Source organism: Pseudomonas sp. S3E12 (assembly GCF_001702295.1).
Classification (GTDB): domain Bacteria; phylum Pseudomonadota; class Gammaproteobacteria; order Pseudomonadales; family Pseudomonadaceae; genus Aquipseudomonas; species Aquipseudomonas marginalis.
In genome coordinates this window covers 57,672-173,014 of the sequence record NZ_MBDT01000022.1, presented here as the reverse complement: position 1 = coordinate 173,014, position 115,343 = coordinate 57,672, and the positions used below count along the sequence as shown (strand labels likewise).

The 115,343-nt window shown below is 62.2% G+C and carries 89 protein-coding genes, 1 tRNA gene and 2 pseudogenes (2 of these 92 cut by a window edge); 49 read left to right on the top strand and 43 right to left on the bottom strand.

Annotation, left to right across the window (positions count from 1 at the left end):
• A protein-coding gene (locus BB029_RS20155) for an acyclic terpene utilization AtuA family protein (protein WP_065940536.1) crosses the window boundary here: on the bottom strand, window positions 1-122 show its 5' end (the start). It extends 1,657 nt beyond the left edge of the window; only the first 122 of its 1,779 coding nucleotides appear in the window; the start codon lies at window positions 120-122; its stop codon lies off the left edge, out of view.
• 153 nt (window positions 123-275) lie between these two features.
• Here BB029_RS20155 and BB029_RS20150 point away from each other — a divergent pair, with 153 nt between their 5' ends.
• Window positions 276-899, top strand: coding sequence for a TetR/AcrR family transcriptional regulator (locus BB029_RS20150; RefSeq protein WP_065940535.1), 624 nt, complete (start codon window positions 276-278; stop codon window positions 897-899).
• A gap of 93 nt (window positions 900-992) precedes the next feature.
• The gene (locus BB029_RS20145; RefSeq protein ID WP_065940534.1) at window positions 993-1,781 is read left to right on the top strand and encodes an ABC transporter substrate-binding protein; all 789 of its coding nucleotides are present in this window, start codon (window positions 993-995) and stop codon (window positions 1,779-1,781) included.
• 2 nt (window positions 1,782-1,783) lie between these two features.
• On the opposite strand, the gene BB029_RS20140 is transcribed toward BB029_RS20145, so the two are convergent.
• Window positions 1,784-2,335: an RNA polymerase factor sigma-70 gene (locus tag BB029_RS20140; RefSeq protein WP_027603895.1), complete on the bottom strand. Its 552-nt coding sequence runs from the start codon at window positions 2,333-2,335 to the stop codon at window positions 1,784-1,786.
• Between the two features lie 302 nt (window positions 2,336-2,637).
• On the opposite strand from BB029_RS20140, the gene BB029_RS20135 reads away from it, so the two are divergent.
• Window positions 2,638-3,390, top strand: a complete 753-nt coding sequence (locus BB029_RS20135; protein WP_065940533.1) for a thioesterase II family protein — start codon at window positions 2,638-2,640, stop codon at window positions 3,388-3,390.
• Window positions 3,391-3,441: 51 nt separating this feature from the next.
• Window positions 3,442-16,338 carry a non-ribosomal peptide synthetase gene (locus BB029_RS20130; protein WP_065940532.1) on the top strand — a complete coding sequence of 4,299 codons (12,897 nt, stop codon included), beginning with the start codon at window positions 3,442-3,444 and terminating at the stop codon, window positions 16,336-16,338.
• A 769-nt stretch (window positions 16,339-17,107) separates the two neighbouring features.
• On the opposite strand, the pseudogene BB029_RS34310 reads toward BB029_RS20130, so the two are convergent.
• From BB029_RS34310 to dsbD, 4 genes and pseudogenes are all read right to left on the bottom strand, one after another.
• Window positions 17,108-17,211: pseudogene (locus tag BB029_RS34310) on the bottom strand (nucleoid-structuring protein H-NS); the annotation flags it as partial.
• 270 nt (window positions 17,212-17,481) lie between these two features.
• A complete protein-coding gene (gene dsbG / locus BB029_RS20120; RefSeq protein ID WP_065940531.1) occupies window positions 17,482-18,243 on the bottom strand; it encodes a thiol:disulfide interchange protein DsbG in 762 nt (253 codons plus the stop codon).
• Complete coding sequence (locus tag BB029_RS20115) at window positions 18,219-19,070, bottom strand: TlpA disulfide reductase family protein (RefSeq protein ID WP_065940530.1); 852 nt, start codon at window positions 19,068-19,070, stop codon at window positions 18,219-18,221. The genes dsbG and BB029_RS20115 overlap by 25 nt, the downstream gene beginning before the upstream one ends.
• A complete protein-coding gene (gene dsbD, locus BB029_RS20110) occupies window positions 19,070-20,797 on the bottom strand; it encodes a protein-disulfide reductase DsbD (RefSeq protein ID WP_065940529.1) in 1,728 nt (575 codons plus the stop codon). The genes BB029_RS20115 and dsbD overlap by 1 nt, the downstream gene beginning before the upstream one ends.
• A gap of 176 nt (window positions 20,798-20,973) precedes the next feature.
• On the opposite strand from dsbD, the gene BB029_RS20105 reads away from it, so the two are divergent.
• The 5 genes from BB029_RS20105 (at window position 20,974) to BB029_RS20085 (ending at window position 25,711) form a co-directional block, all read left to right on the top strand.
• Complete coding sequence (locus BB029_RS20105; RefSeq protein ID WP_027603901.1) at window positions 20,974-21,654, top strand: response regulator; 681 nt, start codon at window positions 20,974-20,976, stop codon at window positions 21,652-21,654.
• The gene (locus tag BB029_RS20100) at window positions 21,651-22,973 is read left to right on the top strand and encodes an ATP-binding protein (RefSeq protein WP_065940528.1); all 1,323 of its coding nucleotides are present in this window, start codon (window positions 21,651-21,653) and stop codon (window positions 22,971-22,973) included. Before BB029_RS20105 ends, BB029_RS20100 begins: the two co-directional genes overlap by 4 nt.
• 122 nt (window positions 22,974-23,095) lie before the next feature.
• Window positions 23,096-23,863: an N-acetylmuramoyl-L-alanine amidase gene (locus BB029_RS20095; RefSeq protein ID WP_065940527.1), complete on the top strand. Its 768-nt coding sequence runs from the start codon at window positions 23,096-23,098 to the stop codon at window positions 23,861-23,863.
• A 149-nt stretch (window positions 23,864-24,012) separates the two neighbouring features.
• The gene (locus tag BB029_RS20090) at window positions 24,013-25,407 is read left to right on the top strand and encodes an aspartate aminotransferase family protein (RefSeq protein WP_065940526.1); all 1,395 of its coding nucleotides are present in this window, start codon (window positions 24,013-24,015) and stop codon (window positions 25,405-25,407) included.
• 82 nt (window positions 25,408-25,489) lie between these two features.
• Window positions 25,490-25,711: an MbtH family protein gene (locus BB029_RS20085; protein WP_017527671.1), complete on the top strand. Its 222-nt coding sequence runs from the start codon at window positions 25,490-25,492 to the stop codon at window positions 25,709-25,711.
• A gap of 174 nt (window positions 25,712-25,885) precedes the next feature.
• On the opposite strand, the gene BB029_RS20080 is transcribed toward BB029_RS20085, so the two are convergent.
• The 7 genes from BB029_RS20080 to minC form a co-directional block, all read right to left on the bottom strand.
• Window positions 25,886-28,051, bottom strand: coding sequence for a mechanosensitive ion channel family protein (locus BB029_RS20080; RefSeq protein WP_027603906.1), 2,166 nt, complete (start codon window positions 28,049-28,051; stop codon window positions 25,886-25,888).
• 52 nt (window positions 28,052-28,103) lie between these two features.
• The gene (locus BB029_RS33350; RefSeq protein ID WP_010208820.1) at window positions 28,104-28,280 is read right to left on the bottom strand and encodes a hypothetical protein; all 177 of its coding nucleotides are present in this window, start codon (window positions 28,278-28,280) and stop codon (window positions 28,104-28,106) included.
• Between the two features lie 198 nt (window positions 28,281-28,478).
• Complete coding sequence (locus BB029_RS20075) at window positions 28,479-29,768, bottom strand: M18 family aminopeptidase (protein WP_027603907.1); 1,290 nt, start codon at window positions 29,766-29,768, stop codon at window positions 28,479-28,481.
• A 116-nt stretch (window positions 29,769-29,884) separates the two neighbouring features.
• Entirely contained in the window at window positions 29,885-30,520 is a 636-nt protein-coding gene (locus tag BB029_RS20070) for an RluA family pseudouridine synthase (RefSeq protein WP_065940525.1), read from the bottom strand.
• 96 nt (window positions 30,521-30,616) lie between these two features.
• Window positions 30,617-30,871 (bottom strand): cell division topological specificity factor MinE, encoded by a 255-nt coding sequence (gene minE / locus BB029_RS20065; protein ID WP_003175252.1) that lies wholly within the window; start codon window positions 30,869-30,871, stop codon window positions 30,617-30,619.
• Window positions 30,872-30,874: 3 nt separating this feature from the next.
• Window positions 30,875-31,687: a septum site-determining protein MinD gene (minD, locus tag BB029_RS20060; protein WP_003175251.1), complete on the bottom strand. Its 813-nt coding sequence runs from the start codon at window positions 31,685-31,687 to the stop codon at window positions 30,875-30,877.
• A 201-nt stretch (window positions 31,688-31,888) separates the two neighbouring features.
• On the bottom strand, window positions 31,889-32,626 hold the full coding sequence (gene minC, locus BB029_RS20055) for a septum site-determining protein MinC (RefSeq protein ID WP_027603909.1): 738 nt from the start codon (window positions 32,624-32,626) through the stop codon (window positions 31,889-31,891).
• 119 nt (window positions 32,627-32,745) lie between these two features.
• Here minC and BB029_RS20050 point away from each other — a divergent pair, with 119 nt between their 5' ends.
• Both BB029_RS20050 and BB029_RS20045 read left to right on the top strand, forming a co-directional pair.
• The gene (locus tag BB029_RS20050) at window positions 32,746-33,681 is read left to right on the top strand and encodes a lipid A biosynthesis lauroyl acyltransferase (RefSeq protein WP_065940524.1); all 936 of its coding nucleotides are present in this window, start codon (window positions 32,746-32,748) and stop codon (window positions 33,679-33,681) included.
• A gap of 31 nt (window positions 33,682-33,712) precedes the next feature.
• Entirely contained in the window at window positions 33,713-34,855 is a 1,143-nt protein-coding gene (locus BB029_RS20045) for a patatin-like phospholipase family protein (protein ID WP_065940523.1), read from the top strand.
• A 109-nt stretch (window positions 34,856-34,964) separates the two neighbouring features.
• Here the strand turns inward: BB029_RS20045 and BB029_RS20040 are convergent, their stop codons facing one another.
• From BB029_RS20040 to puuE, 7 genes are all read right to left on the bottom strand, one after another.
• Window positions 34,965-35,750, bottom strand: a complete 786-nt coding sequence (locus tag BB029_RS20040) for an outer membrane protein OmpK (RefSeq protein ID WP_065940522.1) — start codon at window positions 35,748-35,750, stop codon at window positions 34,965-34,967.
• Window positions 35,751-35,980: 230 nt separating this feature from the next.
• Window positions 35,981-37,330, bottom strand: coding sequence for a nucleobase:cation symporter-2 family protein (locus tag BB029_RS20035; RefSeq protein ID WP_065940521.1), 1,350 nt, complete (start codon window positions 37,328-37,330; stop codon window positions 35,981-35,983).
• A 115-nt stretch (window positions 37,331-37,445) separates the two neighbouring features.
• Window positions 37,446-38,729, bottom strand: a complete 1,284-nt coding sequence (locus BB029_RS20030; RefSeq protein WP_065940520.1) for a urate hydroxylase PuuD — start codon at window positions 38,727-38,729, stop codon at window positions 37,446-37,448.
• Window positions 38,730-38,780: 51 nt separating this feature from the next.
• The gene (locus BB029_RS20025; protein WP_027603915.1) at window positions 38,781-39,284 is read right to left on the bottom strand and encodes an ureidoglycolate lyase; all 504 of its coding nucleotides are present in this window, start codon (window positions 39,282-39,284) and stop codon (window positions 38,781-38,783) included.
• A 237-nt stretch (window positions 39,285-39,521) separates the two neighbouring features.
• Window positions 39,522-40,517, bottom strand: a complete 996-nt coding sequence (gene alc / locus BB029_RS20020; protein ID WP_027603916.1) for an allantoicase — start codon at window positions 40,515-40,517, stop codon at window positions 39,522-39,524.
• Window positions 40,518-40,558: 41 nt separating this feature from the next.
• A complete protein-coding gene (gene uraD / locus BB029_RS20015; protein ID WP_065940519.1) occupies window positions 40,559-41,074 on the bottom strand; it encodes a 2-oxo-4-hydroxy-4-carboxy-5-ureidoimidazoline decarboxylase in 516 nt (171 codons plus the stop codon).
• Window positions 41,071-41,997, bottom strand: a complete 927-nt coding sequence (puuE, locus tag BB029_RS20010) for an allantoinase PuuE (RefSeq protein ID WP_065940518.1) — start codon at window positions 41,995-41,997, stop codon at window positions 41,071-41,073. The genes uraD and puuE overlap by 4 nt, the downstream gene beginning before the upstream one ends.
• 379 nt (window positions 41,998-42,376) lie before the next feature.
• Between puuE and uraH the strand changes: the two genes are divergently transcribed.
• Complete coding sequence (gene uraH, locus BB029_RS20005; RefSeq protein ID WP_027603919.1) at window positions 42,377-42,730, top strand: hydroxyisourate hydrolase; 354 nt, start codon at window positions 42,377-42,379, stop codon at window positions 42,728-42,730.
• 151 nt (window positions 42,731-42,881) lie between these two features.
• Window positions 42,882-48,101 carry a dermonecrotic toxin domain-containing protein gene (locus tag BB029_RS20000; RefSeq protein ID WP_065940517.1) on the top strand — a complete coding sequence of 1,740 codons (5,220 nt, stop codon included), beginning with the start codon at window positions 42,882-42,884 and terminating at the stop codon, window positions 48,099-48,101.
• Here BB029_RS20000 and BB029_RS19995 read toward each other — a convergent pair.
• From BB029_RS19995 to BB029_RS19985, 3 genes are all read right to left on the bottom strand, one after another.
• Window positions 48,076-48,717 (bottom strand): LysE family translocator, encoded by a 642-nt coding sequence (locus BB029_RS19995; protein ID WP_065940516.1) that lies wholly within the window; start codon window positions 48,715-48,717, stop codon window positions 48,076-48,078. The genes BB029_RS20000 and BB029_RS19995 overlap by 26 nt on opposite strands.
• A 12-nt stretch (window positions 48,718-48,729) precedes the next feature.
• The gene (locus tag BB029_RS19990; RefSeq protein ID WP_065940515.1) at window positions 48,730-50,076 is read right to left on the bottom strand and encodes an NCS2 family permease; all 1,347 of its coding nucleotides are present in this window, start codon (window positions 50,074-50,076) and stop codon (window positions 48,730-48,732) included.
• Window positions 50,077-50,267: 191 nt separating this feature from the next.
• Window positions 50,268-50,702: a MarR family winged helix-turn-helix transcriptional regulator gene (locus tag BB029_RS19985; protein WP_065940514.1), complete on the bottom strand. Its 435-nt coding sequence runs from the start codon at window positions 50,700-50,702 to the stop codon at window positions 50,268-50,270.
• 81 nt (window positions 50,703-50,783) lie between these two features.
• On the opposite strand from BB029_RS19985, the gene BB029_RS19980 reads away from it, so the two are divergent.
• Together BB029_RS19980 and BB029_RS19975 are read left to right on the top strand one after the other, a co-directional pair.
• A complete protein-coding gene (locus BB029_RS19980) occupies window positions 50,784-51,950 on the top strand; it encodes a PLP-dependent aminotransferase family protein (RefSeq protein ID WP_065940513.1) in 1,167 nt (388 codons plus the stop codon).
• Window positions 51,951-51,960: 10 nt separating this feature from the next.
• On the top strand, window positions 51,961-52,563 hold the full coding sequence (locus BB029_RS19975) for a glutathione S-transferase family protein (RefSeq protein WP_065940512.1): 603 nt from the start codon (window positions 51,961-51,963) through the stop codon (window positions 52,561-52,563).
• A 60-nt stretch (window positions 52,564-52,623) separates the two neighbouring features.
• On the opposite strand, the gene BB029_RS19970 is transcribed toward BB029_RS19975, so the two are convergent.
• Window positions 52,624-53,520, bottom strand: coding sequence for a LysR family transcriptional regulator (locus BB029_RS19970; RefSeq protein ID WP_065940511.1), 897 nt, complete (start codon window positions 53,518-53,520; stop codon window positions 52,624-52,626).
• Between the two features lie 130 nt (window positions 53,521-53,650).
• Here BB029_RS19970 and BB029_RS19965 point away from each other — a divergent pair, with 130 nt between their 5' ends.
• Genes BB029_RS19965 through BB029_RS19955 form a run of 3 tightly spaced genes read left to right on the top strand, consistent with a single transcriptional unit; the run spans window position 53,651 to window position 56,587 of the window.
• Entirely contained in the window at window positions 53,651-54,943 is a 1,293-nt protein-coding gene (locus tag BB029_RS19965) for a CitMHS family transporter (RefSeq protein ID WP_065940510.1), read from the top strand.
• Window position 54,944: 1 nt separating this feature from the next.
• Window positions 54,945-56,270, top strand: a complete 1,326-nt coding sequence (locus BB029_RS19960; RefSeq protein ID WP_065940509.1) for an acyclic terpene utilization AtuA family protein — start codon at window positions 54,945-54,947, stop codon at window positions 56,268-56,270.
• Window positions 56,267-56,587, top strand: coding sequence for a hypothetical protein (locus BB029_RS19955; RefSeq protein ID WP_065940508.1), 321 nt, complete (start codon window positions 56,267-56,269; stop codon window positions 56,585-56,587). The genes BB029_RS19960 and BB029_RS19955 overlap by 4 nt, the downstream gene beginning before the upstream one ends.
• A gap of 46 nt (window positions 56,588-56,633) precedes the next feature.
• Here BB029_RS19955 and BB029_RS19950 read toward each other — a convergent pair whose 3' ends face one another.
• Both BB029_RS19950 and folE read right to left on the bottom strand, forming a co-directional pair.
• On the bottom strand, window positions 56,634-57,005 hold the full coding sequence (locus tag BB029_RS19950; protein ID WP_027603930.1) for a glutathione S-transferase N-terminal domain-containing protein: 372 nt from the start codon (window positions 57,003-57,005) through the stop codon (window positions 56,634-56,636).
• 101 nt (window positions 57,006-57,106) lie between these two features.
• A complete protein-coding gene (folE, locus tag BB029_RS19945) occupies window positions 57,107-57,652 on the bottom strand; it encodes a GTP cyclohydrolase I FolE (RefSeq protein ID WP_019826593.1) in 546 nt (181 codons plus the stop codon).
• Between the two features lie 176 nt (window positions 57,653-57,828).
• On the opposite strand from folE, the gene BB029_RS19940 reads away from it, so the two are divergent.
• On the top strand, window positions 57,829-58,560 hold the full coding sequence (locus BB029_RS19940) for a zeta toxin family protein (protein ID WP_065940723.1): 732 nt from the start codon (window positions 57,829-57,831) through the stop codon (window positions 58,558-58,560).
• Entirely contained in the window at window positions 58,557-58,745 is a 189-nt protein-coding gene (locus BB029_RS19935; protein ID WP_065926615.1) for a hypothetical protein, read from the top strand. The genes BB029_RS19940 and BB029_RS19935 overlap by 4 nt, the downstream gene beginning before the upstream one ends.
• Window positions 58,746-58,797: 52 nt before the next feature.
• On the opposite strand, the gene BB029_RS19930 is transcribed toward BB029_RS19935, so the two are convergent.
• The 3 genes from BB029_RS19930 to BB029_RS19920 all read right to left on the bottom strand — a co-directional run bounded on the left by BB029_RS19930 (window position 58,798) and on the right by BB029_RS19920 (window position 60,483).
• Window positions 58,798-59,355: a Smr/MutS family protein gene (locus BB029_RS19930; RefSeq protein WP_065940507.1), complete on the bottom strand. Its 558-nt coding sequence runs from the start codon at window positions 59,353-59,355 to the stop codon at window positions 58,798-58,800.
• A 75-nt stretch (window positions 59,356-59,430) separates the two neighbouring features.
• Window positions 59,431-59,751: a hypothetical protein gene (locus BB029_RS19925; protein WP_027603931.1), complete on the bottom strand. Its 321-nt coding sequence runs from the start codon at window positions 59,749-59,751 to the stop codon at window positions 59,431-59,433.
• 141 nt (window positions 59,752-59,892) lie between these two features.
• A complete protein-coding gene (locus BB029_RS19920) occupies window positions 59,893-60,483 on the bottom strand; it encodes a cysteine hydrolase family protein (RefSeq protein WP_065940506.1) in 591 nt (196 codons plus the stop codon).
• A 241-nt stretch (window positions 60,484-60,724) separates the two neighbouring features.
• Between BB029_RS19920 and prmB the strand changes: the two genes are divergently transcribed.
• Window positions 60,725-61,633, top strand: coding sequence for a 50S ribosomal protein L3 N(5)-glutamine methyltransferase (gene prmB / locus BB029_RS19915; protein ID WP_065926617.1), 909 nt, complete (start codon window positions 60,725-60,727; stop codon window positions 61,631-61,633).
• Window positions 61,634-61,700: 67 nt separating this feature from the next.
• Here the strand turns inward: prmB and BB029_RS19910 are convergent, their stop codons facing one another.
• Both BB029_RS19910 and BB029_RS19905 read right to left on the bottom strand, forming a co-directional pair.
• Window positions 61,701-62,510 carry a hypothetical protein gene (locus BB029_RS19910; protein ID WP_065940505.1) on the bottom strand — a complete coding sequence of 270 codons (810 nt, stop codon included), beginning with the start codon at window positions 62,508-62,510 and terminating at the stop codon, window positions 61,701-61,703.
• Between the two features lie 99 nt (window positions 62,511-62,609).
• On the bottom strand, window positions 62,610-63,572 hold the full coding sequence (locus BB029_RS19905) for an alpha/beta hydrolase (RefSeq protein WP_065940504.1): 963 nt from the start codon (window positions 63,570-63,572) through the stop codon (window positions 62,610-62,612).
• A gap of 143 nt (window positions 63,573-63,715) precedes the next feature.
• Between BB029_RS19905 and aroC the strand changes: the two genes are divergently transcribed.
• The 4 genes from aroC (at window position 63,716) to BB029_RS19885 (ending at window position 66,985) form a co-directional block, all read left to right on the top strand.
• Window positions 63,716-64,807 (top strand): chorismate synthase, encoded by a 1,092-nt coding sequence (gene aroC, locus BB029_RS19900; protein ID WP_027603936.1) that lies wholly within the window; start codon window positions 63,716-63,718, stop codon window positions 64,805-64,807.
• 10 nt (window positions 64,808-64,817) lie between these two features.
• Complete coding sequence (locus BB029_RS19895) at window positions 64,818-65,978, top strand: MFS transporter (RefSeq protein ID WP_065940503.1); 1,161 nt, start codon at window positions 64,818-64,820, stop codon at window positions 65,976-65,978.
• Window positions 65,975-66,505 (top strand): acireductone dioxygenase, encoded by a 531-nt coding sequence (locus tag BB029_RS19890; RefSeq protein WP_065940502.1) that lies wholly within the window; start codon window positions 65,975-65,977, stop codon window positions 66,503-66,505. Before BB029_RS19895 ends, BB029_RS19890 begins: the two co-directional genes overlap by 4 nt.
• Window positions 66,506-66,715: 210 nt before the next feature.
• Entirely contained in the window at window positions 66,716-66,985 is a 270-nt protein-coding gene (locus BB029_RS19885; protein WP_065940501.1) for a response regulator transcription factor, read from the top strand.
• Between the two features lie 305 nt (window positions 66,986-67,290).
• Here the strand turns inward: BB029_RS19885 and BB029_RS19880 are convergent, their stop codons facing one another.
• Complete coding sequence (locus BB029_RS19880; RefSeq protein ID WP_065940500.1) at window positions 67,291-67,962, bottom strand: glutathione S-transferase family protein; 672 nt, start codon at window positions 67,960-67,962, stop codon at window positions 67,291-67,293.
• Window positions 67,963-68,140: 178 nt separating this feature from the next.
• Complete coding sequence (locus BB029_RS19875; RefSeq protein WP_065940499.1) at window positions 68,141-68,893, bottom strand: SDR family oxidoreductase; 753 nt, start codon at window positions 68,891-68,893, stop codon at window positions 68,141-68,143.
• A 127-nt stretch (window positions 68,894-69,020) separates the two neighbouring features.
• Between BB029_RS19875 and BB029_RS19870 the strand changes: the two genes are divergently transcribed.
• Window positions 69,021-69,929: a LysR family transcriptional regulator gene (locus tag BB029_RS19870; RefSeq protein ID WP_065940498.1), complete on the top strand. Its 909-nt coding sequence runs from the start codon at window positions 69,021-69,023 to the stop codon at window positions 69,927-69,929.
• A 150-nt stretch (window positions 69,930-70,079) separates the two neighbouring features.
• Here BB029_RS19870 and BB029_RS19865 read toward each other — a convergent pair whose 3' ends face one another.
• On the bottom strand, window positions 70,080-70,358 hold the full coding sequence (locus tag BB029_RS19865; protein WP_027603943.1) for a DUF3509 domain-containing protein: 279 nt from the start codon (window positions 70,356-70,358) through the stop codon (window positions 70,080-70,082).
• 394 nt (window positions 70,359-70,752) lie between these two features.
• On the opposite strand from BB029_RS19865, the gene BB029_RS19860 reads away from it, so the two are divergent.
• From BB029_RS19860 to BB029_RS19840, 5 genes are all read left to right on the top strand, one after another.
• Window positions 70,753-72,579 carry a long-chain-acyl-CoA synthetase gene (locus tag BB029_RS19860; RefSeq protein ID WP_065940497.1) on the top strand — a complete coding sequence of 609 codons (1,827 nt, stop codon included), beginning with the start codon at window positions 70,753-70,755 and terminating at the stop codon, window positions 72,577-72,579.
• A 96-nt stretch (window positions 72,580-72,675) separates the two neighbouring features.
• Window positions 72,676-73,191, top strand: coding sequence for an ankyrin repeat domain-containing protein (locus tag BB029_RS19855; RefSeq protein ID WP_065940496.1), 516 nt, complete (start codon window positions 72,676-72,678; stop codon window positions 73,189-73,191).
• A gap of 41 nt (window positions 73,192-73,232) precedes the next feature.
• On the top strand, window positions 73,233-73,763 hold the full coding sequence (locus BB029_RS19850) for a hypothetical protein (RefSeq protein ID WP_065940495.1): 531 nt from the start codon (window positions 73,233-73,235) through the stop codon (window positions 73,761-73,763).
• 67 nt (window positions 73,764-73,830) lie between these two features.
• Window positions 73,831-74,022, top strand: a complete 192-nt coding sequence (locus BB029_RS19845; RefSeq protein WP_003172956.1) for a PLDc N-terminal domain-containing protein — start codon at window positions 73,831-73,833, stop codon at window positions 74,020-74,022.
• Window positions 74,023-74,323: 301 nt separating this feature from the next.
• Complete coding sequence (locus tag BB029_RS19840) at window positions 74,324-76,411, top strand: LTA synthase family protein (RefSeq protein WP_065940494.1); 2,088 nt, start codon at window positions 74,324-74,326, stop codon at window positions 76,409-76,411.
• Between the two features lie 68 nt (window positions 76,412-76,479).
• Here BB029_RS19840 and BB029_RS19835 read toward each other — a convergent pair whose 3' ends face one another.
• Window positions 76,480-76,632: a DUF3309 family protein gene (locus BB029_RS19835; protein ID WP_015885095.1), complete on the bottom strand. Its 153-nt coding sequence runs from the start codon at window positions 76,630-76,632 to the stop codon at window positions 76,480-76,482.
• Window positions 76,633-76,960: 328 nt separating this feature from the next.
• Between BB029_RS19835 and BB029_RS19830 the strand changes: the two genes are divergently transcribed.
• Together BB029_RS19830 and csrA are read left to right on the top strand one after the other, a co-directional pair.
• Window positions 76,961-77,776, top strand: coding sequence for an SDR family oxidoreductase (locus BB029_RS19830; RefSeq protein ID WP_065940493.1), 816 nt, complete (start codon window positions 76,961-76,963; stop codon window positions 77,774-77,776).
• Window positions 77,777-77,903: 127 nt separating this feature from the next.
• Complete coding sequence (gene csrA, locus BB029_RS19825) at window positions 77,904-78,101, top strand: carbon storage regulator CsrA (RefSeq protein ID WP_065940492.1); 198 nt, start codon at window positions 77,904-77,906, stop codon at window positions 78,099-78,101.
• 1 nt (window position 78,102) lies between these two features.
• On the opposite strand, the gene BB029_RS19820 is transcribed toward csrA, so the two are convergent.
• The 4 genes from BB029_RS19820 to BB029_RS19805 form a co-directional block, all read right to left on the bottom strand.
• Window positions 78,103-78,330, bottom strand: coding sequence for a YheU family protein (locus BB029_RS19820; RefSeq protein ID WP_003236706.1), 228 nt, complete (start codon window positions 78,328-78,330; stop codon window positions 78,103-78,105).
• Window positions 78,331-78,389: 59 nt separating this feature from the next.
• Window positions 78,390-79,574, bottom strand: coding sequence for an osmoprotectant NAGGN system M42 family peptidase (locus BB029_RS19815; protein WP_027603950.1), 1,185 nt, complete (start codon window positions 79,572-79,574; stop codon window positions 78,390-78,392).
• Window positions 79,575-79,664: 90 nt separating this feature from the next.
• Complete coding sequence (ngg, locus tag BB029_RS19810) at window positions 79,665-81,413, bottom strand: N-acetylglutaminylglutamine synthetase (RefSeq protein WP_065940491.1); 1,749 nt, start codon at window positions 81,411-81,413, stop codon at window positions 79,665-79,667.
• Window positions 81,414-81,416: 3 nt separating this feature from the next.
• Entirely contained in the window at window positions 81,417-83,189 is a 1,773-nt protein-coding gene (locus BB029_RS19805; protein ID WP_065940490.1) for an N-acetylglutaminylglutamine amidotransferase, read from the bottom strand.
• 310 nt (window positions 83,190-83,499) lie between these two features.
• Between BB029_RS19805 and BB029_RS19800 the strand changes: the two genes are divergently transcribed.
• Window positions 83,500-88,320 carry an NEL-type E3 ubiquitin ligase domain-containing protein gene (locus BB029_RS19800; RefSeq protein WP_065940489.1) on the top strand — a complete coding sequence of 1,607 codons (4,821 nt, stop codon included), beginning with the start codon at window positions 83,500-83,502 and terminating at the stop codon, window positions 88,318-88,320.
• Between the two features lie 8 nt (window positions 88,321-88,328).
• Here BB029_RS19800 and mnmC read toward each other — a convergent pair whose 3' ends face one another.
• Entirely contained in the window at window positions 88,329-90,323 is a 1,995-nt protein-coding gene (gene mnmC, locus BB029_RS19795) for a bifunctional tRNA (5-methylaminomethyl-2-thiouridine)(34)-methyltransferase MnmD/FAD-dependent 5-carboxymethylaminomethyl-2-thiouridine(34) oxidoreductase MnmC (RefSeq protein ID WP_065940488.1), read from the bottom strand.
• A gap of 141 nt (window positions 90,324-90,464) precedes the next feature.
• Here mnmC and pap point away from each other — a divergent pair, with 141 nt between their 5' ends.
• From pap to BB029_RS19780, 3 genes are all read left to right on the top strand, one after another.
• Complete coding sequence (gene pap / locus BB029_RS19790) at window positions 90,465-91,979, top strand: polyphosphate:AMP phosphotransferase (RefSeq protein ID WP_065940487.1); 1,515 nt, start codon at window positions 90,465-90,467, stop codon at window positions 91,977-91,979.
• A gap of 409 nt (window positions 91,980-92,388) precedes the next feature.
• On the top strand, window positions 92,389-93,573 hold the full coding sequence (locus tag BB029_RS19785) for a thiolase family protein (RefSeq protein ID WP_027603956.1): 1,185 nt from the start codon (window positions 92,389-92,391) through the stop codon (window positions 93,571-93,573).
• A 124-nt stretch (window positions 93,574-93,697) separates the two neighbouring features.
• Window positions 93,698-94,654, top strand: a complete 957-nt coding sequence (locus tag BB029_RS19780) for a DMT family transporter (protein ID WP_065940486.1) — start codon at window positions 93,698-93,700, stop codon at window positions 94,652-94,654.
• Here BB029_RS19780 and BB029_RS19775 read toward each other — a convergent pair.
• Window positions 94,651-96,033 carry a class II fumarate hydratase gene (locus tag BB029_RS19775; protein ID WP_065940485.1) on the bottom strand — a complete coding sequence of 461 codons (1,383 nt, stop codon included), beginning with the start codon at window positions 96,031-96,033 and terminating at the stop codon, window positions 94,651-94,653. The two genes, BB029_RS19780 and BB029_RS19775, sit on opposite strands and share 4 nt — an antisense overlap.
• A gap of 192 nt (window positions 96,034-96,225) precedes the next feature.
• On the opposite strand from BB029_RS19775, the gene BB029_RS19770 reads away from it, so the two are divergent.
• From BB029_RS19770 to BB029_RS19740, 7 genes are all read left to right on the top strand, one after another.
• Window positions 96,226-96,744, top strand: a complete 519-nt coding sequence (locus tag BB029_RS19770) for a DUF2059 domain-containing protein (RefSeq protein ID WP_003236690.1) — start codon at window positions 96,226-96,228, stop codon at window positions 96,742-96,744.
• Between the two features lie 6 nt (window positions 96,745-96,750).
• On the top strand, window positions 96,751-97,047 hold the full coding sequence (locus BB029_RS19765; RefSeq protein ID WP_065940484.1) for a BolA family transcriptional regulator: 297 nt from the start codon (window positions 96,751-96,753) through the stop codon (window positions 97,045-97,047).
• 118 nt (window positions 97,048-97,165) lie between these two features.
• On the top strand, window positions 97,166-98,107 hold the full coding sequence (locus BB029_RS19760) for a rhodanese-related sulfurtransferase (RefSeq protein WP_027603959.1): 942 nt from the start codon (window positions 97,166-97,168) through the stop codon (window positions 98,105-98,107).
• 36 nt (window positions 98,108-98,143) lie between these two features.
• Window positions 98,144-98,746, top strand: coding sequence for a DsbA family protein (locus BB029_RS19755; RefSeq protein WP_169898031.1), 603 nt, complete (start codon window positions 98,144-98,146; stop codon window positions 98,744-98,746).
• Window positions 98,739-100,541, top strand: coding sequence for an ABC transporter ATP-binding protein (locus BB029_RS19750; protein WP_065940483.1), 1,803 nt, complete (start codon window positions 98,739-98,741; stop codon window positions 100,539-100,541). The genes BB029_RS19755 and BB029_RS19750 overlap by 8 nt, the downstream gene beginning before the upstream one ends.
• A gap of 71 nt (window positions 100,542-100,612) precedes the next feature.
• Window positions 100,613-103,075: an EAL domain-containing protein gene (locus tag BB029_RS19745; protein ID WP_065940482.1), complete on the top strand. Its 2,463-nt coding sequence runs from the start codon at window positions 100,613-100,615 to the stop codon at window positions 103,073-103,075.
• A gap of 78 nt (window positions 103,076-103,153) precedes the next feature.
• Window positions 103,154-103,924 carry a TenA family transcriptional regulator gene (locus BB029_RS19740; protein ID WP_301294687.1) on the top strand — a complete coding sequence of 257 codons (771 nt, stop codon included), beginning with the start codon at window positions 103,154-103,156 and terminating at the stop codon, window positions 103,922-103,924.
• A 21-nt stretch (window positions 103,925-103,945) separates the two neighbouring features.
• Here the strand turns inward: BB029_RS19740 and BB029_RS19735 are convergent, their stop codons facing one another.
• The gene (locus tag BB029_RS19735; protein ID WP_065940480.1) at window positions 103,946-104,872 is read right to left on the bottom strand and encodes a GGDEF domain-containing protein; all 927 of its coding nucleotides are present in this window, start codon (window positions 104,870-104,872) and stop codon (window positions 103,946-103,948) included.
• Window positions 104,873-105,154: 282 nt separating this feature from the next.
• Complete coding sequence (gene lldD / locus BB029_RS19730) at window positions 105,155-106,297, bottom strand: FMN-dependent L-lactate dehydrogenase LldD (protein ID WP_065940479.1); 1,143 nt, start codon at window positions 106,295-106,297, stop codon at window positions 105,155-105,157.
• 100 nt (window positions 106,298-106,397) lie between these two features.
• Here lldD and BB029_RS19725 point away from each other — a divergent pair, with 100 nt between their 5' ends.
• The 5 genes and pseudogenes from BB029_RS19725 to BB029_RS33535 all read left to right on the top strand — a co-directional run.
• Window positions 106,398-107,294, top strand: coding sequence for a LysR family transcriptional regulator (locus tag BB029_RS19725; protein WP_065940478.1), 897 nt, complete (start codon window positions 106,398-106,400; stop codon window positions 107,292-107,294).
• A gap of 60 nt (window positions 107,295-107,354) precedes the next feature.
• Window positions 107,355-107,430: transfer RNA gene (locus BB029_RS19720), tRNA-Asn, on the top strand.
• Between the two features lie 122 nt (window positions 107,431-107,552).
• Window positions 107,553-107,645 (top strand): annotated as a pseudogene (locus tag BB029_RS33855) (ParA family protein); the annotation flags it as partial.
• Window positions 107,646-107,960: 315 nt separating this feature from the next.
• Entirely contained in the window at window positions 107,961-109,682 is a 1,722-nt protein-coding gene (locus BB029_RS19715; protein ID WP_083236460.1) for a ShlB/FhaC/HecB family hemolysin secretion/activation protein, read from the top strand.
• 33 nt (window positions 109,683-109,715) lie between these two features.
• On the top strand, window positions 109,716-115,343 hold the 5' portion of the coding sequence (locus BB029_RS33535) for a hemagglutinin repeat-containing protein (RefSeq protein ID WP_065940477.1). 9,630 nt of this gene lie beyond the right edge of the window; the window shows 5,628 of its 15,258 coding nt (coding positions 1-5,628); it begins with the start codon at window positions 109,716-109,718; its stop codon lies off the right edge, out of view.

The following is a 115,343-nucleotide window of genomic DNA, read 5'->3' as shown; positions in this document are numbered from 1 at the left end:
ACTTCCGCCAGGTAGTCGAACACCAGGTAGTCCAGCTTGCCGCCGTGCACCAACTGCGCGGCCGCGCTGCAGGTGTCACCCCAGAAGGCGCTGGCGCAGCCGATACGAACCGTCTTGCTCATGAGAAATCCTTCCTCGAATGGCTGGCAACGAGACTACCAAGCAAGCGCTTGGTTTGTAAACTCCGGTCACAAGTTTTGGCCAAGCGCTTGCTTGGGTGACTGGCACGGCCTAAATTGCCGGCCAAGACGTCAGTAGAAGTAGAGGAGAGCAGCATGGATGAGCACAAAGCCCTGCGGGTGATGCGCACCATGGTCGACGGCGGCCAATTGACCGACCCCGACAGTGCCCGGGGCAAGTTGCTGCAAACCGCGGCGCACCTGTTTCGCAACAAGGGCTTTGAACGCACCACCGTGCGCGACCTCGCCAGTGCCGTGGGCATCCAGTCCGGCAGCATCTTTCATCACTTCAAGAGCAAGGACGAGATCCTGCGCGCGGTGATGGAGGAAACCATCCACTACAACACGGCCTTGATGCGTGCCTCGCTCGAGGAAGCGAGCACCGTACGCGAACGTGTGCTGGCGCTGATTCGCTGCGAATTGCAGTCGATCATGGGCGGCAGCGGCGAGGCCATGGCGGTGCTGGTGTATGAATGGCGTTCGCTGTCGACCGACGCCCAGGCCCAGGTGCTGGCGTTGCGCGATGTGTACGAAGACATCTGGCTGCAGGTGCTGGGCGAGGCCAAGGCGGCGGGTTACATCAAGGGCGATGTGTTTATTGCGCGACGCTTCCTCACCGGAGCCTTGTCCTGGACCACCACCTGGTTTCGCGCCGAGGGCAACCTGACCCTGGAGCAATTGGCCGAAGAAGCCTTGTTGATGGTTTTGAAGGCCGAGTGAGGCGCAAGCTATTAATTTGCCGGTGGAAAGTTGTCTAGCTGGGCAAAAACGCCTAGCTTATCGACATCGATGTATTAAACGGTGTGTGCCTTGATGTTTTCGCCATGGCGGTTGGCTGCAGGACTTACTTTATGGGCACTCGGCACCGCAGCGTGGTTGCCGGCTTCGGCTGCGCAACTGGTGCGCATCGGCGCGGCGCATTTTCCGCCCTACACCGTGCGCCCGGAGCAGGGCGCCGACACCGGTCTGTTGCCTCAATTGGTGGAGGCCTTGAACGCCTCGCAAACCGACTACCAGTTTGTGCTGGTACCCACCTCCATCCCCCGGCGTTTTCGTGATTTCGAACAAGGCCGTATCGACATGGCCATCTTCGAAAATCCCGATTGGGGCTGGCAGAAGGTTGCCCACACCAGCATCGACATGGGTCTGGAAGATGCGGAAATCTTCGTCGCCCAGCGTGAGCCTGGTCGAGGCCAGGACTATTTCGCCGACCTTGCCGGGAAACGCCTGGCGGTGTTCAGCGGCTATCACTACGCCTTTGCCAACTTCAACCCCGACCCCAAGTACTTGGCCGAGCACTTCAACGCCACCTTGACCTATTCCCATGACAGCAACCTGCTGATGGTTGCGCGCGGGCGTGCGGACATCGCCTTGGTAACCCGTTCGTACCTGAGTGACTTCATGGTGCGCAATACGGATATGGCCGGGCAGTTCCTGGTCTCGGAGCGCATCGACCAGGTCTATCACCACTACGCGTTGCTGCGGCCCAAGGCGCCGATCACGGGCGAGGCGTTTTCGGCGTTGCTCAAGCGCTTGCGCGACAGCGGCGAGATGCTGAAGATTTTCGAGCCGTACCGCATCGATGTGATGGCGGTACCCTGAGGTCACACGCGCCGTGCAAACGTATCGCTATGGTTGCCGGACACCTTGCGGCAGTGCACCAGCGCATCGCGAATCATGAAGTTCACCAACGTCGGTGAAACCCCCAGTTCCTTGGCAATGTCCTTTTGCGGCACACCGTGCAGGCGGTACATCTCGAACGCATAGCGGGTGCGCTGGGGCAACTCCGTCAGGGCGTCGGCGATGTTTTCCAGGGTGTTGAAATTGATGTGGGAGGTTTCCGGTGAAGCGCCGTGAATGACCACATTCAAGCCTTCCTCTTCCGTCCCGGAATATTTGAGTTCCAGGGCCTGCTTGCGGTAGTGATCGATCGCCAGGTTGCGCACGATCTGGAACAGATAACTCAGTTGGGCCTTGAACGATGACGTGATCGTCGGCGCCGATTGCAGGCGGAAGTAGGCGTCCTGCACTACATCTTCGGCACGGGAGCGGCACCCGGTAATACGTGCCGCAATCTTCACCAGAATCAGTCGATTGTCGACAAATGCCTGGAGAAGCGGTGAGTCGCACCTGCCTGTGGATACTTGTTCCGTCATGGAAATCACCTTGTCGCAAAAGAGGTTAGGGGAGGGCGTCCTTGCTGAGGCCTCCTACACATCGGGCAACAAATTATGCTGAATGATAATGATTGTCAAATGAGAAGGCGAACTAATCTTATGCTTTCTTGTTAGGTGTGAACCACGTCTCGCAGGTACCCGGCGACTAATTATTTGCCGGTGCCGTCCGTTCTTCTGGGTGACAGGGCCGTTAGTCAAGCGGCCAAGGATCAGCACCCGCAGGAGGACGACATGGGTTTTTATCGTGCACACAGCGTGTTTCAGTTTGGAGTCGTCGCGGGATGACTACGCCGACTCGACTGCGCCTGTTCTGCCTGTCCTATTCGGGCGCCAGCGCCATGGTTTACGCGCGTTGGCGCCGCACGTTGCCGGAGTGGTTGCAGGTGTGCCCGCTGGAATTGCCTGGACGGGGCATGCGCATGGACGAGCCCCTGCAGCGCGATATCAAGGCCTTGGCGGCGCAGCTCGCGGAGGAAATCAGTCACGACTTGAGCGGCCCTTATGCGTTGTTCGGCCATAGCCTCGGCGGCCTGCTGGCCTTTGAATTGGCCCACGCGTTAAAGGCACGGAATGTCCCTGCGCCGCTGGCGCTGTTCGCCTCCGGCACGGCCGGCCCGGCCCGCCGCGATGTCAGCGAATACGCCATCGAAAAGACCGACGCGCAACTGATCGCCCGCCTGCGCGAACTGCAAGGCACTGCCGAAGAAGCCCTGGCCAATCCCGAGTTGATGCAGTTGATGCTGCCGATCCTGCGTGCCGACTTCCTGCTGTGCGGCAGCTTCACCTACGGCGAGCGCAAGCCGCTGGACCTGCCGATCCATGTGTTCGGCGGCAAGCAGGACAGCGTGCGCGCCGACCAGTTGCTCGACTGGCAGCTCGATGCCGCCAGCGGTTTTTCCCTGGACATGTTCGACGGCCACCACTTCTTCCTTATCCAGCACGAAAGCGCCGTATTGCGCTGCGTGCGGCGCTATGCCGACGAACACCTGGCCCGCTGGCGCAATGGCGCGGCGCGGCAAATGGCCGCCGGCTGATCGCTCTCCCATTCCCGAATTTCCCGTAAGCCGATTTCAGGCAGGAACCCCATGATGGACGCCTTCGAACTTCCCCGCACCCTGGTCGAGTCCCTTCAACGTCGCGCCGCCCAGGCCCCGGACCAGGTCGCCCTGCGCTTCCTCGCCGAGTCGGCCGAGCACAACGTGGTACTCAGTTACCGTGACCTGGACCAACGCGCCCGGACCATCGCCGCCGCCCTCCAGGCCAATGCGGCACAGGGCGACCGTGCGGTGCTGCTGTTCCCCAGTGGCCCGGACTACGTCGCGGCGTTCTTCGGCTGCCTGTACGCTGGGGTGATCGCGGTGCCGGCCTACCCGCCGGAGTCCACCCGCCGTCATCACCAGGAGCGCTTGCTGTCGATTATCGGTGACGCCGAACCACGTCTGCTGCTGACCATCGCCAGCCTGGCCGAGGGCCTCGGGCAGATCGAAAACGCGCCGCCGGTGCTGAGTGTCGACACCCTCGACGCACAGATCGCCAGCGCCTGGAGCGCCCCCGACCTGCAACCCGACGACATCGCCTTCCTGCAATACACCTCCGGCTCCACCGCGTTGCCCAAGGGCGTGCAAGTCAGCCACGGCAACCTGATGGCCAACGAAGTGCTGATCCGGCGCGGCTTTGGCATCGACCTGAACCCTGACGACGTGATCGTCAGCTGGCTGCCGCTGTACCACGACATGGGCCTGATCGGCGGCCTGCTGCAACCGATTTTCAGCGGCGTACCGTGCGTGTTGATGTCGCCGGCCTATTTCCTCGGCCGGCCATTGCGCTGGCTCGAAGCGATCAGCGAATACCGCGGCACCATCAGCGGCGGGCCGGATTTCGCCTACCGCCTGTGCAGCGAGCGGGTCAGTGAGTCGGCCCTGGAACGCCTGGATTTGAGCAACTGGCGCGTGGCCTATTCCGGCTCCGAGCCCATCCGCCTCGACACCCTCGAGCGCTTCGCCGAGAAGTTCGCCGCCTGCGGGTTTACCCCGGATAACTTCTTCGCCTCCTACGGCCTGGCCGAAGCCACCCTGTTCGTCGCCGGCGGCCGGCGTGGCCATGGTATCCCGGCGCTGCGCGTCGACGAGCAGGCCCTGGCCGCCAACCGTGCCGAGCCGGGGCGGGGCAGTGCGATCATGAGTTGCGGCACCTCCCAGCCGGAACACGCGGTGCTGATCGCCGACCCGCACACACTGAGCGAGCTGGCCGACAACTGCGTCGGCGAACTCTGGGCCAGCGGCCCGAGCATCGCCCACGGCTACTGGCGCAACCCGGAGGCCAGCGCCAAGACCTTCGTGCAGCATGCCGGCCGTACCTGGCTGCGCACCGGTGACCTGGGCTTTATCCGCGAGGGCGAGGTGTACATCACCGGTCGCCTGAAAGACCTGCTGATCGTACGCGGCCATAACCTCTACCCCCAGGACATCGAGCAGACCATCGAGCGCGAAGTGGAAGTGGTGCGCAAGGGCCGGGTCGCGGCGTTTGCGGTGAATGACAACGGCCTGGAAGGCATCGGCATCGCCGCAGAAATCAGCCGCAGCGTGCAGAAGATCCTGCCGCCTGAAGCGCTGATCAAAGCCATCCGCCAAGCCGTGGCCGAGGCCTATCAAGAGGCGCCGTGCGTGGTGGTGTTGCTCAACCCCGGCGGCTTGCCCAAGACCTCCAGTGGCAAGGTGCAGCGTGCAGCGTGCGCGCTTCGGCAGGCTGACGGCAGCCTCGACTGCTACGCACAGTTCCCCGATTTGCACGCCCAGGCGAGCGCTGTTGCACTGGAATCCGAACTGCAAAGCCGGATCGCCGCGATCTGGTGCGAGCAGTTGCAGGTCGCCACGGTGGCGGCCGACGACCACTTCTTCCTGCTCGGCGGCAACTCCATCACCGCCACCCAGGTGGTCGCGCGCCTGCGGGAAACCCTCGGCCTGGAGTTGAACCTGCGCCTGCTGTTCGAGGCGCCGACGCTGTCCGGGTTCGCCGCCGGCGTGGCGCAACTGCAACAGGACGGCGGCATTGCCCAAGGTGCGATCCGCCCGTTGTCGCGCCAGGACGAACTGCCCCAATCCCTGGCCCAGAACCGCCTGTGGATCACCTGGCAACTGGACCCGCAAAGCAGCGCCTACACCATCCCCGGCGCCCTGCGGCTGCGTGGCGAGCTGGATGAAGACGCGCTGCGCTCAAGCTTCCAGCACCTGATCCAGCGCCACGAAGCCTTGCGCACCCGCTTCTATGAGCGCGATGGGCAGGGCTTCCAGCGTGTGGAGGCCAACAGTGATTTCGACCTGCAGGTCATCGATCTCAGCGACTTGCCTGTCGCCGAGCGTGAAGCCCGCGCACAACAGATCCGTGAGGACGAAGCCCGCACCCTGTTCGACCTGGAAAAAGGCCCGCTGCTGTGGGTGACCCTGGTGCGCCTGGACGAGGACGATCACCAGTTGCTGGTGACCCTGCATCACATCATCGCCGATGGCTGGTCGTTGAATATCCTCATCGACGAGTTCTCGCGGCTGTACGCCGCCGCAAGCCAGGGCCAGGCCCTGGCGTTGCCGCCACTGGCCTTGCAGTACGCCGACTACGGCAGCTGGCAGCGCCAATGGCTGGCCGACGGTGAAGGCCAGCGCCAACTGGCGTACTGGAAAGCGCGGTTGGGCGACGAGCACCCGACCCTGAGCCTGGCCACCGACCACCCGCGTGCGGCCCGGCAACGCCACAGCGCATCGCGCCATAGTGTGCGCCTGAGTGTCAGCCTCAGCGAGGCGATTCGCCAGACCGCCCAGGCCCACGAATCCACGCCGTTCATGCTGTTGCTGGCGGCGTTCCAGACCTTGCTCTACCGCTACAGCGGCCAGCGCGATATCCGCATCGGCGTGCCCAACGCCAACCGCCCGCGCCAGGAAACCCAAGGCCTGATCGGCTTCTTTATCAACACCCTGGTGCTGCGTGCCGAGTTGGACGGGCGCCAGCCTTTCACTGAGCTGCTAGCCGCCACCCGCCAGACTGCATTGGGCGCCCAGGCCCATCAGGACCTGCCCTTCGAGCAACTGCTGGAAGCCTTCCCGCAAGCCCGCGAACAGGGCCTGTTCCAGGTCATGTTCAACCACCAGCAACGCGACCTCAGCGCCTTGCGCCGCCTGCCGGGCATGCTCGCCGACGAGCTGCCCTGGCACAGCCGCGAAGCCAAGTTCGACCTGCAACTGCACAGCGAAGAAGACCGCAACGGGCGCCTGAGCCTGTCCTTCGACTACGCCGACGAACTGTTCGACAGCGCGACCATCCAGCGCCTGGCCGCGCACTTCATCCACCTGCTGCAGGCCGTGTGCGAACAACCGCAACAGGCCATCGGTGATCTCCCGCTGATGCCGCAGGACGAACAGCAAGCGTGGAACCAGGCGCCATGCGCACCGGCTCAACAATGGTTGCCCGAACTGCTCAACCAACACACCTCGGACAACACCGCGCTGGTCTGGCAGGACGGCAGCCTGACCTTCGCCCAACTGCACACCCAGGCCAACCGCCTGGCCCATTACCTGCGCGACAAAGGCGTCGGCCCGGACGTGTGCGTAGCCATTGCCGCCGAACGTTCGCCGCAGTTGCTGGTGGGCCTGCTGGCGATCATCAAGGCCGGTGGCGCCTATGTGCCGCTGGACCCGGATTACCCTGCCGAGCGCCTGGCCTACATGCTCAAGGACAGCGGCGTGCACCTGCTGTTGACCCAGACCGCATTGCTGGACCGCGTGCCGAGTGCCGAAGGCGTGTGCGTGATTGCCATGGACAGCCTGCACCTCGACAGCTGGCCGACCCAGCCGCCCGGCCTGCACCTCGATGGCGACAACCTCGCCTATGTGATCTACACCTCCGGCTCCACCGGCCAGCCCAAGGGCGTGGGCAATACCCATGCGGCCCTGGCCGAGCGCTTGCAGTGGATGCAGGCCACCTATCAACTCAATGACAGCGACGTGCTGATGCAAAAGGCACCGATCAGTTTCGACGTGTCGGTGTGGGAGTGCTTCTGGCCGTTGATCACCGGCTGCCGCCTGGTGCTGGCCGGCCCTGGCGAACATCGTGACCCGCACCGCATTGCGCAGTTGGTGCAGGCGTACGGCGTGACCACGCTGCACTTCGTGCCGCCGCTGTTGCAGCTGTTTATCGACGAACCGCTGGTGCCCGAGTGCACCAGCCTGCGTCGCCTGTTCTCTGGTGGCGAAGCCTTGCCCGCCGAGTTGCGCAATCGCGTATTGGCGCAGTTGCCGGCGGTGCAATTGCACAACCGTTATGGCCCGACCGAGACGGCGATCAACGTCACCCACTGGCAGTGCCGCGCCGAGGATGGCGAGCGCTCGCCGATTGGCCGGCCGCTGGGCAATGTGATTTGCCGCGTGCTGGACGAGCAACTCAACCCCTTGCCGGCCGGTGTGCCGGGTGAGCTGTGCATCGGTGGCATCGGCCTGGCCCGTGGCTACCTTGGGCGTGCCGGCTTGACCGCTGAGCGCTTTGTCGCCGACCCGCTGGGCGAGGCGGGCGCACGCCTGTATCGCAGCGGTGACCGTGCACGCTGGAGTGCGGATGGCGTGCTCGAATACCTCGGCCGTCTCGACCAGCAGGTCAAGCTGCGCGGCTTCCGGGTGGAACCGGAAGAAATCGAAGCACGCCTGCTGGCCCTGGACGGTGTCGCCCAGGCCGTGGTGCAGGTGCGCGATGCGCAGTTGATCGGTTACTACACCGCCCATGCCGCCCTGGACGAACAGGACGTCAAAGCCGCCCTGGCCGCCGAGCTGCCGGAGTACATGGTGCCCGCGCAACTGATGCGCCTGGACGCGATGCCCCTGAGCCCCAGCGGCAAGCTCGACCGTCGCGCATTGCCGGCGCCGGTGTGGCAAACCCGCGAACACATCGAGCCCGAAACACCGTTGCAGCAGCAGATTGCAGCGATCTGGCGCGAAGTACTCGGCTTGGCAACAATCGGCCTGCGCGATGACTTTTTCGCCCTCGGCGGCCACTCGCTGCTGGCCACGCAAATCATCTCCCGCACCCGCCAGGCCTGCGACGTCGAGTTGCCGTTGCGCACCTTGTTCGAGGCCAGCGAGCTGGGGGCTTTTGCCGAGCAAGTCGGCCTGATCCAGGCCAGCGGCCAACGCAACCAGCAAACCGCAATCGCCACCGTCGACCGCAGCCTGCCGGTGCCGTTGTCGTATTCCCAGCAGCGCATGTGGTTCCTCTGGCAGATGGAACCGGACAGCCCGGCCTACAACGTCGGTGGCATGGCACGCCTGCGTGGCGTGCTGGATGTGGGGCGTTTCGAGGCGGCGTTGCAGGCCTTGGTCATGCGCCACGAAACCCTGCGCACTACATTCCCGAGCGTCGACGGCGTGGCCTATCAAAAGGTCTCGGCGCAGACCGGCCTGCGCATGGACTGGCAGGATATGTCGGCGTTGAACGAAGGCGAGCGCGAGCAGCGTTTGCAGCGACTGGCCGACCACGAGGCCCACACTCCGTTCAACCTGGAAACCGGGCCGCTGCTGCGCGCGTGCCTGGTCAAGGCCGGTGAGCGGGAGCACTACCTGGTGCTGACCCTGCACCATATCGTCACCGAAGGCTGGGCCATGGACATCTTTGCCCGTGAACTCAGCGCGCTGTACGAAGCCTTTATCGATGAGCGCCTGTCGCCGCTGGCACCGTTGCCGGTGCAGTACCTGGACTACAGCGTGTGGCAACGCCAGTGGCTGGAGTCCGGCGAACGCCAACGCCAATTGGACTACTGGACCGCGCAACTGGGCAACGAACACCCACTGCTCGAATTGCCCGGCGACCGCCCACGGCCACCGGTGCAAAGTCACCGGGGCGAGCTGTACCGCTTCGACCTCAGCGACGATCTGGCCGCCCGTGTGCGTGCCTTCAACGCCGAACGTGGCCTGACCCTGTTCATGACCATGACCGCCACCCTGGCCGTGTTGCTCTACCGCTACAGCGGCCAGACCGACCTGCGTATCGGCGCGCCGGTGGCCAACCGCATTCGCCCGGAAAGCGAAGGGCTGATCGGCGCGTTCCTCAACACCCAGGTGCTGCGTTGCCAGCTCACGGGGCAGATGAGTGTTGCCGAGCTGTTCGAGCAGGTCCGTCACACCGTGATCGAAGGCCAATCCCATCAGGACCTGCCGTTCGACCACCTGGTAGAAGCCCTGCAACCGCCGCGCAGCGCGGCGTACAACCCACTGTTCCAGGTGATGTGCAACGTGCAACGCTGGGAATTCCAGCAGAGCCGCCAACTGGCCGGCATGACCGTCGAATACCTGGCCAACGATGCCCGCGCGACCAAGTTCGACCTCAACCTGGAAGTCACCGACCTCGACCACCGCCTGGGTTGCTGCCTGACCTACAGCACCGATTTGTTCGATGAACCGCGTATCGCGCGCATGGCCGAGCATTGGCGCAACCTGCTCGAAGCGTTGATCGCCAACCCGCAACAACGCCTCAGCGAACTGCCGTTGCTGAGCGCCACCGAGCAACGCGCGTTGCAGGACAGCCTGGGCGTGGAGGCGGGCGAGCATCGCCTCGACCAGTGCCTCCAGCAACTGTTCAGCCGGCAGGCGCTCAAGCGTGGCGATGCCCCGGCGCTGACCTTTGCCGGTGTGACCCTCACCTACGCTGAACTCGACGCCCGCGCCAACCGCCTGGCCTGGATGCTGCGCGAGCGCGGCGTCGGCCCGCAGGTGCGGGTCGGCCTGGCGCTGCCGCGCTCGCTGGAAATGGTCATCGGCCTGCTGGCGATCCTCAAGGCGGGTGGCGCCTATGTGCCGCTGGACCCGGAATACCCGCTGGACCGCCTGCACTACATGATCGAAGACAGCGGCATCGGCCTGTTGCTCAGCGATGCGGCGATGTTCGACGCCCTCGGCGAATTGCCGGCGACCGTGGCCTGCTGGTGCCTGGAAGATGACTTGCCGGTGCTGGCCAATTACCCGGCCGGCGAGCTGCCGTTTATCAGTTTGCCGCAACATCAGGCCTACCTGATCTACACCTCCGGCTCCACCGGTAAACCCAAGGGCGTGGTGGTGTCCCACGGTGAAATCGCCATGCATTGCCAGGCCGTGATCGAGCGCTTCGGCATGCGCCCGGATGATTGCGAGCTGCATTTCTATTCGATCAACTTCGACGCCGCCACCGAGCGTCTGCTGGTGCCGCTGCTCAGCGGTGCCCAGGTGGTCCTGCGCGCCCAGGGCCAGTGGGATGCCGAAGAAATCTGCGGGCTGATCCGTACCCATCGCATCAACATCCTCGGTTTTACCCCGAGCTACGGCAGCCAGTTGGCGCAGTGGCTGGCGACCCAGCACCAGACCTTGCCGGTGCGCATGTGCATCACCGGCGGCGAAGCGCTGACCGGCGAACACCTGCAGCGTATCCGTGCGGCGTTCCAGCCCGAGGTGTTTTTCAATGCCTATGGGCCGACCGAAACCGTGGTCATGCCCCTGGCCAGCCTGGCGCCGCAGCAGTTGGAAGAGGGCGCCGGCAGCGTGCCGATCGGCAGCATCATCGGCGACCGCGTGGCCTATATTCTCGACGCCGACCTGGCCTTGGTGCCGCAAGGCGCGACCGGCGAGTTGTATGTGGGCGGCGCCGGTCTGGCCCAGGGGTACCACGAACGTCCGGGGATGACGGCCGAACGGTTTGTCGCCGACCCGTTTGCCCGCCAGGGCGGTCGCCTGTATCGCACCGGCGACCTGGTGCGCCAGCGCGCCGATGGCCTGGTGGAGTACCTGGGGCGTATCGATCACCAGGTGAAGATTCGCGGTTTCCGTATCGAACTGGGCGAGATCGAAACCCGCCTGCTGGAGCACGCAGCCGTGCGCGAAGCGGTGGTGCTGGCGCTGGATTCGCCGAGTGGCAGGCAACTGGTGGCCTACCTGGTCAGCGATGCCGACCACGCCACCTTGCGTGAGGCGCTCAAGGCCCATCTCAAGGCGCAACTGCCGGACTACATGGTGCCCGCGCACCTGATCGTACTCGACAGCATGCCGCTGACCGCCAACGGCAAGCTCGACCGCCGCGCCCTGCCGCAACCCGATCCCGAGGCCAATCGCCAACACTACGTGGCGCCGCGCAATGAACTGGAAAGCACCTTGGCGGCGATCTGGTGCGCGGTGTTGAACGTGCAGCAGGTCGGCCTCGACGATAACTTCTTTGAACTGGGCGGCGATTCGATCCTGTCGATCCAGGTGGTCAGCCGTGCGCGACAGGCGGGGATTCACTTCAGCCCCCGCGACCTGTTCCAGCACCAGACGGTGCAAACCCTGGCCGGGGTGGCCACGCGCTCCGAGCAGGTCAGCGCCGAGCAAGGCGTGCTTACCGGCGCTTCGGGCCTTACGCCGATCCAGCACTGGTTCTTCGACACCGATATTCCCGCGCGCCAGCACTGGAACCAGGCGCTGGTGCTCAAGCCGCTGCAACTGCTCGAGCCTCATCGCCTGGAGCAAGCGTTGCTGGCGGTACTCGAACACCACGACGCCCTGCGCCTGAGCTTCACCCGGCGCGATGCGCAATGGCATGCCGAACACTTGGCCGTACCCAAAGGCGGCGTGCTGATGCAGGCGCAAGTGCGCGACATGCAACAGTGCAGCGCGCTGTTCACCGACACCCAGCGCAGCCTCGACCTGGAGCGCGGCCCGCTGTTGCGCGCCTTGCTGGTGGATGGCCCCCATGGCCAGCAACGTTTGCTGATCGCGATCCATCACCTGGTGGTGGACGGTGTGTCGTGGCGCGTGTTGCTCGAAGACCTGCAAAACGTTTACCGCCAGCTCAGCGACGGCCAGTCCGTCAGCCTGCCGGCCAAGACCAGCGCCCTGCGCGATTGGGCCGCGCGCTTGCAGGCGTACGCCGGCAGCGAATCCCTGCGTGAAGAGTTGAGCCTGTGGCAGGACCGGTTGGCCGGCCCTGACGCGGCATTGCCCGTGGCTCGCCCGCACGGTTCGCGGCGCAACCGTGATGCCGACACCGTCAGCGTGCGCCTGGATGCCGAACACACGCGGCAGTTGCTGCAACGGGCGCCGAGTGCCTACCGCACCCAGGTCAACGACCTGCTGCTGACCGCCCTGGCCCGTGTGCTGTGCCGCTGGAGCGGGCACGGGTCGGCGCTGATCCAGCTCGAAGGCCATGGCCGCGAGAGCCTGTTCGACGACATCGACCTGACCCGCAGTGTCGGCTGGTTCACCAGCGCTTATCCACTGCGCCTGACCCCGCAAACCGGGCAGGGCGACTCGATCAAGGCGATCAAGGAACAGCTGCGTGCGGTGCCCCATAAAGGTTTGGGCTACGGCGTGCTGCGTTACCTCGCCGATGACCTGTGCAAACAGAGCATGGCTGCCTTGCCGAGTGCGCAGATCACCTTTAACTACCTTGGCCAGTTCGATCAAAGCTTCGGCGCCGATGCACTGTTCCACCCACTGGACGAATCGGTGGGCCTGGCCCATGACCCGGATGCGCCGCTGCCCAACGAACTGAGTGTGGACAGCCAGGTGTACGGCGGCGAACTGGTGCTGCGCTGGACCTTTAGCCGCGAACGCCACGACCCACAGGCCATCCAGGACCTGGCGCAGGCCTACCTGGCCGAACTGCAAGCGTTGGTCGCCCATTGCCTGGAGGACAACGCCGGCGGCCTCACGCCGTCCGACTTCCCCCTGGCGCACTTGAGCCAGTCGCAACTCGACAGCTTGCCGGTACCGGCCAGCGCCATCGAAGACGTGTACCCGCTGACCCCGATGCAAGAAGGCCTGCTGCTGCACACCCTGCTCGAGCCGGGCACCGGCCTCTACTACATGCAGGACCGCTACCGCATCAACAGCGCTCTGGACCCCGAGCGTTTCGCCCAGGCCTGGCAAGCGGTGATCGCCCGCCACGAAGCCTTGCGCGCCTCGTTCTGCTGGAACGTCGGCGAAGACATGCTGCAAGTGATCCACAAGCCCGGCAGCACGCCGATCGAGTACCTGGATTGGAGTGCCGACCAGGAAAGCGAACAGGAATCGCGCCTGCAAGCGCTGCTCAAGGCCGAACGCGAAGCCGGTTTCGATCTGCTCAACCAGGCGCCGTTCCACCTGCGCCTGATCCGCGTCGGTGAAGCGCGCTACTGGTTCATGATGAGCAACCACCACATCCTGATCGATGCCTGGTGCCGCTCGCTGCTGATGAATGACTTCTTCGATATCTACATGGCCCTCGGCGAAGGTCGTGAAGCGCAGCTGGCCACGCCGCCGCGCTACCGCGACTACATCGCCTGGCTGCAACGCCAGAACCTCGCCGAAGCACGCCAGTGGTGGCAGCAGAACCTGCAAGGGTTCGAGCGCACTACGCCGATCCCGAGCGACCGGCCGTTCCTGCGCGAACATGCCGGCCACAGTGGCGGCATGGTGGTGGGTGACTGCTACACCCGCCTCGACGCCCGTGACGGTGCGCAACTTCGCGAACTGGCCCAGGCCCATCAACTCACCGTCAACACCTTTGCCCAGGCGGCCTGGGCCTTGGTGCTGCGACGCTTGAGCGGCGAGCGTGACGTGCTGTTCGGCGTCACCGTGGCCGGGCGCCCGGTGGAAATGCCCGAGATGCAACGCACCGTCGGCCTGTTTATCAACAGCATTGCGCTGCGGGTGAAGCTGCCCGAGGACGACCAGCGTTGCAGCGTACGCCAGTGGTTGAACGCGTTGCTCGACAGCAATATGCAACTGCGCGAGTACGAATACCTGCCGCTGGTGACGATCCAGGAACACAGCGAACTGCCCAAGGGCCAGCCGCTGTTCGACAGCCTGTTCGTGTTCGAAAACGCCCCGGTGGAAGTCTCGGTGCTGGACCGCGCTGACAGCCTGAATGCCACCTCGGACTCCGGCCGCACCCACACCAATTTCCCGCTGACCGCCGTGTGCTACCCGGGGGATGACCTCGGCCTGCACCTGTCCTACGACCAGCGTTACTTCGACGAAACCACCGTGCAAGGCATGCTCGGTGAATTCAAGCGCTTGCTGCTGGCGCTGGTGCAGGGCTTCCACGGTGATATGGCCGACCTGCCGCTGATGGGCGAGCAGGAACGCGCGTTCCTGTTGGACGGCTGCAACCAGAGCGAACACGCCTACCCGCTGGAACGCAGCTATATCGAGCTGTTCGAAGCCCAGGTGAGCGCGCATCCGCAGCGCATCGCCGCCCGTTGCCTGGACCGGCAATGGACTTATGACGAGCTGAACCGGCGCGGTAACGGCCTGGGTCATGCACTGATTGCGGCGGGCGTCGGCCTGGACCAACCGGTGGCGTTGCTGGCCGAGCGTAACCTCGACCTGCTGGGCATGATCATCGGCAGCTTCAAGGCCGGTGCCGGTTACCTGCCGTTGGACCCGGGCCTGCCGAGCCAGCGCCTGAGTCGCATCATCGACCTGAGTCGCACACCGTTGCTGGTATGCACCGAGGCGTGCCGCGAGCAGGCCATCGAGCTGCTGGACGGCGTCGATTGCCAGTTGCTGGTCTGGGAGGACGTGCCAGCCCGTGGGGAAAACCCTGGCATCTACAGCGGCCCGGACAACCTTGCCTACGTGATCTACACCTCGGGCTCCACCGGCTTGCCCAAAGGCGTGATGGTCGAACAGCGCGGCATGCTCAATAACCAATTGAGCAAGGTGCCGTATATGGACCTGACGCCAGCGGATGTGATCGCCCAGACCGCCTCGCAAAGCTTCGATATTTCCGTGTGGCAATTCCTCGCCGCGCCGCTGTTCGGTGCACGGGTGGATATCGTGCCGAACAGCATCGCCCACGATCCGCAGGGCTTGCTGGCCCATGTGCAGGCACACGGCATCACCGTGTTGGAAAGCGTGCCGTCGCTGATCCAGGGCATGCTGGCCCAGGATCGCATCAGCCTGGACGGTTTGCGCTGGATGCTGCCGACCGGTGAAGCGATGCCGCCGGAGCTGGCGCACCAGTGGTTGTTGCGTTACCCGGACATCGGCTTGGTCAACGCCTACGGCCCGGCGGAATGTTCGGACGATGTGGCGTTCTTCCGCGTCGACCTGGCGTCCACCCGTGGCACTTACCTGCCGATTGGTACGCCGACGGACAATAACCGTTTGTACGTGGTGGATGGCGCGCTGGAATTGGTGCCCCAGGGGGCGGTCGGTGAGCTGTGCGTGGCCGGCACCGGGGTGGGCCGCGGGTATGTCAGCGATCCGCTGCGCACCGCCCAGGTGTTTGTGCCTAACCCGTTCGGCGCACCGGGCGAGCGCCTGTACCGCACCGGCGACCTGGCACGGCGGCGCAGCGATGGCGTGCTGGAGTACGTCGGGCGTATCGATCATCAGGTGAAGATTCGCGGCTACCGCATCGAGCTGGGTGAAATCGAAGCGCGCCTGCATGAACAACCGCAAGTGCGCGACGCGGCGGTGGGCGTGCAGGAGGGCGTCAACGGCAAGCATCTGGTGGGTTACCTGGTGGCCGCCGATGAGAGGCTGAATCCGGGCGAACGCCTGGACCGCATCAAGCAACGCCTGCGCGCCGAACTGCCGGAGTACATGGTGCCGCTGCACTGGCTATGGCTCGAGCGCCTGCCGCTCAACGCCAACGGCAAACTCGACCGCAAGGCCCTGCCGGCACTCGAGATCGGTCAGTTGCACAGCCAGGACTACCTGGCACCACGCAACGAACTGGAAAACACCTTGGCCGCGATCTGGGCCGAGGTGCTGAAAGTCGACAGGGTCGGTGTGCAGGACAACTTCTTCGAACTGGGCGGCCACTCGCTGCTGGCCACGCAGATTGCTTCGCGCGTGCAGAAGACCCTGCAGCGGGATGTGCCGCTGCGGGCGATGTTCGAATGCAGCACGGTGGCGGAGTTGGCCGCGTACATCGAGGGGCTGGCGGCCAATGAGATCAGTGCGGAGAAGGTGGATCGGTTGAGTGATTTGATGGCGGAGTTGGAAGGGCTTTAATCTCCGCTGGGTTTGAGGGCCTCATCGGTATCTACACAACGTTCAGTGGTCTGTGCCCCAACACTCGGCATCTCGCCTAGGCTCGGTGTGCCCTCACTCCGGCTTTGGAGCGTGGGCCGCCATGCCCAAAGCCTGTGTTCGGCCAGCGTGTTTGACGGGGCGATTTGAGATCAAAAGCCAAAGCGCGGCGGCCTTAGAGCCGACCGGTTTTTTGTCTGATGTACTGGGTTAAAAATGTGGGAGGGGGCTTGCCCCCGATGAGCATAAGTATCTACACAATTTTTTCAGCGGTCTGTGGCGAGGGAGATTGCTTCCGTGGCGGCCTTCGGGCCGACCATGTCGTTGGGTTTGGGTGAGTACATATCCGTTGCTGCGGTCACGGCTACCTATGGTTCCGCCCTTACGGCGGGTCACTTTTGGAAGAGCGCCAAAAGTAACCAAAAACGCTTCGCCCCAACACTCGGCACCTCGCCTAGGCTCGGTGTGCCCTCACTCCGGCTTTGGAGCGTGGGCCGCCGCGATGGGCCATCCTTGGCCCAGCGCGGCTAACCCGGCGTCCTGCCGGGTTACCCACGCTCCAAAGCCTGCGTTCGGCCAGCGTGTTTGACGGGGCGATCCCAGATCAAAAACAAAGCGAGGCGGCCTTAAAGCCGACCTGATTATTGAAGCGTGCGCGGTGTGGCTTCTACTTCCTTAACCGCTGACGAAGTCAGCAATCTTTTGATCTGCTCTGGCTCTGGCTCTGGCTCTGGCTCTGGCTCTGGCTCTGGCTCTGGCTTTTGATCTTGATCTCAGGCGCCCCGTTAACCACGCTGGCCGAGCGCAGGCTTGAATCCGTGGGTAACCCGGCAGGACGGCGGCCCACGGATTCAAGCCGGAGTGAGGGCATACCGAGCCTAGGCGAGGTACCGAGTGGTGGGGCAAGAGCCCTTTGGTTACTTTGGGGCTTTTCCAAAGTGACCCGCCGTAAGGGCGGAACCCATAGCCGCCGTTACCGCAGCAACGGATATGTACTCGGTCAAATCCAACGACATGGTCGGCCCAAAGGCCGCCACGGAAACAAGCTCCCTCACCACAAAGAGATTTTTCAGCCTGAAAGTTGTGTAGATACCCATGCCCCGATGGCGTCAGACCAGGCGCCGCTTACTTCGGCCCCATAATCTTCGCCAACTTCTCCGGCGACGGCGCCCCTTGCTGTTGCTGCAAGCCGCCCTTGTCATCCAGGTAGAAAATCGCCGGCGTCGCCGACAGTTCCAGCTCATCCATCAATTTCATATTGGCATCGAGCTTGGCTTCGATGTCCGCCGGGATCTTGGCCAGCGCCTGCAATTTGCTGCCTTTGCCGGCGGCTTCGTGCTCTTCCAGGGCCTTTTGCGGGTCCTTGGCGGCGAACAGGGCGGCCGACTTGGCGGCGCTGTCTTCGCGGATGATGCCGACCATGATGTGGCGCAACTGCACCTTGCCGGCTTTTACCCATGGCCGCGCCTGTTCCCAGAACATGTTGCAGTACGGGCAGTTGGGGTCGCTGAACAGGTAGACGATGCGCGGGGCGTTTTTGTCGCCGTCCTGGATCCAGCTGCTTTTTTCCATTTTGGCCCAGACTTCCTTGGCCATCGGCGCGTACACCAGTTTTTCCAGGGGCGCGCTGCTCAGGTCATTGCCCTGGGCGTCGTACAGGTTGCCGGCGATCACGCTCTTGCCGTCGGCGGTCAGGTACAGGGCCATGCCGCGGTTCTGGTACTGCGCGGCGTAGCCGGTGAGGCCGCTGGGGGCGTCGAACTTGCCGAGGATTTTGGCGCCTTTGGCTTCGATCTGTTTGATCGGTGCCGGCCAGTCTTCGGCCTGGGCCAGGGTGGCCGCCAGCGTCAGCGGCAGCAGGGTCAGCAGGTGGCGGAGGCGAGGCATGTCGGTTTCCTTGTGGCGGCAGGGGCGGTGTCGAAGGGTTCCATGGCACGGGCCAGGCTGGCCTGGGACAACTCGCCCAGGTGGCTGTTGATCAGGCGCCCGTCGGCTTGGTAGAACAGCGTGGTGGGCAAGGCCATGGAGCCCACGGCCTGGCCGAGGCGGCCGCTGGCGTCGAACAACACGTTGTCGAGGGTCAGGCCCTGGGTGGCGAGGAAGGTGCTGACGCTTTGCATGCTTTCGGCCTGGTTGACGAACAGGAAGGTCACGTCGGGGCGCATGCGCTGGGCGCTTTCCAGCACCGGCATTTCACGGCGGCACGGCGGGCACCAGGTGGCCCACAGGTTGATCACCAGCGGACCGCCCTGGTAATCGGCCAGTTGCACGACCTCGCCATTGGCGTTGCGCAAGGTGATGTCCGGCAGGCGTGTGCCTTTCTCATACACGCTCAAGGACAGGCTGGTCATGCCCCAGAACACCAGCCCGGTGATGACCCCGGCGCTCAGGGGCTTGCGCAGCGCCGGGCGACGCCAGCCATAGAGCAGTGCACCGAGGATCAGGGCGACGATACCGGGCCAGGCGAGAAAACCGCCGTCGCGCAGGTCGACCATCTGCAGCCAGTCGTTGCTGTAATAACTCCAGTACATCAGCACGAAGCTGACGCGGGCCGCCAGCATGCCCAGCAGGAACAGGCTGAACAGCACCGATTCCGGATTTTCACCGCCACGCTTGGCCACGCGCCAACCCACCAGGGTGGCGAGAATCAACGCGCTGATCAGCAGGATGTGATTCAGGGCGATGGCGAAGGTGCCGATGGTCAGGGTCAGCATCAGAGGGCGTCCCGGGCGTGAGTCCAGCGTTGCAGGAAAGCGGCGGCATCCACTTCGCCGGTGATGCGCTGGGCGCGGCGTTCCTCACCGTCAGGGCCGATCCACACGAAGCTGGGCGGCCCCGGCACCTGGTAACGGCCCAGCAGTGCGCGGCTGGCGGCATTGTCGGCGGTGACGTCGAGGCGCAGCAGGCGGACATCCTTCAATGCATCGAGCACTTCGGGTTTGCCGAACACCTGTTTTTCCATGATCTTGCACGACACGCACCAGTCGGCGTAGTAGTCCACCAGCACCCATTGGCCCTGGGCCTTGGCGCTGTCGAGTTGGCCTTGCAGCACAGCGGGGTCATTGATGGTCATGAAGGCTTCGTGGGCGCTGGGTGCGGCAGTGCTCCGCGAGCCGCTGTAGACCTTCAACGGTTGCCACAGGTCATCGCTGCCTCCCGCCGCACCCACCAGCAGCAGGCCGCCCCATAACCCCACGACCACGGCACCGGCGCCGAACAGCATGGCGACCCGCCCGAAATCCTGGGCCAGGCGCCAGCCGCAATAGGCCATGGACATGGCCAGCACGCCCCACAGGCCGAGCCACAGGCTTTCGTCGATCACCGGGCGAATCATCAGCACGGCGGTGGCCAGGAACAGGAAGCCGAAGATGCCCTTGAGCACATTCATCCAGGTGCCCGGCTTGGGCAGGAAACGGTTGCCCACGGTCACCAGCAACAGCAGCGGCACGCCAATGCCGATGCCCATGGCGAACAGGATCAGGCCGCCGTGCAGGGCATTGCCGCTCTGGGCGATATACAGCAATGCACCGGCCAGGGGCGCGGTCATGCACGGCCCCACCAGCAGGCCGGACAGCGCGCCGAGCACCCCGGCGCCGACCAGGCTGCCGCCGCTCTGGTTGCGGCTGACGTTATCCAGGCGATCGCGCAAGGCCACGGGCAGTTGCAGTTCGAAGAAACCGAACATCGGCAGGGCGAGGATCACGAACAAGGCGGCGAAGCTGCCGAGGATCCACGGGGTTTGCAACAGCGCCGCGAGGTTGGCGCCGAGCAGGGCGGCGAGTACGCCGAGCGCCGCGTACACCAGCGCCATGCACACCACGTAGCTGCCGGCCAGGGCAAAGCCGCGACGCGGGCTGGCGCCACTGCCCACCACCAGACCGGCGAGAATCGGCAGCATCGGCAACGAACACGGGGCAAACGCCAGCAGCAGGCCCAGGCCGAAGAACACCAGCAGGCTCCAGCCCAGGCTACGTTGTTGCAGGCCGCTGGCCAGGCTCTGGTCCTGGGCTTCGGCGGTGGCCGCAACGGCGGGGTTGCCGCCCAGGTCTACGCTGATCGACTGCGGCGGATAGCACAGCCCTGCGTCGGCGCAGCCCTGCCAGCCGAGCTTGACCTGGCCGGTGACACCGGCGGGGATCTTCACTTCCAGGCCCTGGCGATACACTTCCTGCTCGCCAAAGAACTCGTCGCTATGGGCTTCGCCTTGCGGCAGCACGGGCTTTTCGGCCAGGCCATCGAACTTCATGCGCTGCTTGTACAGGTAATAACCGTCGGCAATCTGCCAATACAGCTGGGTCTCGCCACTTTCAAGACGTTCGGAGGTAAAGGTGAAGGCCTTGCCCACCGGGAGGAAATCAGGTTTGGTCTCAAACGGATTGCCCGGCGCGGCCTGGGCGAACCCCGCGAATAACACCAGCAGAAAGGTAAACAGATGCCGCATGGTCAAGCCTTAGTTCGATGCAAGTGAGGCACACAATGTGTGGCGTTGATTAACCGATGATTAACCGGGCGCTATTCTAAAGTGTAGGGATTATCTGAGCTTGCATCTTTTCACGGCATAATCTGCGCTTAATCCGCTGCACTTTTAATCCCCCCATCTTTCATGAAGGGTTCAGCATGCACGTACTGGTCTGTGAAGACGATGAACTGATCGCCAGCGGCATCGTGGCCGGCCTCGGAGCCCAGGGCTTTACAGTCGAGCGCGTGGCCACGGCCGCCGCTGCGCGCGCGATGCTCAAGGCGGCGACCTTCGACATCATGGTGCTTGACCTCGGCCTGCCCGACGAAGACGGCCTCAAGCTGCTGCAACAGCTGCGCAGCCAGGGCCTGGAGATTCCGGTGCTGATCCTCACCGCGCGGGATTCGGTGACCAACCGCGTCGACGGCCTGCAAGCCGGTGCCGATGACTACCTGCTCAAACCCTTCGACCTGCGCGAATTGGCCGCACGCCTGCAAACCCTGCTGCGCCGTATGGCGGGGCGCAGCGTCAACCTGATCGAGCACGGCCGGCTGACCTACGACCCGAGCAGCCGCGAAACCCTGTTGGGCGGCCAGCCGGTGGACCTGTCCCGGCGTGAACAGGCGCTGTTGCAGGCCTTGCTGCACAACAAAGGTCGGGTTCTGTCCAGCGAGCAACTCAAGGACAGCGTCTACGGCTTCAACGATGAACTGGAAAGCAACGCCCTCAACGTGCATATCCATCACCTGCGGCGCAAGTTGGGCAATGGCATCGTCGAGACCGTGCGCGGCCTGGGTTATCGCCTCGGCCCGGCAGACGATGGCGAGAACGTTTCGTGAAAAGCCTGCGCCTGCGCCTGACGTTCAAGCTCGGCGCCGCGTTTGTACTGATCTGGGCCCTGGCGGCGGCCTGGATGCTCAACGACCTGCGCAATCAGATGATGTTCTCCCTCGACCAGCGTCTGGTGGCGTCGGCGCGCATGGTGGCGGGCCTGACCGAGCAGATGCCGGGCCTGGCCAGTGTCAGCGGCGGCGCGCATTTCAGCGCCGAGCAACTGAATGTGCCGGGGGGCATGGCCTGCCAGGTCAGCTCCTTGCGCGGGGAAATCCTCGCCCGCAGCCATACCACGCCGGATGAGGGCCTGGAGTCGCGCAAGAGCGGCTTTCGTGACCAGGTCATCGATGGCGTGGGCTGGCGCAGTTTTACCCTGTCCCGTGGCGACCTGTTGATCACCACCGCCGACCGCCAGGTGGAGCGCGAGGCGCTGAACCTGTCGATACTGCTCGCCGCCTCGGTGCCGGTGGGCGTGGCGATGCTCGGTTGCCTGTGCCTGTTGTGGCTGGGCATCGGCCAGAGCCTGCTGCCGCTCAACCGCATGCGTGACGCGCTGATGCGCCGCAGTGCCGATTCCCTCGAACCGTTGCAGATCCACCCGCTGCCCAGCGAACTCAAGCCGCTGCTCGACACCCAGAACCAACTGCTGCAACGCATCGCCAAGACCATCGAGCGCGAACGCCGCCTCACCGGCGACGCCGCCCACGAGCTGCGCAGCCCGCTGACGGCGATCAAGACCCACCTGCAAGTGGCGCGCATGACCGAGGGCGCGGCCCGCGACCAGTCCCTGGCCCATGCCGAGGAGGGCGCCGACCGCTTGCATCGCACCCTGGAGCAATTGCTGCTGTTGGCGCGGGTGGAAGGCAGCCTGTCATTCGACGATGGCGTGCAGTCCAGCGCCGAGGAAGTCGCACGGCTGGCGATCCAGGACGCGAATGCCGGCGATAATGGGCGTATCGACCTGAACCTGGCGGACAACCTCAGCGAAACCCCGGTGGACATGCCGGTGGGCCTGGCGGTCGCCGCCCTGCGCAACCTGTTGGACAATGCCCTGCGCCACACACCCGCAGACACACGGGTGGAGCTCAGTGTGTTTACCGCCGCCGACCACGTGATCTTCCGCGTGCGCGACCACGGCAAGCAGATCTCCCCCGAAGACCTGCAATACCTCACCCAACGCTTCTGGCGCAACGGCAACAGCGAGGGCTGTGGCCTGGGCCTGGCGATCGTGCAGGCGATCGTGCAGCGCTGTGCCTGCTCATTGACGTTCGACAGCCAGGCGGATGGCCTGCGCGTCGATCTGGGCATGCCGTTACGACGCTGACCTCCTTTTCGACGTGCCAAATAGTTACCGCCCGCTTGAAGTGCAACCCTTCAGGATGGCGGTAATTTTTTTGCGCTTGAACGGGCCGAAAGACTCGGCCTGTATTGAAAAGGACGGTTCTTATGTTGGTCATCGATACCAGTTTCCCCGCCAGGGATTTCAACGAGCGTCACGGCGAACCCGTGCGGCAGGTGATCCTGCATTACACCGCGGCGCCGTTCGCCTCCTCCTTGCGAACTCTGACCCGGAACGGGGTCAGCGCGCATTACCTGCTGCCGGATCCCCATGAGCCCGGCTACCGCGCCGCCGGGTATGACGAGTTACGCGTGTTTCGCCTGGTGCACGAAAACCAGCGCGCCTGGCATGCCGGGGCGAGCCACTGGGGTGGGCGCGATAACCTCAACAGTCGGGCGATCGGCATCGAAATCGTCAACCTGGCTCGGGATGACGGTGGCGTCTTCACCTTTCCCGCGTATGGCCAGGAGCAGGTGGCGGTGTTGATTGCATTGCTTCGCGACATCCTTGGGCGTTACCCGCAGATCGGACCGGCCGACATCCTCGGGCACTCGGACGTGGCGTACTGGCGCAAGAGCGATCCGGGGCCGCGCCTGCCCTGGCGCGGTTTGTTCGAGGCGGGAGTCGGGGCATGGTTCGACGAGTCGACGCGGGCCATGTACCAGCGCCGATTTTGTGTCGGGCTGCCGCCTGAAGTGGAGGTGGAGCGGGCATTTCAGCGCTATGGCTATAAGCCGGCGCAGAATCGCCAGGCGTTCGAGCAGCGCACCCGGGCGTTTCAGATGCACTTTCGGGCGCGGGATTATTGTGGTGTGTTGGATGCCGAGACCTGCGCGATCCTGTATGCCTTGAATGAAAAGTACCGCGGACTTTGATCTCATCCATCAGTCAACCATCACTGCCCCCTAAATCCTTTTCTCGCTGGTGCGTTTCCAGAACAGGAAATCCGTGCGCATGCCCTTGGGCCAGACGCCAACGGATCGGCAGTTTGGTCACCATCATCCGCGTATTGAGGGATCGAGAGATGTCAGTCGCTACCAGCCGTATCGAAGATACCCAGGTGCATGAAACGCTTTATCAGTTCGACGAAAGCCCGCTGCTGGCCCGCCAGCGTCAGCAGGAATCCAACGCCCGCAGTTACCCGCGGCGCATCCCCCTGGCGCTCAAACGCGCCAAGGGGATCTACGTGGAAGACGTGGAGGGTCGCAGTTTCATCGATTGCCTGGCCGGCGCCGGTACCCTGGCGTTGGGGCACAACCACCCGGTGGTGATCCAGGCCATCCAGCAAGTGCTGAGCGACGAACTGCCGTTGCACACCCTGGACCTGACCACGCCGGTCAAGGACCAGTTCGTGCAGGACCTGTTCGGCCTGCTGCCGGCGGAGCTGGCGCGGGAAGCCAAGATCCAGTTCTGCGGCCCCACCGGTACCGATGCCGTGGAAGCGGCGTTGAAATTGGTACGCACTGCCACGGGGCGCAGCACGGTGCTGTCGTTCCAGGGCGGTTATCACGGCATGAGCCAGGGCGCGTTGAGCCTGATGGGCAGCCTGGGGCCGAAAAAACCCTTGGGTGCCTTGCTCGGCAATGGCGTGCAGTTTTTGCCATTCCCTTACGACTACCGTTGCCCGTTCGGTCTTGGCGGCGCAGAAGGCGTGCGGGTCAACCTGCATTACCTGGAAAACCTGCTCAACGACCCGGAAGCCGGGGTGTTGCTGCCGGCGGCGGTGATTGTCGAAGTGGTGCAGGGCGAGGGCGGGGTGATCCCGGCCGATCTCGACTGGCTGCGCGGCCTACGGCGCATCACCGCGCAGGCGGGTGTGGCGTTGATCGTCGATGAAATCCAGAGCGGGTTCGGCCGTACCGGCAAGATGTTTGCCTTTGAACACGCCGGCATCATTCCGGATGTGGTGGTGATGTCCAAGGCCATCGGCGGCAGCCTGCCGTTGGCGGTGGTGGTGTATCGCGACTGGCTAGACACCTGGCTGCCGGGCGCCCATGCCGGGACATTCCGTGGCAATCAGATGGCCATGGCGGCCGGTTCGGCGGTGATGCGCTACCTCAAGGAGCACGACCTGGCCGGCCATGCGACCGCCATGGGCGAGCGCCTCGGCGAACACCTGCGCATCCTGCAGCGTGACTACCCGCACCTGGGGGATATTCGCGGACGCGGGCTGATGCTCGGCGTGGAACTGGTGGACCCGGACGGCACCCTGGATATCCAGGGCCACCCGCCGGTGCATCGCCAGCTGGCTCCGCTGGTACAGCGCGAATGCCTCAAGCGCGGCCTGATCCTCGAGCTGGGCGGCCGGCATGGCAGCGTAGTGCGCTTCCTGCCGCCCCTGGTGATAACCGCCGCCGAGATCGACCGCGTGGCTGAGATCTTCGGGCGCGCCCTGGCGGCAGCCGTCGCCAGCCTCTAATTTTTTGGCGTGTTGGTACGTTTCTACAGATATCAGCGCTGCGCGTGGTGCGCAGCCAGCCTTTGAGCGATGGAGAACAGCAATGACCTCAGTATTTGACCGCGACGACATCCTGTTTCAGGTAGTGGTCAACCATGAAGAACAGTATTCCATCTGGCCCGACTACAAGGCCGTGCCGGAAGGCTGGCGCACCGTGGGCAAGAGCGGCCTGAAGAAAGAGTGCCTGGCCTACATCGAAGAAACCTGGACCGATATGCGTCCGTTGAGCCTGCGCCAGAAGATGGACGGCGCAGCACTGGCCTGACGCAAAACCTGCAGTAGGCCGGCCTGTCGTGGTGGGCGGGCTTTTTGTGGCAAGCGGGCTTGTTGTGGTTGAGCGGGCTTGTTGTGGTGAGCGGGGCAAGCCCGCTCACCACAAAAAGCTCACCACAATAAGCTCACCACAAACCACAACAAGCTCATCACATTCGCCATGACCTTACGCGTTCTTGTCCTTCTCCAACCCCCCCGCAGCCCCCGTAACCACCTGCACACTCAAGCGCGGCGTGGCCAGGTCCAGACCGGCTTCATCCAGATGCCGCTTCAGCGACAGGTTGAACGCCCGCGACACTTCCCACTGCTTGATCGGCGCCGTCTTGAAGCGCGCGCGCAGGATCGCACTGCCTGACTCGAAGCTTTCCACCCCCTGGATCTCCAACGGCGACCAGATATTGCGGCGTTGCAGCGGATCGTTGCGCATTTTCTGGCCGACATCGCGCATCAGCTTGATCGCATCGTCGATTTCCATGTTGTAGGGGATCGCCACCCGGAAGATCGCGTAGCCGAACTCCCGCGAGTAGTTCTTGATGCTCTTGATCTCGCTGAACGGGATGGTGTGCACGATGCCGTCAATGTCGCGCAGGCGTACGGTACGGATGGTCAGGCCTTCGACGGTGCCGAGGTGGCCGCCGACGTCCACGTAGTCATCGATGGCCAGGGAGTCTTCGATGATGATGAACAGGCCGGTGATCAAGTCGGCCACCAGTGACTGCGCACCAAAACCGATGGCCAGGCCGATCACACCGGCACCGGCCAGCAGTGGCGTGACGTTCATGCCCATGTTCGCCAGGGCGACGATGGCGGCGATGATGAAGATGGTCACGAACAGCACGTTGCGGATCAGCGGCATCATGGTCTGCGCGCGGGCATTGGCCAGGCCTTTGCGCGAGCGGGTGAGGGCGTGATGGATCGCGGTGTCGCTGAGGATCCAGATCAACCAGGCAAATAGCAGCGTGCCGCCCAGGCCGAACAGCTTGACGCTGATTTCATGGCCGTCGCCTTCGGTAAAGCGGATCAGCGACAGGCCCCAGACCCGCAGCCCCAGTTCGATAAACACCAGCCACACCACCAGGTGGGCGAGGGTGTAGACGAAGCTTTTCAGGCGTTCGGAGTACAGCGCATGGCGCTTGTGCCCCCGCTGCGGCTTGAGTGCGTGGCGCCGCACCAGGCCGTTGATCACCATGCACAACACCAGCAACACCGTGCACAACAGCGACTGGCGCAGGGCGGTGCTGGTGTCGCCGGCGGAGACGAACGTGGCGAACAGCGAGATACCCACCAACAACAAGGCTGGGATGTACCAGAAGGTGCCGACGATCTCGATGGTGTCGCTGAGGGCGCGGCGGGTCAGGCGGCGCGACAGCGGCTGGTTGCGGATCAGGTGGGCGATCGGCCGCCGGAAACGCAGGATAAACACGCCGGTGGACAGCGCGGCCATCACATTGGCGACCGTGGCCGCCGTATGGGCCAGGTGCTGGCCGAGCGCAGCCACCAGTCGCGGGTCGCTCAAGGCTTCACCGAAGGCGGCAAAGCTGCCGATCCACCACAACGGGCGGAACGCCTGGTGGCGCAGGATATACAGCGCGCGGTGGCGGTGCGGGCCGTCGAGCAGGGAGAAGGCAATCACACAGATCGCCGAGAAGCAGGTGCCGACCACCAGCGCATAAGCCAGTACCATCGCCAGGGATTTGCCCAGGGACGAGGGCAGGGCGTAGCTCAGGTACACGGTGATCACCAGTGCGATCAGCCAGGGCCCCAGCTTGCGCAGGGCGAAGCGCAGCATGTCCCAGGTACGCGGGTGTTGCGGCAACTCCTCGGGCAGACCGAAGCGCTCGCGTACCCGGTGGCTCAGCCAGATCAACGCGGCTGCCAGCAGGCTCCATACCGCGAGAATCACTGCAAAGCCGAAAATGATCGGCAGCCATTCGCTGGCCGGCAGCATCAGGGCACTGAGTTCATCCTTGGCCAGGTCGATTTCATTCGACCAGCGCCCCAGCGGGCTGTCGGCGCCGGAGAACTGCTGCTCCAGGCCTGACAGCGTACTGCCGATCAGCCCGAGCACGCCTTGCTCGGCGGCGGGCTGGGCCTTCTGGGTAGCGGCGCGCAGCTTCTTCAAGTCGCTCAGCAACTGGGTGCGTTGCTGGTCGTTTTCCAGGGTCTTGATCACCTCGTCCAGCGACTGCCCCAACGGCACTTCGGCCTGGGGTTGGGCCTTGGTGGTGCCGAGCAGCCCGGGCAGGCCCACCGCTTGGGCGGACGAGAGCGGCAGCAGCGTGAGCAGGGCGATCAGGAAACAGCAGGGCAGGGCAAACAGACGGGAAAGCACGAGGCGGTCAACCTTGGAAACGACGGGTTGAGCGAGTGTACGAGTGCAAGCGTCATTCGGCCAGTTTGGCGAGGATCTTGTACACCACGGTGCCCAGGATCAGCAGCATGCCGATCCACATGCCGAACACGCCGAGGGGCTTGTCGCGGAAGTTGAAGCCGACGGCGAGCATGATCATGCCGATCAGGATAGGGATAAGCATGGCGTGGAAGGAGGACATGGAGATCATGGGGCGACGGCCTTGTCGGAGTGGGAATACTGACAAGTCTAGGTCGGATTGCAGAAGGTGGCGTTGATATGTGTCAGGTTGGATTTCCTGTAGGAGCTGGCTTGCCAGCGAAAAAATCCTGGACGCCGCGTTCATCCAGGATGCTCGCGTCATCGTGAGCGATTTTCGCCGGCAAGCCAGCTCCTACAGGAGGGTTGATCAGGGCAGGTCGTGGCTGGCGTAGAACGCGCCCAACACCTTCACCAGATGCGCCAGGTCATGGCTGCCGCACAGTTCACGAATGGAGTGCATGGCAAACGTCGGCAAACCTATATCCACCGTACGCACACCCAGGTGGCTGGCGGTGATCGGGCCGATGGTCGAGCCGCAGCCCATGTCGCTGCGCACCACGAAGCTCTGCACCGGCACTTCCTGGGCCATGCACAGGTGACGGAAGAACCCGGCGGTTTCGCTGTTGGTGGCGTAGCGCTGGTTGCTGTTGACCTTGATCACCGGGCCGGCATTGAGCTTGGGGCCGTGGTTGGCGTCGTGCTTGTCGGCGTAGTTCGGGTGTACGCCGTGGGCATTGTCGGCCGACACCAGCAGGGATTTCTGAATGGTGCGTACGAATTCATCACCTTCAGGCAACAGGCGACGCAGGGTCTGTTCCAGCATCGGGCCGTCGGCACCGCAGGCCGAGCAGGAACCGACTTCCTCGTGGTCGTTGCACACCAGCACGCAGGTTTCGTCGCTCTCGCTGGTGAGCAAGGCTTGCAGGCCGGCGTAGCACGACAGCAGGTTGTCGAGGCGTGCGCCGGCGATGAAGTCGCCGTTGAGGCCGATGACGGCGGCGCTCTGGGTGTCATAGAAGCTCAACTCGTAGTCGAGCACCACATCGGCGTTCAGCCCATGCTCCCGTGCCAACTGCTCGGTGAGCACGGCACGGAAGTCCACGCGTTCATCACCGGCAAATTGCGCGAGGATCGGCGGCAATTCGGTCTGGGCATTGATCGCCCAGCCCTGGTTGGCTTCACGGTTCAGGTGAATGGCCAGGTTGGGGATGATGGCGATGGGCAGCTTGAAGTCGATCAGCTGGCTTTCGACCTTGCCGTCGCGACGGAAGGTGACGCGGCCGGCCAGGGACAGGTCGCGGTCGAACCACGGCGCCAGCAGCGCGCCGCCGTAGACTTCCACGCCGAGTTGCCAGAAGCCCTGGCGTTGCAGCTCAGGCTGGGGCTTGACCCGCAGGCACGGGCTGTCGGTATGGGCGCCGACCAGGCGAATCCCGCCTTGCAACGGCGAATGGCGGCCGAGCTTGAAGGCGATGATCGAGGAATCGTTGCGGGTCACGTAGTAGCGACCGTTGGCTTCGGTGGCCCAGGTCTCGCGCTCGTCGAGGCGCTGGAAACCGGCCGCTTCCAGGCGCTGGGCCAGGGCGGCGGTGGCATGAAAAGGAGTAGGGGAGGCCTTGAGGAAGTCGATCAGGCCTTGATTCAACGCTTCGCGCATAAATAGCTCCAGACAGCAATGCGCGGAGTTTACCGTTCGAGGGCGAGAAGTGCACAGAACAAATGTGGGAGGAGGCAAGTCGCACCGCCCCTCCCACATGCACTGTATTTACAGCTTTAGAAGGGCGCCGGGCACTCAAAGCGCAAGCGCTCACCGCTTTGCGGGTGAGTGAAGCTCAGCATGCTCGCGTGCAGGCACAGGCGCGGCCAGGCAGCCAGGGCCTGTTCATGGGCATACAGGCCGTCACCGAGCAACGGATGCCCGATGGACAGCATATGCACGCGTAACTGGTGCGAGCGTCCGGTAATCGGCGTCAGCTCGACCCGGCACCAGTCGCCACAGCGTTCCAGCACTTTCCAGAACGTCAGCGCGTGCTTGCCGAACTCGTGGTCCACCACATGGCGCGGTTTGGTCGGTGGGTCGTAGCGCAGGGGCAGGTCGATGCTGCCGCTGTCCAGTGCCGGTTGGCCCCAGGCCAGCGCGGTGTAGGCCTTTTCGGTTTCGCGGTCGTGAAACTGGCGGGACAGTTCGCGATGGGTATCGGCATCCCGGGCCAGCAGGATGATCCCCGAGGTTTCCCAGTCCAGTCGATGGACGATGCGGGCTTCGGGGTAGCCGTTTTCCTGCAGGCGGGTGATCAGGCAGTCCTTGTTGTCATCGGCGCGGCCGGGCACCGAGAGCAACAGGGTCGGCTTGTTCACCACCAGGACAGCGTCGTCCTGATGCAGGATATGAATAGTGGACAGCGGCATTAAACAGCCTCGCAACAAACGCCAACGGCGGCTCGACCACCCGGTTCCCGCGAAGGGATCAAGGTGACCGAGCCGCCGTGGCGGCCGCCTGTTCGATCAACGATCAGGCAGGGTGATATTGAGTTCCAGAATCGAGCAGCTGCCGTCATTTTCCAGGGCGACATGCACGTCATCGTTGCCGATATTGACGTACTTGCGGATCACCTCCACCAGTTCCTTCTGCAAGGCGGGCAGGTAATCCGGGGTGCTGCGTTGGCCGCGTTCGTGCGCCACGATGATCTGTAGACGCTCTTTCGCGACCGACGCGGTGCTTGGCTTTTTGTTGGCGCGAAAGAAGTCGAGAAATTTCATTGTTTAGTTGCCTCCAAAGATACGCTCGAAGAATCCCTTCTTCTTAACATCGAGGAAGCGATGTTCCACGGTCTTGCCCAGCAAGCGATCAACCGCATCGCTGTACGCCTGGCCGGCGTCGCTCTGGTCGTCGAGAATCACCGGGACGCCCTGGTTGGACGCTTTCAGCACGGCCTGGGATTCCGGGATCACACCCAGCAGGGTCACGGCGAGGATTTCCTTGACGTCTTCAACACCGAGCATTTCGCCGTTGCTGACGCGCTCAGGGTTGTAGCGGGTGAGCAGCAGGTGTTCCTTGATCGGGTCCTGGCCTTCCTCGGCGCGCTTGGACTTGCTGGCCAACAGGCCGAGCATGCGGTCCGAGTCACGTACCGAAGACACTTCCGGGTTGGTCACCACGATGGCTTCATCGGCGAAGTACATCGCCAGGTGAGCACCGGTTTCGATACCGGCCGGGGAGTCGCAGACCACGTACTCGAAGGTTTCCTTCAGTTCAGCGAGAACCTTGCCTACGCCTTCCTTGGTCAGCGCATCTTTGTCGCGGGTCTGGCTGGCGGCCAGTACGTACAGGTTCTCAAGGCGCTTGTCCTTGATCAGGGCCTGTTGCAGGTTGGCTTCGCCGTTCACCACGTTGACGAAGTCGTACACCACGCGGCGTTCGCAGCCCATGATCAGGTCGAGGTTACGCAAGCCGACGTCGAAGTCGACGATGACTGTCTTGTGGCCGCGCAGAGCGAGGCCGGTACCGATAGCGGCGCTGGTGGTGGTCTTACCCACACCACCCTTGCCGGATGTAACCACGAGAATCTTGGCCAAGGTGTTTCACCCCTAAGGAAAAAGGACTTTTCAGCCCCTGAAAAACATCTCTTGGAACTCGCCGCAGGCGGACAGCCTTTGTAGGAAAAAAGACGGGTTTTCGCAGGAAAAACGCCAACCTTCAAATGTTCCTACGCAAGTAATGCCAGTTTCGCTGTGCTATCAGAGTCTAGAGATGCTTGGAAAATGCGGCAGTATCCGTTAAAGACGGATGATGTTCAACACATCGCCCGACAGGCTGACCTGCACCGCGGCTCCCCACAGCGGATCGCGGCGCAAATCTTCCGAAACCTTGTACTGGCCCGCGATGGACACCAGCTCAGCGGTCAGTTGCTGGCAAAAAATGCGCGCCTTGGTATCCCCCTTGATGCCGGCGAGGGCACGTCCGCGCATCGGGCCGTATACATGGATATTGCCATCGGCGAGAAGTTCCGCGCCGGGACTGACCGACGAGATCACCACCAGGTCGCCGCCCTGGGCGTAAATCTGCTGTCCGCCGCGTACGGGCGTGGTGATTATCTTTGTAGGCTTGATCGTCGGTTCCGCTGGTTTTTCCGGTTTTTTCTGCACTTCGCCGACCAAAGGTTCCAGTGGACGCTCACGCGCGCCGGAGGGTGGCAGTACTGGCAGTTCAATGGCGATGGCGGCGGCAATGTCTTCGATGCGGCTGGCACGAATCGCCAGGGTTCGCAGGCCGTGGGAGCGGCACACGCGCATCAGGCCGGGCAGGTCGATGCTGCCCTGGCCGGCCGGCAGTTTGTCCAGGGCCAGTACCAGCGGGGCGTTGTTAAAGAAGTTCGGCGCCAGGGCAACCTTGGCGGCGAGCTGGCGGTCCAGGGCGTCGAGGTCGTTGCGGGCCAGTTCCAGCACGGTGATGGCGAGCATGCTGCCTTTCAGCTGGAACACGGGATCTTGGTCTAGCGGTTCGGTTTGGCTCATGGTCGGCAAAAAGCGGCTTGTCACGAAAAGTGTCGAGACTTATAACGAGAACACTCACTGGCCGCAAGCCGAGTCGAACCGTTGTAGAATGCGCGGCCCTGTCTTTCCCGGAATCTGTAATGGATCGCCCGCGTTTTCGAGCTGTATTTTTTCACCCGCGCTTTTGGCTGTTATGGCTGGGACTCGGCCTACTGTGGCTGGTGACCCAACTGCCGTACCGTGCGCTGCTGACCATTGGTCGCCTGCTGGGTGCAGGCATGTACCGTGTGGCCGGCGAACGTCGCCGCATCGCCGCCCGCAACCTGGAACTGTGCTTCCCGGAAAAATCCGCCGCAGAGCGCAAGAAGCTGCTCAAGGAAAACTTCGCCTCCACCGGCATCGCCTTCTTCGAAATGGCCATGAGCTGGTGGTGGTCGCGCCAGCGCCTGGCGCGCCTGGCCCATGTCGAAGGCCTGGAACACCTCAAGCAGGCCCAACTGGATGGCAAGGGCGTGATCCTCATGGCCCTGCACTTCACCACCCTGGAAATCGGCGCGGCCCTGCTGGGGCAGAAGCACACCATCGACGGCATGTACCGCGAGCACGGCAACCCGCTGTTCGACTATATCCAGCGCCGTGGCCGCGAGCGGCATAACCTCGACTCCCTGGCGGTCGAGCGCGAAGACGTGCGCGGCATGCTCAAGCTGCTGCGTGCCGGCCGCGCCATCTGGTATGCACCGGACCAGGACTACGGCGCCAAGCAAAGTATCTTCGTGCCGCTGTTCGGCATCCAGGCCGCCACCGTGCCTGCCACCAGCAAGTTCGCCAAGCTGGGCAAGGCGCTGGTGGTGCCGTTCACCCAGCAGCGCCTGGCGGACGGCAGCGGTTACCGCCTGGTGATCCACCCGCCGTTGACCGACTTCCCCGGCGAAAGCGATGAAGTCGACTGCCTGCGCATCAACCAGTGGGTCGAAGCCTCGGTGCGTGAATGTCCCGAGCAATACCTGTGGACCCACCGCCGCTTCAAGAGCCGGCCACCGGGCGAACCCAAGCTGTACGAAAAACGCCGTCGCTAAGACCGACTTTCCCCACACATGGAGTGATGCAATGCGCGCAGCTGAACCGGTTACAGGCTTGATTCTTTCCGGCGGCGGGGCGCGAGCGGCGTATCAGGTGGGGGTATTGGCGGCGATTGCCGAGCTGTTGCCGCCGGGGGCGCCCAACCCTTTTCCGGTGATCGTCGGCACGTCGGCCGGTGCGATCAATGCGGTGAGCCTGGCCAGCGGTGCGATGGATTTCACGGCGGCCATCCAGCGCCTGACCGCGTTCTGGCAGGGATTTCGCAGCCACCTGGTATTGCGCAGCGATTGGCCGGGGGTGGTGCGCCAGGCGAGTCGCTTCTTTACCCACAGCTTGCTGGGGCTGGGCCGGCAGTTGCCGGTGGCGCTGCTCAACAGCTCGCCGCTGCGGGACTTGTTGCAGGACAAACTGCATTTGGCAGGTATCAACGAGGCCATCCGCCAACAGCACCTGCATGCGGTCGCCGTCACGGCCTTCGGCTATGAATCCGGGCAGGCGGTGACTTTCTATCAGGGCGGCGGCACCATCGACGCCTGGTTGCGCCATCGGCGTATCGGAGTGCCGACGCAACTGACCGTTGAACACCTGCTGGCCAGTTCGGCGATCCCCTTGCTGTTTGCCCCGGTGAAGCTCGACCAGGAATACTTCGGCGACGGCGCGGTGCGCCAGTCGGCGCCCATCAGCCCGGCGCTGCACCTGGGGGCGACCCGGGTGCTGGTGGTGGGTGTCAGCGGTAACCCGCGGGGCAATGAACCGATGGCGCAACGCACCTATACCGGCCAGGAGCCGACGTTGGCCCAGATCGGTGGGCATATGCTCAACAGCACGTTCATTGACAGCCTGGAAAGCGATATCGAACTGCTGGAGCGTCTGAACCAGTTCAGCCATCACCAGCCAGCCGACAGCGCGGCCCGTGGCCTGGCGCCGGTGGAAGTGCTGGTGATTGCGCCAAGCCAGCCGATCGACGAAATCGCCGCAAGGCATCGGCAGGAATTGCCGGCGGCATTGCGTCTGTTCCTGCGTGGGCCGGGGGCGACCAAGACGAGCGGGGCGGGGGTGCTGAGTTACTTGCTGTTCGAGGCGGGGTATTGCAGCGAGTTGATTGAGTTGGGCAGGAAGGATGCGCTGGCCAAGCGTGAAGAGATCATGCGGTTCCTGCGCTTGGCATGAACCCTTGTAGGAGCGAGCTTGCTCGCGAAGAACCCATAGGCACCGCTTTTGTTCTGAATAAACGCGGTGATCTCTGGTTTTTCGCGAGCAAGCTCGCTCCTACAGGGGGTCAGAAGTGATACTTGACCAGGAAGCTCGCCGTGTCCTGGGTCGTCTTGAACGCGCCGGAATCCTCGATCCCGTACTTGTTCTTCCAGTAGTCGTATTCAAAGCCCACGTACAACTGCTTGTCGCCCCAATGCAGCGCCTTGCCCAAGTCGTATTTGACCTGCGGGTTGAAGTGCAGGTTGGCGTGGTAAGTGCCACGGGCGTTCTTGTCGTTGTCCACCACCCAATCCATAAAGCCGTCGATCAGGATATTCGAGTTGCCCACCGGCAGGGTGTACGACCATACCGGGGTGATCTGCCATACACCGTCGCCTGGGCGATTGCCTTCGGTCTGGCGCTGGTAGAAGTTCAGCTGGAAGTAGTCGAAGCCCGGGATGTTCAGGTCGAAGCCAGGGCCGAGCAGGTACGACTCGTTGTCGCCTTCGCCGAACTCATACGTGAAGGCCAGCAACACATCCTTGATCGGTCCGAAGGACAGGTCCTTGTCGAGAATCTTGCCGAACGACAACCGTGGGCTGAACTCGCCGTAATACGTATTCGGGCCGACATTGCCGTCTTCCTTGCCGTTGTAAAAGATGCGGTCGAGGAAGAAGAAGTTGTCGCCGTACTTCCAGGCGTCGGCATGTTCGAACGTGACGGTTTGCTGGATCTGTGGGTTGACGGTAAAGCTCTTGCCCCACAGATACGTCAGGCTGTTGTTCTGCCACTGCAACAAGTCACCGGCCACGGCCTGGCCGCCGGCCAGCAGGGATCCCGCCAGCATCAGGCCTTTGAACATAGGTTTCATTCGGTTGCTCCCGAGTTAAAGTTTTATGGTTTTTCTTCTACACAAGCGCTCTGGTGCGGCGCCTTTAGTGGTTACAAAAGTGGTCTGAATGGTCAGCTTTATTGCTACAGCAAGACCCGCGCCAAGGCGGTAAACAACCGTCGATCCAAGCGGGCGCGGAGAATACTGGCTCCCACGTCAGGGCTCAAGTGCGCCGTTACAGCGCGCACAGGGCGACAATGGGGCATGTGTCAGGTATGGGCGGGGTCGACTACGGGGCGTTCGGCCCCGCCGAGAATGTTGAACAGGATATTCAGCGACAGTGCGCTGAGGGTCGCCATGGCGATGCCGCTGTGGGTGATCGGGCTCATCCACACGGGCAACTGTGCGAAGAACTCCGGGCGCACCACGGGGATCAGGCCCATGCCGATGCTCACCGCCACCAGCAACTGGTTGCGACGGTCGGCGATATCGGCCTCCTGGAGGATCTTGATCCCGGTGGCCGCCACCATGCCGAACATGGCGATCGCCGCCCCGCCGAGCACCGCCGGGGGAATCGACGCCACCAGGTACGCGGCCTTGGGCAACAGGCTGAGCACAATCAGAAAGGCACCGGCCATCATTGTCACCGAGCGGCAACGCACGCCGGTCATCTGCACCAGGCCGATGTTCTGCGCGAAGGAGGAGTGGGTGAAGGTGTTGAAGAAACCGGCGAAGAACGACGCACCGGCATCACACAGCAAGCCACGGCGCAGCATTTTCGGCGTGACGTCCTGGCCGGTGATCTTGCCCAGCGCCAGGAACATTCCGGTGGATTCGACGAAGATGATCACCACCACCAGGCACATCGACAGGATCGGCGCCAGCTCGAACCTGGGCATGCCGAAGTGCAGCGGTGTCACCACTTGCACCCACGGCGCCTGGGCCAGGCCGCTGAGGTCAACCATACCGATGGCCCCGCACAGGGCGTAACCCAGGCCCATGCCGATCAGCACCGAGATATTCACCCAGAAGCCGCGCATGAAGCGGTTGATCAGTAGGATGGTCGCCAGTACCAGGGCGGCAATCGCCAGGTAAATCGGTGAGCCGAAGGTGGCCGCTGCGCTGCCGCCACCGGCCCAGTTCACGGCCACGGGGAACAGCGACAGGCCGATGGCCGTGATCACGGTGCCGGTCACCAGCGGCGGAAAAAAGCGCACGATCCTGGACATGAACGGCGCGATCAGCATGCCGAAGAACCCGGCGGCGATGGTGGCGCCGAAGATGCCCTGCAGGCCGATACCGGGCATGCCGGCCATGGCGACCATGCTGCCCACAGCGGCGAAACTGGCGCCCATCATCACCGGCATACGGATGCCCACCGGGCCGATGCCGAACGACTGCACCAGGGTGGCGATGCCGGCTACCAGCAGGTCGGCGTTGATCAGAAAGGCGATTTCTTCACGGCTCAGGCCGGCGGCCTGGCCAATGATCAGAGGTACGGCGACGGCGCCGCCGTACATCAGCAAGACGTGTTGCAGGCCTACCAGAATCAGTTGCAAGAGGGGCAGCCGCACCATGGCGGGCGCGGCAGGAATCTGCGGTTCGACTAACTCGGTCATGCAACACCTCGGATCTTTTTTATTTTTGTGTTGTGTGGAACGCAATCTTCAAAACACTGCAGGTCCAAATGTGGGAGGGGGCAAGCCCCTCCCACATTGGAACTATGTGAATCTGTTAGTTGGTACGCGCCCCCTGATTGATCCAGGTGCCAATCAAATCCCGCTCCTGCTGGGTCATCTGGGTGATGTTGCCCAGCGGCATGATCTGGCTCGCCACCGCCTGCGCCTGGATACGCGCCGCCTGTTGCTGGATCTGCGCCGGGGTATCGAACATCACCCCGGCCGGCGCGGTGCTGAACAACGGGCTGGTGGGCTTGGCTGAATGGCACACGGCGCAGCGTTCCTGGATCACTCCGTGGACCTTGTCGAAATCAATCGTCGCCTGGGCCGGCGCAGGTGCGGCGGCCGGAGCTGCCGGCGCGGCGGGTTTCAGGCCACCGCCCAATGCGGTTTCCGGCAACGGTTGGTACTCGATGGCCGCCGGTGCCTTGGCAATCGGTTCGGCCGGCTTGGGCCCGGTCACATACGCCAGGCAAATCATGGCCAACGCACCCACCGGCAAGGTCCACGCATACTTCTGGCTGTTATGCCGCGTGTTGAAGTAGTGCCGCACCAACACCGCTGCCACCGCGATCCCGGCCAGGATCAGCCAGTTGTATTGGCTGCCGTAGGTGCTCGGGAAGTGGTTGCTGATCATGATGAACAGCACCGGCAGGGTGAAGTAGTTGTTGTGCCGTGAGCGCAGCAGACCCTTGGCCGGCAGGGCCGGATCGGGCGTGCGGTGCTCGGCGATCGCCGCCACCAACGCGCGCTGCGCCGGCATGATGATGCGGAACACGTTACCGACCATGATGGTGCCGATCACCGCGCCCACGTGCAGGTACGCACCACGGCCGCTGAACACTTTGCTGAAGCCGTACGCGGCGGCAATCAACAGCACGAACAGGATCAAGCCGAGCAGGGCAGGGCGTTTGCCCAGGGCCGAGTCGCAGAGGAAGGAGTAGATGAACCAGCCGGCGAACAGTGAGCCGATGCCCAGCAAGACGCCTTCGCTGCCACTGAGGCTGCTGCCGGGGGCGAGCAGGTACAGCGTCGGGTTGAGGTAGAACACCACGCACAGCAGCGCGACGCCCGACATCCAGGTGAAATAGGCTTCCCATTTGAACCAGTGCAGGTTGTCCGGCATGGTCGGCGGGGCCAGCTTGTATTTTTCCAGGTGGTAGATACCGCCACCGTGGATCGCCCACAAGTCACCGGACAGGCCGTCCTTGGGGTTGACGCGGTTGAGGTTGTTTTCCAGCCAGACGAAGTAGAACGAAGCGCCGATCCAGGCGACGCCAGTGATCATGTGAACCCAGCGCACGCTGAGGTTCAGCCATTCCAACAGATGTGCTTCCACAGTCTTTACCTCTCGCCTGTCACCCTTGTTGTCGGGTGATCCGGCCTTCTCTTATTGGTGGGGGGCGAGGATCAACCGCTCATCCTCTTTGAAAAAATGCTCATCGCAGTTATTGCCTGTGCCACTGCGATCAACCACCAGGAAGTCATCCCGCTTTTCGATCGTCAGCACCGGGTGGTGCCAGACGCCGCGATGGTAATTGATGCCCTGCCTGCCGTTGGTGACGAAGGCGCGGACCAAGCCTGATACAGGTGCATCGCCAAGTGGCGCGACCACGATCAGAAAGGGGTTGCCGAGCAGCGGAATGAAGGCCTGGCTGCCCAGCGGGTGTCTCTCCAGCATGCACACGGTCAGCGGCATATCCAGCGCGTCGGCGCGGAAGATGCTGATGATCGCGTTGTCTTCAGGCTGTGCGGTTTCTACCGTTGCCAGCTTGTGAAAGCGCATGGTCGACCCGTTGTTGATCATGAAGTGATCGCTGCCGTCGGTTTCGATAACGTCTCCGAAAGGGGCGAAGGCTTCTTTGGTCAGGGGTTCGATCATCAGTGTGCGCATGGCTGTCTCTTATCCGAGTTCTGTGTTGTTAAAACTATTTTGTGTGTGGCAATGAGCTTATGTGGTGAGCGGGCTTGCCCGCGCTGGGCTGCGAAGCGGCCCCAACAAGATCACTGCGTTTCTTCTGTGAAAACGCGGTGTCTGCTTCCAGGGTCGCTTCGCGCCCCAACGCGGGCGGTGCGACGATTCGACAAGCCCGCTCACCACAACAAGCTCTTTTGCCACAGGATTCAGCGTTTACCTGGAGACTTTACCCAGCACACGCAGGCGACTCACACCGCCATCCGGGAACACGTTCAGGCGGATATGGGTGATCGGCCCCAGCGCTTTGATCTGCTCGGCGAAGGTGTGTTCGGCGTGCATTTCCAGTTTCTGTGCCGGCAGCAGTTCGCGCCAGAACAGCGACTGGGTTTCGATCTGGCTGTCGGTGCCGCCCTTCACGAAGGCGCCCTGGATCGAGCAGGTGTCCGGGTAGTTACCCTTGAAGTGCAGGGTGTCGACGATGATCTTCTCGATTTCGCCGGGGTGGCCCAGGGCGACGATCACCCAGTCATTGCCTGGCGTGCGACGGCGGGCGGTTTCCCAGCCATCGCCCATGTTGACGCCACGGCCCGGGTTAAGGATGTTGCTCATGCGCCCGAAGTGTTCATCGGAACACGCCAGTGCGCGGCCACCGTTCAATGCGGCAGCGAGGTCGATCTGTTCGTTGTCGCCCACTGCCGACCAGTCGCGGAACGGCACGCCGTACACACGCAGACGGGCTACGCCGCCATCCGGGTAGATGTTGAAGCGCAGGTGGCTGAACGCCTGGTCGTTGCTGATCTCGTGGTAGTGGTGGCTGTTGCCTTGCAACTCGACGGCCGACAGGACTTCTACCCACTGGGTGTTGTCGTCAGGCTCGCCCGAGGCCAGGAAGCAGGCTTCCAGGGAGGCCGACGGCGGGTAGTTGCCGGTGAAGAATGAAGTGTCGATGTCCACGCCCTTGATCGAACCCGGTACGCCCAGGCGGATCACTGCGCTGTCGTAGCCTTCGAAGCGCTTGCGGCGTGATTCCCAGCCGTCCATCCACTTGCCGTTGTCATCGAAAACGCCCTCCTTCCACACGGCCGGGGTCGGCTGGAACAGGCGGTTGGCGTCGGCGAACCAGTCATCTGTCACGGAGATGATCTTGGTGCCCAGGCGGGCGTCGGCCAGGTTGACGAACTTTTCGAAAGGTACGGCGTAAGCTTTCATTCTTCTTGTCTGCCTTAAATAGAGTGGCTGGGGATGGTCGTTTAGAGGGTCAGTAAACGGAACAACGCGATCTTGTTGATCTCGGCCAGTGCGCATTTGAACTCAGCGTCTACCGAGTTGTGAATGCGCGTTTCGAACGCGGCCAGGATCTGATGCCGGTTGCTGCCTTTTACCGCCATGATGAAGGGAAACTTGAACTTGGCCTTGTAGGCATCGTTCAGCTCGGTGAAGCGTGAGAACTCTTCGGCCGTGCAGTGGTGAATCCCCGCGCCAGCTTGCTCATCGGTGCTGGCTTGGGTGAGTTGGCCCTGGACGGCCGCTTTGCCGGCCAGGTCCGGGTGAGCGTTGATCAACGCCAGCTGACTGGCGTGATCGGCGCTCAACAGGATGTCGCTCATGCGCTGGTGCAGGGTTTCGATCTGGTCGATCGAAGCGTCCTGGCCCAGGTCGAAGGCCTTTTCGGCCACCCATGGCGAGTGTTCGTAGATGTCGGCGAAGGCCTGGACGAAGGCGTCACGGCTCAAGGTCGAGGGTTTCAGCGTCTGGAAGGTGCTCATTTGGCCGCTCCCGGGAACGGGTGGGTGGCGTGCCAGTGGCGGGCAATGTCGACGCGGCGGGTGAACCAGACCTGTTCGTGACCCTTGGCGTATTCGATAAAGCGCTTCAGCGCGGCCAGGCGCGCCGGACGGCCGATCAGGCGGCAGTGCAGGCCGATGGACAACATCTTCGGAGCCTCGGCGCCTTCGGCATACAGCACGTCGAACGCGTCCTTGAGGTACTCGAAAAAGTCATCTCCCTTGTTGAAGCCCTGCACCTGGGTGAAGCGCATATCGTTGGTGTCCAGGGTGTAGGGGATCACCAGGTGCGGCTTGCCGTTGGGAGTGTTGGGTTCCCAGTAGGGCAGGTCGTCGTCGTAGGTGTCGCAGTCGTAGAGGAAGCCGCCTTCCTCCATCACCAGCCGCCGCGTGTTCGGGCCGGTGCGCCCGGTGTACCAGCCCAACGGGCGTTCGCCGGTGAGTTCGGTGAGGATGCGGATGGCTTCGAGCATGTGCTCGCGCTCCTGGGCCTCGTCTATGTATTGGTAGTCGATCCAGCGGTAGCCGTGGCTGCAGATCTCGTGGCCGGCGTCGACCATGGCGCGGATCACATCCGGGTGGCGCTGGGCAGCCATGGCCACGGCGAAGATGGTCAAAGGAATGTCGAATTCCTTGAACAACTTGAGGATGCGCCACACGCCGGCCCGGCTGCCGTATTCGTACAGCGACTCCATGCTCATGTTGCGCTCGCCTTGCAGTGGCTGGGCCGAGACCATTTCCGAGAGGAAGGCTTCGGACTCTTTGTCGCCGTGCAAAATGTTGCGCTCGCCGCCTTCTTCGTAGTTGAGTACGAACGACAAGGCGATGCGTGCCTTGCCCGGCCAGTGGGGGTGAGGAGGGTTACTGCCGTAACCGATCAGGTCGCGTGGGTAGTCAGCGCTCACTGCAGTCTTCCTTCTTGTTCGTGGTAGCAAGTGTGTGGCGGCCAGCGGAAAGACTGGGTGGCGTCACAGCGATGGGCTGATTGTATACAACTTAATGGTCACTTTGTAAGCCTGTATTTCCGCATTTTTTCCGTGGAGTTGCCGCCGTTCAGCACTGCAAGAAACTTGCCCGATTGGTCAGTAAACGGACAAAAGGTCTTTTAAAAGCAAGGCTTGCTGAGAATTCCCGCCGAGGATCGAGGCGTCGCAGCCTGTGGGAAACTTTGTGATTTTTATTGTGTACAATTTTTATTAAAAGTGTCTTAATCGGCCCATCAGCGGCTTTTTGATGCCCCGTAAAGGTGCAGCCTATTTCACTTCATGCAAGGGAGCCCGCCCCATGGGACGACTGACGACACACGTACTCGACGCAGCCCACGGCTGCCCCGGCAGCGCCATCCAGGTTGAGCTGTACCGCGTCGACGGCACGCAGCTGGAACTGGTCGCCACTGCGCTGACCAACAGCGATGGCCGCTGCGACGCGCCGTTACTGCAAGGTGATGACTACCGCAGCGGTGTCTACCAATTGCAATTCAGCGCCGGCGATTACTACCGCGCCCGCGGTGTGCAATTGCCGGAGCCGGCCTTCCTGGATGTGGTGGTATTGCGCTTCGGCATCAGTGCCGAACAGGATCACTACCATGTGCCCCTGCTAATTTCGCCCTACAGCTACTCCACCTATCGCGGTAGCTGAGTCGTCACCTGGTTACACCCCCAAGCTCTTCGTTGGTTTTTCGCCCGCCCACACTGCGGGCTTTTTTTGTGCGCGGCACCCGTCAATTATCTAGCGCCCTGTGGGCGTTTGCGCTGCATAGGCTAGGGTTTTCCTCGACGAAGATACCGCCGTGACTTCACCTACCGATCCCGATATGGCCGACGACGATGCGTTGCAGGCCATGCGTCGCCAACTGACCCGGTCCATCAACCGCAGCCCCCATCCCAGCCTGTTGATCAATTGGCTGACCGTTGCCGACCTGCGCTGCGCCCAGTCGGCCAAACACCAGTCCCGCCTGATCCTGCATGCGCCCAAGGTGCTGCGGGTGATTCGCGCCGAGCTGCGCAAGGCCTTTGACCTGGACCCGGACGGCCTGCTCTTCACCGAACCCAAGCCGCCGGCAGCCGCGCAGCAGGTCGACAGTCTGACCGACCGCGCGTTACGGCTGATGGTGCTGCCTGCGGTGCCGATCAACCTCAATCAGTTCACCGCTGTGAGCCTCAAGGCCGAGCCGGCACGCCAGCTGCCGTTTACGCCGCTGGAGGCGTTGCGCCGGGTGATTGCGCTCAACCTTTCGGCTCGGCTTGCCCAGGTGCACAGCGCCTATTGGCAGGCGCTGGTGCCGGGTTCCTGGCTGACGCGCCAGGAGCGCTGGGCGGCTTTGCACAAGCAGCAGTTCGCCGACCAGGCCTTTGTGGCGCGGCAGTTGGACGAGCTGTCGGAGGAGGCGATGGGCATGGTCCAGGCGCTGGTGGACGCTCCGACGGCCGAAGCGCGCCGACGCGCCGGTGAGCTGTGGGCCAGCGTCCAGGCCAGTGAGTTGATGTGGCCGGGCGTGGGGCCGCGGCTGATGCCGATCCCCGGCGCCCTGCATATTTATCGCGAGGGCGACCCGGCGGGCCGGCCGCACGTGATGTACCTGCCGGGTGCCCGCCGCAACTACTACGAATATCCGTCGTTCGCCCACTTGCAGTGTGGCCTGGTGGCATTGATCAATGGCGCCTCGTTCGACGACCTCTGGCAGTGCCTGCCGCTGCGGCGCCGGCATGAGGTATGCCGGCCAGAAGACGCGGCGGCGCCCGGACGCGGTGTGGCAGTGAGGGGCGATGCGCTGGCATACAGCGCGCAGGCGGTGCTGGAGGGGCAATGGGAAAACGAGTTGGCCTGTGGGATGTCGATCAACCTTGCGCAGGTGTTTTCCGCCAGGCGCGAGCCGCTGGAGATGAATGCCGCGCGGTTGCTCGCCTATATCGAACGCGCGCGCCGACACTGGGTGGGCAAGGCGCGCCTGGGCAGCCTTCGCCGGACGTTGCAGGACTGGGATCAGCATCGGCGGCGCAAGGAAATCCTGTTCGCCAGCACCGCCGCGCACCTGCCCGTTAACACGGCGCTGCAACAGCTTAAACGGTATGAAAAAGGCCTGATGGGATTGCTCGACCCGCAGGACGTCGGGGCGGATACCCAGGCCTTTGACGATTTCGTCGTGTTGGAGCAGCGGCGCAAGGTGCACGCGGACACCCTGCACACGCTGCTGCACGGCGCGCAATTGCAACTGTTCGACCCCGCTTTCTGGAAGGCGCGCCCCGTCGGTCAAGCCAGGCGCCTGAACGCGCTCATCGACGGGTGGACTGCTGTGCTGCGCGCCGACATCCTCTTGCTGCATCGGCTCCAATTGATCCGCGCAGTCCATCGAGACCTGCTGGTGGATGTGCTGGATACGCCGCTGGCCAGCAAGCGCGCCGGCAGCGATACCCGCGTGCTGTCCGTGCTGGTGGGCAGCGCCGACGCCTTTGAGCCTCTGCACAGCGTATTTGCGGTGACCCGCAGCACGGCGCTCAACGATCCGCAGCGACGGGGGCCGGTGGTGCTGTGCGCGTTGGGGCGCGAGGGTGGCGTGGCGACGTTTGCCAGCCTCGAAGCCTTGTCCCAGGGCATCGAGGCCAGCCTCGACAGCCGTGATGGGTCTGTGCTGTGGCGCTACATCGAGCGGCCGCAGCGCAATGCCATACGTGAACGGGTGGCCGATCAAACCCTGGCGGTGCGCTATGAGGTCATCGAGGGTAATCCTGTCTTGCTTGCGCTCAAAAGGCTGATGAAGGGGTACCTGCGCCTGCAGCGCGGGTTTGATGGCCGCGCGAATATTTTCAGTGAAATCCGGGATGTCCAATTGACTCGCTCGTTGTTGGCCGTCGAGTTGGAGAAGCACCTCGACGCGCCGGTCAGCGATGCCCTGATTCAAGCACGGGCCCAGGTCGATCTGGTGCGCAAGGCGGCGGCAGCCAAACACGGATTGCCGAGCTGGCTGGCCGAGGCGACGGTGGCGCAACGCAACCGTTTCAAGTACCTGCAAAGCCGCTACCTGGGCAGCGTCCTGGCCTATGAAGAGCGCCTCGGGCAGCGTTTGCCGGATCTGCTCAGCTTCGCCCGCAGCCTTTTGATTGCGCGCTTGCGTGAGGACGGCCTGCCGCCGCAACTGGACATCGACACTCCGCTTATTGAAATGCCCGACCGGGTCGATGGTCGCTTCTGCGGTTGGGAAAGCGGCTGTACGGTCGGCGATCGCAAGGAAGTCCTGGCGCCCAGTGCTGAGCGTTCGCGCTTGAGCCTGCTGCAACTGGCACTGCACAACCTCGACCCGCAGATGATGTCCACCTGGTGGCGCTTCCGTTATGCCCAGTACCTGCAACCGGCCTGGCGGCAGCAACTGAGCCCGCGTTACCTGATCGGCATGGTGTCCTCGCTGGATATTGGCGGGCGCTACGAGGCCTTGATCAATGGTGCGTTTTATCCCCCCGATGCCGCTGCGCACCGGCTGAGCGACGCACGTGTCCCGGAGCTGCTCAGGCGAGCCTTGCAGGCGGGTATCGAGGCGGATCTCCATTCGGCGATTCAGCAGGGGCTGACCGCGAGTGCCCAACGTTTTTTCAACACGGCAATGGCGGCCCGTGTGCCCGCGGATTTGCTTGCACACGGCGATCAATTGCAGTTGCACGTGGTGCATCTGGTGGGCCATACCCTGCAGCACGATCGCTATATCGCCGGCATCCTGCTGATTCACGACCTATTGTCGCAACGCTGCGTGGTCTATTGGCCCAGTGCGCCGGATGCGCGGCACATTCATGAGTACGCCAGCCTGCAAGAGGCCCATGAGCACCTCAATCGTGTCGGGGCGTTGCCCGATTACGTCAGCGCCCTGGCCCGGCATGTTGCGCCGGGCTGGGCGTTTGAAGCCATTGCCCATCACCCGGGTGCGGTGCACGCGCAAGCCGGCTTTTTTCAGCCGAGTAAACTGCTGCCGGGCGCGATCATGCTGCAGGGGCTCTGGCGCGCGGCTGATTTCGTTCGTTCATTCAATATCAAGCACCTGGTGCCCGCGGCGCGTGTCGAGGAGATTGAACAGCAACTGCTTGAGCAAATCGCCAGCGACCCGCTGAACTGGCTGACCTGGGTCCCGACGTCCCACGCCGATGCCCAGGCCCTGTTGTACCGGGCGCGGGTGCTTGAGTTGCACCGCCAGGCCCAGGCGCACAGTCAGTCCGGCCAGGCGCTGCAGCGCTACCGCGAACAGCGCCTGGAGGCGCAACGTGACACGCGTCGGCGGGCGTTGCTGTCGGTGGTGGTGCCGTTTTTCAGCCTGGGTAACCAGCTGTACGAGTTGCTGCTCACCTCGCGGCGTTATCACCGCTATGGTGAGGCGCGGGATGCGGTGGATGTGGCGTTTGGCACGGTGTTTTTGACGATAGACCTGTTATTGACGTTTTTCCCCGGCCCCAAGCTGAAGCCGGGCGCCGTGGCGAACCCGGCAGTCCGTTCCATGGGCGCCGGCTTGAATCGTATCCACCGCGCGAGCGTCTCGACGTTGGGCCGGGTCGCCCCATTGGCGCCGTCGCCATCGAGGGTCGCGCGGCTCAAGCCCCTGGAGCGCTTCAAAGCCCAGGGTACGCCGCAGGAGGCCGTGGCGTTGAAGGGACCGGGCGAAAAGGGCATCTACGTCAAACATGGCGAGTACTTCATGGTGGACGACACGCACCACTACCCGGTTTACCGACGTGGCGACGAAGCGTATTTCCGCCTGAAGAACCGGCAGGCGCCGGGCGTCGATGAGTTGATCCTGACGGTCCATGAGCCCCGGGAATGGCTGCTGGGGGCGGATGCACCCGTGGCCGGGCCGAGCTCGGCGACGCTCACCCCGTGGCCGGCACCTGCCCGAGCGCCAGGCTGGCGACCGCCCACGGCACCGATGGCCACCCACAACCGTATTCTTCAGTCCGCCGCGCCGACGGACTACTGGTTCAGTTGGCGTACCCAGGTGCCTGAGGCCCTGGCGACGAGTCCGCCGGCTTCCGGGGTGTTTCATGTGCATCTGGAACCGCCCGGTTTTCCCTACGACGCTATCTACATCGGTTCCAGGTATGACACCGCGACGCAATCGGGCGTGGGTTATTACCGGTTGCTTCACCAGGGGGATCACGTGCCGTTAAGCAGGCTCGGTTTTATTGCCAGGAACGAGCCGCTGGTTTCAAAGGCCCAGGTGGATATCGAGCGCTGGACCGGCAGCGCGCTGCAGGAGCAGCCGATTCCGGTTTCGCGCCTGCCATCGGGGGAGTGGCAATTGCACACGCCATTGTTCGACGGACCACTGGAGCCAGAGGTGGGCAGGGCGTTTCCGGGCATTACGCGGCAAAGCCAGGCGTCTGCGATTGCCAGGGTGATTGAGTTGGCCGACTCCTCGCGTTCGGTCACAGCCAGCCATTTGCTCAACCTGCGGGCCACCCTGGACAACTGGTTGACCCCCAATCCTGTAAGGCTGGGCCAGACCGATGATTTGCTGAACCTGCTGCGGCCCACGCAAACGCGGGGCGCCAATCTGTTCATTGGCTACGAAGGCAAGGCGCCGGGTTTCACCCGTGTCGATTTCAGTTCGCCGGTGGCGCTGGCGCCGGCACTCAAAGCCGGTGGTGCGCAGGTCTCCGAAGCGCGCAAAACCCTGCAGCGGGAGGCCGTCAGGGCGGTACTGGAGCAGCAGGGCTTCAGCCTTCACGAATGGCGTGTGCGGCGCGGCAAGATCCTCGTGCCTGAACTGGTTGCCACCCATCCCCATTCGAACAACCTGTACTACGTGACCTATCAGTGGTTCGAGCGCGGTTCGGTGGCGTTGAACAAGCGGCTTACTGACCGCTGGCTCCAGGCAGCCATCCGTTCGCACCGGGATTCCGTCCTCGCCGCCACGGTCAGCGGGGCGATGGAGGAACAGCGCCTGGTTCGGATCGTCGCGGGCATCCAGTGGCCGGTGCTGGGGAACCTGGCGCCCAGCGTTTACTTCGTCAAACTGAGCCCGCCCGTGCCTTGAGCAGCGAGGCGACGCCGGCGCAGCCGAACAGCGCGGCACTGACGCGGTTGAACCAGTGTTGGCCGCTGCCGCTGCGCAGGTAGCGTGCAGCGCCATGGGCGCCGAGACCGTAGGCGAGTTTGCACAGCAGGTCGAGGAGCGTCCAGGTGGCGATCATGATCAGCAATTGCGGCAGGAACGGTTGTTGGCTGCTGAGGAACTGCGGCAGGAAGGCGGCGAAAAACAGGATGTCCTTGGGGTTGCTGGCCCCCAGCACGAAGGCGCGGCCGAACAGCGCGCGAAAACGCGGCACCGGCGCCGCCTCCGGGACGGTCGCGCCGTGGGACGGCTGGCGCGATTGCTGCCAGCTCTGCCAGGCGAGGTAGAACAGGTAGAGCGCGCCGACGATCTTCAACGCGCTGAAGAGTTGTTCCGAAGCCAGCAGCAAGGCGCCCAGGCCCAGGGCCGACGCGCTCAACAGGCAGATCGAGGCAATCACCCCACCGAGAAATGCCGGGTACGAGCGGCGCAGGCCGTAGTTCAGGCTGTTGCTGATCATCAGCAACGACAGCGGCCCCGGGATCAGGATCACCACCAGCGCAGCGCCGCTGAACAGCAGCCAGGTTTCCAGACTCATTGCATGCTCCTTTTATAGAAAGACGAACTTGGCGATAAAGATCGCGCACAGCACCCACAGGCTTACGGAAATCTCGCGGTACTTGCCGGTGCCGGCCTTGAGCGCCACATAGGTGATAAAGCCCAGGGCGATACCGTCGGCGACCGAGAAGGTCAGGGGCATCATGATCGCGGTGACAATCGCCGGGATGCTGTCGGTGGCCTCATCCCAATTGATATGGGCCATGCTCGCCATCATCAGCATCGCCACATAGATCAGCGCGCCGGCGGTGGCATACGCCGGAATCATGCCCGCCAGCGGCGCGAAAAACATGGCCGCCACAAACAACACGCCGACCGTGACCGCCGTCAACCCGGTACGACCGCCTGCGGCCACACCGGCGGCGCTTTCCACGTAGCTGGTCACCGGCGGCACGCCCACCATGGCACCGAACACACTGGAAGCGCTGTCAGCCTTGAGGGCGCGGGACAGGTTATCAATCCTGCCGTCGGCGTTGACCAGCCCGGCGCGTTGCGCAACGCCCATCAGTGTACCCGCAGTGTCAAACATGTGCACAAACAGGAAGGCAAATACCACGCTGATCATGCTGACATTGAATACACCTTTTATGTCCATGGCCATCCAGGTCGGCGCCAGGCTCGGTGGCGTGGAGAGAATGCCGTTGTAGTGCACCAGGTCGAGGGACCAGCCGGCCAGGGTCACGGCGATGATGCTGATGAGGATCGCGCCGAACACCCGGTGGTAGCTGAGGATTGCGATCAGCAGGAAACACACCGCCGCCAGCAGTGGCGCCGGCTCGTGCAGCGAACCGAGTTTGATCAGCGTGGCCGGGCTGTCGACGATGATGCCGGCGGTTTTCAGGCCGATCACCCCGAGGAACAGCCCGACACCAGCACCCATGGCGTGGCGCAGGCTCACCGGAATGCTGTTGAGCAGCCATTCACGCACCCGCGATAGTGTCAGGCCCATGAACAGCACGCCGGAAATAAACACCGCACCCAGCGCGGTTTCCCAGTGGTAGCCCATGGTGCCGACCACGGTGTAGGTAAAAAACGCATTCAGGCCCATGCCCGGCGCCAGGCCCACCGGCCAGTTGGCGTACAGGCCCATCAGCAGGCAACCCAGGGCGGCGGCGATGCAGGTGGCGACGAACGCTGCGCCGTGATCGATACCGGCATCGGCCATGATGTTGGGGTTGACGAAGATGATGTAGGCCATGGTGATGAAGGTGGTGAGCCCGGCGATCAGCTCGGTCTTCACTGTGGTGCCATGCAGGCGCAGTTTGAACAGGCGTTCGAGCCAGCCGTTCTGTGAGGGGGCAAGGTCCAGCGGCGAGGCTTCGGATTTGCGGCTATCCACAGCGAGTACTCCTCAAGCATTTTATTGTTATGTCCAGCGCGGGGCGCTGTGAGGTACCGGCGGGTTTTGTTGACCAATAGGTCAGGAACTCGCACGAAGCGAATTATGCTTTTGTATACAAATAAAGCAAATAATGTTTTCTGTTTTCTGCATGAAAAGGATGAAAGGCAAAGCGAGGGCGCCACCGAGGATCAAGGCTGGCCTGCAAGCGCCTGGTTGACTGCGAGCCAACCGTTTACCGCTTCTTCGCCCGCTTCGGCGAAGGCGCGCTGCAACAACTTCACCTGTTCGCGGCGCAGCGATTGCTCGAAACGCAGGCCTTCCTCGGTCAACTCCAGCAGGCGTTTGCGCTTGTCGGTCTCGGACGCGACGCTGTCCACCAGGTGCATTTCCTGCAATTGGCGCAAGGGTATGTTCAGCGCCTGCTTGCTCACACCGAGCAACTCCAGCAGTTCCTTGACGCTCAGCGCCGGGTAGCGCGCGATAAAAAACACGATGCGCTGGTGCACGCGGCTCAGCCCACGGCGCTCAAGCATTTCATCGGCCTTGGCAGTGAACGCCTGGTAACCGAAGAAGAACGCTTCCATGGCTTGTTGCTGGCTGCTTTGGTTTTTAAGGTCAAGCATATTGACGTATCCATTCAAGCTGTCGTAATTTCGGTCAATCAGTTTGACGTATTTTCCACAGGCTTCGCTAGCGGTGACCTTATGGCCTTCTCTGAACGTGTTACGCGCCTCAAAAGCTCCTTGATCCGTGAAATCCTCGCGGCCGCCCAGCGCCCGGAAGTGATGTCGTTCGCCGGTGGCCTGCCGGCCGAGGCCATGCTGCCGGCGCTGGACTGGGATGATATGCCGCTGAACATCGGCCAATACGGCATGAGCGAAGGCGAGCCGCAGTTGCGTGAACTGCTCGCCGCCGAGGCGCGTGCGTTGGGTGTGCCATGCCAGGCCAGCCAGGTGCTGGTGGTCAGCGGTTCCCAGCAAACCCTGGACCTGGCGGCCAAGCTGTATATCGACAAAGGCACCAGGATCCTGCTGGAAGGCCCGACCTACCTGGCCGCCCTGCAGATCTTCCAGCTGTTCGGCGCTGACTGCCTCAGCGTGCAACTGGAAGCCGATGGCCCCGACCTGGCCAGCCTGCGCACCAATCTCGAACGCCATCGCCCGGCGTTCGTCTACCTGATCCCGACGTTCCAGAACCCTTCGGCCGTGCGCTACAGCGAAGCCAAGCGCGAGGCCGTCGCCGCCTTGCTCGATGAGTTCGGCGTGACCCTGATCGAAGACGAACCCTACCGTGAGCTGACCTTCGACGGCGGCAGTGCGCAACCCATCGTCGGCCGCTTGAAAAAAGCCAGCTGGATCTACACCGGCACGGTCTCCAAGACCTTGCTGCCCGGCCTGCGCGTGGGGTACCTGATCGCCAGCCCGGACCTGTTCCCACACCTGCTCAAGCTCAAGCAGTCGGCGGACCTGCACACCAATCGCGTCGGCCAGTGGCAGGCCATGCAGTGGATCGGCACGCAGAAATACCAGCAACACCTGGTGGAACTGCGCAGTTTCTACCGCGAGCGCCGCGACGCATTCCAGGCTGCATTACAACGCCACTTCAGCGAACTGGCCGACTGGCAAGTGCCCCAGGGCGGATTATTCTTCTGGCTGACCTTGAAACAGCCGCTCGATACCCGCACCTTGTTGGCACCTGCGCTCGATCAAGACGTCGCGTTCATGCCCGGTGAACCGTTCTTTTCCGAGCCGGGCCAGCATTTAGGCTCACTGCGACTCAATTTCAGCCATATCGACCCGGCCCGCCTGGACGAAGGGCTCAAACGCCTGGCCGCGGTGGTCCGTCAAGCACAGCACGCGCAAGCGGCATAAGGGGAGCCCCATGTACAAGGTTTATGGCGATTACAAGTCGGGCAACTGCTACAAGGTCAAATTGATGCTCAACCTGCTGGGCATCCCGTATCAATGGGTGGATATCGACATCCTCAACGGCGATACCGAGACCCCTGAATTCCTGGCCAAGAACCCCAACGGCAAGATCCCGGTGCTGGAACTGGAAGACGGTACCTGCCTGTGGGAGTCCAACGCGATCCTCAACTTCCTTGCCGATGGCAGCGAATTCCTGCCCACCGAACCGCGCCTGCGCACACAAGTGCTGCAATGGCAGTTCTTCGAGCAGTACAGCCATGAGCCGTACATTGCGGTGGCGCGGTTTATCCAGTTCTACCTGAACATGCCGGAAGATCGCCTGGAGGAATACAAGACCACCCACAAGCGCGGTTACAAGGCTCTGAAGGTCATGGAGCGTCAGCTGCAAACCACGCCATACCTGGTGGGCGAGCAGTATTCGATTGCCGATATTGCGCTGTATGCCTACACCCATGTGGCCCATGAAGGTGGGTTTGACCTGACGCCTTACCTGGCGGTGCAGGCCTGGTTGAAGCGCGTGGCCAGCCATCCCAGGCATGTGGCCATGCTCGACTGATCACCACGGTCAAAAACGGTGGGAGGGCGGTGCGACGATTCGACTTGCCCCCTCCCACATTCAGCTCGATGCCGTGCCAGATAATTCATCGTGCAGCAGGTCGAAACAGCGCTGCGCCGCCGGGCTCAATCCCATCCCGCTACGACTGATCAAGCCGATCTCGCGGTTCACCCCGGGATGATCGATGTGGATGCGCTTCAACCCCTCCAGACTGTCCGCCGCCGACTCCGGCAGTACGCTGATCCCCAGCCCCTGACGCACCAGTGCCAGCACCGTCGACATGTAGTTGGCCTCCATCCCGGCGTTCATCGTCAACCGCGTCTCATCGAACAGCCCATCCACTTGCTCGCGTACGCTGCTGTCGCGGCCGGTGAGGATGATCGGCTGGTCCGCCAGTTGCTCCAGGGTCAATTGGCGATGGTGGGCGAGGGGGTGATCCAGCGGTACGAACGCACACAATCGATCATTCAGCACCGGGGTGAACTCCAGGCCATGGCTTAGCCGCGCCCGTACGCCAATACCGAAATCCACTTCGCCTGCGCGCACCTGGGCATGAATGCGATGGGCCACCAGGTCCTGCAGGCGTACTTCGATCCCGGCAAAACGCTCGCGAAACAGGCGCAAGGCCGGCGGCAGGGCACCGGCGCAGACCGACGGCAGGGCCGCGAGGGTGACGACGCCACGGCGCAAGGCCGCGAGGTCGCGGGAGCCGGTGACGATGTTGTCCAGGTCCAGCAGCAGTTTTTCCATCGGCCCGCGCGCGTCCTGGCCGGCAGCGGTGATGCTCACATGCCGGGGGCTGCGGTCGAGCAGGGCGACGCCGAGCCAGTCTTCCAGTTGTTGCACCTGCACGGTGAGTGCCGAAGGCGAAAGATGCAGCTCATGGGCGGCCTTGATAAAGCTGCCGGTGCGTGCCACCGCAAGGAACGCCTGAATGTGCTGGATCGAATTTTTCATTGTTGTTGTTCTCGAGCGTTTTGTTTTTACGAATATGACTGGCTGAACATTCCAATTTACAAAGAGTAACGCGCTTCCAATACTCCAGGGAAAACAATAACCGGCCACCAAGGCCGCTCTGGAGTAACCCATGCTCGCAACCCTGGGTGTCATTACCATCCTGTGCCTGCTCGCTGCCGTCATGAGCAAACGCCTTTCGCCACTGGTGGCCCTGATCGCCTTGCCGATCATTGCCGCGCTGCTCGGTGGGTTCGGCCTGCAAACCAGTGCCTTCATCATTACCGGCATCAAGAACGTCGCCCCCGTGGTGGGCATGTTCGTGTTCGCGATCCTGTTTTTCGGGATCATGACCGATGCCGGCATGCTCGATCCCATCATTGATCGCATCCTGCGTACTGTAGGGACACGTCCTACACGGATTGTCGTTGGGACTGCGACCCTCGCCCTGTTGGTGCACCTGGACGGTTCCGGTGCCGTGACCTTTCTGGTGACGGTGCCGGCGATGCTGCCGTTGTATACGCGGCTGGGCATCGACAAACGCATCCTCGCCTGTGTCTGCGCGATGGCCGCCGGGGTCAACTTCCTGCCGTGGACCGGCCCGGTGCTGCGCTCTTCGGCGGCCTTGCACGTGCCGGTGGCGGACCTGTTCCAGCCGCTGATCCCGGTGCAGATCGTTGGCCTGATCTTCGTCTTCGCCTGCGCCTGGTGGCTCGGCCGGCGAGAAGAAAAACGCCTGGGCCTGGGCGCCGGCTCCAGCGTGGACGCCGTGCCGCAACGGGTGCTCAGCGACGACGACATCAAGCTGCGCCGCCCACGCCTGTTCTGGGTCAACCTGATCCTGACCGTGCTGGTCATGGTGGTGATGATCGCCGGCTGGGTCGACCCGGTGGTGATGTTCATGCTCGGCACCGTGGCAGCGCTGTGCATCAACTACCCGAACGTGGACGCCCAACGCGCACGCATCGATGCCCATGCGAAAACCGCCCTGACCATGGCCAGTATCCTGCTCGCCGCCGGGGTGTTCACCGGCATCATGCAAGGCACCGGCATGCTCAAGGCCATCGCTGAAGTGGCGGTGGCGCAGATTCCGGCGGGCCACGGCAAGTTGATTCCTGCGGTGGTGGGCTTCTTGTCCATGCCGCTGAGCATGCTGTTCGACCCCGATTCCTATTATTTCGGCGTAATGCCGGTGATCGCCGAAGTCGGCAAGGCCCTGGGCGTCGACCCGTTGCAAGTGGCCCAGGCGTCGTTACTGGGCGTGCACACCACCGGTTTCCCGGTCAGCCCGCTGACCCCGGCGACCTTCCTGTTGGTGGGCCTGTGCAAGATCGAATTGGCCGATCACCAGCGCTTCACCATCCCTTTTCTGTTTGCCGCGTCGGTGTTGATGACCCTGACGGCGTTGCTCCTGGGAGTGATTTGAAATGAAAACCTTGCGCATAGGTTCCGGCGCCGGCTACTCCGGCGACCGCATCGAACCTGCCGTGGAACTGGCCGAGCTGGGCGACCTGGATTACCTGGTGTTCGAGTGCCTGGCCGAGCGCACCATCGCCTTGGCACAACAGGCACGAATCAGCGATCCACAGGGGGGGTATGACCCGCTGCTCAGTGAGCGCATGCGCCGGGTGTTGCCCTTTGTCGGCCAGCATGAAGGGCGCCGTCGCCTGCGGGTGATCACCAATATGGGCGCGGCCAACCCGGTGTCGGCGGCGCTTGAAGTGCGGCGGATTGCCCATGAGCTGGGCCTGGCCCTCAAGGTGGTGGCGGTGGTCGGTGATGACGTGCTCGACGTCTTGCGCCCCGAGCAGGTACTGGATAACGGCCAGAGCGTGGGTTCACTGGGCGCGCGACTGATTTCCGCGAATGCCTACCTGGGCGTCGACGGCATTCTTGATGCCCTGCGCGCCGACGCCGATGTGGTGATCACCGGGCGGGTGGCCGACCCGTCGCTGTTCCTGGCGCCGCAGATGTTTGCGTTCGGCTGGGCAGCGGATGATTGGCCGCGCCTGGGGCGCGGCACGTTGGTCGGGCATCTGCTGGAGTGTGCCGGGCAGGTCAGCGGCGGCTATTTTGCCGATCCTGGTTTCAAGGATGTGGATGACCTCGCACGCCTGGGCTTTCCGTTGGCTGAAATCGATGCCGAGGGTGAGGCCCTGATCACCAAGGTGGCAGGCTCCGGTGGGCGGGTCAGTCGTGCCACCTGCACCGAGCAGTTGATCTACGAAGTGCATGATCCCGCGGCGTATCTCACCCCGGACGTGACTGCCGATTTTTCCCAGGTGGGGTTTGACGAGGAGGGCGTTGATCGGGTACGTGCCCACGGTGCTGCTGGCCGCGCACGGCCCGAGCAGTTGAAGGTGAGCGTCGGTTACCTGGATGGCTGGATTGGCGAAGGGCAAATGTCCTACGGCGGTCCCGGCGCGGTCGCACGGGCGCAGCTGGCGCGGGATGTCGTACTCAAGCGTTTGGAGCTGATGGGTGTGAAGATGCAGGACCTACGCGCCGAACTGATCGGCATGGACTCGCTGCACGGTCCGCGCAGCAGCGTAGAGCCCTGGGAAGTGCGCCTGCGCGTGGCGGCCCGCTGTGAAGAACGCAGCGAAGCGGTGCGGGTCGGCAATGAAGTGGAAACCCTCTACACCAACGGCCCGTCCGGCGGCGGCGGTGCCAGCAAGAGCGTACGGCAGGTGGTGGCGGTGGCGTCATTGCTGCTGCCCCGTGATGCGGTCAACCCGAGGATCGAAGCATGAAACTGCACACGCTGGCCCATTCCCGTACCGGCGACAAGGGCGACACCTCGAACATTTCGATCATTGCTTACCGAGCCGAGGATTTTCCGCTGTTGTGTGAACAGCTTACCGCCGAGCGCGTGGCCGACTTTTTTGCCGGCCTGCTGGAGCCGGACGCGGCCCCGGTGCGGCGCTATGAACTGCCGAATGTGCAGGCGCTGAACTTCGTACTGCCGGGGATATTGCGCGGCGGCGTAACCCGCTCGCTGGCACTGGATGCCCATGGCAAGTGCCTCGGCTCGGCACTGCTCGATCTCGATTTGGCACTACTGGACTAACTCTGGGAGGGACTTGCCCCTCCCACAGTGGATATGCCCAGGTCGGTCAGATCGCGGCGAAACGCTTGTCCAGGTAATCGATGATCACCTTGGAGTCATACATCCAGGTGGTCTGGCCATTCTCTTCGATACGCAGGCACGGCACCTTGATCTTGCCGCCTTGCTCCAGCAGGGTCTGGCGGTCCTGCTCGTTGTTCTTCGCATCCTTCAGCGCCACCGGCACATTCAGGCGGTGCAGGGTGCGGCGGGTCTTCACGCAGAACGGGCAGGCGTGGAATTGATACAGGGTCAGGTCCTTGGCCGCTGCGTTCACCTGCGCCTGTTGTTCGGCAGGGCGCTGCTTTTTGCGCGGGCGGGTAAGGAAGTCGCCGGCGATGATGACGTGGCCGAGGCCCACTCGAAGTGCTTTGACGAACATGGCTGAAACCTCTTGCCCATGAAGAAGGGGCCGCAGCTTACCTCAATTTTGCAGGCGAAAAAAAACCGGCGATGAACGCCGGTTTTTCCCTACCCAGCCTGTTACTTGATCAGGCTGAGGAATTCACTGCGGGTGGCCGCGTTTTCGCGGAACTCACCCAGCATCACCGAGGTGATCATCGACGAATTCTGTTTCTCCACACCGCGCATCATCATGCACATGTGCTTGGCTTCGATCACCACGGCCACGCCCAGGGCACCGGTCACTTGCATCACCGCATCGGCGATCTGGCGGCTGAGGTTTTCCTGGATCTGCAGGCGGCGCGCATACATGTCGACAATCCGCGCGACCTTCGACAGGCCCAGCACCTTGCCGCTCGGGATATACGCCACATGCGCCTTGCCGATAAACGGCAGCAGGTGGTGTTCGCACAGCGAGTACAACTCGATGTCCTTGACCAGCACCATTTCGCTGTTGTCGGAGCTGAACAAGGCACCGTTGGTGACTTCTTCGAGTGTCTGTTCATAGCCGCGGCAAAGGTACTGCATCGCCTTGGCGGCACGCTTGGGCGTGTCGAGCAGGCCCTCGCGGGAGACGTCCTCGCCGAGTTGGCCGAGGATCGCGGTGTAGTTTTGTTCCAATGTCACAGGACTGTTTCCGTATGGGTTTCAGAACGGTACGGTGTATGCCTGTACCAATGTGAAGCGCTGCCCGGCGCGCGACAGCGGCGGGTGATGTGGCGCACATAGTAGCGTAGGTGCGCCGACAGTTGTATTCCCGGACGATACCGATGTTAGAGTCGGCCTCCGTTGAGGAGGACGTGATGACCCCGCTGGAGCGAAGTATTTCTGAGCGCGCCCTGATCTTTGCCAAAGCAAATCGGACCCGCATTGCCCGTGAACTTGCCTGCCTGACTAAGTACCCAGGTGAAAATTATCCGGTTTCAGTGTTTATGGCGGGCTCGCCTGGTGCCGGCAAGACAGAAGTGTCCAAATCATTTATTCGCTTGATGGAGGAGGGGGGATCCAGTGCATTGCGAATCGACCCCGATGACTTCAGGGAATACTTTCCTGACTACACAGGCGCAAACTCCAGTCTTTTTCAACGTGGCGTAACTGCTATGGTGGAGAGGACCGTCGATCTGGTTTATCAGCAGCGTCAGTCTTTCCTGTTGGACGGAACGCTGGCCAACTTTGCCGTGGCTCGGAAAAATATCCAGCGCGCCCTTGATAAGGAAAACCGGTCTGCACAGGTTATCTACGTCTACCAGAAGCCTGAGCTGGCGTGGGAATTTGTGTTGGCACGGGAGACTGTTGAGGGGCGAAACATTCCTTGCAAAGAGTTCATTTGCCAGTTTTATGCATCAAAAACGACGGTGTGCGGATTGAAACGTGAGTTTCTGGGGCGTCTTCAAGTCGATGTGCTCATCAAGGACACTGATGGCGGGGCGTCGTACATCGGCATCGACCTATCGGCTGAGGAAATTGACGAACTCGTTATACAGCCCTACCATCCTGATCAACTTGAGCAAATTTTGACCGGAGTAGCCTTATGAAAGGCGAAATTACGGAAGTTGTAGAAAAATATTCATCCACCACCATGTCAGATTTTTTTCGAAGTGGTTCGGTAGAAGAAAAACGTGCTGTTTACAGAAGCGCAGCCGATACTGCGATCACCATGCAAAAGGCAGTGATCTCGCTGGCGAAAGAGAAAAAAGCGAAAGAGCTTTTCGACAACTGACGTTACTGGCAATACCACAATAGCCCAGCTCAATTGCTGGGCTTTTTATTACTTATTCGTCGCGCCCTTCCATCATCGTGCGCTTGAGCATCACATACACCGCACCCGCGCCCCCATGACGGGCCTGGCACGAGGTAAAGCCGAGCACCTGGGCATGCTGGCGCAGCCAGGTGTTGACGTGGCTCTTGATCATCGGCCGCTTGCCGTCCAAGCGCACCGCCTTGCCATGGGTGACGCGCACGCAGCGGATTTCGAACCTGGTGGCTTCGGCGAGGAAGGCCCACAGGGTTTCCCGGGCTTTTTCCACCTTCATGCCGTGCAGGTCGAGGCTGCCTTCGAACGGGATCTGACCGGCCTTGAGCTTGCGCATCTGGCTTTCCTGTACGCCGTCGCGGGCCCACATCAGCTCGTCTTCGGGGCCGACGTCGATCACGAACTGGTCTGACAGGCCATCCACGGTGGTGGCATCGGTGCGCACCGTAGCAGCCTGGCGCAGCTTGGCGATCTGTGCGCGGTCGGCCTTGGGTTTGCCGGTGTCGGCGCGGTCGTGCTTGATCGGCTTGACGCCGCGCAGCTCGTTTTTGAACAGGGAAAAATCGTCGTCTTGCATGTCAGCCTCCGCGAAGGGCGGGCAGTTTACCTAAATCGCGGCGGCCGGGGCGCAGGAAACGCTATCCAAGCGCCATCAGTCGTGCTTTTTCATCAGGTGCGAGGCGATGTTCAGTGACAACGGCTGGCGCATCTTCCGACGGCTGCGGCGCCACAGCCACACGCCCAGCCACAGCACGAGCAGCCCGATCCCCAACAGAATCGCCGAGCCGCCAGGGCTGGCATTCAGTTCGCCAAGGGCCGGCGAGTGGCCAAACAAACCGGCGCCACCAGCGCCGGTCAACAGCAAACCTACTACCGCCAGCAGCGCGGCAATGCCGGCCACCAGGCGCAGACGCCAGTTGCTCGGGCCCTTGGGGCGCAAGCGACGAGCGTCAAAACCATCGGATATCTTCATTCCGACCTTTCCTCCAGGGTATCGGCCCTTCGACCGGAAGATACACAGGTTGTTCCTGTACCCGAGGTAAATGCGCCAAATGAGAGGGCTTTGCGGATGAGCGGGACCTGCAATAGGCCGCGCCGCTCACCCGAAGGGCGATCAGATCAGGTCTTTAGTCAGTGCGAGAGTGGCAAAGTTGTCAGCCATGATGGCCATCTCGGTCTGCTGCACATGCTCGGCGCTCAGGATGCCACCTTTGTAAGGCAGGTCGCGGGTGGCACAGGCGTCTTCCACCAGGGTGCAGCGAAACCCCAGGTTCTTCGCGGCACGCACGGTGGTGCTGACGCTGGAGTGGCTCATGAAGCCGCAGACGATCAGGTCCAGGGAACCGAGGTCCTGCAGGTGTTTTTCCAGGCCGGTGCCGTGGAAGGCGCTGGGCAGCAGCTTGCCGATGATGGTTTCGTCACCTTGAGGTTCGAGGCCGGAGATGAACTCACCACGCTCGCCCTGGGGGTCAAACAGGCCGCCCACGGTACCCAAATGGCGCACGTGCACGATCGGGCGCCCGGCGTTGCGCGCGGCGGCGACCAGTTGCTTGATATTGCCGACCGCCGCGTCCATGCCGGAGAGGGCGAGCGGGCCACTGAGGTATTCCTTTTGGGCGTCGATGATCACGAGGGTCGCATGGCCAAGGTTGGCAGCTGCGTAACCACGACCGCTGAGTTGAAACATCGTCTTTGGAACGGACATTCTGGGGCTCCTGTGAGGGGGGCTTTTGCGTCATTGTCCACTGGCTGAGCGGTTCTGTGAATCGCTACTATCGTAAGGTACGCCGTTGCTGGCGTGCAGCCATGTCAAGTGGGCAGCTTGTTTAACCGAATGATGGCGATTTGGATGAAATCCGACGTACGGCAACAGGTTTTCGTACATCGTCGGTACAGGTGAAGGCTGTTAGAATCGCCAGTCGTTTTTTCCAGGAGTCTGCCCCCCCGTGATCACATCCCGCCTGCGCACCTTGCGCGACCACATCCGTTGGGCCGTCAGCCGTTTCCATGGGGAAGACCTGTTTTTTGGCCATGGCACCGACAATGCCTGGGACGAAGCCCGGCAGTTGGTGCTCGGCGCCTTGCACCTGCCATGGGAAATTGCCGACAGCTACCTCGATTGCAACCTGGAAGAAGAGGAAATCTCTCACGTACAGCGTTTGTTGCATCGCCGTATCCATGAGCGGGTGCCCACGGCCTACCTGTTGAAAGAGGCGTGGTTCTGCGGCATGTCGTTTATCGTTGACGAGCGCGTGCTGATCCCGCGCTCACCCATCGGCGAACTGATCGAAAACCGCTTCGAGCCTTGGCTGGCCCAACCGCCGGCGCGCATTCTCGACCTGTGCACCGGCTCCGGTTGCATCGGCATTGCCTGCGCCTACGAGTTCCAGGACGCCGAAGTGGTACTCGGCGACCTGTCCTTCGAAGCCCTGGAAGTGGCCAACCAGAATATCGAGCGCCATGGTGTCGACGAGCGCGTGTACACCGTGCAGGGCGATGGCTTCGACGGCCTGCCGGGCCAGCGCTTTGACCTGATCGTGTCCAACCCACCGTATGTGGATGCCGAAGACTTTGCCGACATGCCGGACGAATACCAGCACGAGCCGGAGCTGGGCCTGGCCTGCGGCGACGATGGCCTGAACCTGGTGCGGCGCATGCTGGCCGAGGCGGCGGACCACCTGACCGAGAAGGGTTTGCTGATTGTCGAGGTGGGCAACAGCCAGGTGCATGTTGACGCGCTGTACCCGGAAGTGGACTTCGCCTGGCTGGACTTCCAGCGGGGTGGGCATGGGGTGTTCATGCTCACGGCCGAACAGTGCCGGGAACACCAGGCAATCTTCGCCGCTCGGGTTTAACCAAGCTTAGGGTAGAAAATGTGGGAGGGGGCAAGGCCCTCCCGCATTTCGATGGCTTTCCAGCCGGCTAGCGGTGCGTGGCGATCCAGATCAACAGCCCCGCCTGAAACACGGTGAACGCCACCAGGCAGGTGATGGTAAACCGCAACCCGCTGTCCTCACGCTTGAACTTGGTGACCTTTTCTTCTTCCTTGCGCAGCTTCACTTCCTGCTCCAACAGGTTGTGCTCGGCCTGTTGCAGCATCTGCGCGGCTTCAAGGATCTCCACGAACTGCACCTTCTCGGTGTTCCAACTGTCCAGTACGTCGCTGACCTTGCCCGGCTGCACGTTGCCTTTGAGGTGCTGCACATCGGCGTAGGCCACATCGAAACCCTGGACGCGCAGGAAGTGATCGCGGCGCAGGCGTGTGGCTTCGTTGAGTGCGTCCTTGTTGGCCAGGTCCACGCCGTCGACGCGGTAGTGCGACCATTTCTTCTTCGCCCACGCGGCGCCCTGGGCCACCAGGAAACGACCGATGCCGCGGTTGGCCGGTTCGATTTCCAGGCTGTTGCCCGGGCCGAAGTGCACGCGGTGTTTATCGTGATCCACCCAGATATCCAGATGGTTCTGCTCACGGCGCACCCGCTGCCCCGGCAATTGGATGACCATGCGCAACAGGCTGTGGTGTTTGTCATGGCGCTCGGCATAGCCGAACTGTACGAACCGCAGCGGCCGCAGGCCGGTGGCGCGGTCGGTGGCCAGCGGGGCCAGGCGCAGCATCTTGAAATGCTCGGCCTGAACATCCGCCCACGGCAGGGGAGCCGCCGTGTCGATGGCCTCGGTTTTTTCAGCCGGGGTGTCGGCGGTCGGTTCCGGTGTTGCTTCAGTGGTTGTCATGCGGTGCGATCCTGTCCAAGCCCTGCAAGTCGAGCGTCTTTTTGCCGTCGACCCTGGGCTTATCGGCCGATTTCTGCAGGACTGGAGGCAAATTGTCGCTTAACGGGGTTGAAGTCCGTCGATAAAGCGCACCAAACGGTTGCCCAGCTCGGCGGCGAGGGGTAATTGCGGGTCATTGTAGGAGGCCAATTGTTGCTTTACGTCGTTGGGCACGATGCGCATCACGTGGTTCATGCCTTCGATCACCGCCAGTTCGGCATCGGGCTTGGCCCTTTTGAGTTGCTCGGCGTCGCCCACACCGACCTGAATATCGTTGCTGCCCTGGATGATCAACGCCGGCATGCGCAGTTTTGCAAACGCCGCTGAAGGATCGGCGCGAAACAGGCTGATCAGATACGGCTGCACGCTGGGTCGGAAAATACCCTGCAACGGGCCAGGCACATCGGCGTCCACCTGACCGGCCTTGAGGTGATCAAGGATTTCATTGCTGCGCAGCAGCAGGGCAGGGGGCAGGTGATCGGCCAGTTGCTGGCGGATGACCTGGTCGACCGGACGGGCGCTGCCGGACAGGGAAATCACCCCGGCCGGGTCGAGTTGCGGTGCGGCCAGTGCAGCCACCAGCGCACCTTCGCTGTGGCCCAGCACAATCAGCGGGCCCATGCGTGTGTCGGCCTTGAGTAATTTGCCCCAGGCCACCGCGTCGGCCACGTAGGCGTCGAGGGTCAGGTTGCGTTCGTCGGGCGTGGCGGCGAGGCTGGCGGCCACACCGCGCTTGTCGTAGCGCACGCTGGCGATGTTGTGCCGGGCCAGCACCCAGGCCAGGCGCTTGAGGCTGTCATTGCGTGCGCCGTCGGCGCTGTTGCCGTTGCGGTCGGTGGGGCCGGAGCCGGCGATGATCAACACCACCGGCACCGGTTTGTCGGACTGCGGCAGCAGCAGCGAGCCAAACAGTTCGCCGCTGCCGGTGTCCAGGCTGATCGGGCGTTGCAGTACGACAGGGGAGGCGGCGTGGGCCACGGCGGTAAACAGGGTCAGGGTAAACAGAAGAACTCGCAGCATCATCGCGCCATCATGAGGAAGGTGCCGGTTGGACCAAGGTCTACCGGGAAGGTTTCGAGGATGAACTAGTCGGTTAGCCTGCGTATACTGGCCGCCTTAAGTTATTACGGTTGACTTGATTCAACTGATTTCACGGAGCGCCCTGCATGTCCGGCAATACCTTCGGCAAGCTGTTCACTGTCACCACCGCGGGCGAAAGCCATGGCCCGGCGTTGGTCGCCATTGTCGACGGCTGCCCGCCCGGCCTCGAGCTGTCCCTGGAAGACCTGCAGCGTGACCTCGACCGCCGCAAGCCCGGCACCAGCCGCCACACCACCCAGCGCCAGGAACCCGACGAAGTCGAGATCCTCTCCGGGGTGTTCGAAGGCCGCACCACTGGGTGCGCCATCGGCCTGCTGATTCGCAACACCGACCAGAAGTCCAAGGACTACTCGGCGATCAAGGATCTGTTCCGCCCGGCCCACGCCGACTACACCTACCACCATAAATACGGCGAACGCGACTACCGTGGCGGCGGCCGCAGCTCGGCGCGCGAAACCGCGATGCGGGTGGCAGCCGGCGCCATCGCCAAGAAATACCTGGCGACCCAGGGCATCGTCATCCGTGGCTACATGAGCCAGTTGGGCCCGATTGAAATCCCGTTCAAGACCTGGGACAGCGTGGAAGACAACGCCTTTTTCTGCCCTGACCCGGACAAAGTGCCGGAACTGGAAGCCTATATGGACCAGCTGCGCCGCGACCAGGATTCGGTCGGCGCCAAGATCACCGTGGTCGCCGAAGGCGTCAAGCCGGGCCTGGGCGAGCCGATTTTCGATCGCCTCGACGCCGAACTGGCCCATGCGCTGATGAGCATCAATGCGGTGAAAGGCGTGGAAATCGGCGCCGGTTTTGCCTGCGTGTCCCAGCGTGGCACCGAGCACCGCGATGAACTGACGCCGGAAGGCTTCCTCAGCAACAACGCGGGCGGCATCCTCGGTGGTATTTCCTCCGGCCAGCCGATTGTTGCGCACCTGGCACTCAAGGCTACCTCGAGCATCACCACCCCCGGCCGTTCCATCGATGTGCACGGCAACCCGGTCGACGTGATCACCAAGGGCCGTCACGACCCGTGCGTGGGCATCCGGGCCACGCCGATTGCCGAAGCGATGATGGCCATCGTGTTGATGGACCACCTGCTGCGCAATCGCGGGCAAAACGCCGATGTGCGCGTGAGTACCCCGGTGCTGGGCCAGCTGTGACGGCGCGGCGGTGACAGCCCTCCCGTACTGGCGCCTCTCCAGCTTCTACCTGTTCTACTTCGCCCTGCTCGGGGCGACGGCGCCGTTCCTGGCGCTGTACTTCGACCACCTGGGGTTCTCCAGCGCGCGCATCGGCGAGCTGGTGGCCATCCCCATGCTGATGCGCTGCGTGGCGCCCAACCTGTGGGGCTGGCTGGGCGACTACAGCGGCCGACGCCTGGCTATCGTGCGCTTCGGCGCGGTGTGCACCCTGCTGAGTTTTTCCCTGATCTTTGTCAGCCACACCTACGCCTGGCTGGCCCTGGTGATGGCCCTGCATGCGTTCTTCTGGCACGCGGTGCTGCCGCAGTTTGAAGTGATCACCCTGGCCCACCTGCAAAAACAGACCGCGCGCTATAGCCAGGTGCGCCTGTGGGGCTCCATCGGTTTTATCCTCACCGTGGTGATCATGGGCCGCCTGTTCGACTGGCTGAGCCTGGACATCTACCCGGTGGTGGTCGTGGTGATCATGGCCGGCATCATCGGTGCCAGCCTGTGGGTACCGAATGCGCAGCCCGCCAGCCAAGGCAATCGCTTGGCCGGTGATGGTTTCCTCAAACAGCTGCGCAGCCCCGGCGTACTGGCGTTTTACGCCTGCGTGGCGCTGATGCAAATGAGCCATGGCCCCTATTACACCTTCCTGACCCTGCACCTGGAACACCTTGGCTACAGCCGTGGCATGATCGGCATGCTGTGGGCCCTGGGGGTGGTGGCGGAAGTGCTGATGTTCCTGGGCATGAGCCGCATCCTCACACGTTTTTCGGTACGCCGGGTGCTGCTGGCCAGTTTCCTGCTGGCGGCCCTGCGCTGGCTGCTGCTGGGCTCGTTTGCCGAACTCCTGTGGGTGCTGTTGCTGGCGCAGGTCATGCACGCTGCCACGTTCGGCAGTTTTCACGCCGCAGCGATTGCCTTTGTGCAGCGCAGCTTTGGCGATAAGCAACAAGGCCAGGGCCAGGCGCTGTACGCCGCCCTGGCCGGCACCGGTGGTGCGCTGGGTGCGCTGTATTCCGGCTACAGCTGGAACCTGCTGGGGCCGACCTTCACCTTTAGTATTGCCAGCGTCGCCGCCCTGGCCGCCGCCGCTATCATCGGTTTTCGATTGCAAGAGCAGAACCAAGGAACCCTTCAATGAGTTATGTCGCCGTCTACCCCGTCGCTTCACCGGATACCCCGAACAAGGTCCTGACCCATGTCGACGACATCGCCGCTACCCTGGCCGAGCACGGTGTGCGGTTCGAGCGCTGGCAGCCTGCCCTGATCGAGAGGGGCGCCAGCGACGCTGACATGATTGCCGCCTATCAGCCGCAGATCGATGCCCTCGGCTACGGTGCGGTGGCGGTGCTCAGTGTCACCAGCGACCACCCGCAAAAAGCCGAATGGCGTGCCCGGTTCCTGGATGAACGCCGCTACAGCGAAGACGAAGTGCATTTTTTCATCGCCGGCCAGGGCTTGTTCAACCTGCATGTTGGCGACTATGTGTATGCCGTGCGTTGTGAGAAAAACGACCTGATGGTGGTGCCGGCCGGTATGCCGCACTGGTTTGATATGGGGGAGAGCCCGTACTGTATAACGCTGCGACTCTTCGATCAGGCGCAAAACCCGGTGCCGGAGTTGACGGGTGACGATATCGCCCGACGCTTTCCCGGGCTGGATGACTGATTACGACGTATCGAAAACTTCAACCCCCGCATGTTGGAAGTTGTTGTGGGAATAAACTCTTATTCTTGTAAGGCCCGGCTGTTTATCGCAGGGCCTGCGCCTTAGTGCCATTGGTTATGTAACTCTTTGCGGCATCAACGTTTATATCACCTGTCAATAGGAGGAATCCGAAGGTGATAGGGCGATAGCCAGCAGAAGGGAGCGAAACTAATGAGAGGCCCCAGGGAATTGTCTCCACCGCCACATTCGGTGCCCAGCGCCGTCAGGAGGCGTTTGAGTTTGTCCGGAAAACCGCTGACCCCTACGGAACTGGAAATCCTGCGTTGGGCCTCCGAAGGCAAGACCGTCTGGGAAATCAGCCAGATTCGCGCCACGTCCGAAGCCACGGTGAAATTCCACCTGCGCAATATCTACGGCAAATTTGGCGTGACCAACCGAGTGCAGGCGATGAATGAGGCGGCACGCCAAGGTTTATGCTGACCCAAACTTTCGGCCACCGAAGCAATCGGTTTGAAGCGTCATCGTCCAGCCATAACCAAGCCGTGCTTACGTGGATGCACCTTCAGAATGTCCTCGGCGACCGACTCGGCTCCAGTTCCGGAGGGTGTCAATGAACGCGCGTAGCGGAGGCGGTACCTGACGCGGAATAACGGTAATGCCATGACCTCGACCTTGCACCTAATTGACCTCATGATCGTGTCGCCCATTCACATTCGGGGGGGCGGTGTCTAACGTCGCATTGGTGGCGCTAGGCTCGACGTCAGTCTTTTGATTGATCGCGTCGGCTACGCGGCAGCGATCAGCGCTCCTTGTTGGCGCAGATGCGTCTGGAAACGAGCGGCATAGTCTTCGACAACGGCATCCCTTACGCTGGAGCGTGCCTCAAGCGCCTTACGCCAAGCCGAAATGCGCGGAAGGCTGTCGAAAATCTGGTGTGCGACAGTTGCGTCGATACTCTCGAAGTAACGGAAAAGCGGGGCATAAACCGCATCAACCATTCCAAAGGCGGAGCCATTGAAGAACGGCCCCACGCCTATTTCTGACTCCAGTTTGCCGAGTCGTTCGCGAAATGCGGTGCGCTTGGCATCTGCGGTCGCAGAGTCACGAGCGTGGAGAAACTGCCAGGCTTCAGCTTGCGCCTGCGACGCGAACTCGATCCACGCGCGATTCCGTGCGCGAGCTAACGCATCGACGGGGTACATCGGCGCGCCGCCTTGGGTTTCGTCGAGGTACTCGCAGATGACCATGCTTTCGAATAGGATCGCGTCTTCCGCATTGTCCCGGCGCACCTTGAGCACCGGGACCTTGCCGGTTGGCGAAACTGCCAGGAACCAGTCTGGCTTGGCTGATAAGTCGACATTTATCCGATCGAATTGGATACCCTTTTCAAGCAGCACAATCGCGGCGCGCTGTACGAATGGGCATAGTGGGTGGCTTATCAGCGTAAGAGCGTTCATTGCTTTTAGTGGCCCTGGATGGTTTATCAAGCGCAAACAGCGGCAGAGGTTTCCCGCGTACCGCTGTGTGCGCAGTCTGGATTGGACTGGTTCGTCCCTGAGTGCTGGGGCCGGCGTTCAGTACCTGATTAACTCAGCCAGGACGGTGTGGCATTCGCGCAATTCTTGAGCTGCGCGCTTAGCCATTCAGCAGGCGGCCGCCGTCAAGGACGATTTCGGAGCCGACCGTCCAACGCGACTCGTCGGATGCCAGATACAGCACTGCTTTGGCCACCTCGTCGGAGGTACCGAAGCGCCCAAGCGGAATGGTTGCCGCGATCTCTTTGTTAAGCTGCTCGCGATAAGCTTGTGGAATACCCAGCTTGTCGTAAAGCGGAGTCTCGACGGGGCCAGGGCTCACTGCATTGACACGGATGCCACGGCCCAGCAATTCGGTCGAGAGCGTCTTCGACATGTTCAGTAATGCGGCCTTCGTTGCGGCATACACGGACGAGCGATCTGCGCCTGCATGGGCGCTTACGGAAGTCGTCAACACGACCGAAGCAGGATTGGCGAAGACCGGCAACAGCGCCTGCATCAGGAAGTACGGCCCTTTGACGTTGATGTCGAAAGAGCGGTCAAACATATCTTCCGTCCATTCCTCAATGGGCTGCCAGACGGATACGCCGGCATTGAGGAAGGCAACGTCGAGTTGGCCGTAGTGTTCCTTGATGACGTGTGCCAGCTCCTTTTGTGCCTCAACGCTGGCCGAGTCGGCGCGCAGCACCGGCACTTCCGGGCCTAATTCGGCCTGGGCCTTTGCAATCGAATCGGGGTTGACCCCCGTTACGATCACGCGAGCACCCTCCGCCAGGAACTGCTTTGCCGTTTCCAGCCCGATGCCACTGGTGCCGCCAGTAATGAGCGTACGTTTACCTTGCAAGCGCGACATTTGAATTCTCCGGTGAAGGACGACCACCGCGGTCGACAGGGAGAAATATGCGCTCATGCCCCATGGTATATAAGACTGCTTATTCGCATATAATTCATGCAAATTGAGCATGAATTGAGGTGGAGAAGTGGACCGATTTCTGTTGATGACATGCTTCGCGCGTGCTGTAGAAACCGGGAGCTTTTCGGCGGCAGGGCGTGATCTAGGGCTGGGGCAACCCAATGTAAGCCGCTATGTAGCGGCTCTGGAGGATCATTTGCAGACGCGCTTGCTCCACCGGTCTACGCGCAAGCTGTCGTTGACGCCGGAGGGCGAACGCTACTATGCGGACATCCGGCGCATCCTGGATGCGGTGGATGAATCCGAATCGTCGTTCAGAAACAACGTCGATCCATCGGGACTCTTGCGCGTAGCCTGTCCGACAGCTCTCGCTCACGCGTTTGTGCTGCCGCATGTGCCGGCCTTTCTGGAGCGCTACCCTCAATTGATCTTGGATCTCCAACTCAACGATCGATACGTAGACCTGGTCAATGAAGGCACCGAACTCGCCATTCGCATAGGACAGCTGGAGGACAGCACCTTGCGCGCCCGGCCTCTTGGATGGTACGACCGGGTCTTCGTCGCCAGCACGGACTACTTGGCTAAACGCGGCGTTCCGCAGACCCCGGAGGATCTACGCGACCACGATTGCATCGTCTACACCCTACTGTCGTCCGGGGCGACCTGGCGATTCCGGGACGCGGAGATTCCGATTACCGGCAGGCTCAGGGTCAACTCGCCCGACGCTGTGAGTGCGGCGGTCGTGGCGGGCCTGGGTGTGGCGCATGGACCTGCGTGGCTGTTTGAGAGCGGGCTGAACAGCGGGAGATTACAGTTCATTCTCACCAATCATGGGGCTCCCCCTGTCCCCGTGCAGATGGTTTATGTCGCCAATAGACTGCTCCCCACGCGGGCTATCGTGTTCATGGATTTCATGGCTGAGGTGTTTTCAAAGATTCCAGCCTTGAACGGCGGCACCCCTGTGCCGACTCTATAGGACGAGACGGCACCGGCAGATGTTGAACTCGCCTATAAACAGCTTTATCGGGCTTAGGCGCAGTCCGGCGAAGTGCCGGGCTGGAATCATCGTCAAACAAAAAAGGCCGCGACGCTCGAAAGCGTCGCGGCCTTGTTATGACTGCGGTATTTACGCCGAATGGTAGGTCGGCAGGGCAAAGCGGTTCTGGCTTTGCAACATCGAAATTTGCGGCAGTTCACTGGCTTGTTCGGCCAGGTCGCGACGAATCGCGCTGATCACCCAGGTCAATTGATCGGCGGTGTGCAATTGCTGGTAAGAGATCGAACGCTTGACCTGCTTGCCGTCACTGTTGCGCAGGGTCAACAGAATGCCGCCGTCGGGACGTGGTTGGGTGGTGACGTCGTAGTTGGAGAATACTGAAGCGAATTTATCTTGGATCAGGCTCATGTCTATCAGCTCCGTTGGCTCAAGTTGGCAAGCATGGAGTGATAGGTGCAGTGATTGTGCCAGCTTATGATTTAAAAAATATCCTTATAAATCAATGGCTTGAAAAATCAGTGAATTTTCGCTTTCGTGCAATTTGCATGAATGGCCATCATGCATCCTGCATTTTGCGTTACTCGATGGCATGGGGTTGGCGCCCCTGTACCGATAAAGACTACCTGCGGGCGGCTAAATTCCCTTTTTGAGCGCTCACCCGACGGGATACAAAACTTTTCAAATCCTGCGTGTACAGCCGAAGAACGGCTGACGTATTTTCCTGCAATGCATTCGGCCTTCCTCTTACAGAGGTGTCGGTGCTTCGGGATCAGACGAAGAATAAGAAAAAGGACGTTTCTCCATGAGCCACCCGCACAATGACATGATCACCTGGGGCAAGCTGCTGAGTAAGGTGCCGGCCATCGTTCGCGCCCTGCCGCGCGTAGTGCGCGGCATGCGTGCCGCCAATGTCACCGACCCCGCGCAGCCTTGCGGGCTGGGCTGGCACTTTGAGCAAGCCACCCTGCGCAACCCCGACGGCAACGCGTTGTTGTACGGCGACCGTGTGCTCAGCTACACCGACGCCAACCAGCGCGCCAACCGTATTGCCCACCACCTGCAAGCCCAGGGCATCGGCAAGGGTGACGTGGTGGCGCTGTTTATCGAAAACCGCCCCGAATTGCTCTTGAACGTGCTGGCCGTGGCCAAGCTGGGTGGCATCTGCGCGATGCTCAATACCGCGCAAACCCAGGCGGCGTTGGTGCACAGCCTGAACCTGGTGAGCCCGGCAGCCATTATTGTTGGCGCGGAACTGGTGGCCCCCTATGACGCGGTGCGCGATCAGGTGGCCATCGCGGCTGATCGAACCTGGTTCGTCGCCGATCAACCATCCAGCCTGGTGCCGCAGGGGTATATCGACCTGTTGGCTGCGAGCGCCGAGTGCCCGGTGGACAACCCGGCCAGCACTGCGCAGATCTTCTTCAACGACCCCTGCTTCTATATCTACACCTCCGGCACCACCGGCTTGCCCAAGGCCGGCATCATGAAACACGGCCGCTGGACCAAGACTGCCGTCAGCTTCGGCAGCATCGCGCTGGACATGGGGCCGGACGACGTCTTGTATTGCACCTTGCCGCTGTACCACGCCACCGGGCTGTGTGTGTGCTGGGGCTCGGCGATTGTCGGGGCGTCGGGCTTCGCCATTCGCCGCAAGTTCAGCGCCAGCCAGTTCTGGGACGATGCGCGCCGATTCAAGGCGACCACCCTCGGCTACGTCGGTGAGCTGTGTCGTTACCTGCTCGACCAGCCACCCGGTGAAAACGACCTTGATAACCGCGTGACCAAGATGGTCGGCAATGGCTTGCGCCCCGGCGTGTGGGCGCAGTTCAAGGCACGCTATGGCGTGGAGCATATCTGCGAGCTGTACGCGGCCAGTGACGGCAATATCGGTTTTACCAACGTGCTGAACTTCGACAACACCATCGGTTTCTGCCTCCAACACTGGGCGCTGGTGGACTACGCCCATGACAACGGCGAGCCGCTGCGTGGCAGCGATGGTTTTATGCGCAAAGTCCCCACGGGCGGGCAGGGCCTGTTACTGGCCAGGATCGATGAAAAATCCCCCTTCGACGGCTACACCGACCCGGAAAAGAATCGCAGGGTGGTACTCACCGACGTGTTTGAAAAAGGTGATCGCTACTTCAATACCGGCGATTTGTTGCGCAGCATCGGCTTTGGCCATGCGCAATTTGTGGATCGCCTGGGGGATACCTATCGCTGGAAAGGTGAAAACGTGTCCACCACCGAGGTCGAGAACGTCCTGCTGCAACACCCGCAGATCGCCGAAGTGGTGGCTTATGGCGTGGAGATCGAAAACACCAATGGCCGTGCGGGCATGGTCGCCATCACCCCGAGTGAGTCCCTGGCCTCGCTGGACATGCGCGAGCTGCTGCAATTCGCCCACGGCCAGTTGCCCCACTATGCGGTGCCGCTCTTCCTGCGGATCAAGGTCAAGATGGAAACCACCGGTACCTTCAAATACCAGAAGGTCAAGCTCAAGGAAGAGGCCTTTGATCCGGACAAGGCTGGCAATGACCCGGTGTATGCCTGGTTGCCGGGGTCGGACTGCTATGTGCCGGTCACCGGGCAACTGTTGGCGCAGATCCAGGGCGGCCAGTTCCGCTATTGATTCTGTCTATGGCCGCTTTTGCTAAAAAGGGCATGACAGTGGGGAACTCCCTCGCGACACTGGCGGCCTATAAAGCACCAGACAAGGAGCCCCCACATGTCAGACCAAGCCAAACAAATGACTGAAGACGAAGCCGCCGAATTTGCCGAGCAGGTCTTCGACGTCGCCCGCAAAGGCGACGCCGCTATGCTCGCCGCGCTCCTGGCCAAAGGCTTGCCGGCCAACTTTCGCAACCACAACGGCGATACCTTGCTGATGCTGTCTGCCTACCACGGCCATGCCGAAGCGGTAAAAGTGCTGCTGGAGTTCAAGGCCGACCCGCTGATCGCCAATGACAAGAACCAGCTGCCCATCGCCGGCGCGGCGTTCAAGGGCCACTTGCCGGTGGTCAAGGCGCTGATTGAAGGGGGCACGCCAATCGAGGCCGCCTCGTCCGACGGGCGTACCGCGCTGATGATGGCCGCCATGTTCAACCGCGTCGAGATGCTCGACTACCTGCTCAGCCAAGGCGCCAACCCCAGGGCCACCGATGCCCAGGGCGCGACTGCGCTGGCGGCGGCGCAGACCATGGGCGCGAAGGACACGGCGGCGCAGCTGGAGAAACTGGTGTAGGCTGTGCGCCCTCAAAAACCAGCCCGCTACAGGATCACCCCATGAAAACCGCCCTCGTCGAACTTATCAGTAAAATCAGCGCCGGGGTCATGGGCGAGGACGAGGTGGCGCGCATTGCCGAAGAGGCCGCCCAAGCCTACGCCGACCCGGCGGCCTTCCTGGCGGCCAACCCGGATATCAACTACGACGACAGCTTTCCGATCCCGCTGGGGGAGTGGGTAGTGGTCGGCAGCCTGCCGGATACCGTGCTGTTCCAGGCCGATACCTATGGCGATCTGTTTGCGCAGATCGTCGCGTCGTTCGGCCCGGGTGTGGTGTTCAACCTCAAGCCCAAGCAATTGGCCAAGACTGACGGCCTTACCGCCCTGAACCGTATCCAGATCCAGATGAGCGCCCTGAGTCCGGAAGACGGCGGTTATGTGCTGCTCAACTTCAGCCAGTTGCTGGACGACGAGATCCAGGCGGTGCTGGTGTTCGGCAATGACCTGCCGCGCGTGCTGGCGTTGTGTGCCGAAGTCGGCATCCAGGCCGAGCCATCCCTGGAAGCGCTGAAGGTCGCCGTGCACGTCTGAAATAAAACGGAACCCCGGCCAGGGCTGGCTATCCTACAAGGGCATGCCCTCACTTAGGAGCGACACCATGGGTTCCACTTTCAACGGTCTGATCGGGCTGATTATCCTGGCGCTGGATATCTGGGCGATCATCAATGTGTTCAAAAGCGGCGCAAGCACCGGGGCCAAGGTGTTGTGGATCCTGTTGATCCTGCTGCTGCCGGTACTGGGCCTGATCATCTGGGCTATCGCCGGGCCGCGCGGCAACGTGCGGATCTGACCCCCCCGCACTCAATTTGGAGTGGGCACAGTAAATGTGGGAGGGAGCAAGCCCCTCCCACATTGGTCTTCAGCGCGCTCCAGAGATTTGTGTATCGAAATATTCGCTGCACACAATTTTCACATCTTATCCAAGACAATCCGCCGGCTCTATCTCCCTGCCAAGGCCCTGCCTCAGGTGCTTTTAAAGGCGGCGCAGCGGTGCTCGTTCAGTAATTAATAGCCTTGATGGCATTGATCGGGCACCATTCGCGCCACTGCATTACTTCGTCACTTAAACTTCCAATGGGTCCTGAAACGACATGGCAAACCCGGACGCCCTGAGTCAGCAGCGAGCTTCTAATCGCCTGCTGCAACCGACCGTCAAATCCCATCTGGCGTACACGCTGCTCTGCGCACTGGTCATGATGGTGATGTTCTCCCTGCTGCGCCTGGCGCTGCTGGTCTACAACCGCGAGATGATCCTCGACACGCCGGCCTCGACCTTCCTTGAAGCGTTCGCCAATGGCCTGCGTTTTGACATCCGCCTGGTGGTCTACCTGCTGATCCCGCTGCTGCTGGCACTGTTCAGCGTACGGGCCATGGCTGCGCGTGGGTTATTCCGCTTCTGGCTGACCCTTGCGTCCAGCATCGCCCTGTTCCTGGGCTTGATGGAGATGGACTTCTACCGCGAGTTCCACCAGCGCCTCAACGGCTTGGTCTTCCAGTATGTGAAGGAAGACCCGAAAACCGTGATGAGCATGCTCTGGTACGGTTTCCCGGTGGTGCGCTACCTGCTGGCCTGGGCCGTGGGCACGCTGATCCTGAGCATCGCGTTCAAAGGCGCCGACCGCGCGACGCGCCCACGTGGCCCGTTCAGTGGTGGCAGCATCGGCACGCGCCAGGTGGCGCCGTGGTATAGCCGCATCGCGGTGTTCGTCGTGTGCCTGCTGATCGCCGTGGTTGCCGCCCGTGGCACCCTGCGCCAGGGCCCGCCGCTGCGTTGGGGCGATGTGTACACCACCGATTCGAACTTCGCCAACCAGTTGGGCCTCAATGGCACCTTGTCGCTGATCGCGGCGGCCAAGGCCCGGTTCGGTGAGGACCGCTCCAACATCTGGAAGGCGACCCTGGACCAGCCGCTGGCCACCCAGACCGTGCGGGACATGCTGGTGCTGCCACAGGAAAAACTGGTCGATACCGACATCGCCGCCGTGCGCCGCGACTACACACCGCCGGCCGAGAAGACCCTGCCGATCAAGAACGTGGTCGTGATCCTGATGGAAAGCTTCGCCGGTCACTCGGTCGGCGCCTTGGGGCGTCCCGGCAACATCACGCCATCCTTCGACAAACTGTCCAAGGAAGGCCTGCTGTTCGACCGTTTCTTCTCCAACGGCACCCATACCCACCAGGGTATGTTCGCCACCATGGCCTGCTTCCCGAACCTGCCAGGCTTTGAATACCTGATGCAGACCCCGGAAGGCAGCCACAAGCTGTCGGGCCTGCCGCAGTTGCTCAGCGCCCGTGATTTCAACGACGTGTATGTCTATAACGGCGACTTCGCCTGGGACAACCAGTCGGGCTTCTTCAGCAACCAGGGCATGACCAACTTCATCGGCCGCAACGACTTCGTCGACCCGGTGTTCTCCGACCCGACGTGGGGCGTGTCCGACCAGGACATGTTCAACCGTGGCCTGGAAGAGTTGAAGGCCCGTGAAGGCGGCAAGCCGTTCTACGCACTCCTGCAAACCCTGTCCAACCACACGCCGTATGCGTTGCCGACGCCATTGCCGGTGGAGAAAGTCACCGACCGTGGCAGCCTCAACGAGCATTTGACGGCCATGCGTTACTCCGACTGGGCCCTGGGCCAGTTCTTTGAAAAGGCCCGCAAGGAGCCGTACTTCAAGGAAACCCTGTTCGTGATCGTGGGCGACCACGGCTTCGGCAACGAACAGCAGATCACCGAGATGGACCTGGGCCGCTTCAACGTACCCATGCTGATGATTGCACCGGGCATGCAGGAGAAATTCGGCGAGCGTGACCACACCGTGGGCACCCAGATCGACATCGTGCCGACCATCATGGGCCGCCTGGGTGGCGACACCCTGCACCAATGCTGGGGCCGCGACCTGCTGAACCTGCCGGAAGGCGACAAGGGCTTTGGCGTGATCAAGCCATCGGGCAGCGACCAGACCGTGGCCTTGGTCACCGCAGACCGCATTCTGGTACTGCCCAAGGAAATGCCACCGAAGCTGTGGCAATACGAACTGGGCGCCAACCCGAGCGGTAAAGTGATTGCCGAATCGCCGGACGAGGCTGCACTCAAGCAGAAACTCGAAGCGTTCCTGCAAACCGCGACCAAGAGTTTGCTGGATAACACCGCAGGCGTTGTAAACGGTAAGCCGGACTAATTAACCGGCAATAAAAAAGAGGCCTTTTTCAAGGCCTCTTTTTTTGCTTCGTTATTACCGCGGGGCGGTTATATCCGGCCCAGCAACAACAGGACCAGCAGCACCACCAGCACCACACCGAGGATACCCGACGGGCCATAACCCCAATTACGCGAGTGCGGGAATACCGGCAGGCCGCCGACCAGCAGGAGGATCAAGATAATGATCAGAATGAGGCTCATGGTTTTTTCCTTATTGTCTTTCTGCAAAGACCGGTTGTTTAACGATAGGCCTGCAGAGTTAATTACAGACGCCTTAACTACTCTGACTCTGGCGCTTCGCAGAAAATTCCATGTTTTTTTAAAGCATTTCGATCAGTCGCTTATTTCTTTTAATTCGCGCTCATCCAGCACTTATTAGTTGAAAAACATTGAACTTAGGCGGACGGCAGGTATCCGACCCGGTCCACGGTTTGCCTGGGGCATTCATCACTCTGATGGTGCGTGGGTGCAGGAAAAACCTTCGCTACACTGCCGATCACTTCTTCTGTGAACCACAAGGCTACTTCCTATGCAAAATCGCATGATGATCACTGGCGCCGGGTCCGGCCTGGGTCGTGAAATCGCTCTGCGCTGGGCCCGTGAGGGTTGGCAGTTGGCCTTGTCGGACGTCAGCGAGCCAGGCTTGCAGGACACCCTGAAGCGCGTGCGTGAAGCCGGTGGCGATGGCTTTATCCAGCGTTGCGACGTGCGCGACTACAGCCAGCTCACGGCGTTTGCCCAGGCCTGCGAAGTGAAGCTGGGCGGCATCGATGTGATCGTCAACAACGCCGGTGTAGCCTCGGGCGGCTTCTTTGCCGAGCTGTCGCTGGAGGACTGGGACTGGCAGATCGCAATCAACCTGATGGGCGTGGTCAAGGGCTGCAAGGCGTTCCTGCCGCTGCTGGAAAAGAGCAAGGGCCGCATCATCAACATCGCCTCGATGGCGGCCCTGATGCAGGGGCCGGCCATGAGCAACTACAACGTGGCCAAGGCTGGTGTGGTGGCGCTGTCGGAGAGTTTGCTGGTGGAGCTCAAGCAGCAGGAAGTCGGCGTACACGTGGTGTGCCCGTCGTTCTTCCAGACCAACCTGTTGGACTCGTTCCGTGGGCCCACACCGGCGATGAAGGCGCAGGTCGGCAAGTTGTTGGAGAGTTCGCCGATCTCGGCGGCGGACATTGCCGACTACATCTACCAGCGTGTGGCGCAGGGCGAATTCATGATCCTGCCCCATGAGCAGGGGCGGATGGCGTGGGCCCTGAAGCAGAAGAACCCGCAGTTGCTCTATGACGAAATGACCACCATGGCCGACAAGATGCGCGCCAAGGCACAGGCTGTTAAGGGCTGATCAGGCAGTAGTCTGTCAGGCAATTTACCTGCATATGTAGGTGTTGCCTGATTTTGCCGCGAGGCATTGCTGCGCCCACACCCAGCGCGCATGGTCGGGGTCCTGTCATTCAATAAGGACAACCGCCATGCTGGTCTTAAGCCGCGCCGTAGGCGAAATCATCGCCATCGGTGATGACATCACCGTGCGCATTCTCGAGCTGAACGGTAATCAGGTGAAATTTGGTGTTGTTGCGCCCGTCGGGGTGCATGTCCATCGCGCCGAGGTCTACCAAAAAATCCTCAAGCATCAAACCTCCCCATCCCAGCCCGCCACCAATCCCTGAGTCAGTCGAACAGATGCTTGGGCACATCGTGCTTGAGCATCAACTGGCACTGCTCGCTGTCCGGGTCGAACACAATCAGCGCCTGGCCCTTGGTCAGCGCCTGGCGCACCCGCAGCACGCGGGTTTCCAGGGGCGTGTCGTCACCATTGTCGGTGCCGTCGCGGGTCACGAAGTCTTCGATAAGGCGGGTCAGGGTGTCGACTTCAAGTGCGTCGTAGGGAATCAGCATACAAGCCTCAGATGATGGATCCCGGCGATCCTACTGCGCCGGGACCGCAGTTGCCAGCGTCAGGACTTCTGGCCGACCAGGCTGTCCACCGATGGCACACGCGTGTCGCTCTCCATCTGCGTTTCGTGCTCGATCTGATGGCTGAACCGGTCCAGTGAGCCCTGGGCCGGTTGTGCGTCACTGGCGAACACCGGCGGGCTGAGGATATACGCGCCCAACAGCCGGCTCAGCGCCGCCAGGCTGTCGATATGGGTGCGCTCATAACCATGGGTCGCATCGCAACCGAACGCCAGCAGCGCGGTGCGGATGTCGTGGCCGGCCGTCACCGCCGAGTGGGCATCGCTGAAGTAATAGCGGAACAGGTCACGGCGCACGGGCAAGTCGTTATCCGAGGCCAGGCGCAGCAGGTGGCGGGAGAGGTGATAGTCATACGGCCCGCCGGAATCCTGCATGGCCACACTGACCGCGTGCTCGCTGGAGTGCTGGCCGGGGGCGACCGGGGCGATATCGATACCGACAAATTCACTCACATCCCAGGGCAGGGCCGCCGCGGCGCCGCTGCCGGTTTCTTCGGTGATGGTGAACAGCGGGTGGCAGTCGATCAGCAACGGTTCGCCGCTGTCGACGATGGCCTTGAGCGCAGCCAACAGCGCGGCGACGCCGGCTTTGTCGTCCAGGTGGCGGGCACTGATATGCCCGCTCTCGGTGAACTCGGGCAATGGGTCGAACGCCACGTAGTCGCCGATGCCGATCCCCAGGGAATCGCAATCGGCGCGGGTGGCGCAGTAGGCATCCAGGCGCAATTCCACATGGTCCCAGCTCACTGGCATTTCATCCACGGCGGTGTTGAACGCGTGCCCGGAGGCCATCAACGGCAACACGCTGCCACGGATCACACCGTTGTCGGTAAACAGGCTGACGCGGCTGCCTTCGGCAAAGCGGCTCGACCAGCAGCCGACGGGCGCGAGGGTCAGGCGGCCGTTGTCTTTGATCGCGCGCACGGCGGCGCCGATGGTGTCCAGGTGCGCGGATACCGCACGGTCGGGGCTGTTTTTCTGGCCCTTGAGGGTGGCGCGAATGGTCCCGCGGCGGGTCATTTCAAACGGGATGCCCAGCTCTTCCAGGCGCTCGGCGACGTAGCGCACGATGGTGTCGGTAAACCCGGTAGGGCTGGGAATGGCGAGCATTTCCAGCAGGACTTTTTGCAGGTAGTTGAGATCCGGTTCGGGGATGGTTCGGCTCATGAAGACTCCTGATGAAATAAGTGAAATTCTTTGGCCAATAGGGCTGTTGTGGCCAAGGGGCTTGTTGTGGCAAGCCCGCTCACCACAGGGTTATTGAGCTGTCGGCTGGCTATGGGGGAATAGCAGGTCCACAAACTTCTCCGCCGTCGGCTGCGGTTCATGGTTGGCCAGGCCGGCCCGTTCGTTGGCTTCGATAAAGACGTACTCGGGTTGATCGGCCGCGGCCACCATCAGGTCCAGGCCCACCATGGGGATATCCAGGGCGCGAGCGGCGCGCACGGCGGCGTCCACCAGGGTGGGATGGAGGATCGTGGTGACGTCCTCCAGGCAGCCGCCGGTGTGCAGGTTGGCGGTGCGGCGCACGGCCAGGGTCTGGCCCCGGGTCAGGATGCTGCTGTAGTCGTAGCCGGCGGCGTGCAGGGTGCGTTCGGTTTCTGCATCCACGGGGATTTTGCTTTCGCCGTCGGTGGCCGCCTGCCGCCGTCGGCTCTGGGCTTCGATCAGCGCGCCAATGGAATGCTGGCCGTCACCGGTCACTTCGGCGGGACGGCGAATCGCAGCGGCGACCACCTCGAAGCCGATTACCAAAATGCGCAGGTCCAGGCCTTGGTGGAAGCTCTCCAGCAACACGCGGCTGTCGAACTGGCGCGCGGCTTCGATTGCCTGCTGCACCTCTTCGATGCTCTGCAGATCCACCGCCACGCCCTGGCCTTGCTCGCCATCCAGGGGCTTGACCACGACGCGCTGGTGTTCGTCGAGGAACTCCAGGTTGTCATCGGCGCTGCCCGCCAGTTGTTGCGCAGGCAGTTTCAACCCCGCGGCTTTCAACACCTTGTGGGTGAGGCTCTTGTCCTGGCACAGGGTCATGCTGATCGCGCTGGTCAGGTCGCTCAGCGACTCGCGGCAGCGCACGCGGCGGCCACCATGGCTGAGGGTGAACAAACCGGCATCGGCGTCATCCACCTGCACATCGATGCCGCGTCGATGGGCCTCTTCGACAATGATCCGCGCATACGGGTTGAACCCCGCCTGGGGGCCGGGGCCGAGGAACAGCGGTTGGTTGATACCGTTCTTGCGCTTGATCGCAAAGGTGGTCAGCGCACGGAAGCCGAGCTTGGCGTAGAGGTTCTTGGCCTGGCGATTATCGTGCAGCACCGACAAGTCGAGATAGCTCAGGCCACGGCTCATAAAGTGCTCCACCAAGTGGCGTACCAACACTTCGCCCACGCCGGGGCGTGTGCACAGCGGGTCGACCGCCAGGCACCACAGGCTGCAGCCGTTTTCCGGGTCGTGGAAGGCTTTCTGGTGATTGAGGCCCATCACGCTGCCGATCACCGCGCCACTGTCTTCGTCCTCGGCCAGCCAGTACACCGGGCCGCCTTCATGGCGCGGTGTCAGGCGTTCGGCGTCGACCGGCAACATGCCGCGGCCTTGATACAACTGGTTGACCGCCAGCCAATCGACCTCGCTCTGCACCCGGCGAATCCGAAAGCCGCGAAACACGCGGGTGGCCGGGCGATAGTCGCTGAACCACAGGCGCAGGGTGTCGGATGGGTCGAGGAACAACTGCTGCGGATCAATCCCGAGGATCTGCTGGGGTGCGGCCACATACAGCGCGATATCGCGCTCGCCGGGCTGTTCGTTGAGCAGTTCCTGGGCCAGGCTGGCCGGGTCCGGAAAGGTATGGCCGATCAGTAGCCGGCCCCAGCCGCAATGCACCGCAATCGGCTCGGCGGCCAGCGGGCTGCCATCTTCGGCCAGGCGCGCTTGCAGGCGCTCGTAGGTCGGCGCCTGGCCCTTCAACAAGCGTTGGCTGTAAGCCGCTGCATGGGGTTTCATCAATCAGATTCCTTGTTCGCTGAGCCACAGGTTCAGCGCGGCCAGTTGCCACAGCTTCGAGCCGCGCAACGGGGTCAATTGACCCTGCGGGTCAGTGAGCAGGTGGTCGAGCATGGCCGGGTTGAACAGGCCGCGATCCTGGCTTGGGTCCAGCAGCAGTTCGCGCACCCAATTCAGGGTGTCGCCCTGCAAATGCTTGAGGCCCGGTACCGGGAAGTAGCCTTTCTTGCGGTCGATGACTTCGCTCGGGATGACCCGGCGCGCGGCCTCTTTCAACACTTGCTTGCCACCGTCGGGCAATTTGAATTTACCCGGTACACGGGCCGACAGTTCCACCAGGCGGTAGTCGAGGAAGGGCGTGCGCGCTTCCAGGCCCCAGGCCATGGTCATGTTGTCGACGCGTTTGACCGGGTCATCCACCAGCATCACCGTGCTGTCCAGGCGCAGGGCCTTGTCCACGGCGGCGTCCGCGCCGGGCATGGCGAAGTGCTCGCGCACGAAGTCACCGGCGGCGTCGTTCGCGGTCAGCCATTTCGGTGCGACGGTGGCAGCGTAGTCATCGTAGCTGCGGTCGAAGAACGCCTCGCGATAAGCCGCATACGGGTCGCTGGCGCCATCTACCTGCGGGTACCAGTGGTAACCGGCGAACAACTCATCGGCGCCCTGGCCGCTCTGCACCACCTTGCAATGCTTGGCCACTTCCCGCGACAGCAGGTAGAAGGCGATGCAGTCATGGCTGACCATCGGCTCGCTCATGGCGCGGAACGCCGCCGGCAGTTGTTCGATGATCTCGCTTTCGGCAATGCGCAGTTGATGGTGACGGGTGCCGTAGTGCTTGGCGATCAGGTCCGAATACTGGAACTCGTCGCCACGCTCGCCGCCGGCGTCTTCAAAACCGATGGAGAAGGTCGACAAGTCCTGTACGCCGACTTCACGCAGCAGGCCGACGAGCATGCTCGAGTCGACGCCGCCGGAGAGCAGCACACCGACATCCACGGCAGCCCGTTGACGGATGGCCACGGCTTCGCGGGTGCTGTCCAACACGCGGTCGGTCCAGTCTTCCAGGCTCAGGTTTTTTTCATCTTCATGGGGGCCGTAGGGCAGGGTCCACCAGGTTTTCTGCTCGGTGTTGCCTTCGGCATCGATGCGCATCCAGGAGGCCGGCGGCAGTTTTTCAATGCCCGCCAGCAGGGTGCGCGGAGCGGGCACGACGGCATGGAAATTCAAGTAGTGATTGAGCGCCACCGGATCGAGGATCGGGTTGATATCACCGCCCTTGAGCAGCGCCGGCAAGGCCGAGGCAAAGCGCAGGCGCTGACCGGTGCGCGACAGGTACAACGGCTTCACGCCGAGGCGGTCACGGGCGATGAACAGGCGCTGGGCATCGCGCTCCCAGACGGCAAAGGCAAACATGCCGTTGAGCTTGGGCAGCAGCGCTTCGCCCCAGGCGTGGTAACCCTTGAGCAGCACTTCGGTGTCGCCGCCGGAATAGAAGGCGTAGCCGAGGGCTTCAAGCTCCTGGCGCAATTCCGGAAAGTTATAGATTGCGCCGTTGAACGCCAGGGACAGGCCCAGCTGGGCGTCGACCATCGGCTGGGCGGAGCCGTCCGACAGGTCCATGATTTTCAGGCGTCGATGGCCCAGGGCAATCGGCCCTTGGGCATGGAAACCCCACGCGTCAGGGCCGCGTGGGGCCAAATGATGGGTGATTCGCTCCACCGCTGCGAGGTCCGCAGGTTGGAGATCGAAACGTAACTCGCCAGCTAATCCGCACATAGGTTCCTTACCGGTTTTTCCGTTGGGGAGGGATAGAAAGACCCGCACCAAAATGGCGGGTACCTAGGGACTGACCCGAGGCTATACGCGGAGTTTTAGATCAATAAGTTATATGGCAAACCGCCGCCCCCCATTCGGAACACCCCAGCAGCCTGTGCGGCGTGGGTGAAAGGGGCGGTACTTAAGTCGAGGTGAGATGCAAAAAATCGACGTTTGCGCGGGCTGAACCTGCAGCTATTTGAACCCTTTTGCGCGGTCGCAGCGCTTATCGTCTGGCGTCATTGTTCAACGCGATAAAGGAACATTGCGAATGACGCAAACCACTGATTTGACCCAGGCGCTCGCGCCTGTGGCCGGGGACCAATTGATGGCGGCGCTGCTGAATATCACCGGCGACCTGGATAAAGCGCAGGTCTTGCACGACACGCTGCCGGCCTGGTTGGTCAAGGCCGACTCTCACGTACTGGAGGCCATCGAGCAGGCGTATGCCGACAGCGAGCGCCCGCGTGAAACCCTGCACCGGGTGCTGAACCGTCTGCAACCGCTGGATAAATTCTGTGCCGAACGGCTCAAGGCTTTCCTGGACGGCAAGGGGCATGGGGGCCTGGACATCGAAAACGACACCCTGGAAATCCCCCGGCGCTCGTTCAGCGGTGTCAACCCGGACCTGGGCGGCCAGATGATCGAGACCGTTACCCTGGAGAAGCACAGCCTGCTGCAAGCGGCCATGCAGAATTTCTCCCAGGCGGCTGCCGAGCCTGGCGGCTCGCCGACCACTGCCGTGGTGCGCATCGGCCCCAGGCGCCGAATTGCGCAAACCCTCAGCGCCCAGGCCTTTATCGGCTACTGCCGCGAGCTGGACCTGGGAGAGGCCTATCAGACCCATGTGCGCGAAGTGTTCAACCTGGTAGCGCCCGACCAGGACTTCAACCCTTCGGTGACGCAGGTCGGCCAATCCCGTTGCGTGGACATGCAGATCGACCTGCATCTGGCCCATGCCAAGGGCGATATCGATGCATCGACCCGCGCGTTGCTGCTGGGCCTGGTCAAGGCGGATATGCCCGCCAGGGACATCCGGCAATTGTGGTTCAACCAGCAGCCGCTGGCCTGGCAAGGCCTGAACATCGACGGCGCCTGCCTGTGGGGGGTACTGGTGTTTTCCAGTGCATCGGCCGAAGGGTTCTCCAGCGGCCCGATCGTGGTGTATATGCCCAACGAACCCGTGCGGCCGTGGTACCGCTATGAATCACTGGAGCATTTCAAGCTCTACCTCACCCTCAAGCTTCACGTCAGCACTTATCGCGATTTCTTCAAGGGTTACCTGGATGAGTCCGAGCGGTTCGGTTTTTTCGAGCGTTTTGACCAGGAGAAAATCCTCGTGCGGGTGGCGCCGCTCCCGGTCACGGGTAAGCTGTCGACGTTCTTTTTCAATGCCTGCGTCGGCAAGATCCAGCTGGATGCGCGGGTATTGGCGGTTCCCAATGCCCAGGCCGATGACGACGCGCGTCGCAAGCGTATCCAGGATTACCTGGATGTCGGCTTGACGGTGCTCAACGTCGCCGGGTTCGTGGTGCCGGTGGTGGGCCAATTGATGACCGGCGTGGCCGTTGGGCAGTTGCTTGGCGAGGTGTTCGAGGGGGTGGATGACTGGCTGCACCATGACAAGCTCGGCGCCCTCAGGCACTTGACGAACATCGCGGAAAACCTCGCTGCCATGGCGTTATTCGCCGCGGGTACGAACGTGGTGGGCCGGCTGTGGCGAACCACGCCGTCGGCGGCGGGGTTCTACGACAGTCTCGAAGCCGTGCGGCTACCCGACAAGTCCACGCGCTTATGGCGCAGTCGTACCGAGCCGTATCGCCACACCGTCTCGCTCGAAGGCACAGTGGCCAGCCCCCGTGGGGTCTACCAGCTCAATGGCCAGTCCTATGTGAATGTCGACGGGGCGCTGTATTCGATTGTCTTTGACGCCCGCACCGGGCGCTGGCGAGCCCGGCATCCGCAGCGGGATTCGGCCTATCGGCCGCCCTTGACCCACAACTACCAGGGCGGCTGGCAGTTCTCGTTCGAGCAGGCGGATGAGTGGCGCAGCCCTGACTATATCCTGGGGCGGCTGGACCCCAGTCTCAGCGCCTTACCGGCCGGACACCTGCAGGAGATCGCCGCTATCACCGGCTCGACCTTGCCGCGCTTGCAGCAACTGGCCAGGCAGAACCTGCCGCTGCCGGAGCGGCTACGCGACTGTGCGCTGCGGTTCAAGCTGAACCAGGGGGTTCGCGACCTGATCTGGCAAATGGAGCATCAAGCCCCGCTCAATGCGGCCACCACCCGTGTGCAGATGCTGGCCCTGCCGCTGATGGACGGGTGGCCCCGTGGGCGTTTTTTCGAACTGCTTGACGACGAGGGCTACCTGCTTGAGCGCCATCCAGACACCGCGCCGTTCGATTACGAGGACTTGAGCATCCACCTCACCACGCAACAACTGCGGAACGGACAGATCCTGCCCACCTTGCTGGCCGCCCTCGACCCCGAGGAAACCGCGCAATTGCTCGGCGGCACCTTCCACGCCGATGAAGCGCAAGCGGCCCTGGCGCGGCGTCTCACAGCCTCGCTCAAGACCACCCATCAGGCGGTCTATGAGCGGCTGCGCATGGATGCCGATTTCATCGATCAGACCGATCACGGCCAGCTCAAGCAGCGCTTGCCGCAATTGCCGATCCGGGTGGCCTGGGAGGTCATGACCCAGGCCTCCACGGCGGAGCGCTGGCACTTGCGCCATACCGGGCGTGTGCCGCTGCGGATCAGCCAGTGGGCCCGGGAAGCCCTGGAAGCGTTGGAGGAAGACGACGCCCTGGCCGGCCTGTACTTGCCGGAGCTGGCCACCGATGCGACACGGCGCGTGGCCACCGGGTTGCTGCAACGGGTTCCGGGCTGGCCCGAGGATCTGTTCTTGCAGGTACGCCGCGAAAGCGTACAGGGCACTGTCCTGGGCCAGGTGGGCCACGCAGACGCTGATATGAGACGCATCGTGGTGCAGTCGGCCAAGGGCTTTCGCGCCCATGATCAGCAAGGTGGGGCGTTGGGCGCGCTGGCCGGCGGGTCGGAAGGTTTCTACGAGGCGTTGCTCAACAGTTTGTCTGCCGCCCAACTCGACGCGCTGCGCCTGACCGCGAGCGGCAGGGCCAGCCAGTTGCGGCATGCATTGATTGGCAAGGCCCAGGACGAACGCAATCGCATCGGCCGTTATTTGTGGCCCGAGCGCGCGATACCCGAGGAGCCGGCCCTGTCGTGTGTGCAAGGCTCGCCGCCTGCGCTGCCTCCACAGCCTGCGGGCTTGATGCGCAAGGCTCGCAAACTCTTCCCGTTATTCGATGACCGGCGCCTGTCGACCTTCCTGCAGGACTTGGGCACCGATCGCCTGTCCCGGGCCAAAGCCGTGCGCACCCTTGAGCAGCACTATGAGGCACTGCAGCGGGCGTTGAGGCTGTGGGTCAAGGAGAAACCGGCGCAGCCCTACTCGGATATCGCGCTGCAAGACTACCGCCTGGCTCGACACCAGGCCGCACGGGCCATCGAGCGTTGTTGGCAATATGTGTCGCTGGCGCCGGATGAATACCATCAGCAAGTGCCGAGCCTGTCCCTGGACGGCATGGCCATCGGGGCATTGCCGACCTTGCCGGCGCACGTGCAGTTCGAGCATGTCCGGCAATTGTCATTGAAACGCATGGGACTCAACGATGACGTTGCGTATTTCCTCAAGCACTTCAAGGGGCTGCGCAGCCTGGCGTTGAACGGTAACCGGCTGACGCGGCTGCCGGAAGTGCTCCAGCACATGCCGTTGCTCAGGCAGCTGTACATGGCCGATAACCACCTGCAACTGACCGAGTACACCCGCACCAAACTTGCGGACCTGAAGAGCCTGGTCGTGCTCGACCTGAGCAACAATCCCCTGGTGGACCCGCCCGTCGTCAATAAGATGTTCGAGTTGCGCAACCTGATGCTGCGCAACTGCCGGCTGACCAGTCTGCCCACCGGCTTTACCCGCGTTCCGTACCTGGAGCAACTCGACCTGCGGGACAATGACATCGCCAGTTTGCCGGCATGGTTGTTCAATGCGCCGCGCGAGCACACCGAAGTCATCAACGTGCGGCATAACCCTCTGGACGCCAGCACTCGTCAGGCCTTGAACCGTTACCGGGACACCATCGGCGTGGGCATGGGCTTCGTGGAGGATGACATTGCGCGACTCAACGAGCAGACCGCACGGGAGCTGTGGCTGGGCGATGAACACGCGACACACTTCGCCGAAAAGGCCGAGACCTGGCTGGGGCTCAAGGACGAACCCGGCTCCGACGGCCTGTTCAAATTATTGGCCGGCCTGGGCGGAGCCGCCGACACCACCCACGTGCGCGAGGACATGAACCGCCGCATCTGGCGCGTGCTGGAGGCGGCCGCTGCCGATACCCGACTGCGTGCCGAGGTCTTCGAGCGCGCGGCCACGCCGTTGAACTGTGATGACGCCGCTGCCGTGAGCTTCAGTAACCTGGAGGTGCTGGTTGAAATCCACGAGGCCGCGCAACGGGTGGAGGGCGGCAGGGTCACGGCCAAGCCGCTGCTCAGGTTGGCGAGGGGCTTGTTTCGTCTCGACCGCCTGGAGTCCATGGCCAGCCGACACAGCGCCGAGCATCCGATGCTCGATCCGCTGGAGGTCAGCCTGGCTTATCGCACCGGGCTGGTGGAGCGCTTTCATTTGCCCGGGCAGCCCCGGCATATGCGCTTTGCCAGCCTGGCCGGGGTGACCGAGCACATGCTGGAGGTTGCCGAAGCGCAGTTGAAAGAGGCCGAGCTTTCCCCGCAACTGCTGAACTATATGGTGAAGCTGCCATTCTGGAGCAGTTACCTGAGGCGCACCCATGGCGGTTCGTTCGACACCCTGACCCAGCCTTTTGGCGATCGCATGGAAGCGGTGTGGGCGCAAAGGGAAGCCTTGGGTGACGCTGACTATCACACCCAGATGGGCGCGATCCAGCGCGCGCGGGAAAGTGCCGAACTCGTCGAGCTCAAACGCCTGACCCAGGAGGCGTTGAGGCTCGATGAACTGGGCGCCTGCGAATTGCCACCGGCAGGTTGAAGCGCGGCCTACGGGGCCGTTTTTGCAGCGTTGCTGCGAATCAACCCGCGCACTGCAAAGCGATTCGGGTGACAGGCCTCGGCCACGCTGCGGGGCAGGGGCAGCGGTTCGTTGTCCAGCCATGCCGCCAGCAACTCGCCGGACAGCGGCGCGGTGATCAGGCCCCGGGAACCGTGGCCGCTGTTGATGTACAGGCCGTCCAGCCACGGGCAAGTGGCCTGTGGCGTGTGGCGGGCATCTTTGCGCAGCGCGTCGTAGGCCTGGGCGAATGCCAGGCTGTCGGCCAGCGGCCCGACAATCGGCAAGTAGTCCGGGCTGGTGCAGCGGAAGGCGGCGCGGCCTTCCAGGGTCTCTGCGGCAAGGTCGGCGGCGTGCAGGCGCTGGGCCAGGTCCGGGGAAATCTCCTGCAGCAGCTCAAGGTTACCGGCGTGCTCGGCGGCGGTAGGGGTGAGGTCATCGTTGTTGAAATCAAAGCTGGCCCCCAGGGTGTGTTCGCCCAGGCGAGCCGGCGCCACGTACCCCTCGGCACACACCACCGTGGCCAGGGCCTGGCTGGCGGCGGTCTGGGGCAGGCGGGTGATCTGCCCGCGAATCCGTTTGAGGGGCAACTCGGCGCTGGCGGCAAACCGTTTGACCTCCGCGGCCCCGGCCAGCACCACCACGGGGGCGCTGGCCAGCAGTCGATCACCGTCCCAGGCCTGCCAGTGGCCGTCGACTTTGCGCAGGTCCAGCACCTCATGATGGGCCAGCACCTCGATACCGGTCTGGCGCGCCTGCCATTGGCACAGCGCGGGGGGATGCACCCAGCCGCCTTCGGGGAAAAACAGCCCGCCCTGTTCCAGGCCCACCCCGGCGCGAGCCTGGGCTTGAGCCTTGTCCAGCAGATGCAATAACTGCGGTGCGAATGCCTGGGCCAGTTGCGCCTGGCGTTCGGCCTCCTTGGCATTGAAGGCCAGTTGCAGCACACCGCAGCCGTCCCACTCCACGCCGCGTTGCAGGTGCTCCAGCAGGCGCCGGGTGTACCCGAACCCGCTGACGATCATCTGCGACAACGCCGTGCCGTGTGCCGACAGCTTGAGATAAAGCACCCCTTGCGGATTGCCGGAGGCCTCCTGGGCGAGGCCGCCATGGCGCTCCAACAGGCTGACCTGCCAGCCCCGCGCCGCCAGGCTGGCCGCACTGGCGCAGCCGGCCAGGCCGCCGCCGATCACCAGGGCACGGCGCTCGCCATTGGGCATGGAGGGGCGGGCGAACCAGGGTTTGGCGCTGGCCGGTGCCGACGTGTCGGTCGGCCAGCCGAGAAACTCCCCGCGCAGGATTTCCCACTTGTGGCCGATGCCCGGCGTACGCTTCATCTTGAAACCGGCGGCGTTGATCAGCCGGCGCACCCAGCCGGTGCTGGTGAAGGTGCTGATGGTCGAGCCCGGCGCCGCCAGGCGTGCCAGCTCGGCAAACAGTTCGGCGCTCCACATCTCGGGGTTTTTCGCCGGGGCGAAGCCGTCGAGAAACCACGCGTCGATCTGCGCATCCAGTTGCGGCAACTGTTCCAGGGCATCGCCGATCAGCAGCGTGAGGGTGACGCGGCCGTTGTCCAGCACCAGGCGCTGGAAGCCTTGGTGAATGGCGATGTAGTGCGCCAGCAATTGCTCGGCGAACGGCGCGAGCTCGGGCCAGAGGGCGAGGGCGCGTTGCAGGTCGGCGTGGCTCAGGGGGTATTTTTCCACGCTGACAAAATGCAGGCGCGCACCGGCCACGGCGTGTTGCTCGAACAACTGCCAGGCACAGAGAAAATTCAGGCCGGTACCGAAGCCGGTTTCGCCAATCACCAACCGCCCGCCCGCCGGCAGTGCGGCGAAGCGCTCCTGCAAGCGGTTCTGTTGCAGGAACACATAGCGGGTTTCATCCAGGCCCGATTGGTCGGAGAAATACACGTCGTCGAACACCCGCGAGTGCGGGCGACCTTGATCATCCCAGTCGAGCTGGGCGTGGGTTACGGGGTTCATGGGCGGCTCGGTAAAGGCAAGGCGGCCATTCTAGCCGATCAACAGGCTTTGAATTGACCCACGGCAAGCCCAGGTGGAATTTCCTCCCGCGCGTTGTTGCCCAATCCGCTAGTCTTGCTCACTTCTGGAACGGAGCCGCCCATGTTCGAATCTGCCGAAATCGGTCACGCCATCGACAAAGACACCTTTGAGGCCGAAGTGCCCGCCCTGCGCGAGGCTTTGCTGGAGGTGCAGTACGAGTTGCAACAGCAAAAGCGCTTCCCGGTGATCATCCTGATCAACGGCATCGAAGGCGCCGGTAAAGGTGAGACGGTCAAACTGCTGAATGAATGGATGGACCCGCGCCTGATCGAGGTGCGCACCTTCGACCAGCAGACCGACGAAGAACTGGCCCGCCCCCCGGCCTGGCGCTACTGGCGCCAACTGCCTGCCAAAGGCCGCATGGGCATTTTTTTCGGCAACTGGTACAGCCAGATGCTGCAAGGCCGGGTGCACGGCGAGATCAAGGATGCGCGGCTCGACCAGGCCATCGCCGGCGCCGAGCGCCTGGAGAAGATGCTCTGCGATGAAGGCGCGCTGATCTTCAAGTTCTGGTTCCACCTGTCCAAGAAGCAAATGAAGGCACGGCTCAAGGCCCTGGCCGACGACCCGTTGCACAGTTGGCGCATCAGCCCGCTGGACTGGCAGCAGTCCGAGACCTACGACAAGTTCGTGCATTTCGGTGAGCGCATCCTGCGCCGTACCAGCCGCGATTACGCGCCCTGGCATGTGATTGAAGGCGTCGACGCCAACTACCGCAGCCTCACCGTGGGCAAGATCCTGCTCGAAGGCCTGCAGAATGCCCTGAAGCTGCCCAAGGGCAAGGCCAGCGGCATGAACCCGGCACCCTTGCCCTCGGCCATCGACCAGATGAGCCTGCTCAACAGCCTCGACATGACCTTGAGCCTGGACAAGGACGATTACGAAGAACAGCTGATTACCGAGCAGGCGCGCTTCTCCGGCTTGATGCGCGACAAACGCATGCGCAAGCACGCGCTGGTGACGGTCTTCGAAGGTAACGACGCAGCGGGCAAGGGCGGGGCGATCCGGCGGGTGGCGGCCGCGCTCGACCCGCGCCAGTACCACATCGTGCCGATTGCCGCGCCCACCGAGGATGAACGGGCCCAGCCGTACCTGTGGCGGTTCTGGCAGAAGATCCCGGCGCGGGGCAAGTTCACCGTGTTTGACCGCTCGTGGTACGGCCGCGTGCTGGTGGAGCGTATCGAGGGCTTCTGTACCACGGCCGACTGGATGCGCGCCTATGGCGAGATCAATGACTTCGAAGAGCAACTGCGCGACGCCGGTGTGATCGTGGTCAAGTTCTGGCTGGCCATCGACAAGCAGACCCAACTGGAACGCTTCCAGGCCCGCGAGGAAATCCCCTTCAAGCGCTTCAAGATCACCGAAGACGACTGGCGCAACCGCGAAAAATGGGACGACTACCGCGCCGCCGTGGGCGATATGGTCGACCGCACCAGCACCGAGGTCTCGCCGTGGACGCTGGTGGAGGCCAATGACAAGCGCTGGGCGCGGGTCAAGGTGTTGCGCACCCTCAACATTGCCCTGGAGGAAGCGTTCGCCAAGTCCGACAAGCACGACAAGAAGAAAAAGAAATAACCACTGGCCTGGTGTTGTTCAGGATGCAGCCCTCTGTGGTGAGCGGGCGTGTTGTGGTGAGTGGGCTTGTTGTGGTGAGCGGGCTTGCCCCGCGCTGGGGCGCGAAGCGGCCCTGACCAAGGCGCCGCGTTCTTTCAGGCAGACCTCATTGGCTGGTTTTGGGGCCGCTTCGCAGCCCAGCGCGGGGCAAGCCCGCTCACCACAACAAGCCCCCTCACCACAACAACCCTGCTGACTACAACAAGCCTGCTCACCACAACCGGCCCGCTTGCCACAACAGGCCGGCCCAGCCACAGGTTTATGTTCGTCACCATGCTTTTGTATACGCCGGATGAATGATCGTCGCGGTGGGCCAGGCCTGGATCTATCCTCGATCCATCTCCCCACAACGACAAGATCGAGGTAGCCCATGCGTGAAGTAGTGATCGTCGACAGCGTGCGAACCGGCCTGGCCAAATCCTTTCGCGGCAAGTTCAACCAGACCCGCCCGGATGACATGGCGGCCCATTGCGTCAACGCACTGCTGACCCGCAACGGCATCGACCCGGCCAGCGTCGAGGATTGCATCGTCGGCGCCGGTTCCAATGAAGGCGCCCAGGGCTACAACATCGGGCGCAACGTGGCCGTGCTGTCGCAATTGGGCACCGGTACGGCGGGCATGACCCTCAACCGGTTCTGCTCGTCGGGCTTGCAGGCGATTGCGATTGCGGCCAACCAGATCGCGTCGGGTTGCAGCGACATCATCGTTGCCGGTGGCGTCGAGTCCATCAGCCTGACCATGAAAAGCGTCAACACCGATAACCTGATCAACCCGCTGCTCAAGGAGCAGGTGCCGGGCATCTACTTCCCCATGGGCCAGACTGCGGAAATCGTCGCCCGCCGCTATGACGTCAGCCGCGAAGAACAGGACCTCTACGCCCTGCAAAGCCAGCAGCGCACCGCCCAGGCCCAGGCGGAGGGTTTGTTTGATGATGAAATCGTGCCGATGGCGGTCAAGTACAAGGTCGAGGACAAGAACACCGGCGCCGTGCAGATCCTCGACGGCGTGGTTGATCGCGATGACTGCAACCGCCCGGACACCACGTTGGCCAGCCTGTCCGGTTTGAAGCCGGTGTTCGCCGAAGACGGCTCGGTGACGGCGGGTAACTCCTCGCAGCTCTCCGACGGCGCCTCGATGACCCTGGTGATGAGCCTGGAAAAAGCCCTGGCACTGGGGCTCAAGCCCAAGGCGTTTTTCCGCGGTTTCACCGTGGCCGGCTGCGAGCCGGATGAGATGGGTATCGGCCCGGTGTTCTCGGTGCCCAAGCTGCTCAAGGCGCGGGGCTTGCAGGTGGCGGACATCGACCTGTGGGAACTCAACGAGGCCTTTGCGTCGCAGTGCCTGTATGCGCGCAATCGCCTGGGCATCGATAACGCCAGGTACAACGTCAACGGCGGCTCGATTTCCATCGGCCACCCGTTCGGCATGACCGGCTCGCGCCAGGTGGGGCACCTGGTGCGTGAGCTGCAACGGCGCAATGTGCGTTATGGCATCGTCACTATGTGCGTGGGCGGCGGCATGGGCGCCACGGGGCTGTTCGAAGCCGTGCGCTGATAAGTGTGGGAGGGGGAGTGCGACGATTCGACTTGCCCCTCCCACATTTGAACTGCGGCGTATCCCAATTCGCTCACTTCCCCCTAGAATGCCCGCTCCACTTCCTCTGGCTTCTGGGGCACTCATGCACATCTCTTCCGGCCGCTGGGTCTACGGTTTTCTCCTGACCCTGCTGACCGCGCTGCTCTGGGGCATTCTGCCGATCAAGCTCAAGCAAGTGTTGCAGGTGATGGACCCGATCACCGTCACCTGGTTTCGCCTGATGGTGGCCGGCAGTTGCCTGTTCGTGTACCTCGCCGCGACCAGGCGCCTGCCCAGCCGTAAAGTGCTCGGCCCCAGGGGCGGCTGGTTGGTGGCGATGGCGGTGTGCGGCCTGGTGGGTAACTACGTGTTGTACCTGGTGGGCCTGAAACTGCTCAGCCCCGGCACCGCGCAACTGGTGGTGCAGATGGGCCCGATCTTCCTGATGATCGCCAGCGTGTTTGTGTTCAAGGAGCGTTTCAGCGTCGGGCAGTGCGTGGGCCTGGTGGTGCTGATCATCGGCTTCGGGCTGTTCTTCAACCAACGCCTGGAAGAGTTGCTGACGTCCCTTGGCGCCTACACCGCCGGCGTGCTGACGGTCCTGCTGGCGACGTCGGTCTGGGTGTTCTATGCCCTGGGCCAGAAGCAGTTGCTGACTGTGTGGAATTCGCTGCAAGTGATGATGGTGATCTACCTGTCGTGCGCCGTGCTGCTGACGCCGTGGGCGCATCCGCTGGAGGCCCTGCAACTGAGCCCGCTGCAAGGCTGGCTGTTGCTGGCGTGCTGCATGAACACACTGGTGGCCTACGGTGCATTTGCCGAAGCCCTGGCCCACTGGGAAGCCTCGCGGGTGAGCGCGACCCTGGCCCTGACGCCATTGGTGACCTTTGTCGCGGTGGCGTTGGCGGCGTGGCTGTGGCCGGACTATGTGCAGGCCGAAGAGATCAATGCCCTGGGCTATTTCGGCGCGTTGGTGGTGGTGCTGGGGTCGGCGGCGGTGGCGCTGGCGCCGTCGTTGCTCGCCGGGCTCAAGGCCCGGCGGCTACGCATGGCGTCCTAGGCACCCAGCATGTTTTCCGGGCGTACCCACTGGTCGAACTCTGCGTCGGTGAGGTAGCCCAGGTCCAACGCCGCTTCCCGAAGGGTCAAGCCTTCGGCGTAGGCCTTCTTGGCGATCTCTGCCGACTTGTCATAGCCGATGTGCGGGTTGAGCGCCGTGACCAGCATCAGCCCGCGCTCCAGGTGCTCGGCCATTTTCCCGGCGTCGGGTTCGAGGCCGGCGATGCAGTGCTCCTGGAAGTTATTGCAGCCATCGGCCAGCAGGCGGATCGATTCCAGCAGGTTGTGGATGATCACCGGCTTGTACACGTTCAACTGCAAATGCCCCTGGCTCGCCGCGATGCCGATGGTCACGTCATTGCCCAGCACCTGGCAGGCCAGCATCGACAGCGCCTCGCACTGGGTCGGGTTGACCTTGCCGGGCATGATCGAGCTGCCGGGCTCGTTGGCCGGCAGTTTCACCTCGGCAAGGCCGGCACGCGGGCCGGAGCCCAGCAGGCGCAGGTCGTTGGCGATTTTCATCAGGGCCACGGCCAGGGTTTTCAGGGCGCCGTGCAAGGTCACGATCGGTTCATGGCCGGCCAATGCGGCGAATTTGTTCGGCGCGGTGACGAAGGGCAGGCCCGACAACGCCGCCAATTCCGAAGCAATTGCCTCGCTGAAGCCATGGGGCGCATTGAGCCCGGTGCCCACCGCCGTGCCACCCTGGGCCAGCTCGCATACCTGGGGCAGGGCGCTGCGGATCGCCCGTTCGGCGTAGTCGAGCTGGGCGATAAACGCCGAGATCTCCTGGCCGAAGGTGATCGGCGTGGCGTCCATCATGTGGGTGCGGCCCGTCTTCACCAGTTTTGCATGCCGCGCCGACAATTCCGCGAGGCCGCCGGACAGCGTATTGATCGCCGGCAACAACTGCTGGTGCACCGCTTGCACCGCCGCAATGCTCATGGCCGTAGGGAAGCAGTCGTTGGAGCTTTGGGAGCGGTTCACATGATCGTTGGGGTGCACCGGGCTCTTGCCGCCACGGGGCTTGCCCGACAGCTCGTTGGCGCGGCCGGCGATGACCTCGTTGGCGTTCATGTTGCTCTGGGTGCCGCTGCCGGTTTGCCAGACGACCAGGGGGAACTGGTCATCATGTTGGCCATCGAGCACTTCGTCGGCGGCCTGTTCGATCAGGCGGGCAATGTCGGCGGGCAGGTCGCCGTTGCGGTCGTTGATCCGGGCGGCGGCCTTCTTGATCAGGGCCAGTGCGTGCAGTACCGCGAGGGGCATGCGCTGTTCGCCGATGGCGAAATTCACCAGCGAACGTTGGGTCTGGGCGCCCCAGTAAGCGTCATCCGGGACTTCCACTTCTCCCAGGCTGTCGGTTTCGATACGGCTCATCGGGCACTCTCCTTCAGGTTCGTTTGCGCAGTTTAGGCCCTGATCGGCCTGGGGGGTTCCCTAAAAGACTTTTCATCGGATTCATTCACCGCAATCCGCGCCCGGTAAGGCTCGGGGTTGAGCCGCAGCGTTTTTTAGGCGCAGAATGGGCGCCCTTGGGGTCTTACCTCGCCTGCTAGAAAAGGAAACTCGATGACTCGTCTTCGTGCCATCTGTACCGCGGTTGCTCTGGTTTGCGCCAGCGGCCAGGTTTTTGCCGATACCGCCAGCCACAACGCCAGTGCCGAAGCCTTCCTTACCCTGGCCCATGCCGACAAGCTGGGTACCCCGGTGTACATGCAAGTGCAGCAAATGTTCGCCCAGCGTTTCGAACAGACCAAGGCGCCTGCCGCCAAGCAGTCCGTACTGGACAGCTACCAGGCCAAGGCCAACGCCGCCCTGGACCAGGCCATCGGCTGGCCGAAGCTGAAACCGGACATGGTCAAGCTCTACACCACCAACTTCAGTGAATCCGAGCTCAAGGACCTGGTTGCTTTCTACCAGTCGCCACTGGGCAAGAAAGTCCTGGAAAAAATGCCGCAGCTGACCCAGCAATCGGCCCAGATGACCCAGGCCAAGCTGGAAAGCGCCGTGCCGGTGGTGAACAAGCTGTTGGAAGACATGACCAACGAGTTGACGCCAAAAGCCGCCGCACCGGCCAAGAAGAAGTAAGCAGGAATGACCATGCAACAGCGTATCGAAATGGCGCTCGCCGCCCTGGCCCCGGAGCACTTGAGCGTGCTGGATGAAAGCCATATGCACAGCCGTGGGTTGCAGACCCACTTCAAGGCCGTGCTGGTCAGCCAGCAGTTCGAGGGGCTTAACCGCGTCAAGCGCCACCAGAAGGTCTACGCCACTCTGGGGGATCTGATGAGCGAATTTCATGCGCTGGCGCTGCATACCTACACGCCCGAAGAATGGGCGAAAATCGACGCAGCCCCGGCCTCGCCGACCTGCGCCGGCGGGCATGGCTGATACGCGGGTGTCTCTGACACCCTGCATTTGCTAGAATCCGCAGCGCGCCGCTCAGCCGGCGCGTTTTTTTTGCATCCGGTTCACCCCTTACGAGGGTAGCCACCTGGAGAGAACACCCATGACTCAACCGATTGTCGTGGCGGCACTGTATAAGTTCGTCACCCTCGAAGATTACGTCGCCCTGCGCGAGCCACTGCTGCAAGCGATGGTCGACAACGGCATCAAAGGCACCTTGCTGATCGCCGAAGAAGGCATCAATGGCACGGTTTCCGGCAGCCGCGAAGGCATTGATGGCCTGATGGCCTGGCTGAAGAACGACCCGCGCATGGATGACATCGACCATAAAGAGTCGTACTGCGATGAGCAGCCGTTCTACCGCACCAAGGTCAAGCTCAAGAAAGAGATCGTGACCCTGGGCGTCGAAGGCGTCGACCCGAACAAGAAAGTCGGCACCTATGTCGACCCGCAGGACTGGAACGCGCTGATCAGCGACCCCGAAGTGCTGTTGATCGACACCCGCAACGACTACGAAGTATCGATCGGCACCTTCGAAGGCGCAATCGACCCGAAAACCACCAGTTTTCGCGAATTTCCCGCCTATATCAAAGCCAACTTCGACCCGGCCAGGCACAAGAAGGTCGCCATGTTCTGTACTGGCGGCATTCGTTGCGAGAAGGCGTCGAGCTACATGCTCAGCGAAGGTTTCGATGAGGTCTACCACCTCAAGGGCGGCATCCTGAAGTACCTCGAAGAGGTGCCGCAGGCAGAAACCAAATGGCAGGGCGACTGCTTTGTGTTCGACAATCGCGTCACTGTGCGCCACGACCTGAGCGAAGGCGACTACGATCAATGTCACGCCTGTCGCACACCGGTGAGCGCCTCCGACCGCGCATCCGAACACTATGTGGCTGGCATCAGTTGTCCCCATTGCTGGGATAAGCTGCCGGAGAAAACCCGTCGTAGCGCGATCGACCGGCAAAAGCAGATTGAGCTGGCCAAGGCCCGCAATATGCCGCACCCGATTGGCTTCAACTACAAGCAAACCCCTTCCGAGGCCTGACCCATGCCCGCGCGCCTGCTCTATGTGATGGACCCGATGTGTTCCTGGTGCTGGGGCTTTGCCCCGGTGGCGCAGGCGCTGGTCGAGCAGGCCCAGGCGGCCGGCGTGGATGTGCACCTGGTGGTGGGCGGCTTGCGCACCGGCAGCGGCGCGGCACTGGAGCCGACCACGCGGCGCTACATCCTCGAGCACTGGCAGGCGGTCACCGACGCCACCGGCCAGCCGTTCAAGCGCGATGGCGCGTTGCCCGACGGCTTTGTCTATGACACCGAGCCTGCCTGCCGTGCCATCGTCACCGCGCGCAGCCTGGCGCCTGATTGCGCCTGGACACTGTTGGGGCTGATTCAGCGCGCGTTTTATGTCGAGGGCCGCGACGTGACCCTCGCCAGCGTGCTGGTGGAACTGGCTGAAAAGGCAGGCATCCCGCGCATCGAGTTTGCCGGCGCATTCGACCGTGCCGAGCAGCATGCCGCGACCGCCGCTGACTTCACCTGGGTCCAGGACCTGGGGATCGCCGGGTTTCCGACCTTGCTCGCCGAGCGTAACGGCCAGTTGGCGTTGCTGACCAACGGCTACCAGCCGCTGTCCGAGCTGTCACCGTTGTTGGGGCGATGGCTGGAGCGAGCGACCTGTGCATGACCAGTCACCCCGTTCCGACCGACTGACCTGGGCGGAAATTCGCCGCCTGGCCCTGCGGCACAAGAAGTCCCTGTGGATCGCCAATGGCGTCGCCGTGCTGGCGACCTTGTGCAGCGTGCCGATTCCCTTGCTGTTGCCGTTGCTGGTGGATGAAGTGCTGTTGGGACACGGCGATGCCGCGCTCAAGGTGATGAACCACGTACTGCCCCTGGGTTGGCAGAAGGCGGCCGGCTATATCGGCCTGATGCTGCTGGTGACGCTGTTTCTGCGTTGTGGCGCGCTGCTGTTCAACGTGGTGCAGGCGCGGTTGTTTGCGCGCTTGGCCAAGGACATCGTGTACCGCATCCGCGTGCGCCTGATCGAGCGGCTCAAGCGCATCTCCCTGGGCGAATACGAAAGCCTGGGCAGCGGGACCGTCACCACCCACCTGGTCACCGACCTGGATACGCTGGACAAGTTTGTCGGTGAAACCCTCAGCCGTTTCCTGGTGGCCATGCTGACCCTGGTGGGTACCTCGGCGATCCTGGTGTGGATGCATTGGCAGCTGGCGCTGTTGATCCTGCTGTTCAACCCGTTGGTGATCTACGCCACGGTGCAGTTGGGCAAGCGCGTCAAGCACCTGAAGAAGCTGGAAAACGATAGCACCTCGCGTTTTACCCAGGCCCTGACCGAAACCCTGGATGCCATCCAGGAAGTGCGCGCCGGCAACCGCCAGGGCTTTTTCCTCGGGCGCCTCGGCCAGCGAGCCCAGGAAGTGCGTGACTACGCCATTCATTCGCAATGGAAAACCGACGCTTCGAGCCGCGCCAGTGGGTTGCTGTTCCAGTTCGGTATCGACATCTTCCGTGCGGCGGCGATGCTCACCGTGCTGTTTTCCGACCTGTCCATCGGCCAGATGCTCGCGGTGTTCAGCTACCTGTGGTTCATGATCGGCCCGGTGGAGCAGTTGCTGAACCTGCAATACGCCTACTACGCGGCAGGCGGGGCGCTGACGCGGATCAACGAACTGCTGGCGCGTGCCGATGAGCCGCAATATGCCGGCGGTGCTGATCCGTTCACCGGGCACGACACCGTGGGCATCGAAGTGCGCGGCCTGGACTTCGGCTACGGCGAAGAGCTGGTACTCGACCAGTTGAACCTGGCCATCGCGCCCGGTGAGAAGGTAGCAATCGTCGGCGCCAGCGGCGGTGGCAAAAGCACCCTGGTGCAATTGTTGCTCGGGCTCTACACACCCCAGGCGGGCAGTATCCGGTTTGGCGGTGCCACTCAGCAGGAGATTGGCCTGGAGACCCTTCGCGAGCATGTTGCGGTGGTGCTGCAACACCCGGCGCTGTTCAACGATACCGTGCGCGCCAACTTGACCATGGGCCGTGAACGCAGTGACCAGGCGTGCTGGCAGGCGCTGGAAATCGCCCAGCTGGAGGCGACGGTCAAGGCCTTGCCCCAGGGCCTGGACAGTGTGGTCGGGCGTTCCGGCGTGCGCTTTTCCGGGGGCCAGCGCCAGCGCCTGGCGATTGCGCGCATGGTCCTGGCCGAACCCAAGGTGGTGATACTCGACGAAGCAACCTCGGCCCTGGACGCCGCCACCGAATACAACCTGCACCAGGCGCTGGCGCGGTTCCTCAGTGGCCGTACTACACTGATCATCGCCCACCGTCTGTCGGCGGTGAAACAAGCTGATCGAGTGTTAGTGTTTGACGGTGGTCATATTGCTGAGGATGGCGATCATCAGCAATTGATCGCCGATGGCGGTCTTTACGCCAAACTCTATGGGCACTTGCAGCAAATACGTTGATTTAGCCTAGGCTGTGCTATCGGAAGTGGGTGTTTGCGTGCGTTTCCAGCAGTGCATATGCAAGGGACTTCATGAAGCAAAAGCGGACTTTCGGAACGCCTCGGCTATTGGGCATTGTCTGGCCCTTTATCGCCGTCGTGCTGTTCCAGGCATTGTTGGGTTGCGTCAGTCTCTACGTGCTTTCAGCGGTGCGTGGTTATGTGGGCGGCGAGAGCCTGTGGTCCAAGGGCCAGAAGGACGCGATCTATTACCTGACGCTGTATGCCGATAACCGCGCCGAAACCACCTATCTCAAATATCAGCAGGCCATTGCCGTGCCTCAGGGCGGCCATGAGTTGCGCATTGCCCTGGACCGTCCCAGCCCTGACCTGGCCGCGGCGCGCCTGGGCATCCTCAAGGGCGGCAACCACCCGGACGATGTGTCCAGCCTGATCTGGCTGTACCTGAATTTTCGGCATTTCAGCTACCTGGAAAAAGCCATTGAGCTGTGGACCGTAGGCGATGGCTACTTGGTTGAGTTGGATGAGCTGGCCCGCGAGATGCACCGAGCGATCAATGCCGACCAGCAGGTCAATCCCAATGAAGTCCGGCAGTGGAAAGCCCGTATCACCGCGATCAATGAGGGCGTGACCCCCGCCGCCAAAGCCTTCAGCGACGCCCTGGGCGAAGGCTCGCGGATGATTCTGCGGTTGTTGCTGATCACCAACCTGGCGACGGCCCTGGGCCTGATTGTGCTGGCGCTGTTGCGTACCCATAAGCTACTGGCCCAGCGTCATGCGTTCGCCAATGCCCTGCAGGCCGAGAAGGAGCGTGCGCAGATCACCCTGGAGTCGATTGGCGACGGGGTAATCACCACCACTGTGGACGGGACCATTACCTATATGAACCCGGCAGCCGAGGCGATGACTCACTGGAACTCGGCGCAGGCCCAAGGCCTGCCCCTGGCGGCACTGTTCAATCTGCTCGATGACAATGCGCAGCCGGATGGTTTTACCCTGATCGAACACATCGTCAAGGGCCGGTTCAAGGGCGGCAGCGAGCATTCGAAAACCATCCAGCGCCTGGACGGCAGCACGGTCTCCGTCACTCTGGTGGGAGCGCCGATCCTCAGCGGCGGCCAGGTCAGTGGTGCCGTGCTGGTCCTGCACGACATGACCCAGGAGCGTCAGTACATCGCCAACCTGTCGTGGCAGGCCACACACGACGCCTTGACCGGCCTGGCCAACCGTCGCGAGTTCGAGTACCGCCTTGAGCAGGTGCTGCACAGGGCAGGGCAGCCCCAGGGCGGGCGACATGCATTGATGTTCCTCGACCTCGACCAGTTCAAGCTGGTCAACGACACCTGCGGCCATGCGGCGGGCGACGAGTTGCTACGGCATATCTGCGCGCTGCTGCAATCGGATTTACGCGAAGGTGACACCCTGGCGCGCCTGGGGGGCGATGAATTCGGCATCCTGCTGGAGAACTGCCCGGCGGCGGTGGCGGAAAAAGTCGCCGAGAGCCTGCGCCACACCGTGCAGAGCCTGCATTTTGTGTGGAAGGGGCGGCCGTTCATGACCACCGTGAGCATCGGCCTGGTGCAGATCTCCCAAACCCCGACCACCCTGGAAACCTCGTTGCGCGCCGCCGACATGGCCTGCTACATGGCCAAGGAAAAAGGCCGCAACCGAGTGCAGGTGTACCACGCCGATGACTCGGAGCTGTCCCTGCGCTTTGGCGAAATGGCCTGGGTGCAGCGTTTGCACATGGCGCTGGAGGAGAACCGGTTTTGCCTGTACGCCCAGGAAATCTCGCCCTTGGGAAGTGCCGACGGCGGCAGTGGACATATTGAAATCCTGCTGCGCCTGCACGACGAGGCGGGTCGGATCATCCTGCCCGACAGCTTCATCCCCGCAGCTGAGCGTTATGGTTTGATGACCTCCCTGGACCGTTGGGTGGTGGAGAACGTATTCAGGATCATTGCCCGTTGCATGCACGAGCACCCCGGCCGGCCTATGGCGATGTGTGCGATCAATCTGTCAGGCATTACGATTGGCGACGATGATTTCCTCGGTTTTTTACGTGAGAAATTCGAGGCTTACCGCATTCCGCCAGAAATGATTTGTTTTGAAATAACTGAAACAAGCGCTATTGCGAACCTGGGCAGTGCCATTCGCTTTATTAACGAACTCAAAGCCTTAGGTTGCTTCTTTTCCCTCGATGACTTCTGCGCCGGAATGTCCTCATTCGCGTATCTGAAACATTTACCTGTAGACTTCCTGAAGATCGATGGAAGTTTCGTAAAGGATATGCTGGACGACCCGATTAACCGCGCGATGGTCGAAGTGATCAACCACATCGGCCATGTCATGGGAAAGCGCACAATTGCCGAATTTGTTGAAACCCCGCAGATCGAACAGGCTTTGCTCGACATCGGTGTGGATTACGCTCAGGGCTACCTGATTGAACGACCGCAATTGTTTACCTTTGATAGCTTGCGTCGACCCGTGCGGCCGCAGCCTCTGTTATTCAGGGCGCCCGGCACATTCCGCTGAAACATTTGCCGGTCTGTAAATCACACTTAAAAAGGAGCCTTAATAGTGATCGACACATTCAGCAGAACCGGCCCGCTTATGGAAGCCTCAAGTTACCCCGCCTGGGCTCAGCAATTGATCCAGGACTGCAGCGAGAGCAAGCGCCGGGTTGTCGAACACGAACTGTACCAACGCATGCGTGACAACACGCTCAGCGCCAAGACCATGCGTCACTACCTGATCGGTGGCTGGCCCGTGGTGGAACAGTTTGCCTTGTACATGGCACAGAACCTCACCAAGACCAAGTTTGCCCGCCATCCAGGAGAAGACATGGCGCGCCGTTGGCTGATGCGCAATATCCGTGTGGAGCTGAACCACGCGGACTATTGGGTGCATTGGGCGCGTGCCCATGGCGTCAGCCTTGAAGAGCTGCAGGCCCAGAACGTGCCGCCGGAGTTGCATGCGCTGAGCCACTGGTGCTGGCACACCAGCTCGTCCGATTCGTTGATCGTGGCCGTTGCCGCGACCAACTATGCGATCGAGGGCGCGACGGGGGAGTGGTCGGCGGTGGTATGTTCCACCGGTGTGTATGCGGCAGCCTTTCCCGAGGAAGACCGCAAGCGTGCGATGAAGTGGCTGAAGATGCACGCCCAGTACGACGACGCCCATCCTTGGGAAGCCCTGGAAATCATCTGCACCCTGGCCGGGATGAACCCTACCAGGGAACTGCAGGCAGAGCTGCGCCAGGCCGTGTGCAAGAGCTACGACTACATGTACCTGTTCCTGGAAAGTTGCATGCGCCTGGAGAAAGACAAACCGGCGAGCGCTGCCGTGCGCGAGCGCCCGTTGCGCGTCGCCAGCGAAGCGTGATGTAACGGGGATGGCGGGGTTTTACCCCGCCATTGCCAGGCGATTGCGACCTTTGCGCTTGGCCACGTACAAGGCGCTGTCGGCGCGACGCAACAGGCTCTCGGCCGACTCGGCGGCCAGCAAGGTCGAACAACCGAGGCTCACCGTCAATTCGATCCGTGTCCCGTCCGCCCAATAATCCTGGGCCTGTGCCGCCTGGCGCAGGCGTTCACCGACCATGGCCGCTGCATCCCGGCTGGTGTTGGACAGCAGGATCAGAAACTCTTCCCCGCCAAACCGAAACACCATGTCCACGTTACGCAACTGGCTCTTGATCGCCCCGGCGACGGCGCGCAAAACGTTATCGCCGGCTGCATGGCCGTGGGTGTCGTTGATGATCTTGAAGTGGTCGATGTCCAGCATCAGCAAGGACAGCGGGTTCAAGTGCCGGCGCGCCATGTCGATTTCCCGTTGCAGGGTCTGGTCCATGGCAATGCGGTTGCCCGTTTCGGTCAACGGGTCGCGCAGGGCGCTGCGGGTGGCGGCTCGGTAGAGCAGGGCGTTGCGCATCGGGTAGAGCAGGGTCGACAGCAGTGATTCGAGCTGGCCCAGTTCCTCTTCCAGCAGGCGCTGGTTGCGGCGAAAGATCAGCTCGCCGAGGTGCTCGCCTTCGTGGCTCAGGCTGTAGCTCACCGAGTGGTGGCCGCGGTGGCCGAACTCCAGGCGCAGGTCGCTGGTTTCGTGGCGATATTGCAGGGCGTCCAGGGGGACCAGGCGTTGGATCTCACGGAAAAACACCGCGAGGATACGCTGCGGTTCCAGGCTGGTCTGCAATTGCATCCCCAGCTGCTGGCGAAGTTGTGCGACGGTCGTCGGGCGTCGAGGTACGAGTGATGGCTGACCAAACCCCAGGCGTTGCAATTTGGCACTGTCGAAGTCAACTGCGTTGGTCTGGGTTGGTGTTTTCATAAGCAAACGGCCTCTAAGCACTTAGCTGTCTTACAGGCTGGATGAGAGTGGCGAATGCCAGGCGTCTTACCGTTCCTTCAGTTCCGTAAAACATTGGAAACAGTTTAGACCGCTTTACCAGGGGTTATAACCCCTGGGCACTGCCGCACGTCTTGTCATCGCTTGACCTGCTTGGAAGGTGTTAGAGCGAGATTCGTGCCATTTCGTTTAAATAAATAAAAGTCCTTACAAATCAAGGACCGTTTTTACAGTAAAAAAACGGTCCTTCAGTACTGACGTCAGTTATTTGGCTGATTGCACCAGCGTGTTGTGGTCAATCTGGTCGATGGACGTGACCCCCGTCAGCGTCATGGCCACGCGCATCTCCTTGGCGAAGATCTCCAGCAGGTTCTCTACCCCGTGCTGCCCATCGGCGGCCAGTGCATAGGCGGTGGCGCGTCCGAGCAGGCACGCCTTGGCGCCCAGGGCAAGCATGCGCACCACGTCCAGCCCGGAACGAATACCGGAGTCCACCAGCACCGTCAGGTCATCGCCCACGACATCGGCAATCGGTGGCAAGGCCTTGGCGGTGGACAGCACACCGTCCAACTGACGGCCGCCATGGTTGGAAACCACGATGCCATCGGCGCCGAAACTGACTGCGTCCCTGGCGTCTTGAGGGTCGAGGATGCCCTTGATAATCATCGGGCCTTTCCAGAAGTCGCGGATCCACTCCAGGTCTTTCCAACTGATGGAGGGGTCGAAGTTATTGGCCAGCCAACCGATGTAATCTTCCAGGTGAGTGGGTTTGCCGAGGTACCTGGAGATATTGCCCAGGTCGTGGGGGCGGCCCATGAGCCCGACGTCGAACGCCCATTGCGGCTTGGTGACTGCCTGCAACATGCGTCGCTGCGCCGCGAACGGCCCGGACATGCCCGAGTGGGCATCGCGGTAGCGCGCTCCCGGTGTGGGCATGTCCACGGTGAACACCAGGGTGGTGACCCCCGCCGCCTGGGCCCGCTCCAGGGCATTGCGCATAAAGCCCCGGTCCTTGAGCACATACAGCTGGAACCAGATTGACTGCGGGCTCTGCGACGCCACTTCTTCAATCGAACATACCGACACCGTCGACAGGCAGAAGGGGATGCCCTTGTTCGCCGCCGCCTTTGCCGCCTGGACTTCGCCGCGCCGCGCATACATGCCGGTCAAGCCGACTGGGCTGAGGATGACCGGCATGTCCAGGGTCTGGCCGAACAGCGTGGTCTTGAGGCTCAGGTTATCGACATTGCGCAGCACGCGTTGGCGTAGGCTGATCTCGGCCAGGTCCGAACTGTTCGCGCGCATCGTGTGCTCGGCGTAGGCACCGCCGTCGATGTAGTCGAACAGGAAGCGCGGCAGCTTGCGTTTGGCCGCTGCGCGGTAGTCGGAGGCGGACGAGATGATCATTAAGCGTGTCTCCACAAGGCTGGGCGGGTCAGGATAGGCAAATATCTGTCATGATAAAAACAACTTTTATCGCTAGATACCAGTCGCTAAAGGAATACCCATGAACTTGAGAACGTTGCGCACGTTCGTCGAAGTGGTGCGCCAGGGCGGATTTTCCCAGGCCGCCGATGTGGTGGCCTTGACCCAATCCACGGTGAGCAAGGCGGTCAAGACCCTGGAGGAAGAACTCGGCATGCCGCTGCTCGACCGCCTCGGCCACCGCAATGAACTGACCGCTGCTGGTGAAATCGCCTACCGTCGCGCCCTGGTGCTGCTCGCCGAACACCATGACCTGGTCGCCGAGATCAACGACCTGCGCGGCCTCAAGCGCGGCGTGTTGCGCATCGGCCTGCCACCGGTGGGGTGTGGGGTGTTGTTCGCGACGATGTTTACCACCTATCGCAGCCGTTACCCGGACATCGACATCGAACTCACCGAATACGGCAGCAAGAGATTGCGCGAGTGCCTGGAAGCGGGGGAGGTCGACCTCGCTGCGTTGCTGCTGCCGGTGGATGCGGGCTTCGATTATCAGCCCGTGCGCAACGAACCGCTGATGGCCGTGCTGCCCAGGAGCCATGCCCTGGCCCAGCGTCAACGCATCGACTTCGCCGACCTGGCGGATTCGCCGTTCATCCTGTTCGAAGCCGGCTTCGCCCTGAACGCCAAGATCCTCGCCGCCTGCGAGCGCAAAGGCGTGATACCCCGCGTGGCGGCGCGCAGCGGGCAGATCGACTTCATCGTCGACCTGGTCACCGCCGGCCTCGGCGTCGCCTTCCTGCCCCGCATGCTGGCGCACAAGCATCAACACGCAGGCATCGCCCTGATCCCTCTCGACGAACCCCACACCGACTGGCACATCGCCCTGGCCTGGCGCGCCAGCGCCCACCTGCCACCCGCCGTGCGCGCCTGGCTGGACCTGGCCAAGGAGCAGCAGCTTTCAGCCGGTCATCCGGATTAATCGTCCAGGCCGTCAGGGAAAGCTTGACTTCTCCTTTTCAATCAGTAACATACGGCGCATTCCGCGATAGCTCAGTTGGTAGAGCAAATGACTGTTAATCATTGGGTCCCTGGTTCGAGTCCAGGTCGTGGAGCCAGATAGGGAAAAGCCTGCAGCGATGCAGGCTTTTTTTTGCCTTGGATTTTTCCGGGGTGATCAAAGCGCACAGCGTGGCCAGCATGAATGCATCTCAAATCCTACGATTCAGAGGTCAATATCATGAAAGTCACTGCGGTCGTTTCAACCAAAGGCGGGCCGGGTAAAACCACGGTTGGCGTCAATCTGGGCGCGTTCTGCGCCGATGATGGGGTCTACCTCACTGGCCGCACCCCTCTAAAAAAGGCAATCAGACAGTAGCATCACGATTGAGCGGTTTTCTGCCATGAAAAAACTGTCGGCTATGCCAAAGGCGCGAACTTACCTGCTACTTGCTTTGCCAGGTACCGACCTGGGATAGATATTCGCGATTTCTGTTAAGTGATTGATGTTAAAGACCTTAATTTTTCAGACTGCAGGTGATCGCGTGTCACCACTGAAACAAAGTTGTACATTTAATTGACGCCACTAAAACGCCACCATAAGATCGCCGCCAATTGATGGCACAAAGCCATGTAGAGGGATCTAGAAATGTGGCGTTCGGCACACCGGACCAGGCTCAGTCTGCTGTCCGCTTTTTTTTGCCTGGGCTTTGCTGGGACAGCTCAAGGCGCTACCCCGCAGAACACGCCGGGCGTTACTGACCTGATCCGTGACCGCCAGGATCGCCTGCTCGAAGAGCAACAACGCCGCCTCGAAGAACTCAAGGACCTGCCCGGCAAAGCTGCTACGCCTACCAAGCCGACAGCGCCCGTCGACACGCGCTGCTTTACGATCAAAACCATCGAACTTGCCGGCGCCGATGCCTTGTCCGAAGGCGAGCGCGCCAGTCTGATCAAACCCTATATTGGCCAATGCCTTGGCGTGCCCCAACTCAATGAACTGCTCAAGGTCATCACCGACCGCTACTTGGCCAAAGGCTTGGTCACCAGCCGCGCGTACTTGCCACAACAAGACCTCTCCAGCGGCGTCCTCAAAATCCAAGTCGTCGAGGGCAAGCTGGAAAGTTTGAAGGGCGCAGAAGGCAGCGGCATCACCGACCGCCAACTGTTTATGAGCTTTCCGGGCAAGACGGGCGAGTTGCTTAACCTGCGCGAGATCGAGCAGATGGTCGACCAACTGAACCGTCTGCCGTCCAACCAGGCGCAGATGGAATTGGCCCCTGGCAAAGAAGTAGGCGGCAGCGATGTGCTGGTCAAGAACACCCTTCAGAAACCCTGGCGCGTCGGCCTGTCTCGTCACAATGGCGGCCAGCGCAGCACCGGTGAACAGCAATGGGGCGCCAGCCTGGATTGGGACAATCCGCTGGGCCTGGCGGATCAATTGTCGCTGCGCGGCAGCCACGATGCCGTCAGCGACCACCAGAAAACCTCACGCAATTCGATGCTCAATTACAGCCTGCCCTTTGGCTGGTGGAACCTCAATTACAGCTACAGCGAAACCGAATACCGCTCGCTGGCCCAAGCCAATAATTTCAACTTCAAACAGTCCGGAGACAGTCAGAGCCATCAACTGCGCCTGGAACGGGTAATCCATCGCGACGCCCTGAGCAAAACCTCACTCAGCACCGGCGTGGCCTACCTGCGCACCAACAACTTCATCGAAGACAGCAAGCTCGCGTTGAGCAGTAACCGCCTCAGCGAAGCCCAGTTCGGCATCAATCATGGACGACGTATCGGCGGCTCATTCCTCAACATCGACCTGGGTATGCAGGACGGCATTGGCGCGTTCGACGCCCAGGCCAATCACAACCCGCGCCCCGGGCAGGCCGATGCGCGCTACCGCAAATACACCGCGACCGTGAGCTACCTGTACCCCTTCAAACTATGGGGCGAGTCATTCAGTTTCAGCAGCCTGATGACCGGCCAGCGCAGCGAAGACGTGCTGTTCAGCCCCCAGCGCATGAGCCTGGGCGGGCAGTCATCGATACGTGGTTACAAGGATCAAAGCCTGGCCGGCGACAGCGGCGGCTACTGGCGCAACGACCTGCGCTGGAGTCGCCCGGTGACCATCGCGTGGTTGCAGCCGGTATTCAATGAATACGGCACCAGCCTTGGTTATGACCAAGGCGTGATCAGCCATGGCCGCTACAACGCCGAACAACACGGACGCATGAGCAGCAACTCCGTGGAGCTGTTCGCACGTGGCCAGAACGTCGCCGCCACGGTGACCTTTGCACACTCTTTGGAACGCCCGGGGCCGATCACTGAACGTGAAGCGCCGGTTTATTTCCGTATGGATTTCTTCCTTTAAATCTTTACCGCCCCCTGGGCATCGAGACATGACATGGACGTTCGTCAGTTCGCCTTTCTTGCGCGCCAACCTTCTGCGGCCTTGAAAACGCGCTCCACTTTCCTGGGACTGCCCAAGCGTGGCTTGGCGTTGATTCTGGCCAACGCGATGTTCTGGCAGCCGTTGCTGGCGCAGGCGGATGGCATAGTGGTGAGCGCACCGGGCACAACGCTGGGCCAGGCGGGTAACGGCGTACCCATCGTCAATATCGCGGCGCCCAATGGCAGCGGGTTGTCCCATAACCAGTTCCAGGATTACAACGTCGGCCAGCAGGGCGTCATCCTCAACAACGCCACCAGCCGCACCCAATCGACCCAGTTGGGCGGGATCATCCTCGGCAACCAGAACTTCAACGGTACAGCAGCCAGCGTGATCCTCAATGAGGTCAACGGCGGCAGTCCGAGTCAGTTGCGCGGCTACACCGAAGTGGCGGGGCAATCGGCCCATGTGATCGTTGCCAACCCGTATGGCATCAGCTGCAACGGTTGCGGCTTTATCAACACGCCGCAAGCCACGTTGACCACCGGCAAAGCAGTGATCGAGAACGGCCAGATCAGCCGCTATCAAGTCGATCAAGGCAGCGTCGCCATTGACGGCACCGGTTTGAATGCCAGCAACGTCGACCAGTTCGAAATCATCACCCGCGCCACCACCATTAACGCGCAGATCCAGGCAAAAAAACTAACCATTGTCGCGGGTCGCAACGATGTGGACGCACGCACCTTGAACGCCACGGCGCGTGCATCGGACGGCAGCAAGGCGCCGGATTTGGCGATTGATTCTTCAGCGCTGGGTGGCATGTACGTAGGCGCGGTCAAGCTGGTGGGCACCGAAGCGGGCGTGGGGGTGAAACTGTCCGGGGACATGGTCGCTGGCGGTGACATCCAGATTGATGCCGCAGGCAATGTGGTCATGGGCCAGACCTCGGCCGGTTCGGCGTTGGCAGTCAAGGCCGCCAACCTGGAAGCCAAAGGCGCGGTCTACGCCGGTACCGATTTGTCGGTGAAAACCCAAGGTGCCCTGACCAACCAACAAACCCTCGCTGCCAAGGACAGCATCACCCTGGACGCCGCTGGGCGGTTGACCAATAACGGGATTATCGAAGCGGGCGTCAACGCGGATAACAGCCGCAATACCCAAGGCGACGTGCGCTTGACCGCACAGGCTATCGATAACAGCGGCAAGACCGTGATCGCCAGCCGTGACCTGACCATCGGCACCGGTGAACTGGCGAATCAGGGCGGCACGCTGAGTGCTCAGCGCACTGCGCAACTGACCGCTACGCGTGTGGATAACCAGAATCACGGGCGCATCCTTAGTACAGGCAGCGTTGGGATCAATGCCAACCAGTTGATCAACCGAGATGGCGAGTTGTCGGGTGTTGCTCACGTTACGCTGCAACTGAATGAGTTGGACAACGTAGCAGGCCTGATCTCGGCCGGGCAGTCGTTGAGCCTGGATGCAAAGGGGCTGATCAATAATCAGAACGGGCGCATCGCAACGCGTCAATCGGCACAGGTGACGGCAGGCAGTCTGGATAACCGCAATGGTGAGGTTGTTGCCACCGATCTCGTCTCCAGTACTGGGGGGCTGGACAACAGCAGTGGAAAGATTCAGGGCGACCGTTCCCTGACTATCACCAGTGCTGCGCTGAATAACCAACGCGGCACGTTAGCGGCAGGTACTGCGCTTGATCTGATAGCAACCAGTTTGGATAACACCGAAGGCAAGCTGACCACTGACGGCACGTTGGCCACCGCTATCGCTGGTCAGTTGCTTAACCAAACCGGCTTGTTTTCCGCCAAGGGCAATGCGCGCCTCAGCCTGGGCAACCTCGATAATCGCCAAGGCACTGTCGTCGCCAACAATCTTGGTTTGCAGTTGAACGGCTCGTTGAACAACCAGCATGGCACCTTGCGCGGTGAGGCTCGCCTGGATTTGAAAGCCGGTCAGGTGGACAACAGTGAGGGTGGGCGGATCAGCAGTGGTGAGGTACTCAACGCCACTGTCACCCGTCTTGATCAGCACAATGACGGCCGACTCTTTGGCCAGGGCGATGTCAGCCTCGATCTGAATGGAGGCCATCTGGATAACCGGGGCGGAATCATCAATGCTCCAGGACGTTTACTGTTGAGCAACCTCAATAGTGTTGACAACCAGGTTGGTGAAATCTCCAGCAGCCGGACCTTTACTCTATCCGCCAATTCCCTGAACAACCGCAACGCCAAGCTCCTCAGCGAAGAAGGTTTGCTGGTGCGTATTGCCCAGGCGCTGGACAACACCAAGGGCTTGATTGCCGCGACCGGTCTGGACCTTCGGGCCAACAGCCTGATCAATGCCGAAGGCGAGCTCAAGATACGTGATGACGCAACGCTGTTCGTGACCACGACGCTGGATAATCGCCAAGGCAAAATTCTTGGTGCGACGACGACCTTGAACAGCATGACGCTGGATAACAGCCAAGGGCTGCTTCAAGGCGACACGTTACTGACCGTCAACAATTCAGGCGTTGCAATCAACCGTGGCGGCCGCTTTGTCAGTGGCCAACGGATGAGCCTCAACATCGATCAATTCAATAATCAGGGCGGCGAGGTATCCAGCGTAAACGACCTGTCCTTCACCGGTTCCCTGCTCGATAACAGTGACGGCGGCCGTTTGTTAGCCAACGGCGCGATCAATCTGACCCTCGACCATTTGGATAATCGCAAAGGCGCCTTGCGCAGCGATCGTAACTTGACGCTGCAAGGCACCACGCTGAACAACGACGGCGGTCGCATCAGCAGCGGTGCGGCGCAGCAATTGACCACTACCGGTGCCGTCAGCAACCGCAGCGGTGAATTGCTCAGCGCGATGGCACTGATTCTGAACAGCGCCAGCCTCGATAACCGAGGCGGCAAGCTGATTGGTGACGGCGCCGTGCGTGTCACCACAGGGACCTTGGATAATCAGAACAGCGGGCGCCTCACCAGCGCAGATCGCCTTGACCTGACAGCTGGGCGGGTGGACAACCGCTTCGACGGCCGCATTGCCAGTAACAAGGCACTCATTGCCAGTGTTACCGGCCTGGACCAACGAAGCGGTGGCGAGCTTTATAGTCTCACCGACCTGACCCTGAACATGAACCAAGGCCACCTCGACAACACCGATGGTCTGATCAATGCGCCGGGCCAACTGCTGTTCAAAAACCTGTCCACCGTCGTTAACCACAACGGTGAAATCTCCAGCGAGCATGCGTTTACCTTGGCCGCGCAAAGCCTGGATAACAACGACGGTCAGTTGCTTAGCGATCAGGTGTTGACCCTTAAGGTCGAGCAAGCGCTGACCAACCTAAAGGGCCTAATCGCCGCTTCAGCGCTCAACGTCCAGGCGGCCCGTCTGGACAACAGCAATGGCCAGGTCATGGGCGATATCAGCCTCGATCTGACCACGACCGGAGCACTGAGCAACCAAGGCGGAACCCTGGGCAGTGGCCAGCGTTTGAACGTCACCTCAGGCAGCCTGGACAATAGCCAGACCGGTCATCTGGTCAGCGATGGTGATCTCACCGTGAAGGTTGATGGTCTGCTCGATAACCAGGCCAAAGGCAGCGTATTGGCCAAGGGTGTGATGGAGATCCAGGCGGGGCGCCTGGATAACCGTGGCGGCGTCGTTAGTGCCAACCAGAACCTGAATTTGCACGTCGGCCAAGTCGATAACCGAGAAGGTGTGCTGAACAGCAAACAGGCACTGGCAATCACCGGCCAATCTCTGAGCAACCAAGGCGGTCTGGTCAGCGCTATCGGGCCGGTGCGCCTGACGGTGGACACCGTGAATAACACCAAGGGCCGCATTGCCAGCGAAGATGAACTGGACGCTACCATTGGCGTATTGAACCAGCAGGGTGGTGAACTGGTTGCCCAGGGTGGCCTGACCCTCAACGCTGACACTCTGGATAACCGGAACGGCGGCCTAGTTGCGGCGACAAAAGCGCTGAAACTCAAGGTCGACAGCATCGATAACCGCGCCGGCGAAATTTCCAGCCAGCAAAACCTTGAACTTAGCGGCGAACGCTTCGACAACAGCGGCGGCAAGCTGTTGGCCGGTACCACACTGGCGCTGGCGGTATCTGAGGTTATCAACCAGACCAAGGGCCTTGTGTTTGCCAAGGACGTACGCGTGACCGGTACGCGACTGGATAACACCGACGGCACCTTGGGTGGGCAGCGCTCATTGGTCCTGAAATTATCTGCCGCCCTGGACAACACTCGCGGCACACTCAGCAGCGAAGGTTCAATGGACCTGGCTGGGCAGCGCATCGATAACAGCAGCGGGAGTATTTCCAGTGCCGCTCTGTTGAGCATTAACACCGCTGCTGACGTGCTGAACAACGGTGGCACCGTAGAAAGCGCACAAGGTCTCAAGATGACTAGTCGGAGCCTTGAGAACATCCAGGGGCTGATTAAAAGCCAGCGAGAAACGAGCCTCGTCACCGGGCAGTTCACTAACGGCCTTAACGGTCGCGTGCTCAGTGCCGAGCGTCTTGACCTCACTGCTACCCAAGTGACCAACAGTGGTCGTATCGCCAGCGTCGGTACTCTGAACGCCAACCTCGACGGTCTCACCCAACTGGGCGGCGCCGAACTCGTGAGCACTACGCAGCTCACTCTCGACCTTCACAACGGCAAGTTGATCAACGCCGGTGTGATCAACGCCCCGATTCTGGTGCTCGACAACCTTGCCAGTATCGACAACCAGAACGGTGAAATTTCCAGCCAGAACGCTTTCACCCTGGCCACGCAGAACCTCGACAACACCAACGGAAAACTCATCAGCAACCAAGCGTTGACCTTGCGCGTTGACCAAGTGCTGGCCAACGTCAAAGGCCTGATCAGCGGACGAGGCGACGTAGCTATCAGTGCGTCCAAACTCTTGGATAACCAGCACGGTAGCGTGATTGCCGACGGTACCTTGTTGCTGGGCGGCGCCACTCTGGATAACCGTAACGGAGAGATCGCCGGTAAGGCGCAGATCACCATCAATACCGACGCTCTCAATAACCAGAAAGGCCAACTTATCAGCACCGAAGGCCTGCACATCAGCAGTGCGAATCTCGATAACCGTGAGGGACTGGTAGGCGCCACAAAAGCGCTGAAACTCGACGTTGGCCATCTCGATAACCGTGCCGGTGAAGTGACCGGCAATGCCGATGTCACCGTTACCGGAGTGCAACTGGACAACAGCGATAAGGGCTTAGTGTTCGCGGGTCAGGGGCTGAAACTCGCGGTAGATCAGGTGATCAACCGCACCCAGGGTCAATTGAACGGCCAGCGCCTCACGCTGACCGGCACTTCGCTGGATAACGCCGGTGGCAGATTGTTCAGCCAGCAGCCGTTGGTGTTGGCGCTGGCGGGCGACTTGGATAACAGCGAAGGTCTACTGAGCAGTGAAGGTACGCTGGACGTCAAAGCGCACAGTCTCAATAACACCAAGGGCAGCCTATCCAGCGCCCAAGGCTTGAACGTTTCTGTCACGAGCATGCTGAATAACAAAAGCGGCGAGCTGTTGACTGATGGCAACCTGATCCTGCGCAGTGCCAACCTCGGTAACGAACAGGGCAACATCAGCGGCAAAGGGCCTGTCTTG

Coding starts and splice junctions, on each gene's coding strand:
- BB029_RS20150 (WP_065940535.1), top strand. CDS start 276: ATGGATGAGCACAAAGCCCTGCGGGTGATGCGCACCATGGTCGACGGC.
- BB029_RS20145 (WP_065940534.1), top strand. CDS start 993: ATGTTTTCGCCATGGCGGTTGGCTGCAGGACTTACTTTATGGGCACTC.
- BB029_RS20140 (WP_027603895.1), bottom strand. CDS start 2,335: ATGACGGAACAAGTATCCACAGGCAGGTGCGACTCACCGCTTCTCCAG.
- BB029_RS20135 (WP_065940533.1), top strand. CDS start 2,638: ATGACTACGCCGACTCGACTGCGCCTGTTCTGCCTGTCCTATTCGGGC.
- BB029_RS20130 (WP_065940532.1), top strand. CDS start 3,442: ATGATGGACGCCTTCGAACTTCCCCGCACCCTGGTCGAGTCCCTTCAA.
- dsbG (WP_065940531.1), bottom strand. CDS start 18,243: ATGCCTCGCCTCCGCCACCTGCTGACCCTGCTGCCGCTGACGCTGGCG.
- BB029_RS20115 (WP_065940530.1), bottom strand. CDS start 19,070: ATGCTGACCCTGACCATCGGCACCTTCGCCATCGCCCTGAATCACATC.
- dsbD (WP_065940529.1), bottom strand. CDS start 20,797: ATGCGGCATCTGTTTACCTTTCTGCTGGTGTTATTCGCGGGGTTCGCC.
- BB029_RS20105 (WP_027603901.1), top strand. CDS start 20,974: ATGCACGTACTGGTCTGTGAAGACGATGAACTGATCGCCAGCGGCATC.
- BB029_RS20095 (WP_065940527.1), top strand. CDS start 23,096: ATGTTGGTCATCGATACCAGTTTCCCCGCCAGGGATTTCAACGAGCGT.
- BB029_RS20090 (WP_065940526.1), top strand. CDS start 24,013: ATGTCAGTCGCTACCAGCCGTATCGAAGATACCCAGGTGCATGAAACG.
- BB029_RS20085 (WP_017527671.1), top strand. CDS start 25,490: ATGACCTCAGTATTTGACCGCGACGACATCCTGTTTCAGGTAGTGGTC.
- BB029_RS33350 (WP_010208820.1), bottom strand. CDS start 28,280: ATGATCTCCATGTCCTCCTTCCACGCCATGCTTATCCCTATCCTGATC.
- BB029_RS20075 (WP_027603907.1), bottom strand. CDS start 29,768: ATGCGCGAAGCGTTGAATCAAGGCCTGATCGACTTCCTCAAGGCCTCC.
- BB029_RS20070 (WP_065940525.1), bottom strand. CDS start 30,520: ATGCCGCTGTCCACTATTCATATCCTGCATCAGGACGACGCTGTCCTG.
- minE (WP_003175252.1), bottom strand. CDS start 30,871: ATGAAATTTCTCGACTTCTTTCGCGCCAACAAAAAGCCAAGCACCGCG.
- minC (WP_027603909.1), bottom strand. CDS start 32,626: ATGAGCCAAACCGAACCGCTAGACCAAGATCCCGTGTTCCAGCTGAAA.
- BB029_RS20050 (WP_065940524.1), top strand. CDS start 32,746: ATGGATCGCCCGCGTTTTCGAGCTGTATTTTTTCACCCGCGCTTTTGG.
- BB029_RS20045 (WP_065940523.1), top strand. CDS start 33,713: ATGCGCGCAGCTGAACCGGTTACAGGCTTGATTCTTTCCGGCGGCGGG.
- BB029_RS20040 (WP_065940522.1), bottom strand. CDS start 35,750: ATGAAACCTATGTTCAAAGGCCTGATGCTGGCGGGATCCCTGCTGGCC.
- BB029_RS20035 (WP_065940521.1), bottom strand. CDS start 37,330: ATGACCGAGTTAGTCGAACCGCAGATTCCTGCCGCGCCCGCCATGGTG.
- BB029_RS20025 (WP_027603915.1), bottom strand. CDS start 39,284: ATGCGCACACTGATGATCGAACCCCTGACCAAAGAAGCCTTCGCCCCT.
- alc (WP_027603916.1), bottom strand. CDS start 40,517: ATGAAAGCTTACGCCGTACCTTTCGAAAAGTTCGTCAACCTGGCCGAC.
- uraD (WP_065940519.1), bottom strand. CDS start 41,074: ATGAGCACCTTCCAGACGCTGAAACCCTCGACCTTGAGCCGTGACGCC.
- uraH (WP_027603919.1), top strand. CDS start 42,377: ATGGGACGACTGACGACACACGTACTCGACGCAGCCCACGGCTGCCCC.
- BB029_RS19995 (WP_065940516.1), bottom strand. CDS start 48,717: ATGAGTCTGGAAACCTGGCTGCTGTTCAGCGGCGCTGCGCTGGTGGTG.
- BB029_RS19985 (WP_065940514.1), bottom strand. CDS start 50,702: ATGCTTGACCTTAAAAACCAAAGCAGCCAGCAACAAGCCATGGAAGCG.
- BB029_RS19980 (WP_065940513.1), top strand. CDS start 50,784: ATGGCCTTCTCTGAACGTGTTACGCGCCTCAAAAGCTCCTTGATCCGT.
- BB029_RS19975 (WP_065940512.1), top strand. CDS start 51,961: ATGTACAAGGTTTATGGCGATTACAAGTCGGGCAACTGCTACAAGGTC.
- BB029_RS19970 (WP_065940511.1), bottom strand. CDS start 53,520: ATGAAAAATTCGATCCAGCACATTCAGGCGTTCCTTGCGGTGGCACGC.
- BB029_RS19965 (WP_065940510.1), top strand. CDS start 53,651: ATGCTCGCAACCCTGGGTGTCATTACCATCCTGTGCCTGCTCGCTGCC.
- BB029_RS19960 (WP_065940509.1), top strand. CDS start 54,945: ATGAAAACCTTGCGCATAGGTTCCGGCGCCGGCTACTCCGGCGACCGC.
- BB029_RS19955 (WP_065940508.1), top strand. CDS start 56,267: ATGAAACTGCACACGCTGGCCCATTCCCGTACCGGCGACAAGGGCGAC.
- BB029_RS19950 (WP_027603930.1), bottom strand. CDS start 57,005: ATGTTCGTCAAAGCACTTCGAGTGGGCCTCGGCCACGTCATCATCGCC.
- BB029_RS19940 (WP_065940723.1), top strand. CDS start 57,829: ATGACCCCGCTGGAGCGAAGTATTTCTGAGCGCGCCCTGATCTTTGCC.
- BB029_RS19935 (WP_065926615.1), top strand. CDS start 58,557: ATGAAAGGCGAAATTACGGAAGTTGTAGAAAAATATTCATCCACCACC.
- BB029_RS19930 (WP_065940507.1), bottom strand. CDS start 59,355: ATGCAAGACGACGATTTTTCCCTGTTCAAAAACGAGCTGCGCGGCGTC.
- BB029_RS19925 (WP_027603931.1), bottom strand. CDS start 59,751: ATGAAGATATCCGATGGTTTTGACGCTCGTCGCTTGCGCCCCAAGGGC.
- BB029_RS19920 (WP_065940506.1), bottom strand. CDS start 60,483: ATGTCCGTTCCAAAGACGATGTTTCAACTCAGCGGTCGTGGTTACGCA.
- BB029_RS19910 (WP_065940505.1), bottom strand. CDS start 62,510: ATGACAACCACTGAAGCAACACCGGAACCGACCGCCGACACCCCGGCT.
- BB029_RS19905 (WP_065940504.1), bottom strand. CDS start 63,572: ATGATGCTGCGAGTTCTTCTGTTTACCCTGACCCTGTTTACCGCCGTG.
- aroC (WP_027603936.1), top strand. CDS start 63,716: ATGTCCGGCAATACCTTCGGCAAGCTGTTCACTGTCACCACCGCGGGC.
- BB029_RS19890 (WP_065940502.1), top strand. CDS start 65,975: ATGAGTTATGTCGCCGTCTACCCCGTCGCTTCACCGGATACCCCGAAC.
- BB029_RS19885 (WP_065940501.1), top strand. CDS start 66,716: ATGAGAGGCCCCAGGGAATTGTCTCCACCGCCACATTCGGTGCCCAGC.
- BB029_RS19880 (WP_065940500.1), bottom strand. CDS start 67,962: ATGAACGCTCTTACGCTGATAAGCCACCCACTATGCCCATTCGTACAG.
- BB029_RS19875 (WP_065940499.1), bottom strand. CDS start 68,893: ATGTCGCGCTTGCAAGGTAAACGTACGCTCATTACTGGCGGCACCAGT.
- BB029_RS19865 (WP_027603943.1), bottom strand. CDS start 70,358: ATGAGCCTGATCCAAGATAAATTCGCTTCAGTATTCTCCAACTACGAC.
- BB029_RS19860 (WP_065940497.1), top strand. CDS start 70,753: ATGAGCCACCCGCACAATGACATGATCACCTGGGGCAAGCTGCTGAGT.
- BB029_RS19855 (WP_065940496.1), top strand. CDS start 72,676: ATGTCAGACCAAGCCAAACAAATGACTGAAGACGAAGCCGCCGAATTT.
- BB029_RS19850 (WP_065940495.1), top strand. CDS start 73,233: ATGAAAACCGCCCTCGTCGAACTTATCAGTAAAATCAGCGCCGGGGTC.
- BB029_RS19845 (WP_003172956.1), top strand. CDS start 73,831: ATGGGTTCCACTTTCAACGGTCTGATCGGGCTGATTATCCTGGCGCTG.
- BB029_RS19840 (WP_065940494.1), top strand. CDS start 74,324: ATGGCAAACCCGGACGCCCTGAGTCAGCAGCGAGCTTCTAATCGCCTG.
- BB029_RS19835 (WP_015885095.1), bottom strand. CDS start 76,632: ATGAGCCTCATTCTGATCATTATCTTGATCCTCCTGCTGGTCGGCGGC.
- BB029_RS19830 (WP_065940493.1), top strand. CDS start 76,961: ATGCAAAATCGCATGATGATCACTGGCGCCGGGTCCGGCCTGGGTCGT.
- csrA (WP_065940492.1), top strand. CDS start 77,904: ATGCTGGTCTTAAGCCGCGCCGTAGGCGAAATCATCGCCATCGGTGAT.
- BB029_RS19820 (WP_003236706.1), bottom strand. CDS start 78,330: ATGCTGATTCCCTACGACGCACTTGAAGTCGACACCCTGACCCGCCTT.
- BB029_RS19815 (WP_027603950.1), bottom strand. CDS start 79,574: ATGAGCCGAACCATCCCCGAACCGGATCTCAACTACCTGCAAAAAGTC.
- ngg (WP_065940491.1), bottom strand. CDS start 81,413: ATGAAACCCCATGCAGCGGCTTACAGCCAACGCTTGTTGAAGGGCCAG.
- BB029_RS19805 (WP_065940490.1), bottom strand. CDS start 83,189: ATGTGCGGATTAGCTGGCGAGTTACGTTTCGATCTCCAACCTGCGGAC.
- BB029_RS19800 (WP_065940489.1), top strand. CDS start 83,500: ATGACGCAAACCACTGATTTGACCCAGGCGCTCGCGCCTGTGGCCGGG.
- mnmC (WP_065940488.1), bottom strand. CDS start 90,323: ATGAACCCCGTAACCCACGCCCAGCTCGACTGGGATGATCAAGGTCGC.
- pap (WP_065940487.1), top strand. CDS start 90,465: ATGTTCGAATCTGCCGAAATCGGTCACGCCATCGACAAAGACACCTTT.
- BB029_RS19785 (WP_027603956.1), top strand. CDS start 92,389: ATGCGTGAAGTAGTGATCGTCGACAGCGTGCGAACCGGCCTGGCCAAA.
- BB029_RS19780 (WP_065940486.1), top strand. CDS start 93,698: ATGCACATCTCTTCCGGCCGCTGGGTCTACGGTTTTCTCCTGACCCTG.
- BB029_RS19775 (WP_065940485.1), bottom strand. CDS start 96,033: ATGAGCCGTATCGAAACCGACAGCCTGGGAGAAGTGGAAGTCCCGGAT.
- BB029_RS19770 (WP_003236690.1), top strand. CDS start 96,226: ATGACTCGTCTTCGTGCCATCTGTACCGCGGTTGCTCTGGTTTGCGCC.
- BB029_RS19765 (WP_065940484.1), top strand. CDS start 96,751: ATGACCATGCAACAGCGTATCGAAATGGCGCTCGCCGCCCTGGCCCCG.
- BB029_RS19760 (WP_027603959.1), top strand. CDS start 97,166: ATGACTCAACCGATTGTCGTGGCGGCACTGTATAAGTTCGTCACCCTC.
- BB029_RS19755 (WP_169898031.1), top strand. CDS start 98,144: ATGTGTTCCTGGTGCTGGGGCTTTGCCCCGGTGGCGCAGGCGCTGGTC.
- BB029_RS19745 (WP_065940482.1), top strand. CDS start 100,613: ATGAAGCAAAAGCGGACTTTCGGAACGCCTCGGCTATTGGGCATTGTC.
- BB029_RS19740 (WP_301294687.1), top strand. CDS start 103,154: ATGGAAGCCTCAAGTTACCCCGCCTGGGCTCAGCAATTGATCCAGGAC.
- BB029_RS19735 (WP_065940480.1), bottom strand. CDS start 104,872: ATGAAAACACCAACCCAGACCAACGCAGTTGACTTCGACAGTGCCAAA.
- lldD (WP_065940479.1), bottom strand. CDS start 106,297: ATGATCATCTCGTCCGCCTCCGACTACCGCGCAGCGGCCAAACGCAAG.
- BB029_RS19725 (WP_065940478.1), top strand. CDS start 106,398: ATGAACTTGAGAACGTTGCGCACGTTCGTCGAAGTGGTGCGCCAGGGC.
- BB029_RS19715 (WP_083236460.1), top strand. CDS start 107,961: ATGTGGCGTTCGGCACACCGGACCAGGCTCAGTCTGCTGTCCGCTTTT.